86 protein-coding genes, 1 pseudogene and 1 riboswitch are annotated in these 85,644 nt (G+C 36.1%); of the genes and pseudogenes, 24 read left to right on the top strand and 63 right to left on the bottom strand.

Going from position 1 to position 85,644, the window contains the following annotated elements; translation table 11 throughout:
• Positions 1-752 precede the first annotated feature (752 nt).
• From ACIQLB_RS20120 to ACIQLB_RS20105, 4 genes are all read left to right on the top strand, one after another.
• Positions 753-980, top strand: coding sequence for a hypothetical protein (locus tag ACIQLB_RS20120; RefSeq protein WP_400729893.1), 228 nt, complete (start codon positions 753-755; stop codon positions 978-980).
• A gap of 250 nt (positions 981-1,230) precedes the next feature.
• The gene (locus ACIQLB_RS20115) at positions 1,231-2,391 is read left to right on the top strand and encodes an acyltransferase family protein (protein WP_400729890.1); all 1,161 of its coding nucleotides are present in this window, start codon (positions 1,231-1,233) and stop codon (positions 2,389-2,391) included.
• Positions 2,392-3,015: 624 nt separating this feature from the next.
• Positions 3,016-3,738, top strand: coding sequence for an SDR family NAD(P)-dependent oxidoreductase (locus tag ACIQLB_RS20110; protein ID WP_400729887.1), 723 nt, complete (start codon positions 3,016-3,018; stop codon positions 3,736-3,738).
• Positions 3,739-3,804: 66 nt separating this feature from the next.
• The gene (locus tag ACIQLB_RS20105; RefSeq protein WP_400729884.1) at positions 3,805-3,945 is read left to right on the top strand and encodes a hypothetical protein; all 141 of its coding nucleotides are present in this window, start codon (positions 3,805-3,807) and stop codon (positions 3,943-3,945) included.
• Between the two features lie 56 nt (positions 3,946-4,001).
• Here ACIQLB_RS20105 and ACIQLB_RS20100 read toward each other — a convergent pair whose 3' ends face one another.
• The 4 genes from ACIQLB_RS20100 to ACIQLB_RS20085 form a co-directional block, all read right to left on the bottom strand.
• Complete coding sequence (locus ACIQLB_RS20100; protein WP_400729881.1) at positions 4,002-4,238, bottom strand: hypothetical protein; 237 nt, start codon at positions 4,236-4,238, stop codon at positions 4,002-4,004.
• A gap of 249 nt (positions 4,239-4,487) precedes the next feature.
• Positions 4,488-4,823: a DMT family transporter gene (locus ACIQLB_RS20095; RefSeq protein ID WP_400729878.1), complete on the bottom strand. Its 336-nt coding sequence runs from the start codon at positions 4,821-4,823 to the stop codon at positions 4,488-4,490.
• 13 nt (positions 4,824-4,836) lie between these two features.
• A complete protein-coding gene (locus ACIQLB_RS20090; RefSeq protein WP_400729875.1) occupies positions 4,837-5,163 on the bottom strand; it encodes a DMT family transporter in 327 nt (108 codons plus the stop codon).
• Positions 5,164-5,168: 5 nt separating this feature from the next.
• Positions 5,169-5,696 carry a TetR/AcrR family transcriptional regulator gene (locus ACIQLB_RS20085; protein ID WP_400729873.1) on the bottom strand — a complete coding sequence of 176 codons (528 nt, stop codon included), beginning with the start codon at positions 5,694-5,696 and terminating at the stop codon, positions 5,169-5,171.
• Between the two features lie 257 nt (positions 5,697-5,953).
• Here ACIQLB_RS20085 and ACIQLB_RS20080 point away from each other — a divergent pair, with 257 nt between their 5' ends.
• Entirely contained in the window at positions 5,954-6,514 is a 561-nt protein-coding gene (locus tag ACIQLB_RS20080) for a hypothetical protein (RefSeq protein ID WP_400729870.1), read from the top strand.
• A 604-nt stretch (positions 6,515-7,118) separates the two neighbouring features.
• Here the strand turns inward: ACIQLB_RS20080 and ACIQLB_RS20075 are convergent.
• From ACIQLB_RS20075 to ACIQLB_RS20055, 5 genes are all read right to left on the bottom strand, one after another.
• Positions 7,119-8,381 carry a DUF5068 domain-containing protein gene (locus tag ACIQLB_RS20075; protein WP_400729867.1) on the bottom strand — a complete coding sequence of 421 codons (1,263 nt, stop codon included), beginning with the start codon at positions 8,379-8,381 and terminating at the stop codon, positions 7,119-7,121.
• Between the two features lie 478 nt (positions 8,382-8,859).
• Positions 8,860-10,374 carry an ABC transporter permease/substrate-binding protein gene (locus tag ACIQLB_RS20070; RefSeq protein ID WP_400729864.1) on the bottom strand — a complete coding sequence of 505 codons (1,515 nt, stop codon included), beginning with the start codon at positions 10,372-10,374 and terminating at the stop codon, positions 8,860-8,862.
• The gene (locus ACIQLB_RS20065) at positions 10,367-11,332 is read right to left on the bottom strand and encodes an ABC transporter ATP-binding protein (RefSeq protein ID WP_400729861.1); all 966 of its coding nucleotides are present in this window, start codon (positions 11,330-11,332) and stop codon (positions 10,367-10,369) included. The genes ACIQLB_RS20070 and ACIQLB_RS20065 overlap by 8 nt, the downstream gene beginning before the upstream one ends.
• A 154-nt stretch (positions 11,333-11,486) precedes the next feature.
• The gene (locus tag ACIQLB_RS20060; protein WP_400729858.1) at positions 11,487-13,289 is read right to left on the bottom strand and encodes a DUF2201 family putative metallopeptidase; all 1,803 of its coding nucleotides are present in this window, start codon (positions 13,287-13,289) and stop codon (positions 11,487-11,489) included.
• Positions 13,290-13,292: 3 nt separating this feature from the next.
• Positions 13,293-14,351, bottom strand: coding sequence for an AAA family ATPase (locus ACIQLB_RS20055; RefSeq protein ID WP_400729855.1), 1,059 nt, complete (start codon positions 14,349-14,351; stop codon positions 13,293-13,295).
• A 272-nt stretch (positions 14,352-14,623) separates the two neighbouring features.
• On the opposite strand from ACIQLB_RS20055, the gene ACIQLB_RS20050 reads away from it, so the two are divergent.
• Complete coding sequence (locus tag ACIQLB_RS20050) at positions 14,624-15,382, top strand: glucosaminidase domain-containing protein (RefSeq protein ID WP_400729852.1); 759 nt, start codon at positions 14,624-14,626, stop codon at positions 15,380-15,382.
• Between the two features lie 49 nt (positions 15,383-15,431).
• Here ACIQLB_RS20050 and ACIQLB_RS20045 read toward each other — a convergent pair whose 3' ends face one another.
• The 15 genes from ACIQLB_RS20045 to ACIQLB_RS19975 all read right to left on the bottom strand — a co-directional run bounded on the left by ACIQLB_RS20045 (position 15,432) and on the right by ACIQLB_RS19975 (position 30,342).
• The gene (locus ACIQLB_RS20045) at positions 15,432-15,935 is read right to left on the bottom strand and encodes a hypothetical protein (protein ID WP_400729849.1); all 504 of its coding nucleotides are present in this window, start codon (positions 15,933-15,935) and stop codon (positions 15,432-15,434) included.
• Positions 15,936-16,065: 130 nt separating this feature from the next.
• On the bottom strand, positions 16,066-16,881 hold the full coding sequence (locus ACIQLB_RS20040) for a C40 family peptidase (RefSeq protein WP_400729846.1): 816 nt from the start codon (positions 16,879-16,881) through the stop codon (positions 16,066-16,068).
• On the bottom strand, positions 16,878-17,663 hold the full coding sequence (locus ACIQLB_RS20035; RefSeq protein ID WP_400729843.1) for a serine hydrolase: 786 nt from the start codon (positions 17,661-17,663) through the stop codon (positions 16,878-16,880). The genes ACIQLB_RS20040 and ACIQLB_RS20035 overlap by 4 nt, the downstream gene beginning before the upstream one ends.
• A 7-nt stretch (positions 17,664-17,670) precedes the next feature.
• Positions 17,671-18,603 (bottom strand): S66 peptidase family protein, encoded by a 933-nt coding sequence (locus tag ACIQLB_RS20030; RefSeq protein ID WP_400729840.1) that lies wholly within the window; start codon positions 18,601-18,603, stop codon positions 17,671-17,673.
• The gene (locus tag ACIQLB_RS20025; protein ID WP_400729837.1) at positions 18,600-19,547 is read right to left on the bottom strand and encodes an ATP-binding cassette domain-containing protein; all 948 of its coding nucleotides are present in this window, start codon (positions 19,545-19,547) and stop codon (positions 18,600-18,602) included. Before ACIQLB_RS20025 ends, ACIQLB_RS20030 begins: the two co-directional genes overlap by 4 nt.
• Positions 19,537-20,592, bottom strand: coding sequence for an ABC transporter ATP-binding protein (locus ACIQLB_RS20020; RefSeq protein ID WP_400729834.1), 1,056 nt, complete (start codon positions 20,590-20,592; stop codon positions 19,537-19,539). Before ACIQLB_RS20020 ends, ACIQLB_RS20025 begins: the two co-directional genes overlap by 11 nt.
• A gap of 15 nt (positions 20,593-20,607) precedes the next feature.
• Entirely contained in the window at positions 20,608-21,582 is a 975-nt protein-coding gene (locus tag ACIQLB_RS20015) for an ABC transporter permease (RefSeq protein WP_400729831.1), read from the bottom strand.
• Positions 21,582-22,529 carry an ABC transporter permease gene (locus ACIQLB_RS20010; RefSeq protein WP_400729828.1) on the bottom strand — a complete coding sequence of 316 codons (948 nt, stop codon included), beginning with the start codon at positions 22,527-22,529 and terminating at the stop codon, positions 21,582-21,584. The genes ACIQLB_RS20015 and ACIQLB_RS20010 overlap by 1 nt, the downstream gene beginning before the upstream one ends.
• Before the next feature lie 191 nt (positions 22,530-22,720).
• Entirely contained in the window at positions 22,721-24,550 is a 1,830-nt protein-coding gene (locus ACIQLB_RS20005) for a peptide ABC transporter substrate-binding protein (protein ID WP_400729825.1), read from the bottom strand.
• A gap of 162 nt (positions 24,551-24,712) precedes the next feature.
• Positions 24,713-25,777 (bottom strand): dipeptide epimerase, encoded by a 1,065-nt coding sequence (locus ACIQLB_RS20000; RefSeq protein WP_400729822.1) that lies wholly within the window; start codon positions 25,775-25,777, stop codon positions 24,713-24,715.
• Positions 25,778-25,800: 23 nt separating this feature from the next.
• Entirely contained in the window at positions 25,801-26,595 is a 795-nt protein-coding gene (locus tag ACIQLB_RS19995) for a M55 family metallopeptidase (RefSeq protein WP_400729819.1), read from the bottom strand.
• Positions 26,592-27,284: a M15 family metallopeptidase gene (locus tag ACIQLB_RS19990; RefSeq protein WP_400729816.1), complete on the bottom strand. Its 693-nt coding sequence runs from the start codon at positions 27,282-27,284 to the stop codon at positions 26,592-26,594. Before ACIQLB_RS19990 ends, ACIQLB_RS19995 begins: the two co-directional genes overlap by 4 nt.
• A 380-nt stretch (positions 27,285-27,664) precedes the next feature.
• Positions 27,665-28,630 (bottom strand): hypothetical protein, encoded by a 966-nt coding sequence (locus ACIQLB_RS19985; RefSeq protein ID WP_400729813.1) that lies wholly within the window; start codon positions 28,628-28,630, stop codon positions 27,665-27,667.
• Positions 28,599-29,642: a DmpA family aminopeptidase gene (locus tag ACIQLB_RS19980; RefSeq protein WP_400729810.1), complete on the bottom strand. Its 1,044-nt coding sequence runs from the start codon at positions 29,640-29,642 to the stop codon at positions 28,599-28,601. The genes ACIQLB_RS19985 and ACIQLB_RS19980 overlap by 32 nt, the downstream gene beginning before the upstream one ends.
• A gap of 1 nt (position 29,643) precedes the next feature.
• A complete protein-coding gene (locus ACIQLB_RS19975; protein ID WP_400729807.1) occupies positions 29,644-30,342 on the bottom strand; it encodes an aspartate/glutamate racemase family protein in 699 nt (232 codons plus the stop codon).
• A gap of 572 nt (positions 30,343-30,914) precedes the next feature.
• Here ACIQLB_RS19975 and ACIQLB_RS19970 point away from each other — a divergent pair.
• The gene (locus tag ACIQLB_RS19970) at positions 30,915-32,309 is read left to right on the top strand and encodes an alanine/glycine:cation symporter family protein (protein WP_400729804.1); all 1,395 of its coding nucleotides are present in this window, start codon (positions 30,915-30,917) and stop codon (positions 32,307-32,309) included.
• Positions 32,310-32,360: 51 nt separating this feature from the next.
• Here the strand turns inward: ACIQLB_RS19970 and ACIQLB_RS19965 are convergent, their stop codons facing one another.
• The 14 genes from ACIQLB_RS19965 to ACIQLB_RS19900 form a co-directional block, all read right to left on the bottom strand.
• Positions 32,361-34,325, bottom strand: coding sequence for a methyl-accepting chemotaxis protein (locus tag ACIQLB_RS19965; RefSeq protein ID WP_400729800.1), 1,965 nt, complete (start codon positions 34,323-34,325; stop codon positions 32,361-32,363).
• A gap of 286 nt (positions 34,326-34,611) precedes the next feature.
• Positions 34,612-36,291 (bottom strand): methyl-accepting chemotaxis protein, encoded by a 1,680-nt coding sequence (locus ACIQLB_RS19960; protein ID WP_400729797.1) that lies wholly within the window; start codon positions 36,289-36,291, stop codon positions 34,612-34,614.
• A 282-nt stretch (positions 36,292-36,573) separates the two neighbouring features.
• Positions 36,574-37,374: an ABC transporter ATP-binding protein gene (locus ACIQLB_RS19955; protein WP_400729794.1), complete on the bottom strand. Its 801-nt coding sequence runs from the start codon at positions 37,372-37,374 to the stop codon at positions 36,574-36,576.
• Positions 37,375-37,386: 12 nt separating this feature from the next.
• The gene (locus tag ACIQLB_RS19950; RefSeq protein ID WP_400729791.1) at positions 37,387-38,163 is read right to left on the bottom strand and encodes an ABC transporter ATP-binding protein; all 777 of its coding nucleotides are present in this window, start codon (positions 38,161-38,163) and stop codon (positions 37,387-37,389) included.
• 11 nt (positions 38,164-38,174) lie between these two features.
• Positions 38,175-38,984: an ABC transporter permease gene (locus ACIQLB_RS19945; RefSeq protein ID WP_400729788.1), complete on the bottom strand. Its 810-nt coding sequence runs from the start codon at positions 38,982-38,984 to the stop codon at positions 38,175-38,177.
• 1 nt (position 38,985) lies between these two features.
• On the bottom strand, positions 38,986-39,939 hold the full coding sequence (nikB, locus tag ACIQLB_RS19940) for a nickel ABC transporter permease (RefSeq protein WP_400729899.1): 954 nt from the start codon (positions 39,937-39,939) through the stop codon (positions 38,986-38,988).
• A gap of 76 nt (positions 39,940-40,015) precedes the next feature.
• A complete protein-coding gene (nikA, locus tag ACIQLB_RS19935; protein WP_400729785.1) occupies positions 40,016-41,626 on the bottom strand; it encodes a nickel ABC transporter substrate-binding protein in 1,611 nt (536 codons plus the stop codon).
• Between the two features lie 351 nt (positions 41,627-41,977).
• Positions 41,978-42,175, bottom strand: a riboswitch (cobalamin riboswitch).
• Positions 42,176-42,319: 144 nt separating this feature from the next.
• A complete protein-coding gene (locus tag ACIQLB_RS19930) occupies positions 42,320-42,856 on the bottom strand; it encodes a DUF1572 family protein (RefSeq protein WP_400729782.1) in 537 nt (178 codons plus the stop codon).
• Between the two features lie 174 nt (positions 42,857-43,030).
• Entirely contained in the window at positions 43,031-43,936 is a 906-nt protein-coding gene (locus ACIQLB_RS19925; RefSeq protein ID WP_400729779.1) for a hypothetical protein, read from the bottom strand.
• Positions 43,929-44,447 (bottom strand): RNA polymerase sigma factor, encoded by a 519-nt coding sequence (locus tag ACIQLB_RS19920; RefSeq protein ID WP_400729776.1) that lies wholly within the window; start codon positions 44,445-44,447, stop codon positions 43,929-43,931. Before ACIQLB_RS19920 ends, ACIQLB_RS19925 begins: the two co-directional genes overlap by 8 nt.
• Before the next feature lie 108 nt (positions 44,448-44,555).
• On the bottom strand, positions 44,556-45,164 hold the full coding sequence (locus tag ACIQLB_RS19915) for an SCO family protein (RefSeq protein ID WP_400729773.1): 609 nt from the start codon (positions 45,162-45,164) through the stop codon (positions 44,556-44,558).
• A gap of 103 nt (positions 45,165-45,267) precedes the next feature.
• Entirely contained in the window at positions 45,268-45,390 is a 123-nt protein-coding gene (locus ACIQLB_RS19910) for a YvrJ family protein (RefSeq protein ID WP_082337366.1), read from the bottom strand.
• Between the two features lie 88 nt (positions 45,391-45,478).
• A complete protein-coding gene (locus ACIQLB_RS19905) occupies positions 45,479-45,703 on the bottom strand; it encodes a DUF2922 domain-containing protein (protein ID WP_400729770.1) in 225 nt (74 codons plus the stop codon).
• Between the two features lie 12 nt (positions 45,704-45,715).
• Complete coding sequence (locus ACIQLB_RS19900) at positions 45,716-45,931, bottom strand: DUF1659 domain-containing protein (RefSeq protein WP_400729767.1); 216 nt, start codon at positions 45,929-45,931, stop codon at positions 45,716-45,718.
• 121 nt (positions 45,932-46,052) lie between these two features.
• Here ACIQLB_RS19900 and ACIQLB_RS19895 point away from each other — a divergent pair, with 121 nt between their 5' ends.
• Positions 46,053-46,481 carry a DUF2621 domain-containing protein gene (locus tag ACIQLB_RS19895; RefSeq protein ID WP_400729896.1) on the top strand — a complete coding sequence of 143 codons (429 nt, stop codon included), beginning with the start codon at positions 46,053-46,055 and terminating at the stop codon, positions 46,479-46,481.
• A 426-nt stretch (positions 46,482-46,907) separates the two neighbouring features.
• Here ACIQLB_RS19895 and ACIQLB_RS19890 read toward each other — a convergent pair whose 3' ends face one another.
• Genes ACIQLB_RS19890 through ACIQLB_RS19880 form a run of 3 tightly spaced genes read right to left on the bottom strand, consistent with a single transcriptional unit; the run spans position 46,908 to position 48,560 of the window.
• Entirely contained in the window at positions 46,908-47,405 is a 498-nt protein-coding gene (locus ACIQLB_RS19890; protein ID WP_400729764.1) for a CcdC family protein, read from the bottom strand.
• 22 nt (positions 47,406-47,427) lie between these two features.
• Entirely contained in the window at positions 47,428-47,814 is a 387-nt protein-coding gene (locus ACIQLB_RS19885; protein ID WP_400729761.1) for a response regulator, read from the bottom strand.
• 35 nt (positions 47,815-47,849) lie between these two features.
• Positions 47,850-48,560 carry a cytochrome c biogenesis CcdA family protein gene (locus ACIQLB_RS19880; protein ID WP_400729759.1) on the bottom strand — a complete coding sequence of 237 codons (711 nt, stop codon included), beginning with the start codon at positions 48,558-48,560 and terminating at the stop codon, positions 47,850-47,852.
• A gap of 439 nt (positions 48,561-48,999) precedes the next feature.
• On the opposite strand from ACIQLB_RS19880, the gene ACIQLB_RS19875 reads away from it, so the two are divergent.
• The 4 genes from ACIQLB_RS19875 (at position 49,000) to ACIQLB_RS19860 (ending at position 52,759) form a co-directional block, all read left to right on the top strand.
• Positions 49,000-49,725 carry a FadR/GntR family transcriptional regulator gene (locus tag ACIQLB_RS19875; protein ID WP_400729756.1) on the top strand — a complete coding sequence of 242 codons (726 nt, stop codon included), beginning with the start codon at positions 49,000-49,002 and terminating at the stop codon, positions 49,723-49,725.
• A 158-nt stretch (positions 49,726-49,883) separates the two neighbouring features.
• Positions 49,884-50,600, top strand: a complete 717-nt coding sequence (locus ACIQLB_RS19870; RefSeq protein WP_400729752.1) for a (Fe-S)-binding protein — start codon at positions 49,884-49,886, stop codon at positions 50,598-50,600.
• A 15-nt stretch (positions 50,601-50,615) separates the two neighbouring features.
• Entirely contained in the window at positions 50,616-52,043 is a 1,428-nt protein-coding gene (locus ACIQLB_RS19865; RefSeq protein WP_400729749.1) for a LutB/LldF family L-lactate oxidation iron-sulfur protein, read from the top strand.
• On the top strand, positions 52,043-52,759 hold the full coding sequence (locus tag ACIQLB_RS19860; RefSeq protein WP_400729746.1) for a LutC/YkgG family protein: 717 nt from the start codon (positions 52,043-52,045) through the stop codon (positions 52,757-52,759). The genes ACIQLB_RS19865 and ACIQLB_RS19860 overlap by 1 nt, the downstream gene beginning before the upstream one ends.
• Before the next feature lie 149 nt (positions 52,760-52,908).
• Here ACIQLB_RS19860 and ACIQLB_RS19855 read toward each other — a convergent pair whose 3' ends face one another.
• Positions 52,909-54,195 (bottom strand): MFS transporter, encoded by a 1,287-nt coding sequence (locus ACIQLB_RS19855; protein WP_400729743.1) that lies wholly within the window; start codon positions 54,193-54,195, stop codon positions 52,909-52,911.
• A 149-nt stretch (positions 54,196-54,344) separates the two neighbouring features.
• Here ACIQLB_RS19855 and ACIQLB_RS19850 point away from each other — a divergent pair, with 149 nt between their 5' ends.
• Entirely contained in the window at positions 54,345-55,595 is a 1,251-nt protein-coding gene (locus ACIQLB_RS19850; protein ID WP_400729740.1) for a helix-turn-helix domain-containing protein, read from the top strand.
• A gap of 49 nt (positions 55,596-55,644) precedes the next feature.
• On the opposite strand, the gene ACIQLB_RS19845 is transcribed toward ACIQLB_RS19850, so the two are convergent.
• The 12 genes from ACIQLB_RS19845 to ACIQLB_RS19790 form a co-directional block, all read right to left on the bottom strand.
• Complete coding sequence (locus ACIQLB_RS19845) at positions 55,645-57,549, bottom strand: endonuclease MutS2 (RefSeq protein ID WP_400729737.1); 1,905 nt, start codon at positions 57,547-57,549, stop codon at positions 55,645-55,647.
• A 761-nt stretch (positions 57,550-58,310) separates the two neighbouring features.
• The gene (locus ACIQLB_RS19840; RefSeq protein WP_400729734.1) at positions 58,311-58,643 is read right to left on the bottom strand and encodes a hypothetical protein; all 333 of its coding nucleotides are present in this window, start codon (positions 58,641-58,643) and stop codon (positions 58,311-58,313) included.
• Between the two features lie 171 nt (positions 58,644-58,814).
• The gene (locus tag ACIQLB_RS19835; protein WP_400729731.1) at positions 58,815-58,991 is read right to left on the bottom strand and encodes a hypothetical protein; all 177 of its coding nucleotides are present in this window, start codon (positions 58,989-58,991) and stop codon (positions 58,815-58,817) included.
• 206 nt (positions 58,992-59,197) lie between these two features.
• Positions 59,198-60,103 (bottom strand): EamA family transporter RarD, encoded by a 906-nt coding sequence (rarD, locus tag ACIQLB_RS19830; RefSeq protein WP_400729728.1) that lies wholly within the window; start codon positions 60,101-60,103, stop codon positions 59,198-59,200.
• Between the two features lie 134 nt (positions 60,104-60,237).
• Positions 60,238-60,774 (bottom strand): hypothetical protein, encoded by a 537-nt coding sequence (locus tag ACIQLB_RS19825; RefSeq protein ID WP_400729725.1) that lies wholly within the window; start codon positions 60,772-60,774, stop codon positions 60,238-60,240.
• 162 nt (positions 60,775-60,936) lie between these two features.
• On the bottom strand, positions 60,937-62,109 hold the full coding sequence (locus tag ACIQLB_RS19820) for a toxic anion resistance protein (protein WP_400729722.1): 1,173 nt from the start codon (positions 62,107-62,109) through the stop codon (positions 60,937-60,939).
• Positions 62,110-62,176: 67 nt separating this feature from the next.
• Positions 62,177-62,437: a hypothetical protein gene (locus ACIQLB_RS19815; protein ID WP_400729719.1), complete on the bottom strand. Its 261-nt coding sequence runs from the start codon at positions 62,435-62,437 to the stop codon at positions 62,177-62,179.
• 227 nt (positions 62,438-62,664) lie between these two features.
• Complete coding sequence (locus ACIQLB_RS19810; protein ID WP_400729716.1) at positions 62,665-63,915, bottom strand: ABC transporter permease; 1,251 nt, start codon at positions 63,913-63,915, stop codon at positions 62,665-62,667.
• The gene (locus tag ACIQLB_RS19805; RefSeq protein WP_400729713.1) at positions 63,893-64,798 is read right to left on the bottom strand and encodes an ABC transporter ATP-binding protein; all 906 of its coding nucleotides are present in this window, start codon (positions 64,796-64,798) and stop codon (positions 63,893-63,895) included. The genes ACIQLB_RS19810 and ACIQLB_RS19805 overlap by 23 nt, the downstream gene beginning before the upstream one ends.
• A 12-nt stretch (positions 64,799-64,810) precedes the next feature.
• Positions 64,811-65,341, bottom strand: a complete 531-nt coding sequence (locus tag ACIQLB_RS19800; protein ID WP_400729710.1) for a DUF2812 domain-containing protein — start codon at positions 65,339-65,341, stop codon at positions 64,811-64,813.
• 242 nt (positions 65,342-65,583) lie between these two features.
• A complete protein-coding gene (locus ACIQLB_RS19795) occupies positions 65,584-66,120 on the bottom strand; it encodes a DUF2812 domain-containing protein (protein ID WP_400729707.1) in 537 nt (178 codons plus the stop codon).
• A complete protein-coding gene (locus ACIQLB_RS19790; RefSeq protein ID WP_400729704.1) occupies positions 66,113-66,436 on the bottom strand; it encodes a PadR family transcriptional regulator in 324 nt (107 codons plus the stop codon). Before ACIQLB_RS19790 ends, ACIQLB_RS19795 begins: the two co-directional genes overlap by 8 nt.
• A gap of 304 nt (positions 66,437-66,740) precedes the next feature.
• Here ACIQLB_RS19790 and ACIQLB_RS19785 point away from each other — a divergent pair, with 304 nt between their 5' ends.
• Together ACIQLB_RS19785 and ACIQLB_RS19780 are read left to right on the top strand one after the other, a co-directional pair.
• Positions 66,741-67,322 carry a TetR/AcrR family transcriptional regulator gene (locus ACIQLB_RS19785; RefSeq protein ID WP_400729701.1) on the top strand — a complete coding sequence of 194 codons (582 nt, stop codon included), beginning with the start codon at positions 66,741-66,743 and terminating at the stop codon, positions 67,320-67,322.
• A 54-nt stretch (positions 67,323-67,376) separates the two neighbouring features.
• Positions 67,377-68,585: a YhgE/Pip domain-containing protein gene (locus ACIQLB_RS19780; RefSeq protein WP_400729698.1), complete on the top strand. Its 1,209-nt coding sequence runs from the start codon at positions 67,377-67,379 to the stop codon at positions 68,583-68,585.
• A 444-nt stretch (positions 68,586-69,029) separates the two neighbouring features.
• On the opposite strand, the gene ACIQLB_RS19775 is transcribed toward ACIQLB_RS19780, so the two are convergent.
• On the bottom strand, positions 69,030-69,461 hold the full coding sequence (locus tag ACIQLB_RS19775; protein ID WP_274066691.1) for a hypothetical protein: 432 nt from the start codon (positions 69,459-69,461) through the stop codon (positions 69,030-69,032).
• Positions 69,462-69,768: 307 nt separating this feature from the next.
• Here ACIQLB_RS19775 and ACIQLB_RS19770 point away from each other — a divergent pair, with 307 nt between their 5' ends.
• Entirely contained in the window at positions 69,769-69,966 is a 198-nt protein-coding gene (locus ACIQLB_RS19770; RefSeq protein ID WP_400729695.1) for a hypothetical protein, read from the top strand.
• Positions 69,967-70,396: 430 nt separating this feature from the next.
• Here ACIQLB_RS19770 and ACIQLB_RS19765 read toward each other — a convergent pair whose 3' ends face one another.
• The gene (locus tag ACIQLB_RS19765; RefSeq protein WP_400729692.1) at positions 70,397-70,966 is read right to left on the bottom strand and encodes a TetR/AcrR family transcriptional regulator; all 570 of its coding nucleotides are present in this window, start codon (positions 70,964-70,966) and stop codon (positions 70,397-70,399) included.
• 173 nt (positions 70,967-71,139) lie between these two features.
• Here ACIQLB_RS19765 and ACIQLB_RS19760 point away from each other — a divergent pair, with 173 nt between their 5' ends.
• The gene (locus ACIQLB_RS19760) at positions 71,140-71,898 is read left to right on the top strand and encodes an SDR family oxidoreductase (RefSeq protein ID WP_400729689.1); all 759 of its coding nucleotides are present in this window, start codon (positions 71,140-71,142) and stop codon (positions 71,896-71,898) included.
• 72 nt (positions 71,899-71,970) lie between these two features.
• Here ACIQLB_RS19760 and brnQ read toward each other — a convergent pair whose 3' ends face one another.
• Positions 71,971-73,308: a branched-chain amino acid transport system II carrier protein gene (brnQ, locus tag ACIQLB_RS19755; protein ID WP_400729687.1), complete on the bottom strand. Its 1,338-nt coding sequence runs from the start codon at positions 73,306-73,308 to the stop codon at positions 71,971-71,973.
• A 179-nt stretch (positions 73,309-73,487) separates the two neighbouring features.
• A complete protein-coding gene (locus tag ACIQLB_RS19750) occupies positions 73,488-74,240 on the bottom strand; it encodes an alpha/beta hydrolase (protein WP_400729684.1) in 753 nt (250 codons plus the stop codon).
• 440 nt (positions 74,241-74,680) lie between these two features.
• Between ACIQLB_RS19750 and ACIQLB_RS19745 the strand changes: the two genes are divergently transcribed.
• Positions 74,681-75,562, top strand: a complete 882-nt coding sequence (locus ACIQLB_RS19745; protein WP_400729681.1) for a LysR family transcriptional regulator — start codon at positions 74,681-74,683, stop codon at positions 75,560-75,562.
• 140 nt (positions 75,563-75,702) lie between these two features.
• Here the strand turns inward: ACIQLB_RS19745 and ACIQLB_RS19740 are convergent, their stop codons facing one another.
• From ACIQLB_RS19740 to ACIQLB_RS19720, 5 genes and pseudogenes are all read right to left on the bottom strand, one after another.
• Positions 75,703-76,428, bottom strand: a complete 726-nt coding sequence (locus ACIQLB_RS19740; protein WP_400729678.1) for a sensor histidine kinase — start codon at positions 76,426-76,428, stop codon at positions 75,703-75,705.
• A 21-nt stretch (positions 76,429-76,449) separates the two neighbouring features.
• Entirely contained in the window at positions 76,450-77,037 is a 588-nt protein-coding gene (locus ACIQLB_RS19735) for a hypothetical protein (protein ID WP_400729675.1), read from the bottom strand.
• Positions 77,034-77,144, bottom strand: a pseudogene (locus ACIQLB_RS19730) (winged helix-turn-helix domain-containing protein); the annotation flags it as partial. The pseudogene ACIQLB_RS19730 and the gene ACIQLB_RS19735, both read right to left, overlap by 4 nt.
• Before the next feature lie 216 nt (positions 77,145-77,360).
• On the bottom strand, positions 77,361-78,158 hold the full coding sequence (locus ACIQLB_RS19725; protein WP_400729672.1) for a DUF1835 domain-containing protein: 798 nt from the start codon (positions 78,156-78,158) through the stop codon (positions 77,361-77,363).
• Positions 78,159-78,172: 14 nt separating this feature from the next.
• A complete protein-coding gene (locus tag ACIQLB_RS19720) occupies positions 78,173-78,796 on the bottom strand; it encodes a LysE family translocator (RefSeq protein WP_400729669.1) in 624 nt (207 codons plus the stop codon).
• Positions 78,797-79,087: 291 nt separating this feature from the next.
• On the opposite strand from ACIQLB_RS19720, the gene ACIQLB_RS19715 reads away from it, so the two are divergent.
• From ACIQLB_RS19715 to ACIQLB_RS19690, 6 genes are all read left to right on the top strand, one after another.
• Positions 79,088-79,471, top strand: a complete 384-nt coding sequence (locus ACIQLB_RS19715) for a sodium:proton antiporter (protein ID WP_400729667.1) — start codon at positions 79,088-79,090, stop codon at positions 79,469-79,471.
• Between the two features lie 511 nt (positions 79,472-79,982).
• On the top strand, positions 79,983-81,077 hold the full coding sequence (proB, locus tag ACIQLB_RS19710) for a glutamate 5-kinase (RefSeq protein ID WP_400729664.1): 1,095 nt from the start codon (positions 79,983-79,985) through the stop codon (positions 81,075-81,077).
• Between the two features lie 12 nt (positions 81,078-81,089).
• The gene (locus ACIQLB_RS19705) at positions 81,090-82,340 is read left to right on the top strand and encodes a glutamate-5-semialdehyde dehydrogenase (RefSeq protein WP_400729660.1); all 1,251 of its coding nucleotides are present in this window, start codon (positions 81,090-81,092) and stop codon (positions 82,338-82,340) included.
• 309 nt (positions 82,341-82,649) lie between these two features.
• Complete coding sequence (locus ACIQLB_RS19700; RefSeq protein ID WP_400729657.1) at positions 82,650-83,528, top strand: DMT family transporter; 879 nt, start codon at positions 82,650-82,652, stop codon at positions 83,526-83,528.
• Positions 83,529-83,551: 23 nt separating this feature from the next.
• On the top strand, positions 83,552-84,526 hold the full coding sequence (locus tag ACIQLB_RS19695; RefSeq protein WP_400729654.1) for a carbohydrate kinase family protein: 975 nt from the start codon (positions 83,552-83,554) through the stop codon (positions 84,524-84,526).
• A 250-nt stretch (positions 84,527-84,776) separates the two neighbouring features.
• Positions 84,777-85,541 carry an aminoglycoside 6-adenylyltransferase gene (locus tag ACIQLB_RS19690; RefSeq protein ID WP_400729651.1) on the top strand — a complete coding sequence of 255 codons (765 nt, stop codon included), beginning with the start codon at positions 84,777-84,779 and terminating at the stop codon, positions 85,539-85,541.
• The last annotated feature ends 103 nt before the right edge of the window (positions 85,542-85,644 follow it).

The raw sequence follows: 85,644 nt of genomic DNA, 5'->3' as shown, positions 1-85,644 counted from the left end.
CTTTTGCGACATCCAGACCAACTACTGGATTCATAGTTTATCTCCTCCTCATGTAGTGTATTGACCGGTAACCTCTATCTAGCTTGTTATTCATATCTTCGCTTGTTATACGAGATCGTAATGTCCCAACCAGCCTAATCATGTGTTAACAAGTAGAGGGTGAACAGTTTAGTTGTCGGGATCAAGTCCCACGGGTGCTTCCGTTCTACCCCGGCTACTATCAATCTATAAATTGAATGAAAAATAGTCAACCAGATTTCTCTGGCTGACCTTATAATACGAACGGGTGCTTTACTTTAATAAGAACAGGACTTGTGTATATGATGGATTTTCATATTGCAAGTCCTTTTGTTATGCATCTTTAATCGCCCCTGTAGCTTCATTCAAACAACCTGTATCAATGATTCCTCTGCTCTTGATTTAACGTTTATAAGCTGTAAAAAGCTCTGAGAATCGACATGAGGGCAATCCATGTAACCAAGTATCCATTTGAACAAATCTCGATTTCTCTCAATGCTATTCTGTAGGACTTAAAATAGAAAAAGCACAACAATTAATGATGTGCTACCGCAATCTCATCATAACTTGCCTTATAAGCTCACACCTCTGCGTACCAACATTGTAAATATGTTACACCAGTCATACCAACTGATTATTCAGTTATTCAACTAACGGGGCAGTATAGTTAAAGAAGAAGTAGGTATTTTTTTGAATCATATCAAAGCAATTTATTATACATAGGAGGTAATCTTTTGGATAAAAAAACAAGTCTAATTTTAGGATCGTTATTCATTTTAACTAGTGGACTAATTTTTACGATTGAACGCTTAACTGCATATGTTTATTGGTCAGGACAAATAAATACTGGTACCTGGGATACTATTCCACGAACAATGCCATTATCCGATAATCTTTTCACAGTGCTATTTCTCCTTGTTGGAATTGTCTTTATTATTGTGTCTTTTAAGAAGGAAAGGTAATTAAAATAACGGTTGCTTTACTTGAAGATATTGAGCTGTTTTAGACAGCTCTTTTTTCTTATTGTACTAACGGAGCAGGTTAGTAGAAGTAGGAATTAACTTATTATCAATATCACAGAAGGTCGATAATGCAAAAAAATGATTGATCAAGAATAGTATATTATTTACCATAAATGTATTTTTTAAGTAACGGTGAAAATACGTTACTATTATTTAAAGTATAACTTTTAATGGGAAAGGAGTTTTAAAGGTGAAAAAAGAGAGTGATCATTTATATTTCATCGATAATATAAAAATAGCATTAATTATGCTTGTAGTAGCTCACCATGCTGGACAAGCCTATGGGCCAGGTGGTTGGTGGTATTTTTTAGATGATGAATCTATCAACTGGTTAGGCCGGTTTTTCTCTGTAAATGCAGCATTTTTTATGAGTATGTTTTTCTTTTTATCAGCCTATTTTCTCCCTCAATCAATCGCGAGAAAAGGGCCGAAACGGTTTTTAAAAGATCGGCTTATTAGAATTGGTATTCCATTACTACTGGGATTTCTCGTGATAATTCCTATTCTGATGTATTTATATTACATTAATTTCAGAGATTATGAACCCATCTCATTTTTTTCTTACTATGTTAATATATTTTTTGGACTTGGTAGTGAACCCACGAATTGGTCTGGACCATCATGGCCTGATATGCAATTTGGCCACTTATGGTTTTTAGAGCATTTACTTGTGTATGCGGTTCTGTTTTCAATCTGGACCTTCTTTACATCCAAGAAATCCACAAAAAAATTAGATGGAAACATTAAGGTTTATCAGATTCTCTTCCTGTGGTTGATCGTTAGCTTAGTGACTTTCATTACAAGGATATGGTTTCCTATTGATCATTGGACAGCTTTCGTAGGATTTATTCAAACAGAATTTGCACATGTACCACAGTATGTGAGTTTCTTTTGTTTAGGCATTATGGCTTATCATCGGAAATGGTTTTTAACTTTGAGTGCGAGAGTAGGATACATCTGGCTTATTATTGGAGTATTAATAGTAACTATTTTGTATTTTGGAGGGAATACGGTGGATCCTTTTCTTTTAAAGGGTGGACAAAACTTTGGTTCGTTGACTCGATCATTAATTGAGACGTTACTGTGTATTTCGCTTGTAATCGGTCTTCTAATATTATTTAGAGAAAAATTTAACGGCACTAATCGTTGGTCTAAAATGTTATCGAACAATGTATTTGTTGTTTATTTCATCCATGTCCCAGTAGTTGTCTTCCTTCAATATACATTAAATTACCTACCAATATCAGTCTGGATTAAATTCCTTATGACGGCATTTTTAGGAATCATTCTAAGCTTTTTGCTAAGTCATTTTGTATGGCGAAAGATTCCATACCTCAAAAAAATGATGTGAAAGGAAATAATATTTAAATAAATGAAATGTGAAAAATGAAAATGCCAGCATTATTGCTGCCTTTTGTCTTAGTAGGATAATGATGTGTCATAAAAATTATGATACTTGTTCAACTAACGGGGTGCTTTACTTGAGATCATTATTGAGTTGCATAATGCAGCTCTTTTTTCTTTATTGTACTAACGAAGCAGGTTAATGTTAGAAAAGACTGGATGTTCGAGTAAGAAACTAATATAAAAGCCACCAAGTTTTTTTATAGTGGCTAAGGAAAGAATTGTTACCAAACGACGCTTTGGTAGCTTTTCTTCTTCGACTAACGGAGCAGGTTAGTTGAACAAGAGACGTTGAGGTTCTATGTCGCTATTTGACACATATTGTGCAGTACCAGGAAGGGGAATTAAGATGGCCAAAAAAAATTAGAGCTAAAAAAAATCGTTTTTTAAGTGCAGATGTTGTGTATAGCAAACTAGAACAAGAAAGTGATAGTAAAACTCAAGCGAAAGTTATGAATTTCAGTCTAAAGAATGTAGTGAAATAATAATGTTGTAAATATAATAGATTTAATTGTTATATTGTTTTCTAACTTAAATAATCAAAAAGATAGTTATTGGAGAGGACGATTGGGTGAGTAAAAACTTTATTATTTTTGGAGCAAGTCAAGGGCTTGGCGACGCCTTTGTAAAAGGTCTACCTACAGAGGGAGATACAGTATGGATGGTGTCAAGAACACGACCAGAAAGTTTGGATATTAATGATGGTGTAAATCGCAAATGGCTCTCAATAGATTTATCAAATCAACAACAAATCTCTGATTTAAAGGAAACTTTAAAAGACAATGAAATAGATGTATTAATTTATAATGTTGGAGTATGGGAAAAGCATGGTTTCGAGGATGACTATACATTTGACAAGGATGAAATTGGAGATATTTCTAACTTAATCAATATAAATCTAACTTCCACTATTACATATATTCAGGCGCTTCTACCAAACTTAAGACAAGCTAAAAATGGAAAAGTCATTTTAATTGGTTCAACGGCAGGCTTAGATCACACAAATAGTTCACAAGTTTCGTTTGTTGCATCTAAATTCGGTTTGCGGGGCATTACAAATGCACTACGTGAACATTTGAGAGAAGATAAAATCCCTGTCACTTGTATTAATCCAGGGGAAATGGCAGCAGAAGTACCTTATGAAGAAGGTGCAGAAAAGGCAATTGATTTATATGAAGGTACACGTATACCTGTACAAGATATTGTATCTATTGTGCAATGTGTGATTAATCTTTCACCAATTTCATGTGTTAAGGAAATCATTATTCCTTCAATAACAGACTTAAATGCTTGATCGACAAATAAAGAGAACTAAATAGGTTTGAATAAAATCTCTGGTTATCATGTGAGATATAGCTACTTGAAGTTAGTAAAGTTTCCTAATGAAATTGGGGCAATTTCGACTTTTAAAGAGGAAAAAAAGAAATTGACGAAAGATGAAACTGAACTTCTTTTAGAAACGCTTAAAAAATATCGAAAAGAAAAACAGGATTCCGAGTAATAGTCTAATGAAGATTTCGAACATAATGTGCAGTAGAAGAATAGGTCTTTATTCAACTAACGAGGGGCTTGATCATTCCAATGCACATGTTCACCTTGATAATTACTCTGTTCATCTAACCATTTAAATAAGGGAAGCAAGCAATTTAAATAAGATGTTGCAGAGCTTTTATCTACTCTCCCTAAACAATCATGGTAATAGTCTGTTAGTGGTAAAAACGGTTCATTTCCCTTAAATACTAATAGCTGATATTTGCTCTCTATATGTTTTGGACAATATTCATACCAATACAATTAAGCCCCTCCAATCAGAACGTTAATTCTCGTTCAACTGTTTTCCATGTAATTGTAAAATAACAAATATTTCAATGATTTGATATAAAATTTTCCTCAAAATAAAAAATGTACACTACCAAAATTAAATTTAGTAATGTACATTTTCATATTATGTGTAACATTATAAAAAAGTAGTTATGAAATAAATCATCATGTACAATTACTTATCTTTAATGTTACAAAGTAGGACGTTTTCTTTTTTGGATATTATGTTGTCACATTATGATGGTCTCCTTGATTTAGCAGAATAACACCACCAATAATCAGTGTTATTCCGATCGCTGAGTAAAGATTAAAAATATCTCCCCATACAACGATACCCACAATGACTGTTAATGCTGTACCTATGCCAGACCAAATGGCATAGGCAAGGCTTAATGGTAACGTTTTTAAGCATAGGGACAATGAATAAAACGCAATGCCATATCCTACTGCGACAGCTATGGATGGACCTAGAATTGTAAATGCTTCTGAAAACTTAAGCATCGTTGTTGCAATTACCTCGCTGACAATCGATAACGCTAAAAAAAGATAACCTTTCATTACAAATTCCTCCTTAATGTCCGCTTCCGGCAAGGTTAAGAATAACCACACCGACAATAATCAATAGAATACCCATAATTTTTTTTAGATTGAATAATTCCTTATAAAAGACTACACCGATTATCGCCGTTAGTGCCGTTCCTATTCCTGCCCATATCGCATACGCAGTGCCAATTGCTAAAGATTGTAATGTTAGAGAAAAGAAATAAAAAGCCGTTCCATATCCAACCACTACACCAATTGAAGGGAATAATCGTTTAAAGCCATTTGTGAGTTTCAGCATCGAGCTTGCAAAAACTTCTGAGATAATTGAAATGAATAAAAAACCCAAAGCACTCATGTATGTTAGTCCTTCCTTGTCATATGCATTAATTGTTCAAAGACACCTTTTGTTGCTTCATCAGAAATTGGTGCAATATTTAATAACTGCGAATAATACAATCCATCAATCGTTAACCGAATCAAATGAACAACGGATTCCTCCAAGCCATCTTGAAACAACTCGTCTAGTAAACATTCATAAACTGTTGAGATGGATGAATGGTCGTTTTGCATAATTTGAATCGCAATATTTAATGCTGCCCCATTCGCAAGATCTTTTTGAGAAGCTAAAATAAATGCCCTCGTTAATCTCCCTGTCCCTTGCTCAAGACTTGCTAAACGTTCATAGGATTGTATAACCTCGTTCAAAATCGTTTCAGCGATTGCTGTTTGAAGCGCATCCTTCGTATGAAAATGATAAAGTAAACCGCCCTTACTAATGTTCGCACTACTAGCAATTTTATCTAATGTTAAAGTGCTTAAATCATTGTCCTTTAAATATTGAATCGCCGTTTGGATAATATGTGAACGTTTTAAATCTGCTTTTGACATAAAATCGCCCCCTAGAAAAGCATAAAAAACCGTCTGGACGGTCTTTTTTATTTTATAGCTTATATCATACGTCGTCAATTAATTATGGATTTCTTACTTGGCCTTTTCTGCTATTTCCAATCTCTATCCCTTCTATAAATGAAAGTAAACTCTTTAACCTTTCCTAAATAACGTTTTTATTTTTTTCCACAATACACATTTGCTTTTGTATAATATTACAAAGAAAAAAATTACGACTTGAAAGGAATGATAAATAATTGGATTCTTTAAATACATACAGAACAATCTTACAAATGGATCAAAAAGAAATCTCTCATACTACAATTAACTTTTTAGTTGAGAATATTGAAGATGACTTTGAAAAGTTCCGCAGAAAATATAAATTTTTATCAGTTGCAAAAGGATTTTTAAGAAGCTATTATTCACTAAAAGAAATGAAATTGAAAGCAGAAGTATCAATTTTAGAACAATCTGGTGAAAAGGAACCTTTAAAGAAGCTTGAAAGTGATTGGTACTATGCAGATATTATAAATAAACTACAAAATTATTTAATGTTTGAGGATTTCTATCTGATTAAAGAGCATACCAATTATGAATACTTTGTACTAAGTCGAGTTAGTGATGAAATTTTATTAATAGACTATAGCAATTTAGAAAACTTAGAACGCATCTATGTAAATTCATCAATAGAGACTTTTTGTCTTTCACTAGTGGTATATAAACGATACGTCAATAAAATTACGAAATACTATAATAATTTTCGAGATAAAGAGGATATGAAGTTTAGTGATGACATACTAGCAATCCCCATCAATTAAGGGCTAAGTTACAAAAGATTGATCCTACTATACTTCCTTTACATTATTGGGAGAAGAAATGTAATGAATGGGAGGAAAAACTGAAGCTGCTAGAATCGTCCCATCGATAAGGATTAGGTCTAAATGGATGGTAAAAGTAAAATAAGCCCTCTCAAATTGAGAGAGAGCTCCAGACTGTAGACAAGTACTACTCCTGCTAATTTAATCGTAAGACTACTAATATTTCCATTTTGTGAGGTGCTCCGAAAGTATTTCGTTTCCCTTAATTGTAGGCTTACTTGGATGAAAAGGAATAAACAGATACCCTCTAATTTAAGCTGAGTCTTTTTCTATATTAATCAAATATTATAATACTAATTTGCTTCAGCTTGTCCACTCATACTAATGATGAAAAACTGTTGATTTTTCACGGAGAGTGGTGACTCCTGCGGGATGAGCTTGCGCTGAAAGCCCCGCAGGAATGGAGTGACGAGGAGATTGAAGCCAAGCCCGCGGAAAGCACCAACTCGGAGTGAAAATCAACCTTTGCTATTGCTACATTTTGTCTGCTACATTTTGTCGCCAAACTAAAGCCCTCTCAAATCATGAGAGGGCTCCCTGCATTTTATTTCGGTAATGTAAACGTTTCTTTTTTACCTTTTGAAGTATCCTCTGCTCCTTTATTTCGGATAGGACCTAATTCGATGTCAAAGGCTTTATCTTTCCAGATTTTTTCATATTGCTCTTGATCTAATACGAAAACTTGTAATAACTCGCCAGTTTCACCAACTTTAATTACGTCATTATACTTGTAATTTAATAGCATACCTTCGCTTAATGCATATTGCATGCCATCATTGACGGATAATTTCGAAGACATTGAAGATAAGCCAATTTCACTAGTAGCTTTATTTTCTAGCTTAAATTTCACTGTTAATAAAGTGACACCATTCGTGAAATTAGAGAAACGAGGAGCTTCCACCTCATTAGGTGTAAATTTTGTAAACTGATACCCTTCTAGAATAGCATTTACATCCCCTATTTTCTTACTTTCATTGATGTCGCTTTTTTCCTTCAACATCGTCTTTTCACCCATATTGTCCATTGTTACTTTATCTTGATAAAATGATGAATTACTTGCTACTTTCTTCGAACCATCCTTATTTAGAGCAAGATTAAATCTTCCATCTGAACCAAAAGTAGAGCCATAATTTTCTTTTTCAGTAAACGGTTTTGATACCATTACTGCTACTGTACCAAGTTCATTGATTTTTGCTAAATCTGTTTCACCGAATGGATAAGCGATATACCCCGTTACCTCTTCACCCGCTTTTAGCAAATAATCTGTTTTATAGCCTAGTTTTGTAGGTAATTGATCTTCTTCAGGAATTAAATACTTATCATTCGTATAATCTTTAGTTGCACCCGTGAATGTAGCATCTAAAGTAGGCATGTAATACACATCTTTATCCATGTCATTCTTCACTGTATATTTAGCTAAAATGACGCCACCGTTTGTTTGTTCACCAAATGGAATAGTAAAGTCTGTGTGGAAATCTTTTAATTCTACTACTGAATATGCATCAAGCGAAATTGAAACATTCTCCATTTTATGTACTTGTGGTTCATTGTTTTCAAAAAGAACTTTAGTTTTCCCTTGAGTTTCTTTTTCCATATAAGAAATTAAAGAAGTAAAGTCAGCTGATCCTTTAGTTGATTCTTGATCTTTTTTAGGTTCTTCCTTTTGGACTTTATCTTGTCCTTTTTCCTCCTGTGTTTTCTTTGGTTCATCGTCTTTTTTTGTTTCATCCCCGCTTTTTCCACAACCACCTAGAATGATTGAACTTGATAAAATTAGCGAAGACATTAAAAATAAACTCTTTTTCATTTCTTCCTCCAAAATGTGTCTTTAAAATTTTTATGCTCAACTGTAAAAGTAAATTATAAAAGCTATTTTTTGAGCTGATACCCATTTTAATCCATTTTTATCTCCAAAACAACTTGAACTGGAAGAAACTGTACTATTGAAGTAATGACCATCCAAATATTGTTTATTGAATAATTCTATCCTATTTTCAATTATCAATAATTTCCCATATTTGATCTTTTTCGAGGTAGTTCCTTTGAGTAATAATTATTAATGTACTAAAAAAACTTTATTTCTCTAAGTTGTCAGAAAATAAGTATAATATACCCATGAATATAGTCGCGTGTGAAATCACGTATTTTTTCCTTAGCTTAATTACGGCTGCCGCTTCGCTGTACACCATTAGCTCTTTTCAAACTACGTGATAAAGACTAACAAAAAAAGCTAGATAAAAGATAAACATCTCTTTTCTAGCTTCTTGTATTTCATGATTTTCGTCTTACAGCAGTCCTGCTTTTATTAAATATTCGCGTGCCACGTCTTCTATGTTTTGGCCTTCTACATTTACTTGATAATTCATTTCCCGCATCTCATCATCTGTTATTTGATTTGCCAGCTTATTTATGGCTGTTTCAATCTCAGGATATTTCTCTAGCGTTTCTTTCCTTAGTAAAGGAGCTCCTTGATAAGGCGGAAATAGTTGCTGATCATCTGTTAAAACTTGTAGATTATATTGACGTATTTCACTATCCGTTGAATAAGCATCTAAGACATCTATATTTCCTGATTCGATCGCCTGATATCTAAGCTTTGGCTCCATTGTTGTTATGTTAGAAAGGGTAATACCATAACGCTTTTGAATCCCCAAATAACCATCTTCTCGATCATTAAATTCCAATGTGAATCCGGCTTTTATCGTTTCTTGAATAGGCTTAATGTCAGAAATTGTTTGCAAATGATAGGTATCCGCCATTTCCTTTGATACTGCCAATGCATACGTATTGTTATAGTTCATCGGACTAAGCATTACCATACCAAATTTATTCATCATTCCTTCTTTGGCCTGATGATAAACATCCTCCTGATTATTATTTATCGCTTCCTCTTTTAAAAACTCTGAAATTGCCGTTCCAGTAAATTCTGGATAAATATCGATGCTGCCAGATTTAAGTGCATTAAATACAAAGGAAGTCTTGCCAAGTCCAGGTTTTAATTGCACCTTTAAGTCCGTTTCATTTTCAATAAGCAATTTATACATATTAATAAGAATCTCTGGCTCAGAGCCAAGCTTACCTGCAATGACAATTTCTTCTTTCTCTTTGAAGTTTAGCAGCGGGAAGATTATCATTAATAATGCCATTACACTAATAATACTCAATGTTGTCATTGTTTTTTTAAACGACAGTGATTCTAGCTTTTTAAGTAAGAAGTCGAACACTAATGCTAAAATCGCCGCAGGAACAGCCCCTAAAATAATAAGTGCTGCATTATTTCGGTCAATACCAAGCAAAATGATATCCCCTAATCCCCCAGCTCCGATTAATGCTGCTAAAGTTGCCGTTCCGACGATTAATACCATAGCTGTTCTAATTCCCGCCATGATAACAGGCATAGCAAGAGGCAATTCTACTTTCACTAATCGCTTTCGCGTATTCATCCCCATCGCCATCGCTGCCTCTTTTAAAGACGGATCTACTTCGTTTATCCCAGTAAATGTATTACGTAAAATCGGAAGAAGTGCATAAACAACTAAAGCAATAATTGCAGGTACTTTTCCGATGCCAAACAACGGAATCAATAACCCTAATAACGCTAATGAAGGAATCGTTTGTAAAACTGCACTAATCCCAATAATACTTTCTGCTATTTTCTTTTTATTCGTTAAATAGATTCCTAGAGGAATAGCAATCACCACTGCAAAAAATAGTGCAATGAAGGAGATTTGAATATGTTCTAATAAAGATGCCAATAGCTGACCTTTTCGTTCGCTAAACACTGCAAAAAAATTAGCCATTTATATTACCTCTTTCTAAGGAATCTTGCGCTAAATACTGAAGCATGGATGCTCTTGTGACAACACCTATTATTTTCCCGTCATCTTCCACACCTAAACATTCATCATGAGTTAATTTTTGAAGAATGGTATATAAAGAATCTTTGGAAGAAATGGTGTTCTCTCGATTTCTTTGATTACCCTCATCAGCAATTGGTTCAATTACAGCTTGGATATGGAAAGTATTTATCCCATACTCTTTTATCCCAACAAATTCTCGAACAAAATCATTCACAGGGTTTTCTATGATTTCATGAGGAGTACCAATCTGTACAATCTCTCCATCCTTCATTACACATATTCGATCACCTAATTTTAAGGCCTCTTGCATATCATGCGAAACAAAAACAATTGTTTTTTGTATCGTTTGCTGAAGCTCCAGAAGATCATCTTGTAATTTTGTGCGGCTAATCGGATCTAAAGCACTAAAAGGCTCATCCATTAAAATGATTTCGGGATCAGCTGCTAATGCACGAACAACACCGACCCTTTGTTGCTCACCACCAGAAAGCTCTGTTGGCTTGCGTTGACTATATTTATCTGGTTCAAGTCCAACCATATTCAGTAACTCCCGAACTCGTTGCTGAATTTGCGGTTTACTCCATTTCTTCAATTCAGGCACAACAGCTATATTTTCTTCAATCGTCATATGAGGAAAAAGCGCAATTTGTTGAAGGACATAGCCGATATTCCATCGCAATTCATGAATGTTGTAATCACTAATTCTTTTACCGTTAATTCGAATGGTTCCTTCTGTTAAATGAATTAATCGATTAATCATCTTTAATAATGTTGTTTTTCCACAACCACTAGGTCCAATAAGAACCAAAAATTCTCCCTTGTGGATCTCTAAATTAATAGCTTTCACAGCGACTTGGTCATTTACATATTTTTTTGTGACATTTTCAAATGCTATCATTGTATAAGCTCCTTTTTTATAGAGACATCGTATTACATCTATATAATTCACCAACTAAAGTCATTATTCCCGCCAATTAACTGCCTAGCCTCTTCTTTCAAAAGAAAATCCATAATGACTGTCTCAAAATCATTATGGATTTTTTTTTAAGATTTTATTTCATTCTAAAAACCTCACCTTTAGGTACAAAAGGAAGTTTTGCACCTTGAGGGACGACAAATGCATGCTCTCTTTTAATAGATAATCGATCACATTCCCCATCCGTAATGATAAGAATCGGTCCTTTTTTCGGGAAATCATGAGCTTCTTCAATCAAACGTATTCCAGGCTGTAACACGGTTCCACCTCTACCTCTGACTTTCACTTTTGTCATAAGCTCTTCAGGAGGCAAGTATCCAGCATCATAAGCGATAGCATCACAAAATATTACTCGAACTAACGGAACATCTCTGGCAATGCTATAGCTCGCAATTGTTCCTAGTGCTTTTCCTAATAATACACGATCCATCGAACCAGAAGTATCAATGATTACCGCAAAAGTACGTCCGTCCTCTTCCCCACTTTGTTGAATCCATCTTGGCCTTGCAATATCAGGTGTTGAAGCTTGTCTTCTACTTGGACGCGCGTAGGTTCTAATTTTTTCTAAAGGCTGAAACATACGATCAAACCATTTCGCCAATTCTACATCCCATGCAATAGGTGGTTGGGAAAGACTTCGAATTTCTTCAATTAAACCTTGAGGTAGATATCCTCGTTCTTGAGAAATATGATAGCTTAATCCTTGACTTAAGGCTCTTCTATAAAAGGTATCAAGGTCAATTCCTACTTTTCCTTGCCAAAAGTCTGTTTTTTTTGTTTCAATGAGATCCACTGCCCCTTGCCCTCTAAAGGTGCGTAATTTTCGATACATCCTGATGTCCGTCACAATTCGATCGTAGATGGATTCTGTGGATAACCCTTTTAACTCTGGATCATATAAGCCTCCAATTTCTGGCATGTCTCCAATTTTCATTTCAATAAGCCAGCCATTGATGACATAATCACAAGCAACATTCCACAAATATGGGTCACGCCCTTGTCTTCGAGTAGCATGGCTTAAACCCGCATGAAGAAGTTCGTGGGCTATTAAAAATCTCATTTCTTCATCCGTCATAAGTACCGAGGAATTAATATAAATTTCCTTTGTATCAACCGAAATGGCTGCAACAGAAATATCCATTCTTGTACAGACAAGTGGATCGTCAATAATGTTAAAATCAGAAGCAAGCGCACCAAAAAGTGGATATGAGCTCATAAACCAAGCTTTAGCCTTCTCTGCTTGTGTTTTAATGGCAGAGCCAGAAAGAGAGCTATCTACCCCTCCGGCTACTCGAATGGCACTTTGAACTGCTCTTGATAATCCTTCTGCAAATAATACAGGGAACTCTCTTTTGCTATATCCTCCAAAGTAGTATCTGTCTTTATCATTAGAAATAAAAAAATCAGCTTCTCCTGGTGATGTGCTATAATTCTTTAAATGTTCTGGAACTCCATCTCTTGTAAATCTTTCATATAATTTCTCTTCATTGGCGAAAGATTCAAAAATAGGTTCATTCATTTCTCGTGGTGCTTGCCCAAATTTTAATTCTGCAAGAAATTTTGTAATGTAACAATCACAGGCAATATTCCAAAGATCTTGATGCTCTTTTGGTTGTTTATGGTTTAAGCCTAAATGCAATAAGCAATGTGCTATAACATAAGCCCATTCATCCGGCTGGCCATTTTTCTCATTATTAATATATATATTGCCAGAGCTTGTTACATACGCCCAATCTTTTAATGGCATTTCTTCATATTGAATATAAACTTCTTCAAATAAAGCTTCAAACAAAGGATGTTTGCTTACGATCTCTTGTCCTCGTGCAATATTTTTTTCATTTTTATGTTCAGTATTCGATTTACTCTTTTTTTTCGCCATTTGCTAATCACCCTTTTTAGCTACTAAACGTGGTAAATCTCTTATAACCTCAAGCATAAACCATGCAGGTAATACCTCACCTTTTTGCTCAGAGACAACCATTTGAGCTATTTCTAGACTTATTGAGGATAATTCTTTAATGAGATCCTTGGAACGGAATGCCAGTTCTCTTTGATTGCCCTTCAGCATTGTATTTTCTTTAGGGAGTTCCTTTATAAGCTGTGCCCGGAAGGATTGGGCCATAAAATATAACAGATCTCTTTCTTCAGGTTGGTCTGGCCAACGCAACTCACCATTCATTATTTTAGCTAAATCGTATTTACTTTGAACTTGTTTAATAAATGCTTTAAACTGGCCCGCAACATGTGGAGAAAGGCAACTACTTGCTAGTATCTCGACATCTTTTTCTTGTAGGCTCTTACCATATGCATATAAGCAATCACTGAGCATATGCCAAGATCGTGGTGTTGAAAAAGGCTCCTCGGTTTTAGGGGGCTCGCTCCACAAATGGTCGGGGCGCATCTGAATATATTCGATGACATACGGATGAATTTCATGTTCATATGCCCATTCAAGCCAATCTTTATGAGATGCTCTTAGCTGTACGTGAACCATACGGTTGATTAAAGCTGAAGACATCGGCTTTACGATGGCACTATCTTGTGCCCGGTTTCCTGCACCAATCACAATTGTTCCCTCTGGCAGTATAAATTCTCCGATTCTTCGATCATGAATTAAACTATAAAAGGCTTTTTGAACCTCTTGAGAGCAAGCATTTAATTCATCTAAAAATAAACAATATGGTTCATTCCGTGCAATCATTTTTGGCGGACAAAATACGCTGTAACCGTCCTTTATTTGAGGCACACCAATAATATCTTCTGGCGCAAGTTGACTGCCTAATAAAGAAACACAATTCATGCCTAATTCTGCTGCAAAATTTTCTACAATCGCTGACTTTCCAATACCAGGAGCTCCCCAAATAAAAACTGGTCTAACCGGCGCGATATTTAATAGAAAATCGTATAATTGTTTTTGAGTAACGTTAAAAATAGTATTCAATAAAGACTTCCTTTCAAGATTTATAGCTTATGAAAGGTTAATAATATCATTTTTTATTTTTTCATGGAACTATTGTAAACTTCTTCTCATTTCAAAAATAGCTGGTAATTGAGGAACTAAACGAATGCTTTTTTCGTTCTATTAATGATGTATTCTATTAAAGGAAACACTACTTTATTTCTATTAATGATTCTGTAATAATTAGAAATATATGAACTTTGTAATTGAGAAGAAAGGAGGGAGATGTGGTAATCTACCAACATCAATGAATCATGAAATACTTCATAAATTTTTTCAAAGGTCTTCTGATTACTGTCATTGTTATCTGTATTTCGTTTTTTATGGTGACGCAGTTTTTCAATACTCATGAAACTGAAGAACCTGTAGTTGTCGATAATAGTCCTAGTGTAGAAGAGTTTATTGGCGCTATTGCTGAAATAGCTCGGAAACAAGGTGCTGAAAATGACTTGTATGCATCAATTATCATTGCGCAAGCCGTATTAGAAAGTGAATATGGACAAAGTGGTCTTGGATCCGCTCCAAATAACAATTTATTTGGTATGAAAGGTAGTTACCAAAATAACTCCGTAACATTGGAAACATCTGAGGATGATGGTTCAGGTAATATGACAAGGGTGATGGCTGCATTTCGCAAATACCCTTCCTATGAAGCTTCCATACAAGATTATGTGAAATTAATGCGTAATGGGGTTTCATGGGATAAAAATTTCTATGCAGGGGTTTTTAAAAGCAATGCGAAATCCTATACAAATGCTACGAAGTTTTTAACAGGCTCCTATGCCACAGATTCACAATACGATGAAAAGCTTAATGCAGTGATAGCAAAGTATGATTTACAACAGTATGACAGCCCTGTCAAAGATAAAAAAACAATTACCGTAGCTGATGGTGACTCTCTTATGCATATTGCAGAGGCTCATAATGTTAAAGTTACGTCCATTAAACAATGGAATCAGCTTCGATCTGATAGACTTGAAGCTGGTCAACAATTAAATATATATAAATATTAATGTAAAAAATCTCCATGCACAATTTTTGACATGGAGATTTTTTCTTTTACTAACTTATTAATTTGTGAATGACTGTTTCTATGTCAAAGACTCGTTTATTCAAAACGTAAGTTCTACCTTCTACCTGCTGAGCAATTTTTTCAGTAAACTCACCTAAATTTTCGATAATATTTTTCTGAAGCTCTACTTGTCCAATTTTAAGTTCATGCACATCATCCTTAAGTACGTGTACATCACTTTTAAGTTCATTCACATCATTTTCAATTTTATCTAAGCGCTGTTCAATACCGTCAAATCTTTGGTCAATAGTCTCAAAATGTTTGTCAATTCCATCTAGTCGTTGGTCAATTCCGTCAAATCTTTGATCAATAGTCTCAAAACGTTGGTCCATTCCATCTAGACTTTGGTCAATTCCGTCAAATCTTTGATCAATAGTCTCAAAACGTTGGTCCATTCCATCTAGACTTTGGTCAATTCCGTCAAGTCGCTTATGAACTGGTGTCAATTCTTCTTTTAATACGGAACGTAACAACTCTTTTAACTCTAGATTCAATTCACAACCTCCTATCCTTCAAATTTTGATTTCATTATAGCATAATGCAAGTAGGTTATCTCTATCAATAATTTCCCGATTCATCTCAAAAATTGAAAAAGAGAAGCTAATTCAAGCTTCTCTCAATTTTTTATTTAAATAAGCTTCCAACAGCGGTAATAGATATCGCCAAATCTTTTCGATATTGCTGATGCTGATCGTCCAGACTGTTTATATTAACCTCGTTCCCATCAAGCGAAGAATGTACATAAAGATTGTCGCCTATATATAAAGCAATATGTCCTGGAAAGTATAATAAATCTCCCTTTTGTATGTGCTCTAGAGATATTTCCTTGATAGGAAAACCTTCAACGATTTTGGCATCGCGATAAATATATACCCCGTTTAGCATATATGCCATTGAACATAGACCTGAGCAATCGATACCTAGTGGCGATTTTCCTCCCCAGCGATAGGGTGTTGCTAAATAGCTAAGCGCTGTTTGGACAACATTCTCTCGTAATTGTTGCTCAGATAAGCTGTTTTCTGAAATTTTTTCTTGTAGCCATTGCCTACGTACATAGCCGATCTCACCAGCCACTAATTGCACTGCTGTCCATTCAGGATCTAGCTCGTCAATAGCAATCGAACAGATGATTGAGCCTTTAACGAGCGTCATCGTTTTCGTACTCTGAATTCGAGGCTGCTGCAAAACATCTGCGAAGCTTTGGTTAATAAAATGGTTTGCCTTTTGTAGCCAAGTGTCCGTTTTTGCTTCATCAACTTTTAAGTTATCTTTCTGACAATAACCTTCATAGCGATAAGCGGTTTTTATACGTACCCAGATTTCATCTATTTCTTCTATGATTTGAACCGTCATTCCGTATAGTACCTCATCCACTAATTCTGAGGATTCATCTGGCTTTGCATGTAAATTTGCAATCATTGACGTCACAATGGCATTCATTCTATCATCTCCTTCCGCTTCACCAAGTAATCGTAAACAACTTTGGAAAGACGACCAATTAGCTGCATGGCATGATCATTGTTAATAACTTCAGTTACGAAAACACCAATGATATAATCACCAGAGCTGCTGTACACAATCCCAACATCATGATCTACCGTATCAAGACCACCTGTTTTATGAGCAAGCTTCACATCATCTACTAAATAACGCTTTAGTGATTCGTGTACACGTTGACGACTTAAAATCTCTAACGTTAGTTCACTAAATGCTGATGATAACAAGTCCCTGCGATAAATCCGTGAAAATAGCAGTGCCATATCACTTGCCGTCGTAGTATTATCAAAGCCTTTTGCAAGCCTCTCAAAACCCATCATCTTTCGTTGAATTATTGTTTGCAGTAATCCAATTTGACGAAAATATTGATTGAGTGCCTCCATCCCTAGAAAATCGATTAGTACATTTGTTGCTGTATTATCACTCGTAATAATCATCCATACTAAAAGCTCATAGATGGTACATTGCTCTAGGCGTTGCTCACTAATAACACTAAAATCCACCCATTCTTCTGGTGCTATCTTAATCTCCTGCTCTAATGATAGGTTGTTGCTTTCTACATAATTCAGAACAGCAAGCAGTATAGGCACCTTAATTAAGCTAGCACTGGAAAACGTGTCTTCTAGCTTTTCACTTATGAAAAATTGCTCAGTCTTACAATCTTTCACAAACATATGCACTTTATAAGGTGCATTTTGAAGAATATCTGTTATCGTTTGCTTCATATTTCACCTACTCTATAACTTTTATCATCTGATTCTCCGCGTCCATTGTTATTGTTCTACCAAGTGGCAGGGACATCGTTGGTAAGGTGTGACCGCAAGCTATGTCCTTTATGATAGGTTTGTGGAGTGGACCTAAAATTTCCTGAAAAATGGTTTGTAGTGATAAGCTATGCTCTGGATGTTTTGGATTTTCAGGACCGCAATTTGTCCAAGCTCCTAATAAGATTCCTGCCACCTCATCTAGTTTGCCTGCCAATTTTAGTTGCGTAAGCATCCGATCAACACGTTGCTCACTCTCGTCTACATCTTCTAAAAATAAGATTTTACCCTTTGTATCAATTTCATAAGGTGTCCCAAGAGATGCGGTAACTAATGTTAAGTTTCCACCAATAAGCTGCCCTGTCGCTTTTCCAGCTGCAAACGCCGTCATTGTACGCCCAGGTGGATTTTCAAGACAGTAGTCCGCACGTTCTGTTGCTGTCACACTTTCGATAAAGGACTTCCATGTATATTCATCCATCTCAGGCCGAATAAATTCTGTTGAGGGCATTGGTGTATGATATGTGACAAAGCCACATTTTTGGTTAAAAGCGATATGTAGTGCTGTCACATCGCTATAGCCAGCAAATACTTTTGGGTTTGCCATTATCATATCGAAATCTAGAAGCGGTAAAATTTTCGTCGCTCCGTAACCTCCACGTATACAGAAAATGCCGTCAATGTTAGAGTCGCTAAACATTTGATTAACTTCAGCGGCTCTTAGTTCATCAGAGCCTGCTAAGTAGCCATGCCTTGCTCTACATGTTTCCCCAGCCACAACCTTAAAACCTAGCTTTTCAATACTTTGAACGGCAGGGAGAAATTTTTCAGGTGGGGTTGCACCTGAAGCACTTATAAGACCAATTGTGTCACCTTTTTTCAATGCCTTAGGACGAATCATTTACTTACCTCCATTTTTAGTGAAGTTCGATATCTCTCCAATTCCTCTTCATTAGCCAAGACAAAATGACCTTCTTCTATTTCAATAAATGACGGTGGCTGAATGTCATAGCGATGCTGTGAAGGATCATAGATTTCTACGACTTTATCACGCTCCTTATAAGGATTTGGCTCAGGCACTGCAGATAATAATGCCCTTGTATATGGATGAAGGGGATTAGAAAACAGCTTTTCTGTCTCCGCTAGCTCAACAATTTTACCTTTATAAATAACAGCAGTGCGGTCCGTAATAAATCGGACTACCGATAAGTCATGCGCAATGAATAAATAGGTTAAATCATTTTGCTGCTGTAGGTTTGCTAGTAAATTTAATACTTGTGCACGAATGGATACGTCTAATGCTGAGATTGGTTCATCCGCAATAATAAACTCTGGCTCCATTACTAATGCACGGGCAATGCCGATACGCTGACGCTGTCCTCCTGAAAATTCATGAGGGAAGCGACTAGAAAACTCCGGTAATAATCCTACATTTAACAATGCATTGCGTACCTTCTGTTGACGATCAGCCTCATTTTTAAAGTTTTTTGTATTAATAAGTCCCTCTGAAATAATATAGTCTACCTTTGCGCGTTCATTTAGCGATGCCATAGGATCTTGAAAAATCATTTGGATTTTCTGTGTAATTTCTCGATCCCACTCCTTCGATATTTTGCCATTTAGTTTCTTACCGTGATACAGTATTTGTCCTTCAGTGACTTCATTGATACGCATAATAGCTCGGCCGATTGTTGTTTTCCCCGAGCCTGACTCACCTACTAAACCAAATGTTTCACCTTTAAAAATATCGAAGCTGACATCATCAATCGCTATATATTTATTTTTGCCTTTACCAAAAACAACCTTTAAATTTTTCACCTCAACTACTACTTCTTTATGACTCATGCGCGTATCGTCTCCCTTCTTCGAAAAAGGCTTGTAGCGCTTCAGGAGGCTCTACTTTCGGCGCAAGTGGATCTAATAGCCATGTACGAGCATAATGTGTGTCACTGACCTGAAAAAATGGAGGACGTTCTACAAAATCAATCTTTAACGCATATTGATTGCGAGGTGCAAAAGCATCTCCCTTAATTTCTTGAAAAAGATTTGGTGGAGTACCCTTAATGGAATAAAGTTGCTCCCCTTTTGAGCCTAGTTGCGGTAATGAAGAAATGAGCGCCCATGTATAGGGATGCTTGCCATTAAAGAAAATTTCATGTGCCTTCCCTATTTCGATGATATCACCTGCATACATCACTGCAATACGGTCAGCAACCTTCGCTACAACGCCCAAATCATGCGTTATATAAACGGTTGTTAGTCCATATTTTTGTTGAAGATTTTTTAAAAGCTGCAAAATTTGTGCTTGGATTGTTACGTCTAATGCAGTTGTTGGCTCATCGCAAATTAAAACTTTTGGTTTACATGCTAGCGCAATAGCGATCACAATTCGTTGACGCATACCACCAGAAAATTCGTGAGGATATTGCTTATAGCGCTTTTCTACATCGTGAATGCCAACATCTTTTAACAATGTTAATGTTTCTTCGTATGCAACTTTCCCCTTTAAGCCTTGATGTAGATGAACACATTCCTCGATTTGCTTACCGATCGTTTTCAGTGGATTTAATGATGTCATTGGATCCTGTGTAACCATTGCAACTTCTTTTCCACGAATGCTTAGCCACTCCCGCTCGGTTTTAAACTGCGCTATATCCTGATCGTTGTAGATGATCTGTCCCTGATCAATGTAGCCATTTTTGTCGAGCAAGCCCATGATTGATTTCATTAGAACAGATTTTCCTGAACCTGACTCGCCAACGATTGCAAGACTTTCACCTTTGTACAAATCGAGGGAAATATTACGAATAGCTGTTAGCACTCTGCCACGAAGTGTAAATTTAATAACAAGGTTTTGGATGGTTAAAACAGGTGATTGAGTTTGTGTCACTTCCATCATCCCCCTTTATACGTGATTTTTCGGATCTGCTGCGTCTGCAAATGAATTTCCTATAATATAAAATGCGATTGTAATCATACTTAATACAATACTTGGAAAAATGAGCTGGTATCTTAATTCTGGAGACATCATGAGTACTCGTCCTTCATTGATTAAATTTCCTAAAGACGGCTCACTAATCGGTAATCCTAATCCGATGTATGTTAAAAAGACTTCTGAGCCTATTGCAAATGGGATGGCTAGACTCATTCGTAGCATAATGACCGAAATGAGATAGGGTAATAGATTTTTTAAGATAATTCGGTAATCAGGTGTTCCTAAACATTTTGAGGCTAAGTTATATTCACGATCGCGTAAAATCACAATTTGATTGCGTATAAATCTCGCCATTTCTACCCAACCAGTAATACACATGGCAATAATTATAGTTGAAATACTTGGTCGCAAAATATAGGACATTAAAATAAGTACGATGGTCGTCGGTATGTTATCAACGACGTTGTAAAGCTGTGTGATGGGCAACTCTAATTTACGCGAAAAGCCCCAAATTGTACCGACTGTAATACCAACGATAGCCTCTACTAAAGCAACGACACAGCCAATAAATAACGAGGTTCTTGTCCCTGCCCAAATACGCGCCCATAAATCCTGCCCAATGGAATTTGTCCCAAACCAAAATTCAGCGTTTGGTGCAATATTACGTGCTTGGAGGCCTGTCTGCTCATCTAAATATATTTCAGTCGGTGATTTTTGCGCTGGTAAATACGGCTGTAAAATGGTGAAACCTACGATAATAAGCACGCCAACTAATAAAAAGACAGCGAAGCGATTTTTCAAAAAGGATTTCCATGTTGAACGCCAATAGGAATAATTAGAATAGGCTGTTTCTTCAGCTTGACGTTCATCTACTTCCGCCAATTCGAACAATGTTTCACGTGATTTGTTTGAGATATTGTTTATTTCTTCTGAATACATTCCCATTAACGTACACTCTCCCCTTTCCCTAATTTAATCCGCGGATCAACAAGGGCCATTGCAATATCACCTAAAATGAGTCCGATAATTCCCAGTGAAGAGAAAACAAGCACTAAGCCTTGTACAATCGTATTATCCTGTCGCTGTATAGCATCTACGAGTAAGCCCCCCATACCAGGAATGGAATATAAGGATTCAATGTAGATGGAACCTGTAATGGTAAAAAGAATAGTCGTTGGTAAATACTGTGCCATCGGAATAAAGGCGTTTCGTAGTACATGTTTAAACATTAAAGTACGCTCTTTAACGCCTTTAGCTCTTGCTAGTTTGATATAATCCTTGTTTAGTTCATCCACCATATAACGTCGCATCCACATGGCATAGGAGGCAGTCGGCGCTAGTGCCATTGAAGTAAGTGGTAAAATCCAAGTAATGGGCCTATACTCATCAAAAAGCATTGGCAAATGAAACAATTCTGTAATATACATTTGAATCACTAAATAATAGACGGCTGCTGGCACTGCAACGATAATGACAATATAACCAGTCCCTAAGCGGTCCAACCAGCGTCCCTTCATCTGGGCCATCAATATTCCGAGCGGAACTCCAATTAGAAGAGATAGCGCAACCGCCCCTAAACCAAATAGCAAGGAATACATGATCTTATCTGCAATAATCGTGACGACTGGTACATCTGTCCGATATGTAACGGATTTACCTAAATCACCATGAAACAGCTTAGCGTAAAAATTTCCCAACTGTACAAGTAACGGGTCACGTAAACCTAAATTCGTTAAATATACTTCTTGTTGTGCAGGTGACATTTTATTCGCTGCTGCTCCTAAATAACCTTCTTCTGGCATTAAACGTAGTAATGAAAAAACAATCGTAATAATAATAAATAGTGTTAAAACTGATTGTAATAAACGTTTACCTATATACCTCAGCATCATTTCATCCTCCTTCTTCAGAAAGACTGAAGGAGATGCCGACTTTTCTATTTCGGTATCTCCTTCATCAATACTCATTGCTTTTGAACATTTATCTTGAATGGAGCAATTATGTTTTTTTCAGCATTAACTACCCTAAAGTCCGATTTTTTCAACTAACACTCATGGGGATAAAGCTGAAAATGATTGAATTTTCAATCATTTTCAGCTTTAGCTAACGCATCCGCACGTTCTTGCTCCCACTTCGCTAAAGCTTCTTTAAACTCATCGTTACTCATTGGTTTGTCTAAAATATGCTGACCTTTAAATTTCTCGGAAGTCACACCAAATGGAGAGTATTGAGCTTCAAATGGATTTAATTTAGAGGCAACATAGCCGCTACCCCCTACAGAATAAGGGATAACAAATGCCTCATCAATTAAGAAGGCTTCCGCTTTGGCAAACAGTTCGTAACGTTTTGCTGTATCGATCGTCGCTTTTGCTTCGTCCACTAAGTTTTGATATTTCGATTTTCCATTCGCTTCAGTATATCCTTCAGCTAGCTCTGGTTTATTATAAGTACCGTCTGCAGTGAATGGATCCGTATACGTTGATGGATCGGCATAGTCTGGACCCCAGTTTGCTTCGAGTAAAGCAAATTTACCAGGTTTACGAACCTCTGATAAAAAGCCTGTTGATGGTCCAGCCTCTATGATAATATCCACATAATCAGTACCTAATAATTTTTCAATCTGCTGTTCAACCACTTGTGAACGATTTGCCCAATCTGGACCACCGGAGTTATAAGGCATTAACACTTTTACTGGGAAAGTTACTTTTCCTTCTAGCGCTTTTTTCGCTTTTTCCTTGTATTCCAATGCCTTCTCCTTGTTGAAGGAGTCGTTATTTGAAATATCAGCTAGTGGTGCTAACTGTGTATAGTCAACCCCCGCCACATTGACAAAGTTTTTAGGAGTAATCGTGTTGCTAAGTAAATCTTTTGGATTATAAGGTTCTAACGTTAGCATCGCAGATTCGCGGTCAAGCGCATGGAACAATGATTTTCGAAAATCTTTATTATTGACCGCTTTCTTCCAATTTTCAGGCTCGTATTCTGCATCAAACTGCGGATTAAAGTTTAATGCAAAGAAATACGTATAGAAGTTATTTTGTGTTTGACGAATTTGTGATTTTTTCTTTTCATCTTTAAACCACTCATCAATAATAGAAGTTGGAATACTGGCTGAATCGACTTCTCCTCGTAAAAATAATTCTGGTTCTACTGTAGCCGCTTCTTTATTGTACTTATAGCGAATACGATCAATCAGGACATTGTCTTTATCCCAATACGTATCATTTTTCACAAGTACTCGCTCATTTTGCGGTTCAAATTTATCTAAAATAAAGGATCCGTTATAAAGGAAATTTTCGCGAGTTGTACCAAAACTATCACCTTTTTCTGCGATAAACTTACCATTAACCGGGAAGAAGCAGACATAGTTCAACATAGAAAGGAAATAAGGTGTAGGCGTTTCTAAAGTGTATTCTACGGTATGTTTATCGATTGCCTTTATGCCAACCTTCGTAAAATCTGTCATATCACCGTTATAGAAGGATTCCCCATTTTTTACGACCGTCGCAATCCAAGCTGTTGATGATTCATTTTTTGCATCAAGCACATAATGTAAGCCATCTACAAAATCTTGAGCAACAACATCCGCATACTCTTTCCCATCATGAGTAACCCATTTTGCATCATCACGTAGCTTGAACGTCCAAACTGTAGCATCGTCATTTGATGACCATTCTTTGGCTATGCTTGGTTGTACAACACCATACTTATCATACTCAATTAATCCATCCACCAAGTTCGCTGCTACAGCAAACTCATTGGTTTCAGAGGTCTTTAAGTAATTTAACGTTTTTATTTCCCCCGAATAAACAACGCGGTACTCTGATTTTTTTTCACTTGAAGAATCATCGCTACAGGCTGCACAAAGCATGACAACAAGACACACGAAAAGCAACCAATACCTTTTGATCATAAGCATCCCCCTAGTAATCTTATTTATCTACATAAAGTGACAGTCAAAAATCCCACTATAACGGAACAAAAAAAGTGAGAGATTAACTATCCGTAAAGCCAGATTGGTTCTATTTACAGTCAGTAGGGTGACGAACCCCTCCCTGATTAAAGCAATACCTTATTATGAAAATCCTATCCCAACTGCATCCGTCATCCTAATTCGATCATTTTCAAATATTGGACCACCTGCAATAGGATCTTTCAAACATAAACTTGGTCCGTCTAAATCTACCATCGTGATATTTTTCTGTGATGCGGCAAAATGTGCAGCAGCACTTACGCTAATTTTTGTCTCTAGCATACAGCCAATCATGCATGGTATGTCGTTTGCCTCCGCAATGTGGCAAATTTTCTGCGCTTGATATATGCCTCCTGTTTTCATGAGCTTAATATTAATCAAATCGGCAGCTCGCTTTTCAATAATTGTATAGGCGTCTTTTGCGGAGAAAACACTTTCATCCGCCAAAATATTTGTCAATGTATTGGCCGTCACGAATTGCATTCCTACTAGATCATGGCAATGAACAGGCTGCTCCACCAATTCAACATTCGCACCCGCATCTTCCAGTGCACCAATAATTTGTACAGCTTGCTTCGGTGTCCAGCCCTGATTCGCGTCAACTCGTAATGTTATAGCGTGTCCAACTGCATCACGAATAGCGACAACTCGCTCTACATCACCTGCTGGATCTTTCCCCACCTTGATCTTTAAAATTTGAAAACCTCGCTGTACGGCGGCTATACTATCCTTCACCATTTCTTCTGAATCATTTACACTTATCGTAATATCTGTTACTAATTCTTTCCGATAGCCTCCTAATAATTTGTACAGAGGTGTTTGATAGTATTTAGCAAATAAATCATAAATCGCCATATCTACGGCGGCTTTTGCACTGGTGTTTTGATAAATACTGCTGTCGATGCGCTCCATGATTTCTGTCAATTCTTCAATATCCATCCCGATAATGGCTGGCTTTATATACTCTTCGATAGCGTGCGAAATAGACCCTAGTGTTTCACCAGTAATGGCTGCAGTCGGTGCCGCTTCACCGATGCCTATTTGCCCATTATCAGCATGGACATAGACGGCAATATTGTGAATGCTATGAACTGTTCTTAAGGCTGTTTTAAACGGTGTTATAAGCGGTGCCTCTACCTTCCCCACGACAATATTTTTAATTTTCATCCATTCACCTACCTTTTCGTTACTTATGTTAAGAACTGTAAAATTCGAAGCACCTCATAAAAATCATCTGTTACGAATTCCACTGTATTATGTGGTTTAAACGTAGCATTCGGATAGAAAGAATTTCGATAAGCTCGTGTATGATCACGATAAATGATTTCCACTTGAAAGCGCTCAGGTAATGTCACTTGTAAATCTTCACGTGACACCTTCATCGAGTCCTCAACAAGTCGTTTCGTTTCGTTAATCGTCAGCTGTGGACTTACACTAATGGTCGCATTTCCTATCCCTTCTTTCGTGGCAAATGTGATGATGTTATCATTGATAGATTGAATTTCCTCTGTTAATCCTACATCTCCACTAACAAACGAAACGGGAACACCGTGTAAAGCAGCCGCATACGTATTAATTAAAAATTCGCTCGCGTACTCCCCATTAATTTTCACATCAGCAAAAACACAAAGCGTATGTGCTAAAGGATTACGCGCGCTTCCACCTTTACTATGATAGCCAATAAAAATGGCGCGATCGAAGCTCTTATCAAGTCCCGCAACCATACACATCGGGTCATACGTCCAACCACGAATAACCTTGCAATTTACTGGTAGATTAGAAATATCAAGATTACGTGCTGAATCATGAGCATCCTTTAATAAAATTTCTGTTGCTCCACCAAGAATAGCCCCCTCTATTGCGGCTTCTACTTCCTTAGTCATTTGCTTTTGGAAAAACTGATAATCTGGCGCGTTTAGCTCCGTCTCACTCCAAGCTGTTGTGCCAGTAATCCCTTCAATATCTGCACTAATATAGACCTTCATAGAAATCGAAACTCCTTTACTTTATAGTCTTGGATAATTGCTTCCACAGCCCCATAACTAGCTTCTTGAGCACCTACACGTCTTGCCCATGAAACATTATTAAAATCGTAATGCCACCATTCCTCTGAATAATTCGTAAAGCCAACCATTGTCATACAGTTATATAGAAGACGTCGATGAACACAGGCTTCCCAATCTTCCTCTGGATGTTGTTCAAAATAGCGTGTCGCAGACTTTTCGCTGATTTCATCAAATGCTGTACCTAAATTTAAAGCATTGCCATCTAAATCTCCTAGTGTCACATCAATCGCTCCACCTGTTAAATGAGGGGCAAAATGAGCATGATCAATGCTAGGAAATGCAACATACTTTCGGGTTTCTTTCACAACCTCTAGCTCAGTAAAATGTGGAAAACGCTGTGCGATTTGCTTGGAAAAACTCGTAAACAAAAATTGCTGTACTTGGAACGGACGATAGCCATCATATAAGATAAGGCTATAATTTTTAGACAATAATAATAGCGCTTGTGTTAATCGTTCATACACACTTTGACGTAAATAAATTGCTTGTAAACTGTTTGGTGTTTTTTGATGATAGTAAATTGGGTGAATAAAAATCCTCGAATGTTCTTCTCCAATTTGAATTAACTGCTCGCCATTTTCAAGAACTGCTGGCGTTGAGTCCCTCATTAAAGTTTTATTTTCCTCAATAGGAAGAAAAACAGCGTCATGTATAGTACACACCTCCAATTTCAGATTTCGATAAAATTTTTGGATAATTCAGTTTTTAATGAATGTATCATACCTTAAATTTATTGACTAGATAAAAAAAGAAATATGACAGAGTAATAGCTATTCTCTTCTTATCAAACAACATACGCCAAATAATTTATGCAAGAAGTCGAAAAACAATGTTTCTTCACCTATTTAAGAATTTTATTCGCGGAGGGGGGAGAAGATTACCGAAAGATAATAAAAAATGACGAAATGAACTCAGACTTGTTCAGTTATAAAAAAACCTCCATTTTGATATTAATCAAAATGGAGGTAAATTCTTCTAGCTATTTCTACTAAACAAGCCAACTAAATAGTATTTTTATTAATATTTCACGCACTAAAGATGAGGATTCATTTACTGAAGAACGAATATGACATTGAATAATTTTATTATCAAAGCTAAACCAGAACCATCTTGCTGGATTTTTAGTTTCTTGAACTCCATAATATACTTCAATTTTTCTATTTTCATATGGAATTCTCAATAATCTAAATCTCCATTTTTGACGAGTTCCAATATTTCTCCCTAAAGCTTTTGGTAAATCTTGTTCGAAAGTATGCGGTGCTATTGAAATCCAACACCCATCTGTAAGATTTTCTTTTTGTCGATATAGTAATTGAACTTCATTCGTTTCTTTACCAATCCCAACCGAGTCTAACTTATAATCTAATAATGTCTCTGAGAAAGTATTATCCAAATTAATTGTTCCTGGTTTAAACCATTTTACCCTCGTTACTTCATCTTCTCCCCATTTTCCTTGATCATATCTAGCTGTGTAACTTACAGTAGCAAATGATTTTTGTGACAGATCAAGGTTTATTACCATTAATTTTGCAAGGTATTCTATTAACTCATCATCCGTGGCATCACCTTCAAAAACGGATATCTCCACAGTTGTCAATCCTACAGAATAGCTTAGAGCTTTGTTATTTTTATAATCAATTCCAACAAAGCCGACTCTATTATTAATGATAAAAGGATTACCTTGTTTAACTAAATTTGTATCTGCATAAATAAAAGGTAGAGCCCAATCATAGAAAAATTGTTTTACTCGAATAATTCCATTCTGAAGTTTTGCATAAAAGTAAATAGAACTACGATCATCTTTTGTTTCCGGGCGCAATGAAAAATTATAGATATTTTGCATTTGTTTATCATTCGGTAGTAAAGGGCTAAAATTAATATGCTCTACAATTTCATCTAATGACATCCCAACATTTGCAAATTTAAAATTGATAAGCTTCAACTTTATGTCCATTTCGACCAACTGTAGTCTGTGCCTGTGAAAGGGAATTTAAAATGGCTTCCTCTGTTGCTTCTGCAGCTGCAGCAAATAATTGATTCATGATAGGATGATCCTCACGTAGTTGTGTACGTGTTTCGACAAACTGATCAGATTGATGAGCGATATGATGTGCTGTTGTAAAGCCAATGACTATATCCCCACTGCCATGTGAAAAGTGACTGCCTGTACGCCCTAGACCGATACCACAACGTTTAATGACACGTGTCAGTTGACGACTACTAAGTGGAGCATCTGTGGCAAGTACGATGATAATGGAGCCATCTGTTGGAGATAATATCGATTCGCTTTGACCGTTAGACGCAAGATATTGATGTGCTAGAAACTCTGAGCTTTGCCCGAAATTACTAAGGACCATACAGCCTACCGTATAGTTCGTTGACCCATGTGTCACGATTCGGGAAGATGAGCCAATCCCACCTTTGTAACCAAAGCACATCATTCCTTTTCCTGCACCAACTGCCCCTTCCTCTGCAGTTTCATTTGACGCCCTGCGAATCGCCTCTACAGCATGCTCAAGTGTGATAGGACATTCTCGAATGGAGTTTAAATAACTATCGTTACATTCCCCAACTACGATATTAATAGTTCCTGTCGAATGGCCAATTTCACTATTCGTATCTAGCATAAATTGCAGCGTTCCCTGAGTTACAGCTGGAACGCCAAATGTATTCGTTAACATAATCGGTGATTCAATAACCCCAAGCTCATTCACCTGCACGAGCCCTGTTGTTTTCCCAAAGCCATTTATCACATAGCTTGCAGCAGTAACTTTTTGCTGAAATAAATTGCCTTCATGCGGTAAAATCGCAGTTACTCCTGTACAGGCATATGCGCCGTCTTGATTTATTTTTTCGTCAAGCGTTACATGTCCTACATGTACGCCAGCTACATCGGTAATACAGTTTTTCTCACCAGTTGGTAACGTTCCAATGACGATCCCTATTTCTCGTACTTTTTTTGGCATATTAATCCCCCTTATGAATCGCCATATTTACAGCAGCCTGTGCATGTAAAACTGTTGTATCAAAAACAGGTACGTTAACATCCTCCTGTTTAATTAGTAATCCAATCTCTGTACAACCTAATATAATTCCTTGTGCTCCCGATTGCACAAGGTTCCCAATCACCTGTAAATAATAGTCCTTCGATGTTTGTTCAATTCGACCCAAGCATAATTCTTCATAAATGATACGATTGACCTCAGTACGCTCGTTCGCAAGCGGAACAAGTACCTCAATGCCAAACCCCTCTACTCTAGCTCTATAGAAATCTTGCTCCATCGTGTACTTCGTCCCAAGAAGGGCAACTTTCTGTAAACTAGCTTTTTCTATTTGATTTGCTGTCGCATCCGCAATATGTAAAATTGGAATAGTGATCTTTGCCGCAATGATATCAATGACCTTGTGCATTGTATTTGTACAAATGACAATAAAATCTGCCCCTGCACTCTCTAAAGATTGCGCTGCTTCTCCTAGTACTTGACCGGCCTTCTCCCACGCTCCCTCTGCTTGGTATTGCTCGATTTCTTGAAAATCTACACTATACAAAATACATTTTGCTGAATGCAAGCCTCCTAATTGTTGCTTTACCTCTTCATTCATAAAACGATAATACTCTGCAGAAGACTCCCAGCTCATTCCGCCAATCATGCCAATTGTTTTCACGCAATTTCCCCCTTTAATTTGGCTTTTCATCATAACATTGGGTAGATTTCCGTTCCGACTGGGCGCGTCCAATCAACTTATATACTTAGAATAGGTTTTAACAAATTTCATACCCAACTTTTGGTGATGAGCCTTTAACTTTATTATTATACTAAAAATCCTAGGAGAAATAAGAGAATTTTCGAAAAATAACCTTTTACTAGCTTTAACACTGTTCTTCCATTTCTTCAGCCTTTCTTTTCGATAATCCTTGCAAATATCTAATTAACATAACCATCACCAGAAAGTACCAATGCAAAAGAAAGTAAAATCCTATACGTTACCTCCTTTTCCTTTCAATAGACATTTTTCTTTGGTATTATTACTCGGTAAAATTTCGACATATTTCTGTATTGAGTACTAGCAAGTATCTATTATCTTCGTCACTGCACCGGACTTTGAACTAAATATTTCTACTATTGTAAAAATATTTTTCACATCAAATTCATTTCTAAAATTCAGTATTTTCAAAAAGTGGATATAATACAAAAAAACAGTGTAGACTAAAACGTATTGAGATTGGAGGTAAGCAAATGGAATGGATTTCGAATATTGTAAATGATGCTAATAATGTTTTATGGACATATATCCTCATTATATTATTATTAGTTGCAGGATTGTATTTTTCCTTTGGCACAAAGTTTGTGCAAATTCGACTTTTCCCTGAAATGTTTCGTTTAATAGTGGAAAAAAGAGAGGGAGAGTCAGGTGTTTCTCCGTTCCAAGCCTTTACGATTAGCGCAGCCTCACGTGTAGGTACTGGGAATATTACAGGCGTTGCATTAGCAATCGGAGTAGGTGGACCTGGAGCGGTATTTTGGATGTGGATTATCGCCATATTAGGAATGGCGACTGCCTTTATTGAAAGTACGCTTGCACAGGTGTACAAAGTAAAGGATGGCGATACGTTCCGTGGTGGACCAGCATATTATATGGAAAAAGCTTTAGGTAAACGTAAATTAGGGATTGTTTTTGGTATTCTTTTAACGTTAAGCTTTGGCTTTATATTTAATGCGGTACAATCGAATACGATTGCAACTTCTGTAGGTGAGGCATTTCATATTAAGCCTTCTATCATTGGTATTATGTTAGTTATGTTAACGGCCATGATTATTTTTGGTGGCGTACATAGAATTGTAAAAGTTACGCAAGTACTTGTACCTGTGATGGCGATTTTCTATTTAGCTGTAGCCCTTTTTGTTATTGTAACGAATCTGACTGAAATACCGGCTGTATTCAAGCTGATTTTCTCGCAAGCATTTGGTCTTCAGGAAGCTGCTGGTGGTGCGATTGGAGCTGCTATTATGCAAGGTGTACGCCGTGGCTTATTTTCCAATGAAGCCGGTATGGGTAGTGTCCCTAACGCTGCAGCAACAGCTAATACCTCACATCCTGCGAAGCAAGGATTAGTGCAAAGTTTAGGTGTATTTTTTGATACAATTATGATTTGTTCTGCAACAGCGTTTATCATTATTTTAGCGGGTCTATATAATACAGGTGAAAGCAATGGAATTATTCTTACACAAAATTCCTTAGCTGTTCATGTAGGTTCATGGGCTCCTTACTTTATCGCTATTGCTATTATTTTCTTTGCCTTTAGTTCCATCGTTGGAAATTACTATTACGGTGAATCTAATATTGAGTTTATGAATGCTCATAAAGGCTGGATGTTTAGCTACCGTATTTTAGTTCTTGCTATGGTGATGTTTGGTTCTCTTGCGCAAGTAGAGCTTGTTTGGAACTTAGCAGATCTCTTCATGGGACTAATGGCTATCATCAATATTACGGTCATCCTGTTACTTGGTAAAATTGCCTTCCGTGTGTTAGACGACTTTACTATGCAACGGAATGCAGGCAAAAATCCTGTATTTTATGCAAAATCAATCCCAACATTGAAAAATACTGATTGCTGGGAAGAAGATCGATAATTATTCAAAAACGCCATTCCTCAAACGGAATGGCGTTTTTTATGTCCGATTCTATTGATATTTAAATTGACTAATTAGCTGTTTTAGCTCATCTGCCATATGCGCAAGAGCTTGTGCAGAAGCATTAATTTCTTCCATCGAAGCTAATTGTTCCTCTGTAGACGCAGCAACGTCCTCTGAAGCAGCTGCATTTCCTTGTGCAGAGAATGCCAAATCCTCCGTAACAGCTGTCACCTCTTGTACACTTGCTGACATTTGTTCAGATGCAGAAGATACCTCTTCCATTTTAGGAGTAATTTCATCCATGCTTGTCTTAATGACTTGGAATTTCGTAATGGCTTCATCCGATACATGTAGTCCATTTTGAACATCTTCTGTAACTTTTGCCATGATGTTTACAGATTGTTCTGTTTCTAACTGAATGCCATGGATTAGCTCGAAAATTTGTTGTGCAGAATTCTGTGATTGCTCTGCCAGCTTTCTCACTTCATCAGCAACAACTGCAAAGCCTTTTCCGTGCTCTCCTGCTCTTGCTGCCTCAATCGCTGCATTAAGAGCAAGTAAGTTCGTTTGATCTGCAATGCTTGTAATTACATCTAAAATGGACGTAATTTGCTTAGAGCGTTCATGTAGTGTTTGAATTTTCATGTTTGAATCGGTCACCGATAAATGGATAGAATGCATTTGATCTTTTGTATTTTGGACTGCCTTTCCACCTTCATCTGCCTGTAATGTTGCATGCTGTGAAAGATCCGTCACAGTAGAAGAGATTTCCGTGATATGGAGAATAGCCTTCGAAAGCTCCTGTAACGACTCTGCATTCTTATTGGCACTCGTCGTTTGCGTGTCAGCACTCGTCGCAACATCTTGAATCGAAATGGCCACCTTTTCTGTAGCAATGCTCGTTTGAGTGGCATTGGCTGTTAACTCTTCTGCCGACGAAGCTACCTCCTCAGCATTTTGTTCTATTTTTTGAATAAGTGTCCTTAAACTTTCTTGCATATCGTTAAAGGCTTGTCCTAGCTGTCCGATCTCGTCATGAGAAGTGATTGTCACTTTCTCTGTTAAATCACCTTTACTAATGGTTACTGCACTATCCTTTAGTAATCTAATCGGTTTTATAATTGCCTTCATGACAAAAAAGAATACAATCGAACTGATTACAATCGCAGCAATTAGTACGAGAAACGTTTTTTTCAAAATGGATGATGCTGATTGGTCAATTTCCTTTGCAAAAATTGTACCTGTGATTTTCCAATTTGTCGATTCATTCGTTGTAAAGAACATAATACGGTCATCACCGTCAAAGACATAATCATACGTGCCAGATTTGCTGTCATACATTTGATTGAGGAAGCTCTCGTTTAATTCCTTACCTGCTTCTAACGTAGGATGTGAAATGACCAAATTATTGTCACCAAAAATAGAAGGATATCCATTTTTTCCGATACTAATAGAGCTTGAGACTTTTTGAAGGTTTGTCAATTTTATATCAATTGCCACTACCCCAGATTGATCCTTTACCTGACGAGCAATTGTTACGACCATATCTCCAGTTCCAGCATCTATATATGGATCCGTAATTAAAACTTCTCCCTTTAATGCTGTAGCTTTTTTATACCAGTCTCGTTCCAAAAGGTTATATTCGGCGCTATTCGATTTTGGTTCTAGAAATAATGATCCCTCATTTGTTCCAATATAAATGCTCAGAACATCCGGATGTAGCTTTATATATTGTTGAAATTTTGTTTGTATTACAGATCCCTGCTGTTCATACTTAGAAGAATCTATTTCCTCGCTAAACACATTGATGTCGTTTTCTTTTTCGCTAATTGTTTTATCAATTAACGTATTTAAAATATTTACACTTTCATTCGCACTAAAAAGTATTTCTTCTTTTATCGAATTCTTTGCTGAAAGATACGATAAGCTTCCTACAGAAATAACTGGGATAAGTAAGATAAGAGCAAATAATGTGTAGAGCTTACCCTTAAAGCTTCCAAATAATCGTTTCATGCCACAGCTCTCCTTTTATCATTAATAGTTTTTAGTATGTATTTTGTCTAATTTTGTGGTTTCTTTTTAAACTCAAAAAAGAATACCACCCCGGCTCACTAACTTCCCTTCTCATACCGAATAAATTTTCTTCTTAAGTTTTTATCGGACGAAATACTTAAATTCAAACACTTTTTTTCATTTTTTTGATTTTCTCGACATAAATCGAGCTCTCAGCGCCACTGTCCACTAAACATAGAACCCCTATGTATCATGCTTTTGCTATGATGCATAGGGGCTCTTGTTGTTAGTATTTAAATGCTTGAATTGATTCTTGTAAGTCAATCGCCATTTTTGCCAAATGTGTAGAGGCTGCCGCTACCTCTTCCATCGCTGCATTTTGCTCCTCAGAAGATGCCGCAACACTTTGAACATTGCTACTCGATTTCATGGATACTTCGCTAATGTAGTCTATTTCTTTTACAAGTTTTTCAATATCTTGATGGATCGTTCGAATAGCTGCTGTAACTGATTCGGTTTGTGTTTGCACGTCATTAATAGCATTGTCAATTTGTATGAAATTATCTCTTGCCACATTTACTTTTTCACGACCAACTTTTACTGAATCATTACTGTTGATCATGTCTTCCTCGATAATTCTTGTATCCTCCGTAATTTGCACAACGACTTTTTCGATATCTACTGCTGCTAAATTCGATTCATCTGCTAGCTTTCGTACCTCTTCTGCTACTACGGCAAAGCCCTTGCCATGCTCTCCGCTTCGTGCTGCTTCTATTGAGGCGTTAATAGCCAATAGATTTGTTTGGGTCGCAATATTTTTAATAACATTGACTGCTGAGACGATTGCTGCAGTATTTTCATCTAAGTCTTTAACACGTGTATTTAGTTCTGCTGTATTATCCGCAATTTCATTCATCTGTTCAATGACATTACGAACAGAGGAACGTCCTATGCTAGCCATATTTTTAGTTTCTACAGTTGCATCGTTAACATGATCAATACTCGTTGAAATGTCATTCATTTTTTTCAAAATGTGTGAGGATAAGTTTCGTACATCACCTGTCAATGTATCCTGTTCTTCAATACCATGTGCAATATCTTGGATCGATTCTGAGACAACTTCTGTTGCCTGTGTCACTTCCATACTACTCGCTGTGAGCTGCTCGGAAGTTGCTGCTACCTGCTCAGATGAATTAGCGACATGCTTCATAGTATGTCTAAGCTTTTCTGACATCGAATTAAAGGAAGCTGCCAGCTGTGCAAACTCATCTTTTGTTTTAAATTGCAAGTTCGTTTGTAAATTGCCATTTGAGAATTTGTCCATTTCTACTACTGTTTGTTGAATATTTTTCGCTACTCTTCGCCCAAAAACTGTCGCAATAATAATGCTTATAAGTAAGGACACTATTGCTAATACAGCAATTTCTTTGCCACTTCTGTCGCCTTTTTGCTTTGTAGCCTCTATACTCGCCTGCATTTCGTCCTGCTGAGCCGTTGCCATCGTTTTCCCAAACTCAACGAGCTTGAGAGAGCCTTTCCCTAAAATCGGTAATGCCAACTGTTGTGCTTGCTGTTTTTCACCACTTTGAAAAAGAGGCACAATTTGTTCATCTAAAGGCTTTTCCCATTCCTCTAACTGCTTTAAAAATTGTTCAAAATCTGCATTATTATGTCCAAGTTCTTCAATACGATGAATGGATTTATGTAAGGTATCTCGTATTTCGAGATGATTGTTGAGCATATCTTCTTTCCCATATAACATATACCCTCGAATGGCTGCGTTTGCCCGCACCGTTTGGAAGGAAATATCATTATATAAGTTGATTAATTCCGTGTTTTTTTCGATTTCTGCAAGTGTCTGTTTATTATCATTTAAATAATACATTGCAATACTAGTGATTAGTAATAGAAATAAAAATATTATACCAAAAGCAAATTGCAGTTTTCGTTCTACTGTTAATCTCATACGACTCCCTCTATTCTACTATTTACATTAACTATCTTGATTATAGATCAGATATACCTATTATCCTATAAGAAGTGCGCCTTTTCTCATGAATTAACACTAAAATTTTACAAAAATTAAAACACATCTCCAAATGTCTTGACTTCTCTATTTTCTCTACATCTGTTTTATTAGTTAAAATAATGCTTTGAAATCGCAAAATTGATGGGCGAAGAAACTTCGATGTACCAGCTTTATTTTGTATAAAAGAAGTCAGCAAAAAAATCGTAGCTATAATATTGGCTACGATTTTTTATTTTGTCTGTCTCGAGGATGCAAAGGCAGAATAGCGTTGTATAGTTCAAGTGAAGCAGGATCTTTAAATGAATCTTCCTTGTTTATTTCCTCAACAAGCCGACCTTTATGCATCACTAGTATTTTATCTGATATAAAGCGTGTTACATGTAAATCATGAGAAATAAAAATATAAGATAACTTCAGTTGCTTTTGTAGCGATTGAAGTAGTTGCAATATATTTTTCTGTAATACCATATCGAGGCTACTGATAGCCTCATCCAACACAATTAGTTTTGGGTTTATAGCAATTGCTCTGGCTATATTTACGCGTTGCTGTTGACCTCCACTTAGCTGTGAAGGATATTTATTGGCAATATTGCTTTCTAATTCGACACAGTTAAGTAGCTCCTCGACCTTACGTTGCCTTTCAGATTTGGAAAAATTCTCGAAATTAAGAAATGGTTCTTCTATTATCTCTGCAATGGTTTGCTTTGGATTAAAGGAGTTAAAACTATTTTGAAAAACAGCTTGTAAATCTCTTCGAACTCTCTTTTTTTCATTAGAACTAGCCTGATATAAATTCACATTATTAAAGCGTACAATCCCACTCGTTGGATTCTCTATGCCTAAAATTATCCGACCTAATGTACTTTTTCCTGATCCACTTTGACCGACTACTCCTAAACATTCGCCTTCCTGAAGTGAAAATGTGACCTGTTGTAATACTGGTATTTCTCGTTTTTTTTGTATAAATGACTGTCTCTGATTATAGTATTTTTCAACATTTATCACTTCTAATAGAGCCATTTTCAACCACCTCTAAAAAGTAATTCTCGATTGTAAAAGTTTTTTTGTATACCAATGCTGTGGAGCGTCAAAAAAATCAAAGACATTCGCCTGTTCAATGAGTTCCCCCTTATACATAACAGCCACTTCATCGGCAAGTTCAGCAATAACTCCAAGATCATGTGTAACAATAATAATCGCTGCATCGGTTTCATTTCGAATTTGATTGAACAATGTTAATATTTTCTTTTGATTGACTGTATCAAGAGCCGTTGTAGGTTCATCGGCAATGTATAATGTAGGTTGCATCGCACAAGAAAGAGCAATCATGACACGTTGCAACATCCCTCCACTCAATTGGAAAGGATAATATTGCAAAAGTTTTTCTGAATTTGGTAAATTTACTTTATTCATTGCCGAAATAGCGATCTGTCTTGCTTCTTTTTTATTCATGACGTAATGTGCTTTTAATGTTTCTCGAAAATGCATTTCTATTGTTTGATTACTATCAAATGCTACCAATGGATTTTGTGTAATCATCGATAAATGCTTTCCTCGGTAATCTCTCAATTTTTCTTTTGTTACAGATGTTAAATCAATATTTTGATATAAAATTTGGCCCGTCGTTTTGACCATAGTCGGGAGAGATTGCATAATTGCTTGACATAGCATTGACTTACCACTGCCACTTTCACCGATAATCCCTAAAACACGCCCTTTATAAACAGATAAATTAATAGAAGATAAAATTTCCTTCTCACCTATTTGTACATTTAAATCTTTGACTTGTAATAAGATTTTTCTTTCCATAGCTATCCCTTTCAATGATCAACTTGCTTGTTATGACCAGACAAAATATTAAATAATAGGACTACGATGATTATTGCCGCACCTGGAAAAAGCATAAGCTCAGGATGTTGTCGGATATACTGTTTACCTTCACTAATCATCATTCCCCACTCAGGAGTAGGAGCTTGAACACCTAAGCCAATAAATGAAAAGCCAGCAATTTCTAAAATGATTTTTCCTAAATCTAAAGAAATAATCGTCAGCATCGGCGCCATTATATTTGGCATGAAATGGCGTAGGATTAGCTTCACCCCTGAAGTTCCACTTATTTTGGCAGCTTTTATAAACTCTTTTTCATGAACGCTTATAAATAAGCCCCTTAATATTCTTGAATAATAAATAGTTTGAGTAAATATAAGCGCCAATAATACATTTCTTAAGCTTGGACCCAAAATACCTAGAAGTCCGAATGCAAGAACAAGCGTTGGGAAAGCTAATAAAATATCACAGATACGAATAAATAAATAATCAATGATCCCTCTCTTAAAAGCTACTATTGCCCCTATGCATATAGCAAAAAAGCTTGCTATTAATTGAATGAATAGAGCTGATCCTAAAGAATAGCGAATTCCCAACAGTATACGTGAAAGTATACATCGCCCTAAATGATCTGTGCCGAAAGGATATGCCCATGATGGAGCTAAAAACTTTTTAGACATATCCACCAAAAAAGGATCATTCGGCATGATCAATGGAGCTAAAAGCCCCAACAGCCCAATGAATGTGAGTGTAGCTATACTAATCAATTGTTTGCCGTTTAATCTGTTGTACAATTTAATCACTCTACTCTCTCCCCCTCACCATTATTAGATGAGGATCAAGAACTCTATGTAATATATCTGTACATAAATTAGCAAAAACATAGATAATAGCGATTATTAGAACATAACATTGCACAACTGGATAATCCCTATTAATAATTGATTCTATTAAGTAGCGACCTAAACCTGGCCAGCTAAATACCTGCTCTACAATAACAGCCCCACCTAATAAATTTCCAAGTGTCATACCAAGCATCGTCGTCAGCGGAATAGCAGCATTTTTAAAGACATGTCGACTGAGAATAACAGATTTTTTTAAACCCCGTAAATGTGCATACTGAACATAATATTTTTGTAATTCTTCTAGGACGCTTGTACGAATTGATTGAACAAACAATCCGATAGTGGGTAATGCTAAAGATACTGCTGGTAAAATTATGTGTAAAATAGTCCCTTTACCATTTGTCGGGAAAATGCCTAGCTTCAAACTAAATAAGTACAAAAGAAAAAAACCTAACCAAAAAGTTGGGATGGATACACTAATAATGGATAATAAGCCTATAATCTTATCAAGTACTGAATTTTTATAAAGAGCACTTATAATACCAAGAGGAATACTAATGCCAATAATACATATAAATGCAGCTAGGGCTAATTCAAAAGTTGCCGGTAGTTTTTCTACTATTTCTTGGGCAACGGGTAATCTACTCACAAACGATGTACCAAAATCGAAGTGCAACACACCTTTTAACCATATAAAATATTGAATCGACATAGGTTGGTCAGTGCCCAATTCCGATCGTAGTGACTGTATTGCTTCTGCCGTCGGTGCGACTCCTGACAGTCTAAGTATTACCTTCGCTGGCTCTACTGGAACAAAACGAATAAATAAAAAGGTCATGATTGAAACCCCTAGTAAGACAAATGGTAATGTAATAACTCGTTTTAGACAAAAAAGCCAAGTTGATTCGTACATTTCTTTCATCACTTCCCAAGTCTTCATAGTGCAAAAAGAGAGGAGTCATGTTTAGACCCACTCTCTTTTCAATCTCTTACTTTAAATCCATTTGAGCATAAGGAATATCATATTCAGATGCACGAGGGTTAAAATCTTTCATATTTTTATGGTATATAACGGTATTCGTTTCATATGAAATCGGATAGAATAATGCTTGATCATGGAACATTGTTAAAATATCTTTATACAATTTAACACGTTCCGCTTCATCCGTCCCAATTAATAATTGATGTATTTTGTCGTCAATTTGTACTGCGTTATCTAGGCCTAATTTCGCCTCATAAACGCCATTGGCATTCGGTGTTGCTGATTCATTTGCGAAGCTGTGTGGGTCTGTTGGCGGACCGTTTGTACGCCAGAAGTTAATATCTACTTGATTGTCCATCAATTTTTGGAGCCCTACCATAACATCAGCGCCTTCAAGGTTTAATTGGACGCCTATTTTTGCTAATTCTCCTTGCATTAATTCTGCCATAGGTTTTTGGATGGCATCTGTTGCAATATAGATTAAATCTAATGTAAGAGGTTGCCCATTTTTGGAACGGATTTTATCACCTTTTTGTAAAGTCCAACCTGCTTCATCTAATAACTGCTTGGCTTTTTCTGGATTGAATAGGATTGGTTTTAAATCAATGTTGGCATAAGGAATAGCATCCCAAAACAGTGTATTGGCAACTTTTTCTGTACCATGGGTAATACTTTCAACCATTTGTTCTTTATTAATAGCGAATTGAATAGCCTGACGTACTTTTAATTCTGCTAAAGGACCAGATTGTGTGTTAAACAGTAATGCACGTGTAGATAAAGGTTCAGATGTAGCCGTTTTGTATTTACCACTATCTTTTAAGAAAGTATAGTTATCTAAGCTAATAATGCCGCGACCATAAATTAAATCTAATTCTTCATTTTCAAATGCCAGTGACATAGATTCTGAATCAGGAATAATTTTCACTTTTACTTTGTCTACCAGTGGCTTTTCACCCCAATAATGTTCGTTGCGGCTAAAAATAGCGTATTGATCTTTTTTGTATTCGGTTAATACCCATGAACCCGTACCAATCGGAGCTTTTATACCTTTCTTAGTTGCATCTCCTTCAGGGAATCCGTTATCCCCTAAGAAGCGAAATGGTCGAACAAATGCCAGTTCATTTAATACGGGGTAATATGGTTCATCTAACTGTAATCGAATAGTATAGTCATCTGCTTTCACAACATCTACAATATGATTCACCATTCCCATCCAGGAATGTGTTTCACGATCTGCTAAAACTGCTTTAAAATTACGAATGACATTATCTGCATTAAAGGCTGTCCCATCAGAGTATTTGACATCTTTTCTAAGATGAAATATGTAAGTTTTTTTATCGTCGGAGATTTCCCATCTCTCTGCTAATTTCGGCGATATTGTCCCATCATCGTTATATTCTACCAATGATTCATACACCATTGCTTGTGCAGTCATTTGGTTTGGTAAATAGGTATGCGGATTTAAAGGCCCTATATCTAGCGGCCAGCCAATTGTTATCATTTTTCCTTCGTTATCTTTTGTTGTACTTCCATTACCTTCATTCGAGCTTGAACACCCTGCTAAAATGGTTAACATCAGTAATAGCATGAAAGGTAATAATTTCTTTTTGAATAACATTAATATTGCTCCTGTCTATTTATTTGTGCTAGAAAGATTGAATTATTGTACTTCTCCACCCATAGCATTCGGGGAACCCCGCTAAAACCCGAAATTCCGCCGCTAACCAATTAAAGAACGCCGCTAAAAGTGTGAATTGCGCCGCTAACCAAACAATTTGTACGAGGTTTCAAAGTTGTTTTTGTCTTAAGTACATATAAACTATGTTCTCTCTTTATTCGCACCTCACTTTGATGTAAACTACTAAGTTTGGAAAAAGCCATAAAAAAATCCTTATTCAAATATGAATAAGGATAGAAAAACTCATCAGTAAAAGCCTTCCCATCCATCTCCCTATCTTTCGTAGCTCTACAATGAATCTTACTACAAGCAGGCATTCTGGCTTATGAATCTTCATTTTGCTTCACCTTCCCAAGTACTTACTCAGTGGTTTTTTTGAAACAAAACTCCTCATTTACAGCTGCGGGACAGCATGGGATTTACACCCATTTTCCTTTTAATTAAGCGAAAAATTATTTTTCACCTAAAACTTGTAATGGTAATTATTAAATTTAGTACTAAACATAACACGCTTCAAAGACACACGTCAATTTTATTTTCTGAATATAATAAAGTTTTGCGATTTTTAAACAAAGGTATTTATGTATATTCCACAAAAAAAGCCATTCACACACTAGTGAGATGGCTACACTTCTATCGTTGATGTTTTTTTAACATTGATTCTGTGAAAAGTTGAGATTGTCCCTTTGGAATACTTATTGTTTGCCACTCAGAGCCCTTTATTTGCTTAGCGATGTAAACGATTTGACCGACATGTTGTGAATAATGGGCCATTTGTCTTTCAATCGCATCTATCACGGAATGCTGTTCTCCCCTTATTGTTACAAACCCTTGTAAATCAGCTTCTGTTAATTTTTGTAAAGCATCTAAAAATACTTGCCAGCCCTTTTCCCATACTGCCATAACTTCTTCTTTTGTCTGAAGGCTATCGGTAAATTCATCATCACGATTTCTCGTTGCTTTCTCACCATCTGTCGTTAGAAAGTCAGTCCATCTCGATATCATATTACCACTAACGTGTTTTACAATCACTGCGATGCTGTTTGAATCTTCATTATACGCCCAGTGCAATTGGGCCACTTCAAGTTGGTCGAGTGTTTTATCGCCTAGCTCTTTGACACTTCTAAATCTCTTTTGGACAACATTTAAATACGTTTGCGCTACCGTCATTGTTGATCCCCCCCATCCCTTTTCTACTATTTTAATATAAACAGAATGCGGTGTGCCAATTTGGTAACTAGTTGTTGACAAAAATAAAGTAATACTTACTCACTGGATGGTTCTATCACCACGGATTGCTAAGCCTTCATCAATCAAGCTTTTACAGGCAGTTTATCTTCCACCTTACTTCTTTGCTTCCGATGAATTTATATGCGGGATAAATTCTCTTACAAGAGCAACTATTTTTTCTTGTGCTTCCTGTTGATCACCATTTATTTGATAGCCTATTTGATATACATAGCCATTATAATACGTATAAAACTCATTGGCTCTTGTAATCATTCCAAAAATGCGCTTGTCTGCCTCATCATAATTATAATATACATACGCGAAAAATTTATCTGGTGTCATCGCACGATAATACAAAGGATTCATAAAATTCAAACCTACATTCGTGATTTCCCCTGAAAAGTGCTGACTATCTTCTATAACGTTATAGTTTACTAAAGGATTATGATTTACATTTGTTACTGTCAAATTAATATATTGACGATCCACTCCAGTGAGAGACTTTTCTTTATAACTAAATTGAATTTGCTTTTGCAGGGTACCATCTTGCATCTCTGATGTTACCGCATATACCTCCTGTATATTTGATTTAAATGGAAGATTTTCAGGATCTATTAGATGGACAGCATTCTCCATAGTAGCCGCCACTGCTTGCATAGCCTCGAAGCCCTGAAGTGGTGCATAAAATTTGATATTTTCGTGGTGTTCAAATGTATCTGCTATTTGAAAAAACTGACTGTATGTTGTCTTTGTTCCTTCAACTTCTGTTTGAAATAAATCGCTGAATGATTGTTTATCTTCTTCAGGAAGTATTTCTGTCGTTACATGGTCCATCGGTTTCGAAGCTTGCCATGCAATAAATAGTAAGATAGAGCATGTCATCATGACGGCCAGTGCACGATACGGCCAAAGTTGCTTTGAAGGATACGTCTCTTGCTGAACTTGTTGTCGAACCTTATGAATGATTGCTTCTTTATGAGCTGAGACATCCTTCAATACGTGCATTGTATGTTTATCCATGGAAAAGTACCTCCCATTCAATATGTTGTAAGTCTACTTTTAATAATTCCTTCCCTTTCTTTAAACGGGATTTCACGGTACCCTCAGGAATTGCCAGTAGCTCTGCTATCTCCTTGATCGTCATTTCCTCCAAATAAAAATAGACAATTGCTTCACGTTGCTTTATTGGTAACCGTAAAATGGCTTCATCTAAAAGAGCTTGTTCATCTTGATGAATGAGTGTATCTTGTAAAACAGTTTTTTGTTTAGCAAAAAAATTATGCTGAAATGTAATTTTTCGATAAGCCCAGCTTTTTAAGTAATCCTTACATTTATTAATGGTCATGCGTGCTAAATAAGCCTTCATCTCCCCTCTTTCTTCATAATATTTCTGATGATGATAGAATTTAATAAACACATCTTGAACAATATCCTCAGCTATTTGTAGATCTTTCGTATAATAGTAAGCGATTCGAAATAAATGCTCTGTATGTAGTTCCATTAGTTGCTCTAGATATTCTGTATCAGACAAAATCTTTCCCTCCTTCTACACTATAAACGAGGCTAAAGTTATAAAAGATCAAATTTCATCGATAAAAAAACCGTCTCATCATTTATTGAGACGGTTTCCTTCTATCCATTATAAATTTTCATCAATATATGTTTCTATATCTGATGCAATTGTGTCAATTGGTACATCCTCGATATTTTTAGCAAACCCTGTATACATTTTTACGATTACGCCATTTTTATCTACTAAGAAAAATTGATTCCCGTGGATCACTTGGTCGCTGTTAGGATCATCTTTGACGATTATTTTAGTTGATTTCACAGCAAACTGCTCGATATATTTTTGTGAATAACCAGTAAGTAGATTCCATTTTGATTCATCTGGAACATTATATTTTTTCAAATAATTAGCTAATACTTCTGGTTTATCAACGTCAGGATCAACGGAAAACGCAACAATATTATAATCTTCCACACCTTTTTTCTTCAGCTTTTCTTGAACTTGCGTCATATTAAAGGACATAGGTGGGCAAATTGATGTGCAATTTGTGAAAATATACATACCAATCCATGGTTTCCCTTTTAAACTCTCTAAAGAAACTTTTTCTCCGCGTTGATTGACATGATCAAAATCTGGTAATTCCAAGCTATAATCTGCTTTAAATTTTGTATTTCCACACGCACTAAGGACTGCAGCTAATGCAAAAAGTAGAACAAGTCCCATTATTTTATTTCTCATCTCTAACACGCTCCCTCTTACACTAACCCCATCCTATCGTACGATGTAAATATTGACAAGGACACTCAAGTGACAGCTTTCGTACATCTTTGTGAAATCGATTTCACTTTAAGGAAACAAGTGCATCATGAATTGCATCTAATTTAACTTCTACTCGGTGCAGTAAATAAAACGACACTAAGATAGGAAAACCGATATCCGATATCATGTTTAACCACTGTTCCATGTTGATCCCTCCTTCACAGCTAAATTATTAAAATTGCCCTTTGCTGAAAATGGTCCTTGCAGAAAATTCTGCAAAGACCACTTCGTGATTATTCGATCCCTAGTTCAAATTCTGTTACTTGTCGATCAATGATGCGAGCCCCACTCATCGCAACCAGAGCGCCAGCTTGTCCTTCAAAAACGTTTTTAGCGATGATCGTTTGCATTACTTGTTGAATTTCTTCCGCTGTTACCTTTGGCTTCGGAGCATCAATCGCAAATATTGCCGTTTTCCCTGCCGCTGTTTCAAATTGCAGCTCTAAAACTTGTGTCATAGCTTTCCCTCCTTAGGTTAAATCTGTTGTTTCTTGTTTTACAATGCTGTCTAGTGCGTGTGAAGATAGACTTGCAATGGCATAGGCTACCGCTACTAAATCCTCCCCCGTATGCGAACCGTTTAAATTTCGATATGTTTTTGTTGTGAACATGGGCTCGTTTTGGGCATTGTGTCCAGCGACATACTTTAAACGCAATGTAGCCCCTACGAAATTGACTTTTGCCATAAGAATCACCTCCTTTCTTTCACAATATATACTGACTTATTGCTAAAAAAGGGACATTTAGGATGAATTTTTTATTGTAAGCTTTTATAATAGAGTGAGAGAAGGCAAAGAGGTGAACGATTTGTTAAGTGGTTGGTTTTTATGGTTTATCCTATTTTGGGTAGTTGTACTCATTTCATTGATGGCGATCGGCGGATTTTTTATGTTCCGCAAATTTTTAAAGGCATTACCAAAGAAGGACGGTAAATCTGATTTAGATTGGCAAGAGTATTATTTAGATAAAACTATTCATTTATGGGGACAACCTGAGAAAGAACTTTTATATGAACTTGTAAGCCCTGTACCTGAGCTATTTAGACAAGTAGCAAAGGAAAAAATAGCAGGAAAAATCGGCGAGCTTGCTTTAGAAGAAAAAGCACCTGCCATTAGCCATGATTTGATTATTCGTGGCTATATCCAAGCAACACCTAAGCGCGACCATAAATTTTTACGCAAAAAATTAGGGGAAATGCAAATTGACATCGCCCCATATGAACATCTATTTGATTAAAGATACGCTGCACACTGATTTGTGCAGCGTTTTTTCTGTCCTTAGATAAGTTTCGTCATATATTTTTTCAATAAGTTTTTCCTAAAGTCTATCCGCCAGTATCTGACTTCTATCCTTCACTTTGGCTCTTCTATCTGTCGCTTTGACGGTTTTATCCGTCGTTCTGATTTCTATCCGTCACTTTGACTCTTCATTCCGTCGTTTGAACGATTCTTTCCGTCACTTCGGCAATTCTATCCGTCGCTCTGATTTCTTTCCGTCACTTTGGCTCTTCAATCCGTCGATTCTGTCTTTCTTTCCGTCTTTCGGACGACTCTTTCCATCGCTCTGATACCCCTATCCGTCGCTCGAACTACACTATCCATCAGCCAAACTGCGTGCAAAAAAAACTACACTAGATAAAGTCTCTAGTGTAGTTTTTCCATTTTAAATATTCTTCAGCGGAATTGTTTTTTTGATTTTTATAAATTGAATAAGCATCGCGATTCGCCAAGGGAGTAACATAGCGAATGCTAAAATCCAAAACATTCCTGCTAATTCACCAACGTCAATGGAGCTGCTTAATATCATTTTTGCAATTACACGGAATACTAACAGTCCGATTAGTATAAAAACGAATGCTTTTGAACGTTTTAAATAAATATCTTGACCTTTTACTTCAAATTTAGAAGTGGCAATTAAGATTGTTGAGAACACCATGCCGACTGCTGCCGCTTCAAGAATTTGCATGGGTGGCACTCTAAATTGTTCAAATAAAAACATACACGCACCTGAAGACATCGCAATAGGTGGAATGATAATTTTCTTCTCATTTGTCGGTTTCTTAGATGCTCGCATACGTAAAACCATGACAAAGGTACCCATAAAAATGGCCATTATGGTCGAACCTATTACATAATATTGAGAAGGGATATTGCTAAACATAAAAATTCCTCCTCTATTGTCATTACCAATTTTGTCCAAGTAATTGATCAACTACAGCTTTTAATCTTTCTGGCTCGAAAGGCTTTGTCATAAAATCCTTTGCACCACTTTCAATCGCTTCCACGATTAACTTCTGTTGTCCTAAAGCTGTAATCATAATTATTTTTGCATCTGGAAATTCCGGGATGATTTCTTTTACTGCTGCGATACCTGTCATAACGGGCATTGTTACATCCATCGTTACTAGATCTGGTTGTAACTCACGATACATCGCCACAGCTTCTTTACCATTCGCTGCCTTGCCGACTACCTCATAACCCCATTCAGTAAACATATTACTTATTGCAACACGCATAAAGAGCGTATCATCCACTACTAAAACTGTAGGCACATGTTCATCTCCCTCCACGTTAAAGTACGGTATGGCCTCTTTAGTTTAGCAGATTAGAAGCCTGTAAATCCACCAAAAATAGGCTCTAAAATGCGTGTTAAATACGATAATCCGTCAAAGAATAACAATACACCAACGACAATCATAATATAACCGCCGATTTTTACAATTTTTTGGCTGTGTGTACGAATCCAAGTCATACGTGCTATAAAGAAAGATAACACGAAGAACGGAATCGCAAAGCCTAAATAATAAGCTAACATATAGCTAAATCCGGCGCCTGGATTTGCACCAGCTAATGAAATAATCGATGCTAAAATCGGACCTGTACAAGGCGTCCAACCAGCCGCAAAGGCTATTCCGATTAATACTGATCCCAAATAACCAGATGGTCGGTTTTTAAATTGGAATTTTCGATCCGCCATTAAAAAGTCAATTTGTAGTAATCCCACAATCATTAAACCAAATACAACGATTAAGATGGCACCAACCTGACGTAATAATGTGTGATAATTAAGGAAGAACTCTGCTGCTAATGATGTGCCTAGTCCAATCATAATAAAGATAATTGAAAATCCTAGTAAAAAGAACAGGGTATGTAAAATTGCACGCTTTTGCATCATACCTCGTTCTGATTTCAGCTCATCTAATGACATACCTGTTATGTATGATAAAAATGCTGGATACAGCGGTAGGGTACATGGTGAAATAAAGCTTAAAAACCCTGCACCTAAAGCTAAAAATACGTTAATATCAGTTTCCATATTTTCTCACTCGCTCCTTACAGTTACTGTCTCCATCGTACCAAAAATCACTGTAAATTGCGCCCTTCCTGTTTGTGAACGTTTCATGGCAAAAAGGTGTTAAAAGAGTGAAGTTCCATCATATTATTATACAAATTTTTTTCAGACCTTACTAAATCAACGTGTATTTGTTAATGTACTTTTGCATTATGCGCTCCCCTTATATTATCTGTCAACAAAATACGCCATAATGCTACATTTCAAGTTTTGTCCTTCTAAGCATATCCAAAAGGCACTAACAACAGAGCTATGGTGAGCTGTTGTAAAGCCGTTACCTACCGCTTCTAGCAGAGTTGTAGTACCCTTTTTTATTTACTGTTAATAGTTAGTAAATTAACTTTCTTCATGTATAATAAAAAAAACAATAGTGCAATTGATAGAGATAAATGAGGTGTATTCCTTGGAATTAAGAAAAATTAAACCGAAAAAAATATATGAGGAAGTATCAGAAATCCTCTATGAAAAAATTAGAACTGGCGAGCTGAAGCCTGGTGATCGACTTGATTCAGTAGAACAACTAGCTGAACAATTACAAGTGAGCAGATCTGCCATCCGAGAAGCTCTTTCCGCTTTAAAAGCAATGGGGCTTATTGATATCAAACAAGGCTCAGGTACATTTGTTAAAAGTAATCAATCCAATCAACTCGATTTCCCCTTATCAACTGCCATTTTAACAAATAAGCAAGATATCTCACATTTGTTAGAAGTACGCAAAATTATCGAAGTAGGCGCAGCGGCTAGCGCAGCCATTCATCGAACAGAAGAAGACATACAGTCAATGATGCAAATTTTGGATGAGATGAAACGAGTACAAGGAGATGGAGAGCTAGGAGAAAAAGTGGATTTTCAATTTCACGCGGCCATTTCTACAGCATCTCAAAACCCCCTACTTGCAACTATATTAGACCAGGTTTCAGGTTTGATGATCGAAACGATGAAAGAGACACGCCGAATTTGGTTGTACTCTAAAAAAATTACAAGCGAAAAGCTGTATGATGAACATATGCAAATTTTCCTCGCGATTAAACAGCAAAATGAAGAGCTTGCAAAACATGCTATGGCTTCGCATTTAAGTAATGTGGAAAAGATTTTAATGCAATATTTTGAAACAACATCTATGAAATAACAGTAGCTGCCTAGGTTTTATTATAGGCAGCTTTTGAATTTTTTGAAAATTAATAATAAACACCTTTTATTCATCTGTACAATTGTAGTAATATAAAAACAAAGTCATCAGATGACCTGTTGAATTATGGGTAATAAAGATGAAAAGGAGCGATGATCATGAAAGTAACACTTTTTGCTACTTGTTTAGTTGATATGTTTCAAGGTGATGTAGGAAAAGCCGTTGTTGAAGTTCTCGAAAGGCTCGGCTGTGACCTAGACTTTCCTGAAAATCAAATATGCTGTGGGCAGCCTGCCTACAATAGTGGCTATGTAAAAGAATCTAAAAATGCTATAAAAAAAATGATCACAGCTTTTGAACATGCTGAATACGTCGTCTCCCCTTCTGGTTCCTGCGCTTATATGTTTAAGGAATATCCAGAAGTGTTTAAAGGAGATCCTATTTGGGAGCCAAAAGCGCAAGCATTGGCAGATAAAACATATGAATTTACAGAGTTTATCGTTGATGTATTAAAGGTCGAGGATGTAGGAGCACATTTAGAGGGCAAGGCTACTTATCATACCTCCTGTCATATGACACGTCTACTCGGTGTTACAGATGCACCTTTTAAATTATTAAATCAAGTTAAAGGCTTACAGTATATAGAACTCCCAGGAAAAGATCGATGCTGTGGATTTGGCGGAACATTTTCAGTAAAAATGGGCAATATTTCTGGAGAAATGGTCAATGAGAAAGTACAGAATGTTGAAGAAACAGGGGCGGACATTCTAATCGGTGCCGATGCGGGTTGCTTAATCAATATTGGTGGCCGAATTAATCGACAAGGTAAGCTTATTAAAGTCATGCATATTGCGGAAGTATTAAATTGCCACTAGGAGGGGGGTCAAAAAATGGCTATGAAAACAAGTAATGAACGCTTTAATCATCGAGTATCGAAAGAATTAGAAAATACGTTTATGCGCGGAGCTGTGTCAAGTGCACAGGAGCGATTACAAACACGTAGACTACAACAAGCTGATGAGCTCGGACATTGGGAGGAATGGCGCTCTCACGGCGAAGAAATTCGAAAGCATGTGCTGGAGAACTTAGATTATTACTTATATCAGCTAAGTGAAAATGTCTCTAAAAGAGGTGGACATGTTTACTTTGCGCAAACAGCGAAAGAAGCGACAGACTATATTCAAAATATCGCGAAAAAGAAAAATGCTGCTAAAATCGTAAAATCAAAATCTATGGTAACGGAGGAAATTAATTTAAACGCCGCTTTAGAAAAGCTCGGGTGTGAGGTCATCGAAACAGATCTTGGAGAGTACATTTTGCAAGTAGATGATCACGAGCCACCATCTCATATCATTGCCCCAGCTCTGCATAAAAACAAGGAGCAGATTCGTGACATTTTTAAAGAAAAACAAGGCTATGAGAAAACCGAAAATCCTGAAGAATTAGCTCTATATGTACGTAAAAAATTAAGAAATGAATATTTAACAGCAGATATTGGCATTACAGGCTGTAACTTCGCTATTGCAGAGAGCGGCTCGATTACACTCGTGACAAATGAAGGGAACGCAGATCTAGTAACAGCCTTGCCGAAAACACAAATTACGGTAATGGGGATGGAAAGAATTATTCCTACATTTGAAGAGATGGAAGTGTTAGTAAGCTTATTAACAAGAAGCGCAGTTGGGCAAAAGCTAACAAGCTATATTACTACATTAACAGGGATCAAAGATGAAGGTGACACAGATGGACCAGAGGAATTCCATTTAGTAATTGTTGATAATGGACGTTCTGATATTTTAGGCAGTGAATTCCAGCCTATTTTACAATGTATTCGTTGTGCGGCATGTGTTAACACTTGTCCTGTTTATCGACATGTTGGCGGGCATTCTTATGGTTCTATCTATTCTGGGCCAGTAGGCGTCGTTCTTTCGCCATTATTAGGAGGCTATGAGGATTTTAAAGAGTTACCATATGCCTCCACATTATGTGGTGCCTGCACAGATGCTTGTCCTGTCAAAATACCGTTACATCAGCTTATTCATAGACATCGCCAAGTAATTGTTGAAAACGAAGGCAAAGCTCCTGTATCAGAAAAGCTATTAATGAAAGCCTTTGGTTTAGGTGCTTCCTCCCCTACCCTATATAAAATGGCAACTAAAATGGCTTCACCAGCAATGGCTCCATTTACAAAAGATCAGAAAATTTCAAATGGCCCAGGCCCATTAAAAGCATGGACGGAAGCTAGGGATTTCCCAGCTCCCAATAAAGATAATTTCCGTGACTGGTTTAAACACCGCCAAAGAGGAGGCGATGAATAATGACAGGTACTATTGAAAATCGAGATGGATTTTTGTCAAAGATTGCGAAACAGCTTGGTCGTGCACCAAAAACAGAACTTGCACGACCGACATGGCAATATCACCCACAAGATCGCGTTCTAAAGGATGCAACAAAAGATGCTTTAGTAGAGGTTTTAGTTGAACAATGCAAAAATATTCATACGGATATTGTCATTACAAATACAGCTAATCTTCCTACAGATTTACAAAAAGTAGTTGAAAATTATGGAGGTCAATCTGTTATAACATGGAAAGACGAGCGTTTCCAAAGCTATGGCCTATCATCATTGAAGACCGAACAATGGCCTAAAGAAAATATTCAGCTGTACGAATGGGATTCTGAGCAGCCAGAGGGAAATATTCGACAGGCTGAAAAAGCTAACATTGGCATTACAATTAGTGAAATAACATTAGCAGAATCAGGAACTGCTGTACTTTTTAGTGATAAGGATAAAGGTAGATCAGTTAGCTTTTTACCAGAGAAGTCTATTATTTTAATTCCTAAAAGCACCATCGTTCCACGAATGACACAAGCAGCTCGTTGGATTAGCGAAAAAGTTAGAAATGGCGAACAAATTGCATCCTGCATTAACTTTATAACAGGACCAAGTAATTCGGCAGATATCGAAATGATTCTTATTGTTGGTGTACACGGACCAATTAAAGCAACTTATATTGTGATTGAGGATCAGTAAATCAATTTCGCCTTGGCCTACTCGATTCTGAATGCAGATAAACCAGGCATTCTTCACTGTGAAGAAATGCCTGGTTTTGTATGTTGCTATATAATCCCGTTGATGGATGGTTACGAATTGCTGATAAAACTACGTATTTCGCTGTACCATTAATTTACTACACCCTCAGTTACTACCTTTTGTTCATAAAACTCTGGATGTGCTTCTTTTAAGACAGATGTTCGTAGCATAACTAGTGATATCGTCACGATAATTACACTCGTGACAAGTAAAATAGCCGTTGCAGGTAATGTATCGTACAAGATGCCAAAAACGACCATACCAATCGGCATCATTGACATTGACATTGTTTCTATTAATCCCAATACACGTCCACGGTATTCTTCTGAAATTAGCTTTTGTATATAAACCATAATTGGCATGTTAACTCCCATTTCAAAAATACCGAAAATAAAGTAGATTACAATATAAAAGGTAACAATGGTTAAATAGGATAAATTTGTTACTAACGGAAGAACAGCTAGCCCTAAGCTACTAGCCAACAGCAATAAGCTAATTTTAGAAAAACGTAATGGCGCCTTAACCTCTGCACGTGTAGCGAAATAGAGGGAAGCAACAAGCATACCAACCGCACCCGAAGCCTCAATAAAACCAAAATGAGTTGATTTTACTTTTAGTAATTCAATAATAATATAGGTCCCCCCAACAACGATGGCAGAGAAAAACAAATTAATCCATAATGAAAGCCACATTACTGTTTTAACAACTTTTTGTTGCTTAATATAATGAAAGCCACTAGCAAGCCCAGCCCATATCTTTTCTTTTTCTACAGTCTGTTCTCTTGTACTATAGAGAGTAAAATTCATTGTTGCTTCTAAGCAAAACGCAATCACATAGGCCGCCATATGTACAAGTAAAAATGCTTCCATGGAGAAAAATCCATACATCATTCCCCCGATTACTGGCCCTCCAATTGCTGCGATTGACACTGACATTTGATTGAATGACATTGCTTTCTGTAGGCGTTCTGGATTTACTAGTGTTGCGATTGAGGAAGAAAATGTTACACCTGAAAAGACTGAGCATATTGTATTTAAAACTGTTGCAATATAAATGGCATAAACCGACAAACCGACCATTTCTGTATAGAGTAGTAACCCAGCAACTGTCAATATTGTACCTGCTTGTGCTAATAAAATTGTGCGTTTCTTTGAATAATTATCAGCTACATAACCTGCCAGTGGCGCGACTAATGCTCGAGGCAAAATGGAACATATCATAGTTGTCGCAAAACTCATCGCTGACCCTGTCAATGCCAAAATATATAAACCTATCCCAAATGACAATACATGAGACCCTAACTGCGAGATCATTTTACTAGCTGTAAATGTCCATAAATGATACGTCGCCTTTTTATATTTTGCCGCTTCATTCATCTAAAACCCCTCCTAATTTTCAATAAAATCAAAAAGTTTAATTTAATTAAACAAAATATAACATAGCTCCCCCTTTTCACGCAAGAGAAAGTTTAATATAATTAAACAAAATGATTTTGTTCACTTTTAATGAAAAAGGAGGCGAGGCAGTGGACTCTTTAGGCACACGAATTCGCAAATTAAGGAAGGCACGAAAATTAACATTAGAGGCACTTGCCGGTGATCGTCTAACAAAAGGTATGTTAAGTCAAATTGAAAATGATAAGGCCAAGCCTTCGATGGAAAGTCTTGAATATATAGCGGAACGTTTAGGAGTAAATGCGAGTGAATTACTTGATCAAATAACTCCCTCATCGCTACGTCAACTTTTAGAGCAGGTAGAAATTTTGTTTGCACCATTAAATCCTGGTGATATAGATAATGTGCAGCAAATCGTAGAGATGATTAAGCCTTATATAGAAGAGCTTCCGCTTAGTTATGAAGCAGGTCGTTTACTGTATATATATGCTGCAGCACAATATCAAGCGGGATTAACGACATGGGAGTCACCGCTTCAACAGGCACGCATTATGTTTAAAGAAATTAATTTACTAAGTCATTGGTTTGAAACCTATATATTACAGTTGGGCATATTATCGGAAGGACGAAACTACAAAACGGCGTATTCTTGTATTTTAGAGGCGAAAGAAGAGGCTGAGCAGGAAAATTACCCATTAGATTCGCGAGATGCTGTGAAAATGGCTTATTATATTAGCGTTTTACAGGTAGCAATTGGCGAACTTGAAGCAGGTAAACAGCTCATTAATGAGACCATTACAAATGCACATAAAAACCAATTTTACTCTTATATAGATGATATGTATCGTATTGGGGCATTTTGTTCCATGATTGACAATGATTTTGAGCAAGTAGAGTATATGCTGAAGAAGCTTGAGCAGTATCGGATTTTTGTCGAACAAGTGAATGTAGATGCTTTTATTTTCGTATTAAGAGCGCATTATTATAACAATTACACGCACGATTATCAGCAGGCACTAGAGGAAATAGAGCGTTTTGGTGCGCTTAAGCATGACGGCTCGATTATACTCGAAAAAAACCTTTACTATGCAGAAAAAGGAAAATCCTTATATTTACTAGGTCAATATGAAGAAGCGAAGGAAACATTTGAACATTTTACAAACGTTCCCCCATTCATCTTACATCCAATTGACATATTAGGCTTAAATGAGTGTTTTTCCTATAAAGCTCTTTGCTATGCACACTTCGGTGAGTTAACAACAGCCTACGAAATCGCCAAAATGGCCTATATGGATTCTCAGGATTTAATCGATCTGCCCTATAAAGAAAAAATTGAGGAAACATATTATTCAATTAAAGCACAAATTAATTCGGTTCGATAAATAAAAGGGATTGCACATTTTATAATTTATGTGCAATCCCTTCAGACTTTTAGCTCGATTTATCTCTCTTTATTTCCTTCTGAATCTTGCGAAGAGCTTTTTTCGAACCGCGCTCTATATCATGCTGAAGCTTTCGTTCTTTATAATCTACAAACAATGTCTCTACATCATATCCTTCTGGGTATAATTTTGTTGCCGATAGCTCTAATGCAAGTCGCTTAACATTTACCTTTATGAATTCTTCCTCAAAGAACACGACAATATTATAGAAATTATCCATTTCTTGATAAACAATTCCAACGTCATCATGGTCTAACAGCCTTACACGATCTCCCTTTTTAAATTCATACTTTACTTTTGTTCTCTCTTGCTCAATCTTAGGCTTCCTGATTTTACTATCATTTACTCGCTCTAGTAGGTAATCCTTATTGTCAATATAACCCTTAGCTCTTTGTAATACGGTTTCACGTATATTCATTTTCTTAGAAATCCATAGGGCATTACTTTCTCCAGATGTTCCGATTACTAATTTATACAAAGGTTCTAATGTTTCACTATTAAAACGCATAGCCGCATTCATAAAATCACTATGCATTTCAGAGAAACGCTTAATTTCTCCATAATGAGTAGTTGCCACTGTTATACAGCCCATATGATAGAACTCCTCTAAAATGGAAATCGCCAGTGCTGCTCCTTCATTTGGTTCCGTACCGCTTCCTATTTCATCAAATAGCAAAAGAGTATTATTATTGGATGCCCTCATAATATCTGAAAGGTTTTTCATATGGGATGAAAACGTACTAAGTGCATTTTCAATACTTTGATTGTCCCCAATGTCTACAAATATATGATCAAATATAGCTATTTCAGTACCTTTATCTGCAACAATATGGAAGCCTGACATAGTAGCCAATGTTAACAAGCCAATGGTTTTTAGGACAACGGTTTTACCACCAGCATTCGGTCCTGTAATGATTAAGCTACGATAGTCTTTACCAATTTCAAAATGAAGTGGCACCGCCTTCCCTGTTAACAGTGGATGCTTACAATTGACGAGCTTTATATAGCCATAATCATTTAAGCTTGGTTCAACGCCTCCAATATTCTTGCTAAACTTGGCTTTGGCAAACACCATATCATATTGGCTAATTAACTCCATGTTGATGTTGATTTCACGGATATTCTCCATCAGTAGCCCAGATAATGTCGCCAAAATCTGATATTCCTCCACTGCTTCCTCTGCTTTCAAAGTGGCCAATTCCACATTTAATTTAGCTACTGTACTTGGCTCCATAAAGACCGTTGCACCTTTAGACGAAACCTCCACAATTGTCCCTTGCACATGATTTTTATAGGAAGCCTTAATGGGAATCGTGTACCGATCATCCTTCTTACTTATAAAAAATTCCTGGATATATGTTTTATTGGCACTATTATTTAAAAATTTCGTTAGGCGGTCTTTAATTTTTTCCTCTGTTGTTTCAATATGATTTCGGATACGCTTTAATTCCCTACTAGCAGCTGAATCAACACGATTTGCTTTAATCGCAAAGTTAATCTCCTCTTCCACACTTTTAAATTCAGACATCGAAATAGCATAAGATGCAAGTACTGGCGCAAAAAATTCCTTTTCCAGCATAAATTTTTTAATTTTTCTACAGCCTCTTAAAAAGTCTGAGATGCTCACTAATTCACTAGGGTCTAAAATAATCCCCTTTTCAAGTTTTTTAATAGTATTGTCAATATTTGATACCCCTAAAAACGGTATATGACCTTCCGCATCTAAAATTGCTCGTGCCTCTGTCGTTTCATTCAAACGATTTTTAACAACTGTCAAATTTGGGCTCGGTGTTAATTTATCTAATAACTGTTTACCTAATCCACTGACACAGTATGATTTAACGATATCCTTCAATTCATTGTATTGTAACTTCTCAAAAGTAGTATGATTCATTTTAAATTCTCCTCACTATGATTTTTTTTCCATAATCATTCATGAAGATACCTACTCATTAGATATCAATGATTTTATATTCAATTTTAAAAAACAAAAAAGCTGTGGGGATCCCACAGCTTTTTACATTACAAGGCATGTGTAAGAAGCATCGTGAAAAAGACCTCATTAAAATGAAGTAATTTCAGGCATTACACGCTTTATAAAGTATTGTAGGTATCTTCATAGGCATCGAAATAAATCCACGACTAAATAAGGGGTCACTTTATGACACAATCCCCTGTCGTCATTAAATTTTTTTCAATTAAGTTGTTCCTATTTAGAACCTACCGCACTCATTAAAAAGCACCTCGCATTAATTTATAATAATCACCATTGTTATCTAATTGATTGACGTAATATTACTATATGCTGGCAGAAAAGTAAAGTTCCTTATTTTTTTCTTACAATAAGACTAGAGATTTTCTCATGTTCGTTTTTTCTTTGGATCTTCAAAAAATAAAATACAAATTGCTATGATAAATTGTTAATAACAAACAAAAAAAATTACTAATAAGCAGCCTAGACCCATCAATATGTAAATTATTTTAGTAACCCAATAAGGTAATTTATCTAACCAAAGTGCTATTAAGTCCCAAAGAATAGAGCCGCTCCCACTTTCGGATTATGTCGGATTCCAAACATTAAGAAACCTATCCCAAGGATTAACAATATAATACTCATACAATTCAAAGCTTTTTGCCTCTCTAATAGTCTAAAAATTACCCCTTCTTTACATAAGAATTTAGATGACCTAATTTTTTAAACTTTTTATCGTACAATTTTCTACTATTCAAATTATCTAACCAATAAGCCGCTTTTTCCAAGTCACCATTCTTAATAAAAACTTTTATAATTTTATTAAAATTGGGGCTGTATCGAAATTCTTCACGCTCTACAATAGTCATTCCTTTATGAAAATTATCTGAAGCCTCTTTATACATTTTTAACTCTGAGTATAATAGCCCGATATAAATATAGGCACTTGATATTTCCCTACGAGTAAATGGTTGTTTCAGAGCATTAGTCATTATATTAATCGCTTTATTTTTCATAAAAAAAACATCATATAGATTGGCTTTTTTGACTATACGAATATACGCTCTTGACGCTTTATCTTTTGGTGAATTATTTATCTTTATTCCCTCTGTTACTTTCCCAGCAATATAAACAAAATTGAATCTAAAGCCGTCATCAAATATTTCTTCTCAAGTTGTATTTTATAGCTATACGTTCCGTGCACCATCTTCTTCCACATGACATATTTTTGCACAAAGACAACCAACTATATATTCTCTACTTGTCATTTCTTCTACATCTTGATTAGCAACTAGTTCATCTATAGTTTCCCAAATAATGTTCCATAATTCTGTGTTCTCATACTTTTTATATGGGTGATTCATGTTATTCCTTCTTTATATTTGTTTTCTTTTATTTGAAACGCCTAGGATTCCTTACTGTATATTCATCCTAATTTAAATACAAGAAATATATTACCATACATATATTTCATAGTTATATGGAAATGTTTAGATAGTGTATTATTGAAATCCTCCAAAAGGTTAATCCATGCAAAAAGGACCTGTAGAAAATCTCTACAAGTCCTTTTTTAGGCTGATTTATGATGAGCCCTTCTCGTTTCAATGATTTTCGAACCTGAAAACAGTAGTAAGGCTGCCCAAATAACACTAAATGCTAGTAGCTCTATTTGACTAAACGGTTCTTTATAAAGCACGATACCTAAAACTAATACAATCGTTGGTGATACGTATTGGATAAAGCCTAACAAATAGAGTGGAATATTTTGTGCACCTTTTGCAAATAAAATTAATGGCACAGCTGTCACTATTCCACTCACAATCATGAGGATGTCTGATTGCACATCAACATGTAAAAATGATGCTTGATTCGTTGTAAAAAGGTAAATATAGTAGCCTATTGCAAACGGTAAAATAAATAACGTTTCAATGGCTAGACCTCTTGTCGCATCAAGCTTAATTTTCTTTTTCAGAACACCGTAAATGGCGAAGGATATAGCAATAAGAAGTGCTACCCATGGGATTGACCCATAATTAATCGTTAAAATAATTACAGCGATAAAGGCAATTCCAGTAGCTGCCCATTGCGCACGACTAAGTGCTTCTTTAAAGAAAATAACCCCAAAAATAACTGACAATAAAGGATTAATATAATAGCCTAAGCTTGTTTCAATCAAGTGGTTATGGGTAACTGCCCAAATATATAGATACCAGTTCATCGAAATAACAAATGAAGCACCAGCAAGCTGCCAAAAATGCTTTTGGTGTGACCACAAATATTTTAAGTCTGCGAGAAGATCTTTGCGCATTCCAAATACTATTACTGCTAGTACTGTAAAGACAAAGGACCAAATGACGCGCGATAATAAAATTTCCATACTCGGCACATGCTCAAGCAACTTCCAATAAAGCGGAAACGCCCCCCAAAAAGCATAGGCTAAAAATGCCGCCAAAACCCCTTTTTTCTCATTTGACATTGCCTCTAACTCTCCTACTCCGTTTTGAATCTATACGACTTTGCGTAATATTACCATTTAAAGAATAGACTTATTATAGGACTTTGATTGGAAAGTGTAAATGACAAATTTTGTAAAATTGATAGTAATGAACGCTACTCTTTATGTTCTGATTCTAGCTCAGAAATAAATTTACGCACCATACTATAGCTGATATCAGGATTAATTTGACGTTTAATACGAATGTGAATTTCTTTAATACCAACACCCTGCTCTCGCATATCGCGAATCATAGATTTTAACGGACCTGATAGTGATTCCTTAGATAAAGCAGTATGTTTACTTAATTCAATTAATAGCTCTGTATTTTGTCGGCGAATCTCCTTCAGCTCTTCAACGACACAATTATATTCCATTAACTTTTTTTGCAAGACCGAATTTTGCTGCTTTATTTTTTGCATGTCTTCCACTAACACTAAATTTTGTTTCTTTAAAATTTTTCTCTCTTGCTCTAAAATAGTGTGCTTTTCATCTAAGTCTTTATGCATGGCATTGTACAGCTTTTCTATATGGGCTAATTCATGGTAGCGACTTTTTAACACGAGCATTAGGTTTTCTGTCGTATTAATCGCAAGTGCTCCATCATTTAAAGGCTCACAGGATAATGAAGTTTGATTCATTTTGCTCATCATCTTTTATTTACTCCATGATTGATTTTTATGTAATCGAATTGCATTGTTTAGCACGCTTCCTTTTTATTTGATAATCATTCTCATTTATTTTATCATAATGAGGAATTTCTGATTTGTCAAAAAAAATCTTCTTGCAAGGTAAGATTGCAAGAAGATTCACGATTACATTTTTTTCAGTTTCTCATATTCAAGCTGCAGACGTTCAATACGTTTACGTCCATCCTCACGATTTCTCGCTGTTTCAGCTTGAATTTGCTTCGTTTCTTGAATACCAGACATAATTGTTTGCCATGTCGTTTCAATTGTTTCTATTTTAATGCTCGGGCTACCTGCAGCACGCGCTATATTCACGCTGTTCTTACTAATATTTTCAGCATTACGTACAAGCATTTCATTCGTACGACGGTCTAATTCACTCATTGAATCTGAAATAAGCTTTTGGCGCTTTAACGTCACCGCATGAATAAGTCCTTGCTTGAATATAGGAATTGTCGTCACAAACGCAGAGTTAATTTTAGCAATTAAGTGGTTATTCCCTTGCTGCATTAATCGAATTTGTGGGGCAGACTGGAATGAAACTTGTTGCGCCATTTCTAAATCATAACGACGTTGTTCTAGTAAATCAACGGCACGTACCATCGTTTCATATTCCATTGCCGCTAATTGATCGCCTGTTTGTGCTTTTTGTTCAAATGCTGGTAATGATGAACGTACTTCATCTGTTTTCACTTCAATTGCTGCTATGAATTTACTTAAAGTTTGGAAATAGTTTAAATTTTGATCATATAAGTTTTCAAGATCAACTGTATTACGTTTCATTTCACCTTCGTATTTTTGAACCTCATGGAAAATGACATCCACTTCTTTATTCATGCTGTCATATTTGGATAGAAACTTTTCTAATTGTTCCTTTCCCTTACTGAACAGCTTCGTAAGGAAGCCACCTTTTTTGTCCTCCGCAAAATCTTGAGGATCAAATTTATCCATAATTCTATTTAAATTATTTAATAATACACTTGATTCCTCAAGCTTACTTGTTTTCATCGTTGCTAGCATTTTATCTGAAAAAGTAGAAATACCATTCGCAGTTTCTTTTCCAAGCTCCAGCATAGCAATTTGGTCTTTCACATCAATTTTTTGTGCTAATGCATGGACCTCAGGATCTTGCTTTAAAGCAAGTTGATTTTGAGCAATTTGTGATAGCTCTTGCTCAGAAACAAGTACTGGTTTTTTTGGCTCTTGCTCCACCTGTAATAATGGATTAGGCTGTAATAATGGATTTTCTGATGCGAATGGATCCTTTGATTTTAATAGGTCGTTGTCGAATTCAGACATAAAAGTTTTACCCCCTGCGATTTATCTCTTTTATTTACATACGATTTCAAGCTGAAAAAGTTTCATTTTAGTCAAGCCTTACAAAACAAGAGTCACTACATATATAAGAACCCTCATGTTGCTCTAGTTGAAAGCTATAATGAGCTATGTTAGTACTATTGACAAAAAGCTTTAATTGCTCACGATTATCTAAGATTTTTGCCAATTCATTACTCATAGGTAGGTGCTGCTCAAGCTTCCCAAAGAACTGTTCTTTCTCCTCATGTGTTGCTAGGCGTTGAATTGGCGATTTTTTTAATAAAGATTCCATCTTTGCTTGAGATAACATAGCTTCACTCTCTTCTATAAATTATAGCTTGTTTCATTAGGAAATTCGACTGAATCCACGAAATACTTTACATTGTTTTCTATTATTAGCATATTTGGGTTGTATACCATAACGTGTGGTTGATTTTATGTATGAAAACAAAGCGACACAATATCATGAAGATTTCCTTGACCATTCTGTTTTTCAACACTAAAAAAAGCAGCTACTTTATGTAGCTGCTTTCCTCATCATGTTGTCACTTTTAACACGGTTTTAATTTTCTTAATAACGCCACCTGAACTATAAGTTAAAACACTGCGTTTATAGAATGATATGCTGAATAAATAAGCTACAATAATTGTCGCTATTAAAATACCTAGCGATATAAGTGGTACCATTACTCCTATATCAGTAGCCCCGATACGCATCGGCATGACCATTCCGGACGTAAATGGAATATAAGAGAATACCTTAATCAAAATTGTATCTGGATTGCCAATCCCTGAGATCATAACATAGAAACCTATTAATGTAATCATCATAGCTGGCATTAATACTTGACCTGCTTCTTCAACTTTTGACACTAAAGAACCGAATAATGCCCCGACAATTAAATAAAGAATAATTGTTAATAGTAGGAAGAGAATTGCATATATCACGTAACTTATCGATAATTCTTTAACAATGCTTGCTGCCATATCCCACATAAAGCCGTTCTTCGCAAATTTTGCATAGCTTAGGAAAACAACTGCAATAATACCCATCTGTGTTAATGCGAGCAATAGTACACCAGCAATTTTTGCTTTAAAATGGGTAGCTGGCTTTACACTTACTAGTAGCATTTCCATTGCACGTGAACCTTTTTCGGATGCAATTTCCGTTGTAATCATAGATAGGAATGTAGAAATAAAGAAATAGATTAAAATACCAACTGCATACGATACCCATAATCCTGATTGTTTTTCTTCTTCGCTTTTACCGTCAGCAGATTTTTCATTTAAGTTTTTATTAGAGATGATCGTTTTTGCACCAATAATTTGAGCGGCTTGGTCTGGTGTTAGTGATAACTGTTGTACGGTATAATTTTGACCAGCAAGTTGCAGTATCGAATTTAACGTAGCTTGATCATTTAATTTTAACGGCGTGAAAGTGGCAATTTCAGCATTTAGCTGACCATTTTGATCTGTTATTTTAATGATTGCATCTAGCTTTTCGTCCTTGACCTTTTTCTCTAGCGCCGGTATATTTGATTCATTTTGTATAAATTTCATATCGCCATTTGATACAAAGAGACCGCTTAAATCAGCTGTTGTTTCATTGACGATTGCAATTTGTTGCGCATGATCACTGCCTGTAAAAAGCTCTTTAATATCCGACCAGAAAATTGCGACAGACATCCCCAGTATATAAATGCATGTCATTACAACAAAGGATCTTGATTTTAATTTTGATTTGTAAAGCTGTTTCACTAATAAATTAAACTTCGACAATGTTGCCACCTACCTTATCCTTAAAGATCTCATCTAACGATAAGTAATCTAAACTAAATTTTTCAATATATTTACCATTTGAAAGCTGTTCGAAAATGCTTTGTGCAAAACTCTCATCCTCCAGAATGAGCACTGTTTGCTCTTTCTCTTCTCGAACATCCTTGACACCTTCTAGTGCCAAAAATTGAGTTGTCGACCACTCTGTACGTACTGCTAATCTTGTTTTTCCGTATTGTTTCTTTAAATCTACTAGACTACCTGAGAATAACGAGACTCCACGTTTTAATAGACAAAGATGATCGCATAATTCCTCTACGTTATCCATTTGGTGACTAGAGAACAAAATCGTCGTACCCTGTTCTTTTAAAAGCAATATGGCATCCTTTAGTAAATCTTTATTCACGGGATCAAGTCCACTGAATGGTTCGTCTAGAATTAAGAACTGCGGTTTATGAATAAAGCTAGCAATCAGTTGTACTTTTTGCTGATTCCCTTTTGATAAAGTTTCAGCCTTATCTTTCCGTCTATCTTCGAGTTCAAATCGGCTAATCCAAAAGTCAATGTCCTTCTTTAACTGCGGCTTCTTCATTCCACGTAACTCGCCAAAAAAGTAAAGCTGATCCTCTACCTTCATCGTCGGAAAAATGCCTCGCTCCTCTGGTAAATAGCCAAGTATATCACGGTTGATGGCATTAACAGGTTTACCATCCCATGTAATCGTGCCAGCCGTTGTCTCCTGTAAATCTAAAATCATTCGAAACGTCGTTGTTTTACCGGCCCCATTTTGTCCAATTAGCCCAAAAATCTCCCCTTTTTTAATGGTAAAATTCAGATTATCGACCGCTGTGAAATCTTTGTATTTCTTTGTGACACGCTCTAATTGTAATGTCATCTTTTTTCCTCCTTAGCCTTCAAATATATGTAATTCTCGTTGCAATCCTTTTTTACGTTTTTCAACCTTCAAAATTTGCATACACATAATCATTACGACTACAAAATTTAAGAACGATACTCCCGTGTTTAAGAATCTTTCTGTTGATTCACCAAGTCCAATATAAAGATTGATAAATCCAATTATAATATTTAGGAATGTTACTACTATAAAAAGACGGCTTATTGATTTTAAATACTTTATTTTTGTAGAACTATCTGAAAATAATTCAAATGGACCTTCCGATGTCTTTTTGCGGTAATAAGCCCATACTCCAAATTTTGAAACAAGCTCAATATTCATCGTTTCTAAAAAATCAAAGTAGTCCTGCTTTTTACCTTTGACTAGTTCATTGCGATATATGTATTGACCAGGTTCCCCTTTTTCAAAAATGAAGTAACCCAACATTGTACGCTTTAAATGCCAACCTTGTTCCGCCATATCATTAACCCATGCTTCTTCCTTTTCATAATCAAGAAAAAAACGATACACCCTTTTTTTCATAAAGTACCACCTCCATTCTATTAATCTTATAAAACTGATGCGAACTCCTGGTTAAATATGCGCCTTAGCCTTAAAAGTAGTTTTTATAACTACGTATTTAAATTAATAGATTTTTCTGATTTCCCGGAAAATAATTTTGAAGCAAATACGAAATCTCATACTAATGAAGATTTCTTATTGGCATTGCGTACTATAAGCATATTAGTTTATGCAACTATTTTTCAGCCATGCCTTCTCCTATACTAATCTGTAAACAGATCCAAATCCTTCTTTAATTTATTGCGCACGCGCACAAGTTTTAATAATGGTATAGAAAATAACACAACTACAAGAATATTAGTGATATTCATTGATAATTTAATCCAGTCTATTGCCTGTGCTGAAAATATCCCACTCAGACCAATTACACCTATAATCAAATTTAGAAGGATGAGTGATAGTATCAGGGAAATTTTTTGAGACAGCTTACTAATTTTATTTTTCTTATCAGAGTAAAGTTCAAAAGGTCCATCATTGGCCTGTTTCCTAAAGAAGACGAAATTGCCAGATCGATCTACTTGTTCAATTCCTGAGGACTTTAGAAATTCTAAGTATTCGTCTTCATATGAGGCACCATATCGCTCCAATTCATCATGCCGATAAATATAGCTACCTGGTTCTCCACGTTCGAACGTAAAACGTATCCAAGTGAACTTTTTTAAATGCCAACCTTGGCTTGCCATATCGTTCACCCATTTCTCAATATCATATGGGTTAACGACAAATCGATATTTATCCATTTGTTCCATCCTCCTTTGTTATACGGATGCCATTGTCAAAAAGTTCCCTTAACCTCAAAATTTCGTAATCAATAACTTTTTTTCCACTATCTGTAATGATGTATTCCTTCTTTCGTCCATCACCATCTAGCGCTTCAATCCATCCTCGCTCGAGTAATGTTTTGATTGCTCCATAAATTGTCCCCGCTCCAAGCCGAACGCGACCATTGCTCATTTCCTCTACCAATTGCATGATGCCGTAACCATGCCTTGCATCAAATAAAGCTAATAAAATATAATAAACGCCTTCTGTTAATGGCGGATGCTCTTGCGTCATATAATTCCCCCTTTTTATATCGTCAAACAATATATCGTCTAACGATACATCTAAAATATATCAGCAGACGATATAGTTGTCAATACTGTTTTTTCCAGAAAAAGTTACTGCAGATTTTCATATACGCAGTGTGGCACTATGTTGTTGTTTTGATTCACCTTGAGTAATTTTTACTGGCAACCCGAGCAGTTCTTCTTGTCCTCAAACGGTTTTTGATTCCCAATGTTTGTTAATATTTTCATTGCATAAAGAATTGCTCTATGCTAGCATGTAAGTAATTACTTGCACGAAAGGAAGAATTCTATTGTCAACAAAAAGCACCGCAGAAAGAATCATTGAAGCAGCTTTACAACTCATTAGTGAGAAGGGCTATACTGCGGCAACAACGAAAGCAATAGCTGATTTAGCAGGGGTCAATGAAGTTACAATTTTTCGGCATTTCGGTAACAAGCGTGGCATTTTAAAAGCCATTATTGAGCAATTTTCCTATTTTCCTATTTTGCAGGAAGAGATCAATAAAAATGTTACTTGGGATTTGGAAACAGATTTATTAAATTTCTCTTTAAAGCATTTTAACTTTTTAATGTCTATTAAAGACTATGTAATGATTGGCTTTAAAGAAGCGATGCAGTTCCCTGAAATTAATGAAGAGATTGCTAATACCCCGCTCCATATTAAAAATGAGCTAATTCATTATCTGCAGGAAATGCATGCAAGAGGAAAAGTTAGAGAGATTGATTTTGAAGCAGCAGCGTTATCCCTTATCGCTATTAATTTCGGTCATTTTATTTCATGGGCACGTTTAGGAACAATCGTTTCTGATATGCCTACTGAAATATTGTTAAAAACGAGCATTTCAATTTTTTCTAGGGGATTGACTCCCTAGAAAAAATTTTTCCACTCGATGCAAGTAAGTACTTACTTTACAGGAGGTTTTTGTATGAAAGGGTTACAAGCTTTATTTAAAATTCGAGAAACTTATATTGGCATTGTGGTCACAATAGCATTTCAAGTAATTTTCTTTTGCGTATGGATGACTGCCTATGATGGTGTAAATGGCAGAACAGAAAATTTAAAGATTGGACTAATTAGCGAGGATACTGAGATGGGGCAACAAGTAGTAAATGAAATAAAAGAAAAACTACCTTTTACAATAGAAAATTACACCTCTCTAGACAAAGCTGAGCAAGCATTAAATCAACGTGATATCCATATGATGATTCATATTCCAAGCGACTTTACGAGTCAATTACAAGCCGGTAAAGAGGCTGAAATTATTTACTCTATTAATCAAGCAAATGCAAGCATCGCAAAAAATATGATGGACGGAGTAGCCAAACAACTAACTGAGGAAATAAACCACAATATGTATCCTTTACTGCAAGGCAAGACCATTGATGTATTTTCTCAAAAGTTCTCACAGCTTCCAATGGAGCCAAATACAGCACAACAAATTAACGAAGCCGTTGCTACAACAATTATGAGTGTAAAGGATCATACGATAGGTTCTACTATTATTAAAACGAATAATGTTGAAGAGTTTGCAGCGAATTTTGTGCCATTGATGGTTATTATTTCGTCGTTCGTTGGTGCAATGGTCATGATTATGCAGCATCAACAGGCTGCACAAATTGTGCAAGATACAGTTTCGAAATGGCAATTGTTCCTAGCAAGACAGCTCATTAATATTGGGGTAGCTTTCGCTCTTCCACTATTAACTATTGGCTTATTGCATCTATTTAATATTTCAAGTCATGCAAACTTTTTAATGGTATATCTTTTTCAAGCATTAATGTTCTGGTCTTTCCTTTGCCTAGCACAAGCCTTTATCATCATTTTTGGTAACCTAGGTATGATTTTTAATATTTGCGCTCTTTCTATGCAGCTTGTTACTTCAGGTGCTCTTGTTCCACAAGCGATGCTATCTGATTTTTACAACAAACTAGCGTCGCTTCTTCCAGCTAGTTACGGAGCAGATGGCTATTACACAATTATTTTCGGTGGAAGCACTGATAATTTAATGAGTAATTGTAGCTCGTTAGGAATGATCATTGCTGTAACATTGGCCATTTCTGCTATGGTCGTTGCTTTAAGAAAATCGAAAGTAAAAAGCGAATATGAGCAAATTTCCCCTACTACTGTTCAATAATATTGTCAAAAAAGCGATGTACTAATGATGAGTTAGTACATCGCTCATGTTGTTGAACAACTATTATGTCAATGAAATTAAGGTATCCTATTAGTATGGCTTCTTGGCAAAACGAGGGGTTGATTTTCCATTCCAATCAACCATTTCGCTTCTACTATTCTGTTCGATCCCTTGACCATTTTGTTTAAATTTATCAGAGGTAAAGATCCACACTTCTTTCCGTCTCTTCATTCTTAAATCAAGGCTGTTTTCTAAAAGATTGTTGCTGTTAAAACATAAAAACAGAGTTAATCTACAAAATGTGTAGAATCAACTCTGTTTTTATGTTTGATATTTCGTAAATCGAATATTTAACTAAAGCACCCCGTTAGTTGAATAAGGAAAAATTAATTTATGTTATGGTATGGTATGGTATGGTATGCCCTTCCCCTGACTTTATATATTTTATTTGGTCTGAGTTAATAGCGGAAGTATCTCTTTAATAAAAGAACCGTTTTTAAACTCCTTAATTCTTATACCAAACCCATTGTCAGACTCATAACCTCTTATATGGTATTTAATTCTTATTGGTGTGTTTTTTTGTAATACAATAGCTGAGAAATCCCACGGAAATACCTTTAATGTTTTTCTAATATCCATAGTTGTAGCTGGACTATGTAATATTGATATTTTATTTTCCTGTTCTTTATACACGACGGCATTATCCAAGATTTTAAAACGATAGTTATTAATAAATAAAGCGGCCACATCTTCTTCATAATATAGTTCTAAAAAAACAAGTTTATTTCCTTTATCTTTACAAAATTTATTGAGAATCTTAGCCTCATCTTCAATGTTTTCGATATAGATGTATGATGAATCATATCTTATGTCCAAATAAAACACTCACTTTTTTCTGTTATTTAACAAAAATATTACCATAATCTTAAGTAATTAACCTGCTCCGTTAGTTGAAGAAGAAAAAGATGGGATCTCTGTGGAATCCCATCTTGAAGTAAAGCACCCGTTAGTTTAAGTGCGATTCATCACAAATTCTTAGATATTCGCAATTAAAAGTGGACCCCACCATATTTATTAATTTCCTCAAATTGTGCAGTAATCGAATCGAACCATATTTTCAATTATCCCCTAATTATGTTATCCTTTTGTAAGTTATTAACCTAAATACCAGGAGTTGTTATGAATGAAAACACATTCTAAAATTGGACATATCATATTTGTTTTAGGCATCTTTTCGCTTTCAATCGGATCAGCGAGATTAACTGGTGCCCTAGAATACAATTCATTTATTTCAAATAAATCTATTGCAATAATATTCATTGCTATAGGGCTTTCTGTTATGTTCATTTCATTCTTTGTAAAACCTCTAAAAGATAAATAACTTTATTGAACAATATCTTTCTGACACGATTATCATTTCCCTTCTTTCTTAATCACATTACATTTATGGTATAATCACACAAAAAGGGGTTTTATCAGAATAATGCTTGTAATATTATTTTTTATATTTGTAGTTTGGTTTTTGATTAAACTCATTAACTTGCAAGAAGAACAAAACAACTTACGGGAGGAACAAAACGAAATTCTAAGGAATATGTCCGACAAGCTAGATAAGTAGTGTACCTAGATGGGAAATCCCATCTTTTTTACTGCACATTTTCTTTCAGATATTTATTCAATGTAGTGATGGAATTTAAAATTCCGCATTGGTATATCTGTTTAAAGTAACCTTCTTCTTCAACTAACCTGCACCGTTAGTTGAAGAGCAACAATCTTTACGAAAACAGCCTAAATCAAAGAAATTTCCTTCATTACTTCTCTCCAATTCGCAAAATAGCAGCAAGTTGTTTATTCAAGGTACTTACGCTGTCCTCAAAATCTTGGCGATACCATTGAATGATTAGGCCGATGATTGCGTTTGCTTGATACGCACTATAATAATCAATGGATACTTCATCATGTATTTCATTATGAATTGTAATATCCCTTTTCAGCAGAGAGAAAATTCCATCGAATAACATGTAATAGTAAGTCAACGGCACATTTTTGGAAAAAACAATACGATAGAACATTTTAAAGCGCTCAATATGATGAAAAATACGAATAGTATTTGGATCTATTTGATTTTTATCTAATGTTGTTACTGCACGGTACGGTTCCTCATAGGAATTATACAAATCCTCCATAATTTCCTGAAAGTATTCCTCAAATAGCCCTTCCTTTTGCTCATAGTGCAAGTAGAAGGTACCTCTGTTCACCTTTGCCACCCGACAAATTTCTGCGATTGAAATGTTTTCTAAAGGTTTCTCACTTAATAAAGTTAGTAAAGCATTATGTAATGCTTGCTTCGTTTTGACAACTCTTAAATCGTTAGCGCTCATATTTTTTATCCCCTTACTAAACAGATTTCTTCATATGTGTTGATTACTGAACAGTTCTGAGTTTTTTGCGTATTGAAATCGCTTACAAATCCATTATATTATTTTAATGAACATATGTTCAATATCTAACATAAAATATCTAAGAATCGCTAGGATAATAGGAGGTTTTTGTGATGAGATTAGAAGATAAAGTAGCAATCGTAACAGGTGCAGCGTCAGGTATGGGTAAAGCAATCGCAGAAGGTTATGCAAAAGAAGGGGCAAAGGTCGTAGTTTCTGACTTGAATTTAGAAGGTGCACAAGCTGTTGTTGAAGGTATCAAAGCAGCTGGTGGCTCAGCGATCGCCATTCAAACAAATGTCGCATCAACAGAAGATTTACAGCGCTTATTTGATGAAACAATAAATGCTTATGGCAACTTAGATATTTTAGTGAATAATGCTGGTATTATGGATGGCATGGAGCCTGTCGGTGAAGTTTCTGATGAACGTTGGGACAAAGTATTCGCGGTAAATACAACTGCTGTAATGCGTTCGATGCGTATTGCAACAGAAATTTTCCTTGCTCAAGGACATGGTGTCTTTGTAAACAATATTTCTGCTGGCGGTCTATATGGCGCTCGTGCTGGGGCTGCCTACACTGCTTCTAAGCATGCTGTTGTTGGTCTAACAAAAAATACAGCATTTATGTATGCAGATAAAAATATTCGCTGTAATGGTATCGCTCCAGGTGCAGTAATAACAAACATTGCTTCTTCTATGACAAATGTGAGTCAAACAGGTGCAGCTCGCCAAGCACTAGGTTTATCTATTAACCCACGTGCCGGACAACCTGAAGAAATTGCTCAGCTCGCTATATTCCTTGGCTCAGATGAAGCGAGTTTTGTCAACGGACAAGTAATTGCTGTTGATGGTGGTTGGACAGCTTACTAAGTTTTAACATACGAAAAAGCACGCACATGAGTTTCAATTGTGCGTGCTTCTTTATCATTTATATGAAAATTTTTATACTCTTCTTGCTGGGAATAAGTATCCTATAAATGCCCCAATTAAAGCTGGTAATATCCATCCTAAGCCTATGTCGTATAAAGGTAAAAAGTTCGAATAAGCTTTTTCAATCGCATCAAAAATACCTAGTTTCGCCGTAGGAATGCTGGCCACTAACGCTTTATAACCATCAATGATACTAATAAAAATTGTAAAAATCATAGTAATCGCGTATACCGTTTGCTTATTTTTAAATAGTGATGAGCTTAACGCAAGGACAATTAAGACAATTGCTATAGGATATAAGAACATCAGCACTGGAATGGCAAACTTAATAATATTCGTTAATCCGAAGTTGGCAATTGTAAATGACACAACGCACAATAACAAAACAAACCATTTGTAGCTTATTTTTGGGAACACTTCGTGGAAAAATTCGCTACAAGATGTGATTAAGCCAATACTTGTCTTTAAACAAGCAAGGACAATAATAACTGCCAATAAAATAGCCCCGTATGATCCAAAATAGTGATCTGCCACTGCGGCAAATATTAAGCCACCGTTATCAAATGTACCAACAGCATCAATACTCGATGCCCCCATATATGTTATTAAACCGTATATTAACGTCATTAATGCCATGGCAAAAATACCAGATTTCCACGTTGCTTTAGCAATTTCCTTTCTTTCTGTTATTCCCGCACTTTTTATTGCGTTAATAACGACAATACCAAAAGCTAATGAGGCTAACGCATCCATTGTGTTATAGCCTTCTTTAAAGCCTGTCATAAATGCTGAATCGATATAGTCTCCCATTGGCTGCTGGAAATGTCCCATTGGTTTTACAATACTAATAATAATTAAAATAAATAACACAATCAAAAATGCTGGTGTTAAATATTTTCCGATATAATCCATAATTTTCGCTGGATTCAATGAGAAATAATAAACGATGGCAAAAAATACGAAGCTAAATAAAGCAAGGAAAAGTGTTGTATGCTCAGCTTGTATATATGGTTCAAAGCCAACAACAAAAGGAACTGTCGCTGTACGAGGAATCGCAAAAAAAGGACCGATCGTTAAATAGAGGGCTAATGAAAAGATGACACCGAATAACGGATGAACACGGCTCGCTAAGTCTCGCAAACCGTTACTACCTGATAAACCAATAGCTAAAATACCTAGAAACGGTAAACCGATAGCTGTTACTAAAAATCCAATTAGGCCAAACCAAAAGTTGGTCCCTGCTAATTGTCCAAGCTGGATTGGAAAAATAAGATTCCCTGCTCCAAAATACAGTCCGAAAAGCATCGTACCAATGACTGCATATGTTGAAAAAGGTATTTTTTGTTGCATTTTGATGTACTCCTTAGATGTTTTTAACTATTGCTAAATCGAAGAGATTTCTCACTACAATTCCCCTATGGTATCAGGCATTTATTTTAAAAACAATAGTTTTTTCTTTTATAATCGTTAATTGTACAATTCTTAGCTTTTAGTAGACAAAACTAAAAGAGCTGTCTGCTGACAGCCCCTTAGTTTGCTACTGACCACTCTACATGATCTAAAAACTTGTATACGTCCTCGTACACTTTTTCACGTTCTTTGTCTAATGTAATAATATGACCAGAATTTTCATACCAAATGATCTCTTTATCATCTGTTTCCACAGTGTTTAGAATGAATGGTGCACTTTCTTGATAAAGTTCATCATCTAATGAACCTTGTAATACTAATGTAGGTGCTTTGATTGTAGATAATTCATCGCGTGTTTCTGTAGTTAAACGTGTTACACCATCTAATGAATCCTTAGGTGTAATACGTAATTCATGTAATTCTGAAATAATTTGATCTTTTGATTTATTTTCAAAATGTTTATATAAACGAGCGTAATGATATAAACGTGTAAATAAGCCTTTTGAGTTATCGCGTGTGATTGGTGCACACATGGCAACACATGCTTTCACAGGAAACGTCTCTGCTACTTTTAACGAAAATACGCCGCCAAGTGAAATTCCTACTACCGCGATTTCTTCATGACCATTACTTTTTAGGAAGTTATAACCTTCCACAACATCGTTCCACCAGTCTTCTGGTCTTGTTTCAAGTAATGCTTCTGGCTCTACGCCATGCCCACTATAAATCGGTGCATGAACTGTATAACCACGTTTGGATAAAAATTCACCTAGCTTTTTTACATCTTTTGTGCTACCTGTGAATCCATGCAGTAATAGTACGGCTTTTTTGCCTCCCTCAATTGTTAGAGGTTGTGGCTTTGATAAATTCATTTTATAATATCCCCTTCACGGAAACTTGTAATTGTGTAATTTATGTGTCTATCTTAACACCCTTTATTCATAATGTACAATTTATAGTTATTATCATATTAATGTCTTTTATGCATTAATGATGTGAGGTTAATGGCTGTTATATCACACTTTCTGCTACTTTCATTTTGCATTCTTCATTTTACGTGTTCCGTTTTTTAAAAATTTTTTTATTAAGCATTAACAGGCAGTAAATGATCCCTACCGAAAACGAAGCGACAGGACAAGACTACCACCTGAAAGCAATGAGATGAACTGCCCGTAAAATGCCCGATTGGTGAAGACTAATAATCAGTGGGAAAACCTTACTGATTAAAGTTTCACTTGATGTGCCTATACTTCCTACTCTTTTACCGTTATAATGCAGTTAACTCAAAAATAACGGGAATTGAGGTGAGAAAATGGAATGGCAGCAATTAGAGTATTTTGTAGCAGTAGCAAAGCTTGAGCATATGACTCGTGCTGCTGAAGCATTAGCGATTTCTCAACCAGCATTAAGTCGTTCGATTTCAAAGCTTGAAGAGGAATTAGGAGTACCCTTGTTCGACCGACAAGGACGTTCGATTATGCTCAACCGATATGGCGAACTTTTTTTGTATCGTGTCCAACGCATGCGTAAGGAATACGAAAAAGCAGTTCTAGAATTACAGGAGCTTAATAACCCAGAGCTAGGAGATGTATCACTCGGCTTTTTACATACACTAGGGACTAGCATCGTACCTGATTTGATCCGCGCTTTCCGTCAGAACCATCCGCATATACGCTTTCACTTTACACAAAATTACTCACATTCCCAGCTTAAGCAATTACTCGCGGGAGAGTTAGACCTTTGCTTACTTGCAGCGATTGACACGGAGCCACCTGTTTGCTGGAAGGAGCTGTGGCGTGATGAGCTTTATATTATGGTACCGATCGACCATCCCTTCGCCAACCGGAAAAGCATTAAAATGAAGGAACTTGAACATGAGAATTTTGTTCTTATGAAAAAGGGTTACGCATTGCGCCGTACAGCTGATAGATTATTAAATGCTGCAGGTATCAAACCGAAGATTACTTTTGAAGGTGATGAGGTATCAACAGTAGCTGGTTTTGTAAGTGCTGGCCTAGGTGTGTCGTTACTACCTGTTGACGAAGACTTGAATCCAAATAAATTGGCGAAAATTCGTGTGGAGGATATGGTTTGTGAACGGATAATAGGTATGGCTTGGATTGAAAATCGATACCTTCCACCATCAGCAAGACAATTTCAGCAATTTGTATTCGATTTTTACGATAAAAAATAATGGAAAGCTTCTATCATTCATAAAAAATGGTCTAAAGCAGAAAAGTGAGTAACGATCGTTACTCACTTTTCTTTATCTTCATTCAGCAATGGTTTTTGTAGCGAAAGCGGAGAGTCAGCTACATAAGACTCCCACCTGGCCTAAATGGATTTTGGAAAAGTAAGCGTAACAGATGTCCCCTCATCTAATTGACTTTCAATAGATAATTTGCCTTGATAGTTGTCCATCAATTTTTGTGCAATGGATAACCCAATTCCATATCCTCCCTTTTTTCGATTACGTGTTGTAACAAAAGGTATATCTTCTTCAGGAATACCAATTCCAAAATCTTGCACAGTCAACTCATGCTGATGATAATAGATGTTTACTTTTTTTTCATCATTTGAATACTTAATAGCGTTATCGATTAATATTGTCAGTACTTGTTCAAGATGCCCTTCTGTTATTGTCAATGCTTCACCTTTAGTTATTTGAAGCGAAAAAGAGAAATCTGGATGGGTAATATGAAAATCATTGATAACTTTTTCAATAATATATTGAGGATTCTCCAATATAATTGAGACATTCTTGATTTTTTCTGAATCTAGTCTAGATAATTCTACTAAATCCTTTACCAGTTTTTCCATTCGATTCACTTCTTTTAAAGACGAATTCAATGATTTATCTAACACTTCAGGATCATTTTTTCCCCAACGATTTAACATCATTAAGTTTCCATTCAACACCGAAATTGGAGTTCTTAATTCATGTGAAGCATCTTCCACGAACTGTTTTTGTTGATTAAATGAAGTTTCTAATTGATCCATCAGTTCATTAAAGTGATTTGCTAATTCTGCAATTTCATCTTGCGCAGGCTGTACTTGCACCCTTTCTTTTAAACCAAACTTTTAAATTCTAGTAAGCGTTTGGGAAATATCCTGTATCGGCCTAACGATTTGTTTAGAAATGAATAGCGCACCTACTAAACTTAAAAAGACTGCACCAATCCCTGACAAAAACATAACTAGCCCAAATTGTGCTAATAAATTATCGAAGATCTCCATATTACGAATAATTTCAACTGCAAAATTTGTACCATTTAATGGCTCTCGATACACTAACAGTCGGTCGTCGCCTGTTTTGATTAATTCAAAGTGTCCGTTTTGAACTGAGTGAGAAGGTACTTGCAATAATTCTTCTTCACTAACAGCAATAATACTTTCCCCATTTTCATCCAATATACGAATGGTCTCTGATTTTTCATTAATGGAATGAATGAACGATTTATTTTCTTTAATAAACTGGCTAGATAGCTTTTGGTTACCATAAAGATTTTGTATAGCTATCATCTTATTTTCAACCGACTGTTCTTCATAATGAATCATCCAACTGTTCATCACAAAATATTGCAATATATTATAAGAAACGAATAAGCCAATCATCATTACAGTTGTCCATAAAATAACTTTTGTTTTTAGCTTTAACGATTTCATCATTTCATTACATACCCGATGCCACGAACCGAATGAATATAATGATTTTCATCATTTTGAAGTTTATTGCGCAAATATCTAACATAGACATCTACAACATTCGTTTCCATTTTATCATTTTGAGTTCCTCCTAAAAATTATTGTAAAGTTTTCTTACAGTCCCTATTCTGACAGGTCGTTATGAAACGTTTAGGAGAATGTTTTAAGAGTTCAATAAATTTTTAATGAGTACTTTCTCATTTTGAGGTTCACTACAAGACAATTTTTTTCAACATCAAAAACCACCTTCTCCTTAAGAAAGGTGGTTGCTGCAAAGAAATTTATTATTACTTTCCTACATATTTTACTTGATAAGAATACATATCTTTTGTATCTCCATCAATCTCAAAAAGCCCCTGCTTTATAAGAGTCATCAAGCGTTTTTCCACAAACTCTTCACTTAAATAATCATCAATTGCACCAATTGTTTCACCGATGATACGCATCGGTATAAGCCATTCCTCATTTAGTTCGGCATGTGCTCTTGCCGCACATTCCAAAATGATAGGATCCAATGCATCTTCCGCTACATGTACAATTCCATCTTGCCAAACTCGCAGTGTACTAGGGTTTTGTTTCAGCTCTTTCCATTCCTTTGCAAGTTGCTGACACTCTTCAATAGAAAACCGCTTTGCCTCAGAACGGAGCTTCATTAACAAGTCTGACGCAAGTTCCCCTGTTTGACGAATCATCATGTTTGGCTGTACACGTTTCAAGCCCTCTGTGGCATCAATCCCATATACCATACTACATTTATTGATCAACTCGCTCATGACAAAACGTAACCCAATCTCTTCATGAGTACTTTGGCTGTACCAAACCCAGACATCAACATCGCTCGGTAAACCTGCCATTTTTTTCTTCCATACTTGTTGAAGATCCTCGTACAATTCACGTTCTTCATTGTCCCTAAAGATATGGGCTTCTAACCAGCTTTTTCGTTCTTCCGCGCTACTTAGTGGACCAATCGAGAAAATCTCATTGACACTAAGCACTGACTCATCTCGTTGTAAATGATGCTGTCGTATTGCATGTTTTATCGAACCTTGTGTAGATAAGCTAAACGTTATATGTAAAATTGCCATGAAAATCCCCCTCTTTACTGTTTACTCAGCGCTATTTGTATTCCAATAAAAGTAAAAAGTACACCTTGAATCTTATTTAATCGTTTAGCAATTGCAGGCTTCCCAATAATTACTTTTCTTACTTTACCGGCAAAAATACTAAATAATGAGAATAGTATAAGCGCTTGTACTAAAAATACAATACCCAAAATTAACATCTGTAAACCTACATGGCCATTAGAAGGATTTACAAACTGTGGCAATAGTGCTAAGAAAAATAAAGAAACTTTTGGATTTAAAATATTCATTAAAATACCTTTTCGATATAACGTCATATAAGCTTGTTCATTTTGCGGTTCCAGCGTGAATGGATCACCTTTCGCGCGAAACGATTGCCAAGCTAGGTACAATAAATACGCTGCTCCTGCAAACTTAACAATAGAAAAAATAACTGTTGATTGATAAATAATAGCCGAAATTCCAAGAACAGCCGCTCCTATATGAACGAGCAAACCTGTACAGAGACCAAGTGATGTCGCTATACCCGCCTTTTTATCCTGAGTAATGCTTTGCGCAAGAACAAATAAATTATCTGGTCCTGGCATTAATGTTAAAATAATTGCTGCTCCTAAAAACGCCAATAACGTTGAAAACGTCAATACTACCCCTTCTTTCCATTACTTTTAAATAGGCTCATCAACTTAACATACGTTTTAACAAAATGTCACACCCAACTTAACTTTAGGTAATGAACAATTACTTTTAGAAAAGAACCATTATAATATGATTTTCTTTCCATTATACTACACGGCGATTCTATTTTTCTGAATTTTCACAAAATTATCTAACCAATTATGCTCGCTTAAGCAACACTTTTCTCTTTTAATACATTATAATAAATATTATCATAACGTAAAGGTGTATTATTTTGGAGAAAGAGGTGTCTGTAGATGGCAGTAAGTGATATTGTAAAGCAATATGAAGACGAGCAAGGACATGTCTATTATAAAATGAAAACACATGCTATCGAGGTACAGGCTGCACAAAATTCAGGGTTAGCGCCAGTTATTACTTATTTTATGGGTGAAAAAGAGATTACTGATGATATTCGAAGTTTGCGTTTTAGCCCTCGCCCTCCCTCAAGTTATATTCAAGATTACGATGAATTTCAAACAATGCTTTATGCAAAAGAACAACGTGCCATCAACGAACTATATGAACAAATGAGTATAAAGCCGAAAAATATGTCTTCAGGAAAACAAATAGTATGGAGCTTTTTTGTGATTGTTATGGCAATGCTCCCACTATTAGTCGCAATCTGGTGGTACAAGTAAACAAAGTTTTGTTTCCCACTCATACTTTACCCTCTCTTGTTCGGTATTACCTACTTATTTATTCTAAACTTTCTATTAACATTCCTAATCAGCTTGACAGACTTGCTAAAGTAGTGCATTCTTTATTCAATTACTTTTTGAGAAATGGAACATCAACTAAAATGAGTCCATTCAAAAAAGATGTTGAATACTATATTAAAAGCGAACGAAGACTAATACCTAGAAACTGCTTGATCAGAGAGCGATGCCCATCGGCTGTAAGGCATTGTACAAGAAAGACTAAAGAACCTACTTCGTAAAAACGTCCTAGCTAAACTAGGCGCAGTCTCAAGCGTTATGAGCAAAGTGGAATGTCAATGACGTTCAATGTAGGTGGTACCACGGAAAGCAAACCTTTTCGTCCTAATTTATTAGGATGAAAAGGTTTTTTATTTTTAATTTTTAGCGAATCTTAGCAGCAGCTAAAGTTTAAATCATAATGCAAGTGTAATGACGAATTGGAGGTATTGCTATGGAAAGAAAAAGAATCGTCGTCAAAATCGGGAGTAGCTCCTTAACAAATGCAAAAGGTGAAATTGATAAAATTCGTTTAATGGACCATGTTCAAGCGATAGCTGAATTAAAAAAATATGGTCATGAAGTATTGCTTGTTTCGTCAGGTGCAGTTGCAGCAGGCTTTAAACAGCTAGGGTACCCTTCTCGTCCCGTTACAGTAAAAGGTAAACAGGCTGCAGCGGCAGTTGGGCAAAGTTTACTTATTCAAACCTACAATGCTTTGTTTAGCATTTATGATATTGTACCTGCTCAAATTTTACTAACACGCACTGATTTTTCAAAAAAAGAGCGCTATAAAAATGCTTATGCCACATTTGAGGAATTATTAGAGCGCTCCATACTACCAATCATTAACGAAAACGATACGGTATCTGTCAGCGAATTAACCTTTGGAGATAACGACATGTTATCGGCACTAGTAAGTGGTCTTGTTCATGCCGATCAGCTCATTATCTTAACTGACATCAATGGCTTGTATAACGCCAATCCAAATAAAAACCCAGATGCCAAACGTATTGATCGTTTAACAGAGGTATCTGATGAGATGCTTGGCTTCGCAGATGGTGCAGGTTCGAAGGTCGGTACAGGTGGTATGGAATCCAAATTATTGGCAGCTCGAGCAGCTTTAAATGCAGGTGTTAAGGTGTTTATTGGAACTGGTCACGGTGCTAATAAGCTTGTCGACATCGTAGAAGGACGTGGTGATGGTACGTATGTTGAGCATGACGCGCTTGCTATTTTAACAAATAATAAACAGTGGATTGCACTCACGGAAGTATCTGGTAAAATTTTTATAGATAGCGGTGCTGAACATGCATTATTAGCAAACGGGAAAAGCTTGTTACCTGCTGGTGTATATCGTGTCGAAGGCGACTTCGCAAATGGCGATGTTGTCGAGGTCTATAGTGACAATGGACTACTGGGCCGCGGTGAAGTCTTATATTCTTCGCTCGAGTTAGCACATGCGATGGGAAAACGTACAGATGAGTTAGCGAACTATCCAATCGAGGTCATTCACCGAGATAAATGGCTAAAAATCCAAACAAATTAAGGAGGAAATCACATGACAAGTGAAGTGCAACAAAAGGGAAAGCTAGCAAAGGCCGCAAGCTATATTTTAAATATTAAAACAACTTGCGAAAAAAATGAGGCTCTCACAAAAATTGCTGAACAATTAATAATTGACCAAGATACTATCATTGCTGAAAATGCAAAGGATTTAGCTCATGGCGAGAAACAAGGAATGCCCGCTTCTACACTTGATCGCATCATGCTAAACAAAGAACGAATAGAAGCTATGTCAAGTGCCATTCAGTTACTTGTAGAATTAAATGATCCAGTAGGCAGTCTCTTAGAGCGAATAGAAAAAGATAATGGATTACTGATTGAAAAGCGTCTAGTGCCAATTGGCGTTATCGGAATGATTTACGAGGCGCGTCCTAATGTAACAGTGGATGCGGCAACATTATCATTGAAAACAGGCAATGCAGTCATTTTACGTGGTAGCTCTTCTGCCAAATTTTCTAATGTAGCTCTTGTAGCAAGTATTCATCGTGCACTTAGCAAAACGTCTATCCCTGTGGACGCTGTACAATTAATCGAGGATACAAATCGTGAAACTGTTAAAGAATTATTCCATTTAAAAAAATACTTAGATGTATTGATTCCTCGTGGCGGAAAGGCACTTATTGACTTAGTAGTGAATGAAGCCACTGTACCAGTACTAGAAACAGGAGCTGGTAACTGTCATATTTATGTGGACCAAACGGCCAATTACATAAAAACAGAAAAAGTTTGTATCAATGCGAAAACACAGCGTCCTTCGGTTTGTAATGCGGCAGAAAGCTTACTTATTCATCCTGATTGGTTTAGTAAGCACGGCAAACAGCTACTAAGTGCTATGCATCAAGCCGGTGTGACAATTATCGGTGATGATACCGTTTGTCAAGCTCTTGATTTCGCTCAGCTAGCAACAGCAGAAGACTATGCAACTGAATATTTAGATTTAAAAATAAGCGTTAAAATTGTAGAAAACGTTTATGAAGCAATCGAGCATATTAACCAATACGGCACGAACCACTCTGAAGCCATCATGACAGAGGATCAGTTAGTAGCAGATACTTTCTTAAATAGCGTTGATGCTGCAGCTGTTTATCACAATGCCTCCACTCGCTTCACAGACGGCTTTGAATTTGGTTACGGTGCAGAAATCGGCATAAGTACACAAAAATTACACGCTCGGGGACCAATGGGCTTACCAGCGTTAACATCTACAAAGTATTACATTCACGGTAACGGCCAAATCCGAGAATAATCGTAGAACGATTAATGAAAAGCCGACAGCGTATGTCAACTGTCGGCTTTCTTTCCTTATTTTTGAACCTTAAGGATTGAAAGATATGTAGAGGAGCGTGGGCGGCTTCTTTCTGAGTAGATTCTACTGTTAAACGGGTTCAGACTCTAGCTGAGCAGATTCTTCTCTTAGCGGATTCAATCTTAGCTAAAGTGATTCTAAACTCTACCTGATAGAAAAACTTTGAGAACGAAGCGAAATAACGTTAAGTCTCTCCTACTTTCACAAGCGACAAGAATGATAATAATTTTAATAGAAAGAAGGTATTGGATGAACATTTCAGCGATTATCAAACTATCTGTTTCTATGGCCCTTTTTGGCTCTATTGGATTTTTCACCGTTCATACTGGCGTACCTGCTACCGAGCTAGTATTTATTAGATGTATTTGCGCTACCCTCTTTCTAGGAGGAATGTGGCTTATAACTGGTGGTCATAAAACAGAGATATGGGATAAAAAAGAAATATTACGTACACTTATATGTGGTGTATTTATTGTCTTAAATTGGGTATTTTTATTTAAAGCCTTTGAAGAAATGTCAATTTCCATTGCTATTTCTATCTATAATTTAGCACCAATATTCGTATTAATATTTGGGGCATTGTTTTTAAAAGAAAAGATGACTATTCAAGCATTGCTAGCAACATTAACTTGTTTTATTGGCAGTATGTTCATTATTGGCTTAAATAATTTTATGTCACTCTCTGAATTTATGAAATCAGGCTTTATTTGGGCACTACTGTCTGCATTGTTTTACGCGTTTACGATGCTTACAAGTAAAACAATCACAAAGCTTAGCTCCTATGCATTAACATATATCCAAACTACAGTCGGAATTATCATACTATTGCCATTTGTCAATTTTTCGCTATTTGAAGGCTTAACGACAACAAACTGGTTATATATTTTAGGAACAGGCTTTATTCATACAGGATTTGTTTACTATTTATTTTTTGATAGTATTCGGAGCCTCTCTACTATTCTAGTTTCAGTATTAGTATTTGTAGACCCGGTTGTGGCTATATTGCTTGATATGCTGTTGCTTGATTTTATGCCGAGCTTCATGCAAACAATTGGTATTGTATTAATTTTTGGTGGCATTTTTTACACAATTTACGTACCAAAGAAAAAGCGTGTGGCTCAGACTTAGTTCTTATTAAAGGAGATTTTTCCGTGAGTAAACTTTATGCAATTGGTGAATTATTAATTGATTTTACACCTATTGAACAAAATGCTTCCCTTGCTACAGTTGAGCAATTTACTAAAAATGCTGGTGGGGCTCCTGCTAATGTTGCAGCTGTTTGTGCAAAACTCGGGCAACAAGCAGCCCTCATTACACAGGTAGGCCAAGATGCTTTTGGAGATTTTCTCGTAGAAACATTAAAAAAAGCTGATGTTGATACGAACTACATTGTTCAAACTGTTGAAGGTGAAACAAGTCTAGCCTTTGTTTCCCTGACAAGTGATGGAGGCCGTGACTTCTTATTTTATCGTCGCCACGCAGCAGATTTGCTTTACAACAAAGAGCAACTCCCACCTAATCTATTAACAGATAAAGATATTCTTCATTTTTGTTCAGTTAATTTAGTGGAAAGCCCAATGAAACATGCACATGTGGCCCTGATAGAACAGGCTCATCAGTCAAGTAGTCTTGTTTCTTTTGATCCAAATGTTCGCTTGCCACTATGGAATGATGAGAAGGCATGTCGTCAAACCATTTTAGAATTTTTACCAAATGCCCATATCGTTAAATTGTCCGAGGAGGAGCTTTTATTTTTAACAGCGATTGAGGATGAGGAAACAGCAGTCCATTCATTATTTCAAGGGAAGGTACAAGTACTCATAATTACTCGTGGAGCTGAGGGTGCAAGTCTTTATACTCAAAAGCTTCATGTCAAAGTGCCAGCTGACGAGGTCCATGCGATTGATACAACCGGAGCGGGCGATGCCTTTATTGGAGCATTGTTAGCTATTCTTCTTAGCAAGCAGATTACAGCAATCAATCTAATTGACTTTTGTAAGCAACATGCTAACCCCCTTCTTACTTTCGCAAATCGCTATGCAGGAGCCTCGACAACAAAAAATGGTGCCATTGCATCTTACCTTACTAAGCATGAATTGCCATTTAAAGATAATATGCTCTTTTGAATATTTGGGCTAGTTCTTGAAAATGAACATGGGACTAAGCGACTTCCTCTCAACTTTTGAAACGAATGGCTTATCGTGACTCAATTAGCACTTTCGATTACTTGAAAAATCCAAAAGCATTCGAACAACAAAATGGACAACTTCTCCCTCACGACAGCTTCTCATGTACTGTTGTTAAGGAGGTCTAGCAGAATAGGGCTGCTCAAAAAATAACTTGGGTAGCCTGTTTTTATTGAAGGAGAGGATACACTTGAAATTAGATTATGTTGTTGAGGTTTTACTTGAAAGTTTAAAAGATGATCACTATATTGAAGCTGTATTTTTAAGAGGATCAATGGCTAGAGAGGAGCATGATGAATTTTCAGATATTGATATTTATTGTGTTGTGAATGAAGAAAATATCGAAGCATTTTTGCCCAACCGTAACAAACATATTGAAACATATAAGAAAACATTATTCGTTGATGATATCTATATTATAGCCCCTCAACTATTAGTCGTATATGAAGATTTGATTCATATCGATTTATTTACAGTAACTCCCTCTGAAATAAGTGATCACGATGCGATTAAAATATTATTTGATCCAAATGAAATTCTCACAGTTAAACAAAAAAATACTACTTTGTCATTAACTTCACTCGAATTTCAAGATGCTGTAGATGATACTGTTTGGTATTTGTATCAATATTATTGGAGTACAAAACGCGGAAATGAGATTTGGTGTGTTCACTTACTGCGGAATAGCTTAGAACACTTCGCTAAAGTACTGCTGCATAAATATTGTCCTGAGCGAGCTTTACTTGGACTTAAAGCGTTGTATAATTCGTTACCCACTGAGCCATTAGATGAGGTAGTCGATATTATGAATTGTATGAGCCTTGTAACACATGAGATGGCAGTAAAGAAATTAGTGAACGCCTTCGAAAACGAATCAGATTGGATATTTGAACATGTGCCGAATAAAGAAAAAATTAAGCCATTATGGGAAAAAATAAAAGAGCTATTGCACTAAAACAAAATGAGGCTGGGACATAACTAGCTTCAATTAGTGAGAAATCCGAATTTGAATGAATTCAAATTCGGATTTCTCTATTTTTTTATGTTGTCTCCAGATA

The sequence above is a fragment of the Lysinibacillus sp. NPDC092081 genome, from assembly GCF_044755845.1.
Taxonomy (GTDB): domain Bacteria; phylum Bacillota; class Bacilli; order Bacillales_A; family Planococcaceae; genus Lysinibacillus.
This window is presented reverse-complemented; position numbering and strand designations above follow the sequence as displayed.

What these genes read in the sequence shown, in the direction of transcription:
- ACIQLB_RS19965 (WP_400729800.1), bottom strand. Translation starts at nt 34,325, where the DNA reads ATGAAACGATTATTTGGAAGCTTTAAGGGTAAGCTCTACACATTATTT.
- ACIQLB_RS19910 (WP_082337366.1), bottom strand. Translation starts at nt 45,390, where the DNA reads ATGGAACAGTGGTTAAACATGATATCGGATATCGGTTTTCCTATCTTA.
- ACIQLB_RS19780 (WP_400729698.1), top strand. Translation starts at nt 67,377, where the DNA reads ATGAAAGGGTTACAAGCTTTATTTAAAATTCGAGAAACTTATATTGGC.
- ACIQLB_RS19970 (WP_400729804.1), top strand. Translation starts at nt 30,915, where the DNA reads ATGGAATGGATTTCGAATATTGTAAATGATGCTAATAATGTTTTATGG.
- nikB (WP_400729899.1), bottom strand. Translation starts at nt 39,939, where the DNA reads ATGTACGAATCAACTTGGCTTTTTTGTCTAAAACGAGTTATTACATTA.
- ACIQLB_RS19735 (WP_400729675.1), bottom strand. Translation starts at nt 77,037, where the DNA reads ATGATGAAATCGTTAAAGCTAAAAACAAAAGTTATTTTATGGACAACT.
- ACIQLB_RS19715 (WP_400729667.1), top strand. Translation starts at nt 79,088, where the DNA reads ATGGCAGTAAGTGATATTGTAAAGCAATATGAAGACGAGCAAGGACAT.
- ACIQLB_RS19770 (WP_400729695.1), top strand. Translation starts at nt 69,769, where the DNA reads ATGAAAACACATTCTAAAATTGGACATATCATATTTGTTTTAGGCATC.
- ACIQLB_RS19805 (WP_400729713.1), bottom strand. Translation starts at nt 64,798, where the DNA reads ATGACATTACAATTAGAGCGTGTCACAAAGAAATACAAAGATTTCACA.
- ACIQLB_RS19760 (WP_400729689.1), top strand. Translation starts at nt 71,140, where the DNA reads ATGAGATTAGAAGATAAAGTAGCAATCGTAACAGGTGCAGCGTCAGGT.
- ACIQLB_RS19905 (WP_400729770.1), bottom strand. Translation starts at nt 45,703, where the DNA reads ATGACACAAGTTTTAGAGCTGCAATTTGAAACAGCGGCAGGGAAAACG.
- ACIQLB_RS19835 (WP_400729731.1), bottom strand. Translation starts at nt 58,991, where the DNA reads ATGAATCACCCATATAAAAAGTATGAGAACACAGAATTATGGAACATT.
- ACIQLB_RS19790 (WP_400729704.1), bottom strand. Translation starts at nt 66,436, where the DNA reads ATGACGCAAGAGCATCCGCCATTAACAGAAGGCGTTTATTATATTTTA.
- ACIQLB_RS19725 (WP_400729672.1), bottom strand. Translation starts at nt 78,158, where the DNA reads ATGGCAATTTTACATATAACGTTTAGCTTATCTACACAAGGTTCGATA.
- ACIQLB_RS19990 (WP_400729816.1), bottom strand. Translation starts at nt 27,284, where the DNA reads ATGAGGGACTCAACGCCAGCAGTTCTTGAAAATGGCGAGCAGTTAATT.
- ACIQLB_RS20075 (WP_400729867.1), bottom strand. Translation starts at nt 8,381, where the DNA reads ATGAAAAAGAGTTTATTTTTAATGTCTTCGCTAATTTTATCAAGTTCA.
- ACIQLB_RS19960 (WP_400729797.1), bottom strand. Translation starts at nt 36,291, where the DNA reads ATGAGATTAACAGTAGAACGAAAACTGCAATTTGCTTTTGGTATAATA.
- ACIQLB_RS19855 (WP_400729743.1), bottom strand. Translation starts at nt 54,195, where the DNA reads ATGAATGAAGCGGCAAAATATAAAAAGGCGACGTATCATTTATGGACA.
- ACIQLB_RS20030 (WP_400729840.1), bottom strand. Translation starts at nt 18,603, where the DNA reads ATGATTCGTCCTAAGGCATTGAAAAAAGGTGACACAATTGGTCTTATA.
- ACIQLB_RS20010 (WP_400729828.1), bottom strand. Translation starts at nt 22,529, where the DNA reads ATGATGCTGAGGTATATAGGTAAACGTTTATTACAATCAGTTTTAACA.
- ACIQLB_RS20095 (WP_400729878.1), bottom strand. Translation starts at nt 4,823, where the DNA reads ATGAAAGGTTATCTTTTTTTAGCGTTATCGATTGTCAGCGAGGTAATT.
- ACIQLB_RS19995 (WP_400729819.1), bottom strand. Translation starts at nt 26,595, where the DNA reads ATGAAGGTCTATATTAGTGCAGATATTGAAGGGATTACTGGCACAACA.
- ACIQLB_RS20070 (WP_400729864.1), bottom strand. Translation starts at nt 10,374, where the DNA reads ATGGCTAATTTTTTTGCAGTGTTTAGCGAACGAAAAGGTCAGCTATTG.
- ACIQLB_RS20090 (WP_400729875.1), bottom strand. Translation starts at nt 5,163, where the DNA reads ATGAGTGCTTTGGGTTTTTTATTCATTTCAATTATCTCAGAAGTTTTT.
- ACIQLB_RS20035 (WP_400729843.1), bottom strand. Translation starts at nt 17,663, where the DNA reads ATGAAGCAAACGATAACAGATATTCTTCAAAATGCACCTTATAAAGTG.
- ACIQLB_RS19795 (WP_400729707.1), bottom strand. Translation starts at nt 66,120, where the DNA reads ATGGATAAATATCGATTTGTCGTTAACCCATATGATATTGAGAAATGG.
- ACIQLB_RS19930 (WP_400729782.1), bottom strand. Translation starts at nt 42,856, where the DNA reads ATGACGGTAGCGCAAACGTATTTAAATGTTGTCCAAAAGAGATTTAGA.
- ACIQLB_RS19815 (WP_400729719.1), bottom strand. Translation starts at nt 62,437, where the DNA reads ATGTTATCTCAAGCAAAGATGGAATCTTTATTAAAAAAATCGCCAATT.
- ACIQLB_RS20060 (WP_400729858.1), bottom strand. Translation starts at nt 13,289, where the DNA reads ATGGCGAAAAAAAAGAGTAAATCGAATACTGAACATAAAAATGAAAAA.
- nikA (WP_400729785.1), bottom strand. Translation starts at nt 41,626, where the DNA reads ATGTTATTCAAAAAGAAATTATTACCTTTCATGCTATTACTGATGTTA.
- ACIQLB_RS19820 (WP_400729722.1), bottom strand. Translation starts at nt 62,109, where the DNA reads ATGTCTGAATTCGACAACGACCTATTAAAATCAAAGGATCCATTCGCA.
- ACIQLB_RS20005 (WP_400729825.1), bottom strand. Translation starts at nt 24,550, where the DNA reads ATGATCAAAAGGTATTGGTTGCTTTTCGTGTGTCTTGTTGTCATGCTT.
- ACIQLB_RS19870 (WP_400729752.1), top strand. Translation starts at nt 49,884, where the DNA reads ATGAAAGTAACACTTTTTGCTACTTGTTTAGTTGATATGTTTCAAGGT.
- ACIQLB_RS19840 (WP_400729734.1), bottom strand. Translation starts at nt 58,643, where the DNA reads ATGAAAAATAAAGCGATTAATATAATGACTAATGCTCTGAAACAACCA.
- ACIQLB_RS20040 (WP_400729846.1), bottom strand. Translation starts at nt 16,881, where the DNA reads ATGAATGCCATTGTGACGTCAATGATTGCAAATTTACATGCAAAGCCA.
- ACIQLB_RS19800 (WP_400729710.1), bottom strand. Translation starts at nt 65,341, where the DNA reads ATGAAAAAAAGGGTGTATCGTTTTTTTCTTGATTATGAAAAGGAAGAA.
- ACIQLB_RS20050 (WP_400729852.1), top strand. Translation starts at nt 14,624, where the DNA reads ATGAAATACTTCATAAATTTTTTCAAAGGTCTTCTGATTACTGTCATT.
- ACIQLB_RS19985 (WP_400729813.1), bottom strand. Translation starts at nt 28,630, where the DNA reads ATGGACATAAAGTTGAAGCTTATCAATTTTAAATTTGCAAATGTTGGG.
- ACIQLB_RS19890 (WP_400729764.1), bottom strand. Translation starts at nt 47,405, where the DNA reads ATGTTTAGCAATATCCCTTCTCAATATTATGTAATAGGTTCGACCATA.
- ACIQLB_RS20015 (WP_400729831.1), bottom strand. Translation starts at nt 21,582, where the DNA reads ATGGGAATGTATTCAGAAGAAATAAACAATATCTCAAACAAATCACGT.
- proB (WP_400729664.1), top strand. Translation starts at nt 79,983, where the DNA reads ATGGAAAGAAAAAGAATCGTCGTCAAAATCGGGAGTAGCTCCTTAACA.
- ACIQLB_RS20065 (WP_400729861.1), bottom strand. Translation starts at nt 11,332, where the DNA reads ATGATAGCATTTGAAAATGTCACAAAAAAATATGTAAATGACCAAGTC.
- ACIQLB_RS19955 (WP_400729794.1), bottom strand. Translation starts at nt 37,374, where the DNA reads ATGGCTCTATTAGAAGTGATAAATGTTGAAAAATACTATAATCAGAGA.
- ACIQLB_RS19915 (WP_400729773.1), bottom strand. Translation starts at nt 45,164, where the DNA reads ATGAGAAATAAAATAATGGGACTTGTTCTACTTTTTGCATTAGCTGCA.
- ACIQLB_RS19825 (WP_400729725.1), bottom strand. Translation starts at nt 60,774, where the DNA reads ATGATGAGCAAAATGAATCAAACTTCATTATCCTGTGAGCCTTTAAAT.
- ACIQLB_RS20025 (WP_400729837.1), bottom strand. Translation starts at nt 19,547, where the DNA reads ATGAGTCATAAAGAAGTAGTAGTTGAGGTGAAAAATTTAAAGGTTGTT.
- ACIQLB_RS20085 (WP_400729873.1), bottom strand. Translation starts at nt 5,696, where the DNA reads ATGTCAAAAGCAGATTTAAAACGTTCACATATTATCCAAACGGCGATT.
- ACIQLB_RS19745 (WP_400729681.1), top strand. Translation starts at nt 74,681, where the DNA reads ATGGAATGGCAGCAATTAGAGTATTTTGTAGCAGTAGCAAAGCTTGAG.
- rarD (WP_400729728.1), bottom strand. Translation starts at nt 60,103, where the DNA reads ATGTCAAATGAGAAAAAAGGGGTTTTGGCGGCATTTTTAGCCTATGCT.
- ACIQLB_RS19900 (WP_400729767.1), bottom strand. Translation starts at nt 45,931, where the DNA reads ATGGCAAAAGTCAATTTCGTAGGGGCTACATTGCGTTTAAAGTATGTC.
- ACIQLB_RS19700 (WP_400729657.1), top strand. Translation starts at nt 82,650, where the DNA reads ATGAACATTTCAGCGATTATCAAACTATCTGTTTCTATGGCCCTTTTT.
- ACIQLB_RS19765 (WP_400729692.1), bottom strand. Translation starts at nt 70,966, where the DNA reads ATGAGCGCTAACGATTTAAGAGTTGTCAAAACGAAGCAAGCATTACAT.
- ACIQLB_RS19950 (WP_400729791.1), bottom strand. Translation starts at nt 38,163, where the DNA reads ATGGAAAGAAAAATCTTATTACAAGTCAAAGATTTAAATGTACAAATA.
- brnQ (WP_400729687.1), bottom strand. Translation starts at nt 73,308, where the DNA reads ATGCAACAAAAAATACCTTTTTCAACATATGCAGTCATTGGTACGATG.
- ACIQLB_RS19980 (WP_400729810.1), bottom strand. Translation starts at nt 29,642, where the DNA reads ATGCCAAAAAAAGTACGAGAAATAGGGATCGTCATTGGAACGTTACCA.
- ACIQLB_RS19880 (WP_400729759.1), bottom strand. Translation starts at nt 48,560, where the DNA reads ATGGAAACTGATATTAACGTATTTTTAGCTTTAGGTGCAGGGTTTTTA.
- ACIQLB_RS19845 (WP_400729737.1), bottom strand. Translation starts at nt 57,549, where the DNA reads ATGAATCATACTACTTTTGAGAAGTTACAATACAATGAATTGAAGGAT.
- ACIQLB_RS19705 (WP_400729660.1), top strand. Translation starts at nt 81,090, where the DNA reads ATGACAAGTGAAGTGCAACAAAAGGGAAAGCTAGCAAAGGCCGCAAGC.
- ACIQLB_RS19865 (WP_400729749.1), top strand. Translation starts at nt 50,616, where the DNA reads ATGGCTATGAAAACAAGTAATGAACGCTTTAATCATCGAGTATCGAAA.
- ACIQLB_RS19925 (WP_400729779.1), bottom strand. Translation starts at nt 43,936, where the DNA reads ATGGATAAACATACAATGCACGTATTGAAGGATGTCTCAGCTCATAAA.
- ACIQLB_RS20000 (WP_400729822.1), bottom strand. Translation starts at nt 25,777, where the DNA reads ATGAAAATTAAAAATATTGTCGTGGGGAAGGTAGAGGCACCGCTTATA.
- ACIQLB_RS19860 (WP_400729746.1), top strand. Translation starts at nt 52,043, where the DNA reads ATGACAGGTACTATTGAAAATCGAGATGGATTTTTGTCAAAGATTGCG.
- ACIQLB_RS19750 (WP_400729684.1), bottom strand. Translation starts at nt 74,240, where the DNA reads ATGAATTTATCAAAGCCACAACCTCTAACAATTGAGGGAGGCAAAAAA.